Here is a 115,343-nt window from a genome sequence, read left to right on the forward strand (position 1 = left end):
ACAGTGATGTTACCAATGGAACCTTATCCCTCAACACCGATGGTACTTTTAGCTACACAGCTGATACCAATTTCACTGGGAGTGATAGTTTCACCTATACCGTCACCGATAGTGCTAGCGGTGAGTCGGATATTCGGACCGTTGATTTAACCATTAACACCATCACAGATCTTAGTGCCCAGGATGACAGCTTTACCACTGACGAAGATGTCACCCTGAATGCCGATGTCTCTATTAACGATAGCACGACTTCCGGTGGCAACCTGAGTTATGCTCTGGACAGTGATGTTACCAATGGAACCTTATCCCTCAACACCGATGGTACTTTTAGCTACACAGCTGATACCAATTTCACTGGGAGTGATAGTTTCACCTATACCGTCACCGATAGTGCTAGCGGTGAGTCTGATATTCGGACCGTTGATTTAACCATTACTGCAGTCACTGATCTTTCTGCTGCAGATGACAGCTTTACCACTGACGAAGAGGTCACCCTGAATGCCGATGTCTCTATCAACGATAGCACGACTTCCGGTGGCAGCCTGAGTTATGCTCTGGACAGTGATGTTGCTAATGGAACCTTATCCCTCAACACTGATGGTACTTTTAGCTACACCGCTGATGCCAATTTCAATGGATCTGATAGTTTCACCTATACCGTCACCGATAGTGCTAGCGGTGAGTCCGCAATTCGAACCGTTGATTTAACCATTACTGCAGTCACTGATCTTTCTGCTGCAGATGACAGCTTTACCACCGACGAAGATGTCACCCTAAATGCCGATGTCTCTATCAACGATAGCACGACTTCCGGTGGCAGCCTGAGTTATGCTCTGGACAGTGATGTAGCCAATGGAACCTTATCCCTCAACACCGATGGTACTTTTACCTACACAGCTGATGCCAATTTCAATGGATCTGACAGTTTCACCTACACCGTTACCGATAGTGCTAGCGGTGAGTCGGATATTCGGACCGTCACCTTAAATGTCTCAGCAATTAACGATGCAGCAATAGTCAGCGGTGATGACACAGCCAACGTCACCGAAGATGTTGATCCAAATGGTGACAATTGGTTGGAGCGTTCCGGTATTCTGACTATTAGTGATGTTGATGTAGGCCAATCGAACTTTGTTGCTGGTACAATTTCAGGAACCTATGGTACACTTACTATAGATACGGTCGGAAATTGGAAATATGTAGCTGATAATAGTCAGGTGGTAATTCAACAACTCGATCAATCAGAAAGTGTAACCGACATATTCACAGTTACCACCGCTGACGGTACAACCCATAACGTTTACATCACTATAGACGGAGTGAATGAAGTTACAGTTATCGACAACACAACTACAGACAACACCACCACAGACAATGGTACCGGCGATCTCGGGGGGCCTGTAGATCTATCAGATACTGGCGAAATCACCGATTCCGAGCAGATAACTCCTGATTTTCCTTCGGATGAAGATGTGCTTCTCGACCAGGGAATTGATGATGAAAAGGACGACAGTAAAGATCTGCCTGTTGTCGATTTTGAAAGTATTCCACCCGAGGACAATGTACCTTCAGAAGATGAAACCGTAATCAGCCTGATTCCGTTAGAAACCGAGATGGCTGGGGACAGTTTAGATGAAGATGATCTGACGACAAATCCAGGGGAACAATCCGTTGACTATCTTGTAAGTTCGGATCAATTGTCAGCTCACTCAAAACCATCAGAAAGCAATGATACACAGAGATCCAAGGAGAGCCTTGCGGATACATTGCTTGAAGGAATCAAACGGGTTGAAAAAGAAGCTCTGGAATTCCTGTCTGTTCCACTCTCAGTCGATGCCCTCTACCTGGAGCCAACGGATTCAGTGGGGGCTGTAACAGAAAACAAGGCATTGCGGGCTGGGCTTGATGCTATGCATGAGGAAATGGAGGAGGCTTTTAGAGAGGCGGAAGAAGAACAGAAAATTTCAGTATACATGACCAGCGGTGTCTCAGTAACCATAGCTGCAGGAGCGCTCAGTTATCTGCTGAGAGCGGGTTCTCTGATGTCGAGTTTTTTGGCAACTGTTCCATTGTGGAAGGGTTTTGATCCGGTGGCGATCCTCCTCACTCCGAAGAAGAAAAAGAAAAAAGATCAAGATACATTTGCAGACAGCGTCGACCAGCTGGAATCAGCAGTTGAGCAGAAGGCAGAGAAGATGTTTTCTGAAAAAGAGAATAAATAATGCACTTTACCCCAGCAATACGGATCAGCCTTGGACTGGTTTCATTGACCATCAGCCTGCTGCTTCTTGGCAAGGTCATAGGTTTTGCCCCTGACCGAACCGCGGCGGTGCTGGAATCAAGAAAAAATCTTTCCGAAGCGCTAGCCATTCAGTTTTCAGCCGCAGCACAGAGAGGTGATGTGCTCTTGATCAAAGAGACCCTAGAGTCCATGGTTGAAAGAGATAACGATATCAGGTCAGCGGCCATGCGTAACAGCCAGGGTGGGTTGCTTGCCGAAGCCGGCAACCATCTGGCCAACTGGGAGCCGCCAGCCAATGGGCGTTCGACCCCATCCCATGTTCAGATCCCCATCTTCCGCGGACAGGAACCCTGGGCAACGGTTGAGGTTAGTTTTGCCCCTCTTTGGATTAACAGTATTACTTCAGGTTTTAAAAACTCGTATTTTAGTCTGATACTTTTTGTCTCCTTTACAGGTTTTGCCGGCTATTTTCTGCTGATAAAAAGGACTCTGCGCGAACTTGACCCCTCGGCTGTTATTCCGGCCAGAGTTCGTGCTGCATTTGATGTACTGAAAGAAGGTGTCCTGATCCTTGATGAAAATGAGCTGGTGGTCCTTGGTAATACAGCATTTGCTGAAATAATAGGTAAATCAACCTCGGACCTTATTGGTTTTAAGGGTTCGGAACTTGGCTGGAAGGGTTGCAAGTCTCCAGAGCACAGGGAACATCTTCCCTGGATGCAGGTATTGAATGGTAAAAAAAGTGTTACCGGGGGCCGTTTGGTCATGGAGAGGGGGAACAGGGATCTGGTCACCTTTATCGTCAATGCCGCCCCTGTTCTAGACGATAAGGGGAAAAGCCGTGGAGTTCTGGTAACTTTCGACAACGTAACCGAACTGGAAGAAAAAAACGACGAGCTCAACCTGACGGTCAATAAACTGCAGTTGACCACCGAAGAAGTACAAACCAAGAACCGGGAACTGGAATTTCTTGCAAGCCATGATCCATTGACGCTCCTGATGAACAGGAGGGCGCTCAACCAGTCATTCAACCTGGCTTTCAGTCAAGCGCAAAAGAACGGTACCGAATTGTCCTGCGTGATGTGTGATATTGATCATTTCAAAGCGGTCAATGACAGATACGGCCATGCAACCGGCGATAAAGTGATCAAGATGGTTGCTCTTCTCCTGCAGAAACATTTCAGGGAAGATGACCTTGTTGGTCGCTATGGTGGTGAAGAATTTTGTATCGTACTGCCCGATATTGACATCAGATTAGCAGCAAAAATATCCAACAGGGTTCGCCAGGCCATAAAGGAAGATTCCACTGCAGGCGTTCAGGTAACCATGAGCTTTGGGGTTTCCTCCATTAAATTAAATGCCCATGAACCAAGTGAGCTGACCAATCAGGCCGATAAAGCACTCTATATCGCCAAGGAAAGTGGCAGAAATCGCGTGGTCTGCTGGGGTGATGATGAGCTGGCTGATTTTGTTTCCAAGGATAATAAGAGCAGTACTGAAATAAGTACAGCGACCAGTACGAGTGAACCCAGAGAGCAGGAAGCAACCTTTCTTCAGACAGTTCCGGGGCAGAAGAATATTGCCTGCGAGGATGAACTTCAGCGGCTGACCATACGCTTGCAGGAGTTTGAAAAGCTGGCGGAAAAGCGTGCTCAGGAACTAAAGTACTACACCGCCTATGACATGCTCACTGGACTGCCGACGAGGACCCTCTTTTATGACCGTGTTTCCCAGGCCCTGGTAAGGGGACGACGGTATGACAGTATTGTCGCCGTACTGTCACTGTCTATAGATGCCATGAAGCGCGTCAACGAAACTCTGGGCCATACTACGGGTGATCGGCTCTTTAAAGAGATTGGCAAGCGACTGACAAATATACTGCGGGGTATGGATACCGTGGCAAAGCTTCCGGTTGCCTCCCTGATGCCAACAGTTTCACGTCTTAGTCAGGAGGAGTTTGGTATTCTTCTGACCGACCTGGAAGAGGTAAATGCCATCACCTGGATTGTAAAACGGATTCTTAATTCCTTTGAAGACCCCTTCCTCATTGATGACAATGAAATCTATGCCTCAACCTACATCGGTATCTCTGTTTATCCTTATGATGGACAAACACCTGATGAATTGCAAACACACGCAGCAGCAGCCAAAAGACATGCTCGAAAGCAACTGGGAGTAAATCAATATTATTATTATTCCGACAGCATTAATGCAATGTCAGTTAACCATCTGCAGATTGAAAGTCAGCTGCATAAGGCCGTCAGAAATGATGAGTTTATCTTGCATTATCAACCCAAAATCGATACAAAAACAGGATCCATAAGTGGTGTTGAGGCCCTTATTCGTTGGGATAATCCAGCCTCAGGTCTGGTTCCACCCTTTGAGTTTATCCCGATTGCCGAGTATTCAGGACTCATTGGTGCAATCGGGGAATGGGTGCTTGTGGAAGCCTGTAGACAGGTCCGCACATGGCTCGATATGGGGATTAACAACTGCAGCGTAGCAGTCAATTTTTCAAGTAAGCAGTTCCGTCAGGAAAACTTGTCCGCTAGAATTATGGAAATATTAGAGGAGAGCAGGGTCGATCCAAAATATCTCGTAGTAGAGGTCACAGAGAGTGCCATGATGGAAAATTTTAAAAACTCAATCAGGATACTCAAGGAGATTCGTGATGTGGGTGCAAGTATTGCTCTGGACGACTTCGGCACTGGCTATTCGTCGCTTGGCTATCTGAAAAATTTTCCTGTGACCCATGTAAAAATAGACCGTTCCTTTGTTGCAGACATCGACAGCAATGAAAGAGATGCGACCCTGGTGAAATCCATAATCAGCATGGCTCATGGGATGGGGCTGAAGGTCACCGCTGAGGGTGTTGAAAATGAGGCTCAGGTTGACCAGCTCGTCCATTTCGAATGTGATGAGATGCAGGGATACCTGTTCAGCAAGCCGGTTTCAGCGGGCGAGGTCACCAAACTGCTCCAGACTGGGCTTAAACAACGAATTGCTACATTGTCGAAATTTGAAACTGTATAATACGGGCAATTTTCTGAGCTCTTCCAGCTTCTTGAAATGCAAAAGTGAACGTAATGAATACCACACTAAAAGAAGTAACAAAGGCTGCAAAACTTATTTCTTTGCCTGAAGTATATTTCCGTTTGAAGAGCATCCTTGAAGAGCCGGATTTTTCCATGGCGGAGGTGGCGGTGATTATAAGTCATGACCCGGCTATAACTGTTCGCTTGTTGCGCATGGTTAACAGCTCTCTCTATGGATTTAGAAAAAAGATTGAAACTGTAAGCCACGCAGTATCCTTGCTGGGTACAGTGCAGGTGCACGATATCGTCTTGGCCTCCTCTGTTGTGCAGGCTTTTAAAGGGATGTCCTCCGATGTCATGGATATGCAGAAATTCTGGCAACGTAGTGTTTACTGTGCAGTAGCTGCTCGTCAACTTGCAGCTTTGTGCAGGGGCTGTGATAAAGAACGCCTTTTTGTTGCTGGCCTTCTCCATGATATAGGTCATCTTGTCATGTATCAGGAAGTCCCAGACCAATCGCGACAGGCCATGCGTGGGGCAGCGGAGAGAAATGAACCGATATACAAGATCGAACGCGAACTGCTTGGTTTCGATTATGCCGAAATAGGTGGAGAACTTATGCTGCAATGGTCTTTGTCAGAAAGTTTGTGGGAGACGACCAAGTTCCATATAGAACCGGAAAAAGCGGTTAAGTATCCAATCGAAGTGGCTCTGGTCCATCTTGGGGTGCTACTGGCAAAGGTGGGTGTGGGAGAAGGAAATGTTGATGAAAGTCTGCAGGCCGCATCCCCTATAGCCTTGAAAGTTACCGGATTGACTCCTGAGGATTGTAACTCTCTTCGTGAACAGGTTGAAACAGATATGCAAGAGGTCATGATGCTTATTGTTCCACCGAAACTGTAATGTGATTGAAATTGAAAATCGGTAAAAACCCCATTGGTATCTCACAGTAGGCTTGTTTTAAAGAAGATGCCACTTTCGCCGCCACAAATGGTGATGTAATGTTAGCATGATAGTGTATGAAGGAGCTGGCTTTTCACCGGTGATATAAATTATCCGGCCTTCTACAGTCGAAAAACTCAAGGGTTCTTGATGGAAAACATTCAATGTTTTTCAAAAACCAAAGTGCCTTGGGGATAAAGTATTGGTGTAGCGTTAACGGAAGCGTGTAGAATTGTTTGAAATGTGATAAGCTTAATTCGATAATGAATAGTCGTAGTTTTTCCATTCTGTGATTAAGCGAATTACCGATATGCTAAACCATATTTTTCACTTTACGATAATTGTTTGTTGCAGCATGTTTTTGGGCTGCGGTCCTGCTGTATCTGCAGAACAAAATAATTCTATTCATCTCAATCAGCTTACGGTTTCTGACAAAGATTTTCATCAGGAAGAGATTGAAATTCTTCTCGATGATGTGGTCCTTTCCAGTTTTACTCTGTTTTATTTAGAAGATTCTTATAAAAAACAAATAATTGAAAGAAGGGTTGAAGTTGCAGCTCCAGCTCATGTTGATAACGTTGCTGGTGTCGATGAGAGGGGAATGCTCGGTCTCAACGAGCTCATTGAAATAGCTCTTGCAAAAAATAGATTGCTCGAAGTTGTGAAGCAACAACAGGCCCAAAGTCGAGGGCAGCTTACCCAGGCTCGTTCTGGTTATCTCCCGCAGCTTTCTATGGAAGGAAGGTATAGTTATGTTGAAAGGGAAGAATCTGCTGGTACAGGAAATGATATTTCAGAGTCGGAGTTGTCTGCTAATTTAGAGCAAATGGAAAAAGATGATGTGGTGCACGGTGCTGTCAACTTTTCCCAACTCATTTATGACTTTGGGAAAACAACAGGAGCAATTGAAGCTGGAAAAACAAATTTACTGGCCGCCAACGCCAAGCTGCACCGGCAGATTCAGGATGTAATTTATCAAGTTAAATCAGCTTACTATAATATTCTTGAAAAAAGACGATTAATAGATGTTGCTAAAGAATCTGTAAATAGTTTCCAGGAACATCTGGCACGCGCCGATTTATATCGCAGGGCGGGAGTGCGGACTAAGATAGATGTTATCAATGCAGAGGTTGAATTATCCAACGCCAAAATGCTTCTTGTGGGTGCCGAATATGGTCTAAAGACTGCAAAAGTAGCTCTTGAGCAGATTTTAGGAGTACAACCCCATGGTGGAGAATATGTGATTTATCAGGATGAAATAGGCCTGGATAACATTCTTGAGACTATGCCGCCGATTCCAGAAAATCTCGAATCTTTGATCGATAATGCAATGTCGTCCCGACCTGATATTATCCAACTCACCTTGTTGACGAGATCGGCTGAAGCGAATTTAAAAGCAAGTAAGGGAGACTATTGGCCCTCCATTGGAGCCCAGGCTAATTATAACAACTATGATACTGAGCTTTCCCTCTACAAAGACAGTTGGGAGGTTGGGATGGTAGCCTCATGGGATCTTTTTTCAGGCTTGCAGACGAAAGGAGCCGTAGCAGAAGCTCTGGGCCGGGTACTGGAAAACAAGGCACAGTTACAGAATTTACAACTGGCGGTGGTGCGAGAAGTAACTGAAAGTTATCTGCAAGCTTCTGAAAACAAAGAAAGAGTGAAGATAGCTCTCAAAACATTGGAGCTTGCCAGGGAAAACCTTGCTCTGGCCGAAAAAAGATACGAGTCCGGAGCAAACGATGTTATTGAATACAACGATGCTCAACTGAGCCTCACCAGAACGAGAAACGATCTTGTGGTCACCTATTACGGATACCTCACCGCACTTGCGGGCATCGAATATGCCAGCGGCAGACTTTTGCATTAAATCTTTTTGATCATTTTAGTTTCTCTTTTTCTAATTTATTGGTGGGGCGGTAGGTGAAGGTTTTTGCCTGGGCCCTGGCTAGCTTCATGCGGGCGTTCAAGCCCCATCTACAGCGCTTTTAAATGGAGCTTAAGTCTTTTCCGGAGAGTTTCTAACAGGTTGAAATAGCAGCTGGTGTGGCAATAAGTCCTGTTACAACGAGTAACGTCAGTACGACTGTCTTGGGTGTGATGCCTGACAAGGTCTTGGTGATAAACGCAAAAAAATGATCCGAGAGCAGCTGTTGCAACACTGCTGACGGCAAGAAAAGTTTCTGAAGGGCCGACCTTCCCTTTAGCATGATTAAAAAGTCGTTCTCCTCTTTTGTTGCACGTGTTCCCATTGCGGCACTCACTGGAATCATGTTTATAGTGGTTGCCGGAAACTTTGCCTGGTCGAACCTTTGCATCATGCATAAGATACTTAAATCCGATGCCCTGGTGCTCGTCCTGGTGCTCGTCCTAGTCTCTGCCTTACGATGACTTTTGATCTGGCATTGGCCGTATTTGTGGGAATTATAGTTTCAGCCCTTGTTTTCTCCTGGGAAAATGCCATTCGTATTCGTGTTCGAAAGCGGATTAACGTTGATGGCACCTAGGTGTATGAAATCTGGGGGCCATTATTTTTTGGTTCCACCCAGATGTTTATGTCAAAGTTTGATGTCAAAGGCGATTCTGAAAAATCAAACCCAAAGCATAGTACAATTATGGCGGAAGAAGCCGATGATTCTCGGTATCACGTTGTCGCTGATCCCGCTAATTTTGACTGATTATAGCAAAGAACTGGATAGTTACTGAACTCTCCGCTCATCCAGTCTGTTTTTTATTTCTCAATACAAGTGTAAAAATTTTATGTCCATGTCCACTTCCGGTTTTGCCTCATTGTCACTGTCCCAGCCGATGCTTGAAAATCTGCAGGAACTTGGTTTTCTACAAATGACCCCTGTTCAGGCAGAGAGTCTTCCACATATTCTCAAAGGCAAAGATGTACTTGCCCAGGCAAAAACGGGTAGTGGTAAGACCGCAGCCTTTGGCCTGGGACTTTTGAGCAAACTTGATGTGAACAAGTTTAGAGTGCAGTCTCTTGTTCTTTGTCCGACCCGTGAACTGGCCGACCAGGTTGCAAAGGAGCTGCGGAGACTGGCGCGCAAAACTCATAATATAAAAATACTTACCCTTTGCGGTGGTATGGCCTTTGGGCCGCAGTACGGTTCTCTTGTTCATGGCGCTCACATAATAGTGGGTACGCCTGGAAGGGTACTTAAACACTTAGATAAGGGAAATCTTTCCCTCAAACATCTTGATATGCTGGTGCTTGATGAAGCCGACAGAATGCTTGATATGGGCTTTATTGATGAGATAGACCGTGTTATTGACCACGGGCCGGCCAAGAGACAGACACTTTTGTTTTCTGCGACCTTCCCGAATGAAATTGTGGAGTTAAGTTCGTCGGTTCAAACCGATGCGATAAGGGTTACCACGATTGCTGAAGAACCTGAGAATAAAATTGTTGAGTACTTCTATGAGGTTGCGGGAGAAAAAGTCGACGCTTTAATTGCCGCCATGGCCCACCATTCCCCGGCGAGTGTGTTGATTTTTTGTGCAACAAAAATAGAGACGAGAAACGTAGCAGAGGATCTTGTTGCCGCGGGCATTGACGCCCTGGCCATTCACGGCGATCTTGAACAGTACCAACGAACAGATGTACTCGTTCGTTTTATGAACAGAAGTTGCTCCGTTCTTGTGGCAACGGATGTTGCTGCCCGGGGTATTGATGTCAAAGAACTGGAGCTGGTAATGAATTATGATCTGCCTCTGACAGCTGAAATATATACCCACAGAATTGGCCGTACCGGACGTGCGGGAGGCGAAGGAATTGCTGTTACTCTCTTTACAAATGACGAACTCCACAAGGTTGAGTCCTATCGTACTGGTACGAGAATCTTTGAAGATATAGCCAGTTTTGAGGGAGAGGGTGGTTTTACCATGGAATCTCCGAACAGTACTCTTGTGGTGGAGGGTGGCAAAAAGAATAAAATACGCCCCGGCGATCTTCTTGGCGCCTTAACCGGTGATGCCGGAATTAATGGTAAGGATATCGGTAAAATTGATATCTACGACCGACAGAGTTACGTTGCCATCAGGCGAAATGTGATAGATAAGGCTTTGACCAGGCTGAAAAAGGGCAAGATAAAAGGTCGAACCTTCCCGGTCTGGATTCTTGGACAGAAAAAAACAATTGATTACAGCAATGTCTGGGGTAAGGGCGGTGGGGATTGAGAGGATCGCTCGTGCGACACCTTTTAAAAAAAATCTGTTTATTTAAAGGTGTCGCACGTTGTTATCTTATGCTGCAATCAGAAATTAAGTTCCACCCGTCGATTCTTCTGACGTCCTTCACGGGTGTCATTTGAGGCTGCTGGTTGTGTTTCTCCAAAACCTTTTGTGGTAAGCCTTTCCCGCTGAATGCCACGATCCACCATGTAGTTGACCACAGCTTCTGCCCGCCTTTCAGAGAGCTTCTGGTTGTAGGTTTCAGGACCGGTGCTGTCGGCATGGCCATAAATATCTGCTGTAACGAATGGGTTATTTTTAAAATATTCCACCCAGCGATCAATTTCCGGTACGAATTCAGCTTTGATGACCCATTTGTCAAACTCAAACAAAACGTCTGATACTTCTATAACCAGAGGCAAGCTGGCGCGTTGTTCTTCCGGGGTCATGTCCGCTGGAAAATTCTGCACCTGATTATTTGCCGGCCTGAGTCTTGGGCTTATGTCGCTGTTTTTCTGGCGATTTACATAGTAATCCGTTGCTTCATCATACTTGCCGATAGTGTATTTTTTGGTGCGGGGACCTGATGCAGTATTGTAGCGCGCAGTGGTATCGTCATACCTGCCGACGGTGTAGCTTGATGTCCCCGGGTTGTCATCTGCCTGTTCATTGTATATTCTTGTGTTTTCATCATAGCGTATCTCTGGATAGAGCAGAGAGCAGCCTCCCAGGAAAAAAGGGAACAGCAGTAGAATTGCCCCAAACCATCGAGAGGTGGGAGAAAGGAGAATATTGCTCATGGCGATCCTCATTTAAATTGCTTCGTTTATGGTTGTAATGAAATGATTATTCAGTCCTTTTTATCTACCCTATCGTTATTTTGCAGTTTTTTCCAGATTTTTTCCGACTGACCTGTTTGTTGTTTTATATTAAGTAATAATGGTGTGGAGATTATGACTGCAATGATCTTCTGCATCAAACCGGAAATCAAGGTACAATTGTTCCTTATCTTGCTGCAATTGTTGGTAACCTGTCTTTGCTGGAGCTATCGGCAGTTTGATCGGGAATACATGCTTGCCTGTTTCGGTGCACACTGCTGCTCACTGAAAAAATAATTTTTCCGTGTGTTTCAATTATCACAATACTGGCCTTTAGGGTTTCAGCACTGAAAGTGAAATCATCGTCCAGTCACCGGCACAGCAGTCTAAGGTCAAGGAGTGTGTTGTGTTAATCCATGGGATGGGGCGAAACGCCAGGTCTATGTCGCAGATGCAGGCAGCATTGGTGCAGGAAGGATATTTTACCGTTAATCTTGGTTCCCCCTTAACTTTAAAAAATATAGAATCCATAGCTGCAGACGATTATTTGCTTGCATTTGCAGCCTGTATTGAACTTCAATCGGCAAGAGTGCATTTTGTAACACATTCACTTGGAGGCAATATTCTACGAAAGGCGCTGAGTGAGGAAAAACCTGATAGGCTCAGGCGAGTTGTGATGCGGAACCCTCCCGACAATGGCAGTGATCTTGTGGATACAATAAAAGACCGGGCCTTGTTTAAGTGGTTGATGGGCCCTGCTGAACAACAATTGACCACCGGGCAAGATTCGCTCCGTGTGCAACTCGGAGGGGCGGACTTTCCCCTTGGAGTTATCTGGCACGAGCGTGAACAACAAGTAAGAATCTATAATTGAAGATCTTTGAAAAAATGGTTAGAAAGAAACAACCAGAGTTGATATATCTTCACAACCTCATAAAACAGCTAAGTCCATTCTCATGACACAAATCACTGACAACTATTACCTTAAAGCGCTCATTGACGCTTTGCCATCAGCACTATTCATAGTGGATAAAGATTTCAAAATATGTGATGTAAATCCTGAAGCAAAAAAGATGTTCAAAATTGATGCTGAAGAAATTGTACATAGACTGTGTGGTGAAATTCTTAACTGCCAACATGCTATTGAAGAAGAAGTAGGATGTGGCAATACACAGTATTGTGAAGATTGTGTGATTCGAAGATCAGTGGAAAATGCTGGAAAAGGAGTGTCAGTATACAAGAAAAAATATGAACTCAAAGTTATAAAAGATGGGAAGAAATCAAGTCGATATACTCAGGTAACAAGCTCTCCTTTTGAGTACATGGGGAATGACTTAATATTACTGGTCATAGAAGATATAACTGAGATGTATCATCTGAAACGTTTGCTTCCTATCTGTGCAAATTGTAAGAAAATAAGAAACGATGATGACTATTGGGAGAATGTTGCTGATTACCTTAAAGACAATACAGATATTGAATTTACCCATAGTATATGTCCTGATTGTGCAAAAAAGTTGTACCCGGAGCTGTCTATTGGTGATGTAAAATCAGAACCTTAATGTTAAAGATGTCAGCTTAGATTTCGGTTTTAGCAGATGAAAAAAAGCCAGGAGATGTGGCTCTACAGTCTCCTGGCTTGTCGTTTTAATTCTATTCTGTCACACTGCCTTTTAAGTGAATTTCCTCTGCAACTTCGCGCATTCCCATTATGGTATCAGTGATCAGATCTGAGAGTTCCATGCCAAGCATTGCAGCACCTTTTTCTATGATGGAACGATCGACACCTGCGGCAAATCGTTTGTCCTTCCATTTTTTCTTTACTGATTTCGCGTTCATATCAAGAATGCTTTTAGACGGTCTCACAAGTGCCGAGGTGGTGACCAGCCCCGTGAGTTCGTCGATGGCATAGAGTACTTTTTCCATCTCACTCCTGGGTTCAACATCGCTGCATATGCCCCAGCCATGGCTGACGATGGCCCTGATATACTCTTCTGGCCAATCGTTCTCTTTTAAGATTTCTTCAGTTTTGGTGCAGTGTTGTTCAGGGAATTGTTCGTAATCAAGGTCATGGATAAGACCTACGATCCCCCATTTTTCGACATCCGCCTCTCTTTTCCGGGCAAAATAGCGCATCACTGCTTCAACCGCCAGGCCGTGGCGGATGAGACTGTCACTCTGGTTATATGTTTTCAGGAGGGCAAGTGCTTCCTCTCTATTGGGTGTCTGTGGCATTGGTAAGGTCCTTTCTCCGCTGAGTTGCATTTCCTGTTGTGGTTATTCGTCCCAGAGGCTGGCCATGGAATAAGGGCTGCCTTCCATGGTCCAGAAATTCCCACTGACGTACCTGTTGTTCCGCTCTAGTTTTTCGATCTCGGTCATATTTGCAGCAGAAAGGACAATCTTGGTTGCCTCAAGGTTTTGTTTGATTCGCTCAGGCGTTATGGATTTTGGAATAACAACGGTTTCACGGTGAATCGCCCAGCTGATCAGGATCTGGGCAGGAGTTGCGTTATGTTCTTTTGCAATTTTTATGATAACCGGGTCTTCAAGAAGGATAGGCTCATTTTTAGTCTTCAGGCGAGCCGGTCTGTCCGCTGAGCCGAGTGGTGCATAGGCTGTAAGATGTATGTTGTTTGCTGCGCAGTATTTAAGCATGGCAGCTTGTTGTAGATAAGGGTGGAGTTCAATCTGGTTCATCTCCGGGGGTTGTTTTGCTGTCTCAATGAGGGTTTTCAGTTTTGCGATACTGAAATTTGAAACGCCGATATGCTTGCAGAGACCCTTCTCTACAAGTTGTTCCATGGCGGGCCAGGTCTTTGCAATGGGCCGTTCCGTAAGGGATAAAAGATCACTGGAGGAAGAGGGGAAGACGACCTCTTTTTTCAGTGCTACAGGCCAGTGGATGAGAAAGAGGTTAAGATAGTCGATCTGTAAATCAGCAAGGGTCTTTTCCAGTGCTGGTTGTACATCTTCGGGCGCATGGGCGTTGTTCCAGAGTTTGGAGGTGATCCATACCTGCTCGCGGCTTACGATACCTTCTTTAAAAGAATCGGCCAGGGCTTGCCCGACCTCAACCTCGTTGCCGTAAATGGGAGCGCAGTCAATATGTCGATACCCTGCACGCAGGGCTTCTTTTACTGCGCTGTACACTTTTCCTGTCTCTGATTTCCAGGTGCCAAGGCCAAAGATGGGCATCTGGTCGCCGTTTTTGAACTGTATGTTTTTCATGTCTGTTTTCCTCATGGTTGAATGGGTTCTGTCAGCATGTCTGTAAATACTGAAAATGTTGGCAATTCATTTTAAAATAAGTGAATTGTGCGATTTGTCCAACCGTAAAGTTGTTCTTGATGTTACCTTGAATAACACATTGCCAGATTTCAATACAATTCAGGCCGCCTGTCTGCAAAGAGTGGAATCTCCCGACGCGTTTTTTCTACCAGTTGAGGGTCAATGCTTACCTGACGCACCTCCTGCTGGAAATCACACTGACAGAGTACACTGCCATCTGGTCCGTGGGCGACGGAATGCCCGGCAAAGGGAGGGGTATCTGCTGCGACGTTATTGCAGGCCAGAACATAACATTGATTTTCAATGGCGCGGGCCTGGAGCAGGGTTTGCCAGTGGTTGAGGCGTACCAGAGGCCACTGGGCGGAAACTATCAGGGCCTGGGCTCCAAGAAGGGCGAGTTTGTGGATAAACTGACAGAAGCGAATATCGTAACAGATGGCAAAGCCGAAGATGATCTTTTCAATTTCATAAACGCAGATCGAATCTCCTGCAATCAGGTATTTATCTTCATGTAGCATTGGCACCAGATGAATCTTGTCGTAGGTTTTCTGCAGGTTACCACTGCGGTCGATAATCTGCGCCCGGTTGCTGATACCGCTTTTTGTTTTTGCCGCGACGGAGCCTCCGGCAAACCAGATCTGGTGCTTTCGGGCAAGTTTGCCGAGAAATTCAGCTTCTTCATTTCCTTCTTTACTGGCAAGCTTGTCGAGACTTTCAAGGGCATAGCCGGTGGACCAAAGCTCTGGTAGAACGATAAGATCAGGTGCGAGAGAGGAGGCCATAGCCTTGTCTACCAGCCGTTTTACATTGGCAAAATTTGCTTTCTTGTCGGCCAGGACAACGTCCAGTTGAATGAGTGCGATCTGCATGGCGTGCCTCTTATTTATAAAAACTTCTTTGCTTGAAGTAATCAGCTTGATCGTGATTACAGGTCATTTTTCTGCCGCAGTCCCAGGCGCGTTGCAAGGTTGTGCAGATTGCTTCTGTTCATGTCAAGATCGCGGGCGGCAGCAGCCCAGTTCCCTGCATTGTTATCCAAAGCTTCTTTAATTAATTGAATCTGATAAGATTTCACCTCTTCTCTTAGCGAAATCTTTTGGCCCGGAGGGGAGGGAAAGCTGCTGACCGCCGTGGGTGTCGCGTAGATAGTGGCAATGAGATCCCCGGCCAGGTGGTTTTGCTGGATCGTTATAAAATCAGATCCTTCTGCGTTTGCTGAGGCTTTCAGTACAGATCGGGAGATAATATTTTCCAGTTCCCTGACATTGCCGGGCCAGCTGTAACGGCCAAGAAGCTTCAGGGCACTGTCACTGATCCGGACGGCGCCAAGCCCCAGCTTGGTCATGGATCGCTCCGCAAAATAGCCCGCCAGGATTGCAATATCTTCCTTTCTTTCCCGGAGGGGTGGGACCTTGATTGGGTATACGTTGAGCCGGTGATACAAATCGGCCCTGAACCTTCCCAGGCCCACTTCCTGCTCCAGATCTCTGTTGGTGGCAGCGATGAGGCGTACATCGACAAAAGTCATCTTTTCAGAGCCAAGGCGCTGTACCTCACCTTCCTGGATTACCCTTAAAATCTTTGCCTGAATTTCAAGTGAGAGCTCGCCAATTTCGTCAAGAAAAAGAGTACCTTCGTCCGCCAGTTCAAACTTTCCTGTTCTATCCGTTATTGCCCCGGTAAAAGCACCCTTGGTGTGGCCAAAGAGTTCACTCTCGGCAAGAGTTCCGGGCAGAGCCGCACAGTTGAGATACAGTAACGGTTTGTCTCTGCGGTGCGAGTGATTGTGAATTGCCCGGGCGACAAGCTCTTTTCCCACCCCTGTTTCGCCAAGAACGAGGCCTGTGTAATCGGATTTTGCCAGGAGTTCAATCTCCTGACGAAGCTGCTGGATTATTGCACTTTGGCCGAGAATCTTCTGTCCCCGTTGAAAGTGAATATCTGCCATGAGGTCGCTTGCAAGTTGCCCCTGCCGTTCTGCCTTTATCTCAAGAGCGGTGAGGAGATCAACTGTCTGCATCTGCGCCCCTGTCATCAGTCCGATAACATTGATATATTCGAGAGGAAGATGATCAAAGGCATTTGCAGCAAGAGCGTCTGCGGTGAGTACCCCGACGAGTCGATTGTTTACATACAGCGGGCAGCCCAGGCAGGCATGGATGTGGTGGGTTTTTCGTGGATCTGCTGACAGCAGGCCGTCAAACGGATCGGGCAGTGGGCTATCTTTTGAAAAAAGTACCGGCTCTTGGGAATTACAGATTGTCTGCAGGCGGGGATGGTTGCTCAGAGAATATTGCCGACCCATGGCATCGGGGGTAAGTCCCCGGGCAGCAAGGGGGATAAGCGCATTGCCCTCCACCCTGAACAGAGCTGCAGCGTCATAGGGAATGGCAATATGCAGTGCCTCGAGAAGACGCTGATAGCGGTCTGTGGCACTTAAGGTGGCAGTGAGATTGGTCGCTATAGCAGCAAGGGTTTCAAGTTTATCCATAGTTGTAAATTATACAACGTTGTTGTTGGAATGGCAACCTGAGTATGTTGTTAAAAGCACAACGTCTGTGAAAAATTCCAGCAAAATAGGGATGGGAATAATGGCACAGCTATTGCTTTAATTCCATCAAAGAGCATTGTGGCAGGTAGAGTTGCCATTCTTTGAACCTTAACATCTCATAAAGGAATACGATATGAAAGTACTACAGCTTGCAGATACAAATGAATATACTCCAAAGGCAATGAAACGATTTTTTCTGGTGGAAGATTCAGAGAATTTCAAAATAATAAACTTCAACCTCGACGAGGGGGTTACTTTTCCAGTTCATTCCCATGACTTGGACGGAGAGCTTTCAATCCAGGTCCTGGAAGGAGAAGGTTTTTTTCTTGGTGAGGGTGATGCAGCGATCCCTGCGCGCCAGGGTGATATCCTTATCTCCGAGATTCGCGAGCCTCACGGCGTGCGGGCAACATCGAAGATGAGAATTTTAGTAACTATTGCCCCACCAATTTGACCTGCCTGTTTAATGAGGCAATAGGCTACTGTTCTGCAGGGTGTATCTCTAAGGAATAGTCATGAGTCTTTTCACCCCCCTGTGAAAGTTCTTTGCCGGGGGATGAAAAGAAGACCTGAGTAAGGCGATGCCGTTTGTAATAGCCCGCATAGGACTTGACCCGTATTACATCCTTACGTTAAAAGTCAGGGCGGTAAAAAGAGCTGGATCAACGGAATCCTCGCTTATTGTATGGCCCTTACTATCTTCAACCTTTACTTCACCCGCCAGTTCTACACCAGCAACGATACTTACTGTGGCCTTCCGGCTCATATTATAGGTAGCGCTGGCAAAAAGAGGAACGGCCGAATCTTCCCCTACGCCACCTGGGGTGCTTCCATTTTTATCCAGACGAAAACGGAGTTTTTCATACCGTCCACCCAGCCCAAGCCGCCATTTCGAATTTGCCTGGTAATTGAGGGTCAAGCCGGGTCCAAGCGTTGCGGCAAGGCCTCGACCGGTTTCAAGGCTGATTTTGTCCGTAATTTTCCAATCGATAATGAGGATAGGAAAAATGGACGGAGATTCCTCAAGCTGAGTCATGACACCAAGACCGGGGCCTATGGTGAGTGTCGGCCCAAATTTATAGGCGGCCCCAGCAAACATTCCTCCGGTTATTGTATCACTGAAACGTGCACCGGATTCTCCGGAAGTTCGCAGAGAGGGAAAGAGAAATGCGGACCAGTTATCGTCTAAGCCTAGACGTACAGGCGCACTCAGTGAGACAGAGTGGATGTCTTCCCAGTAGGAGTTATTGTTTCCACCTGTGTTTGTGATATCCGAAAATGAGTAATCGTCATAGCTGTAGCTGAGGGACAGCGAGACGCCGGTCTGTCTATCCCAGCTGTAACCTTGTCCCGCCTGAATATTGAATCTGCTGCTGGAATAACTTCCTCCCTCGTCGAGATCCGAATCAAACTGGTGGAGAGCGCCACCACGGCTAAAGGTCGACCAGGGTGAGCGTGTTTCTGGAGGCTGTGAAGGGGGATCGCTAGCCTCTGCTAAAAGAAGCGCTGGGAAAAGCAGGACGCTGGAAAAAAGTACAGTCGTAAAGGAGGTCTGGTAGCGCATATTACGGATATGTCCCAAGGTTATTTCTCCCAAAGTTTGGCGAGTGGAGAAGGATTGGCAGGGCTTACATATGCTAATAAAAAACACCCTCTCATACTATAATATGTAACAGAGGGCGTGGGGCTTGTATAGGAAATATTTTTATCTACCAGCTGTCACCGAGAACAGAACTTAAATTCACACAGCTCTTTTGTTCAGCTGGGCTCAGTTCTTCTTTATTTTTAACGTTTTTTGATTGATCGATAGAACAGGCGTACTCAGCTCCGTTATTATCCTGTACCCATACCATTTTACTGAATTCTTGAGCAATTACTTTTCCTTTCATGGTGTTCTCCTATTATATTTTCAGCGTATTCTTTTCAAAAAGTTATTTGGTTTCAGTCAAGCATCCTAAAAGAGATTCCTACTGTATTTCAACCAGTAGTCTTTTAGGTTGTTATGCTTTTGTGCTTAATACATTAACTCTTCTCTGGTGCTGCGCAATGAGAGTAAAACAGGCATTAATAGTAGTGAAAAGTACTATTACGGTCTGGCTCCCTTGCTGTCAGAGAGAAACAGCCTTGTTGAAAGGCTTATTAAAAAAAGACGGAGGAGATATCGGTGGATAATATGATTTGAGGAGTTACGTCTGACCACTTTTAATGGATCATCTCTACTGATATGAAAGTGTCAACGCCGATGATGGACAGAAATGGAGCAAGTGTCTCGGTTGATGGTCTGGAAACATCTCTTTCGAATCGCATAGTGAATTTTAATAGGTTTTAGTCCTGAAAAGACCGAGGAGAAACAGGAATGGCCTCTAGTGTTCAATTTTACGCCTGAGTATAAGACGTATAGTGGAAAGATCTCTTTTTCGCCATTGTTCCACGGATTCAGTCAGCTCGATGTTACATTGCTGATTTCAGTTTCGGAAATGGGGCGTCCTATAGTCTGTTCATCTTCAAGCGCGCGGACGATAACGATAGGTATATGCTTTCCACCCGGTAAACGACGGATTTGTCGATACGTCTCAACCCCATCAATCCCCTCCATGATGACATCGAGAAGAATAAGGCTCAGGGATTCGGATATAAAACTCTCCAACGCCTCTTCACCACTCTCTGCTTCAAGAGTTTTGAATCCGGAATTCTCGAGAGTAAATTTTATCTGCAACCTGCCCGCTAACTCATCATCCACAATAAGAATAGCGGGATTTACTTGAGATTTATCCCGGTCGGAGGGTTTATCAACTGTTTTCGTAACCTAACCTGTGGATGGCTGAGCCCCAGCACTTTGAACATGAGGGCTATATGGATAAAATGCACACAAATTGCTTGTGATGACCAATTAAAGTATGGCCTTCTGATCATGGAGGAGAGAACCAAAACCCTCTAACTCCTTTTTAAGATCATTTAAGATCGTAGTGTAATCCTGATCAGGTGTATTTTTAAGCCCCTGATGCATTTCTTCCGCTCTTCCCGCCAAATCGTTCAGTCCTAACTGCAGGAGTGTTCCCTTCAATGTATGGGCAGTTTTTGATGCAGAGAGAAAATCCTTCTGTTCCAATGTAACGGTAGCCTCTTTTAAATTTTTTTGAATACCGGCTGAGGCTGCAGTGATTATTCGCTGAATTTGAGCGCCGGTCAACCCTGTTCCATTCTCCAGATAACGAAGAGCCTGGAAGGTTAAATCATACTCTTCTTTGATGGGCGCTCCAAATACCTGCTCTTGATTATCAGATTCCTGCTTTACCTGCAGGAGAGAGATATTTTTATCAGCTACAACTTCATTTACAATGGCAACCAGATCCTCTCTCTTGAACGGTTTGATTACGTTCTTTAATATTGGCTCAAGTCCATTACGCAATGTATCAAGGTCTTTTGCTAAATAAGGATAATCTGCTTGGAATCTGGCATTATCGCATAGAGATTGAGCCTTTTGAGCCCAATGAAAAAGACCGCACTGGCACAGACTACTCTTGATTGTATGAGCAGACGTCGAAAATGGCTCTAATTCATTTTGATCGAGAGCGTTTTTCATCTTATCAAGGTTATCTGCTATATTTTTATGGGAAGCATCCAAAAAACTTCTTATTTGTTCGCTGCTTCTCTTCATGTTGGAGTGTAAAAAAGATACGATTTGCTTAATGGAAGCCTGTTCAGCATATTGAGTACCGGGGGCGGGATCCTCAACGAGAACCTTTTGATCCTCGTGCTTGCCACTGATCTTCCACAGGGATGTATATAACTGCTCAGGTTTAAAAGGTTTGGTTACATAATCGTCCATTCCTGCCTTCAAGCAAAGTTCATGATCACTTTCCATGGCATGGGCCGTCATGGCAACGATAGGAAGGTGTTTGCCTAAAAGTTTCGTCTGAAGACTTTTGAATATATTTGTAGATATATTGGGGTGCCTCTCTTGGCCTTCCTCAACGGCACGAATAATCATGGTAGCCATCAACCCGTCCATCACCGGCATCTGGACATCCATGAGTACGACATCAAAAGGTTTGGCAATCAGAGTATGAAGCGCATCCAGACCATTAACCGCTGTGGAAACATGGTGATTTTTTTCCAGAACCATTCGAGCGATATCGCGATTCACCTCATTGTCGTCGACAACCAATACATTTAAATCTATAACTGGCTCAATCGCCGCATCCCTGGAGGCCTGACCCTGAAGCAACGCCTTTTCGCAAGATTGCATACTGACCGTGAAATGAAAAGTGCTACCCACACCAACCTCACTTTCCACCCACATTTTTCCGCCCATTAGCCTGGAAAGTTGCCTGCTGATGGCAAGGCCCAAACCTGTACCACCATAGCTTCTGACATAGGAACTGTCTGCTTGCTCAAAACTGTTAAAAATAGTATCAAGTTTATCTGCCTCTATCCCGATTCCGTTATCGGATACGGAAAAAAGTAGTGTTATATTATTATCATCTTCAGGATCTTGCCTCGACGCTACCATGATCGAAACAGTACCACCATTGGTGAATTTTATGGCGTTGCCAACCAGGTTAAAGAGTATTTGCCGGAGCCTTAAGTCATCTCCTATAATAGCAGGTGGCAGTGTTTCTTGTTCTGTAACTTGCAGTTTAATCCCTTTTTCCACCGCAGACATGTTCATTGTGGAGATGACTGATTCCAGTACTGCTTTAAGGAGAAAAGGCTGCTTACTCAATAACAGTTGGCCAGCCTCAATTTTTGAAAAATCAAGAATGTCGTTGAGAAGACCAAGCAGACTCTCGGCAGAATTCTTTACTGTTTGCAAGAAACGATGAGTTTGTTTCTCATCACGTGATTCCATGGCCAGATGCGTCATCCCCATAATCCCGTTCATGGGAGTTCGGATTTCGTGACTCATGTTGGCAAGGAATTGCGATTTGGCCCGGTTTGCGGCTTCAGCCTGTTCGGCTAATGAAATGGCTTTATTTGTGGATTCCTGAAGCTCCTTTGTACGTTTTTCTACTTTCTCCTCAAGAGTTTGCTGATAATCTAAAAGCTTCATCTCCACCTTGTGGCGTTTTTCGATTTCCTCTGAAAGTTGCTGATGTTTTACTTTTAAAAGTTCCTGCTGCTGTTCTACTTTATGGCGTTTTTCTGTTTCAGCTAAAAGCTGCTGGTGTTTTACTTTGAGGAGTTTCTGCTGCCGCCTGGACTCATTAAACTGTTTCTGCAGGCTGATTTTTTGTGTGTTAAACCGCATCAATACCCCAATGCCAAACAGTATAACAATGGCTAAAGAACAGGTACCGAATATAAGATACCATGATGCCTGAGAGTTTAGGTATCCCTCATCTTTCATCCAGGCCAAAAGAGACAAAGGCATATTGTCAATGGCAAGGCGGGTCATCATCACTTTTCCGGCGCTTTTACCTTTTGTCGGCAAAGTGAGAGGTAAAAAATTCTCTGTGGGAACGGTGGCAAGGAATCCAGGTGGCAATTTGATTTTGGGACAAGGCTGCCCCAAATGGGGGGGACAGATATTCTGCCCATCGTTGGTTACCAGATTAAGCCCGTCGTAGCCAAATTCCGTTGAATTATCAAGGAAATGAGAAATCAGAGTTTCGGGGGCCAACCAGGCTATCACCTTACCCATGAAATGATTTTTGTGAATGTAGGGAATCTCGGCTACGATTTGTGCCTCCCCATTCACCACTTCAATGAATATGTCAGGTTCTCCTTTTTCAAGTGCCGGAGAATTTCGCGGAAGAACAGGAGAATTACTTTGCGCTGAAGGCATAGTATCGACCAGAATCTTCCCTGTCTCATCTGTCAGCATGAATCGCCTGTATATCGTATCTCCTCGGATGACTTTTTCTGTAATCGTTGTATTAAAAAGTTGGTTAATGATATACAGGTTGACCTTGAGTCCATATTGTTCGGACATACCCATGGCCTTATTGCTGCAATATCCTTTTACAGCGGCTGATACAGCAATTGAACGTAGATCAAATTTCCGTTCTGAAAAAAAGTAACCCAGGGATGCCGCTCGTTTTTCCAGATTCAGGGCAAACTGTTTGATGGCGGAATCGTGCAACGCGACCTGGCTTCTGTAGTTCGCGACGATCAACAGACTTATGAATAATGCCAACAGCACACCCGAGGCCAGCACTGTCAAGGTTTGTTTGCGCTCTACTATAACAAATGGCATTTTAAACATTTGAATTCATATAGAAAAATAACCAGCCAAATCTTTAAAACGAATCAGGATAATACACAAACAAAGATGAATAGTATTTTTCTACAAGACGCTTGTAGGTGCCATCCGCCTTACATTGATTGAAAAAATTATTGAATTCCTGTCGGAGTTTTGGAGATGTTTTGGGAAAAGCACAAGCCATTATCTGAGGATCAGAGATCGGGCCGATTACTTTTATCTGGCCCGGCCAATCTTCCAGGGCAATCAATGCCACCGGCAAGTCCATGAGGGTGGTGTTGGCCTGTTTTGCCATCATCGATGGGATCATTTCACTCAGATCGCGGTCAATGGGAAAAAGCTGGATAGAGGCGCCAGTCGTATCCAGATTGTAAAGACTCGGGTCAAGACAACTGCCTTGCAAACCCAAAATTGAGACATCTTTCAAGTTTTTTCTGACGGCCTCAATATCTTTTGTGATTGTATTTGTGGGAACAATGGGCTGCAATTTCGAGTCAGCGCGTGCTAGAAGCCAAACACCGGTTGGAAAAGTCATCTCCGAGAAGTCGACGACTTTTTTTCGCCATTCCAGCATTGTAAAGCCCGTGGCGATAATATCACCCCGTATTGGCCCTGTTCCCATGATCTCGACATCATCGCCCTTGGGTTTGATAACTTTTCCAGTGAGATCAGTCAGGATGTTTGTCCAGTTTGTCTCGACAAACTCATACTTCACTCCCAGGTGCGCGGCAAAGAGTTGCATTAATTCAACATCAAGCCCAGTCTTGTCCTCGGTAACAAAGTTTGCATAAACAATTCCTAAGTGCCTCAATTTTCCTGCTTTCAATACCTCATCTAGATCACCACACCGCCCTGTATTGCTCACCACGCATATCAGCAACACAAGTAGGGTGGCACAAAGTTGTTTTATCCTGAGATCGCCAAGTCCCCGACCTGCTTTGTTCGCAATGGTGTCAGTATTTGCCACTCTTGTCTTTGTATTTTTTTCAAAATTCATCTTTTACTCTCCCAGACTATTCTTAAAAAAATCTCCAAAGTATAAAAATACAGCTGGATAGTATTTTTCAACCAGTCGTTTATACGTTCCATCTTCCCAGCAGGTCCGAAAGAAGCGATTATACTCATTAAGGAGTTCCGGAGAGTCTTTCGCGACAGCAATCCCCATGACCTGCCGAGCAGAAATCGGACCGATAATTTTGACTTCTTCGGGCCATTTTTGCAATGCGATCAGTGCATCCGGGATATCCAAGAGGGTTATTTCAGCTTCTCCATTGACTACTTTCTGGGCAATATCACCCAGGAACTGACTGGAAGTATGATAATGGATATCGGCTCCGGTCGAGTTGAGATCATACAGGTCCGGGTCCAGACAGGTTCCTTTCATGCTCAGCACAGAATGCCCCTTGAGTAATTCCTTTACTTGCTCAATGTCTTTGCCGATATCTCCGGTTGGTGCAATGGGTTTAATGGGAGAATCAGCCCTGGCCATAACCCACACCCCGGTTGGGAAAACGGGGATCGAATAATCCACTCTTTTTTGCCTGTCAGGCAATACAGTCAGGCCATTGGCCACAATATCGCCTTTCACCCTGGTCGTGCCGATTGTCATTACGTCATCACCGCTGACTTGGGTCAAATTGCCGGTCACGTCACCAAAAACATCTTTCCAGGAAGTTTCTACATATTCGTACCGCACTCCAAGATGTTTTGCAAAAAGCTGCATCATCTCAACATCCAACCCATCGACACCAGTGTTGGTATGTCTGACGAAATGAGCATAGGGAACACCAAGATGCCGCAGTACACCATTTTGACGAATATCTTGAAGACTGGTTGCGTAAATTGTTGCCGGAATGAGAAAGCAAAACATTGCAACCTCTACTAACAGGTGTATTTTTAGCCTATGTAACCTTCGATTCACTGAGTTCTCCTTCTTTGAACAATAATTGCAGGGTGTCCACAAAAGAGCGGATCAACCGCCAGTACCTACCAGTGTGAAACAATCATTAAATGAAAAACAACGAAGAGTTGATTGTGAAGCTGTGTTACAACTCGTTTTCAGACTTTATGAAATCGATTTTCACTCTTTTTCTTTGTCATGCAAAAACATCGTTCCTGCTTTTTCTCGTTGGCCTCAACTGATTATCCAATACCTTAAAGGATCGTTCCTTTGATGCTTTTTTTGAGGAGTCATAAGGAACTCGGCTCTATTTTAAGCAACAAAAGGACCAGCATAAACACATTGTAAAAAACGTTTGATAAATCATTACGTTACACAACATATTTGTGAGGCGGAGAATATGGAGGACTATTTTTGTTGTCCGGGTTTCTATTCGGGTTACATTTTTGCAATACGAGGTGCGGATTTGAGGTTCTCGGAAATGATGAGGTCGTAGCACCATATATAGCGCGAATACCAAAGGGGGCTGACCCCATTATTGGAATGACAATTTCTACACACTGACATGAAACGGATTCTTTTTGCGATTTGTTGATGGAGCTATAGTTAAATTTGAAATGCCAAAATCTATATCGGTACAAGTGACAATGCTCTACGCATACAGATTTTGACAGCCCTCACTAACGTACCAAAGAGTACCTAAACCTCGACCTCTGCAGGGGGCGGTTAACATGCTTCCTGTATCTCTGATACTTGGGCTGCGTTAAATAAGGGCCTCAGTTTTATCTTCTCGTATGTGAAAAATGTTGTCAGGGTTGGCTGTTGATACCACAACACTGACAACACGAATGAGGTTAAAATTAATTGTGAAATTCTCAGAAATTAATTCCATAGGAAAACATAAAAGCACCTAAGATTAAATGATAATTTTTGTCGAAAAGTATGATTCTCTCTTCCAGCACAAACTCAACTGCCTGCCGACAATAAGGAGGGAATAATTATTTCTTTATCTTTACTGTCCAGAGCATGATCGCTGGAAAAAGCAGGGCCCAGATGAGGGCCAGAACCAGTAGAGAGGTGGGGAGGGGCCAGTTGAATGTCGAGGCCCCAAGCCGGGCTCCTGCCCAGTAGGCTGCCGGACCTCCGAGGGCGCCAAAGAGCATTGACAGAAGCGGTTGTGTCTTGAGCCAGGAGAGGCTATGGTGAAGTGTGATCCCAAGTCCCAGCCAGATAACCATCAGCCAGAAAGGTATGGGAAACCCTGGCACCCTGAAGCTGAAAAAGCCGATCTGCTGCAGTATCCCGTCAACCAGGAGGCCGATAAAAAGCACCAGTGTCATGGTCTTGATGTCTACAACCCTGCACCGTGATTGTGCAAGGTGTATAACAAGAAGAAGCAGACCGGCCCAGGCTCCCTTGTTGCCACCCAGCACAGATAAAAACCAGATCGACTGGTACAGGGCTATATTGAGGACAATTCGTATCATGTTATAGTTCTCTGTTGCCTGGACGAGTGGCAACAACATGGACGACACTGATGGATCGTTCGAGAAATCCTCCTTCGCAGTAACATAGATAAAATTCCCACAATCTCTTGAAGGTTTCATCGTAGCCGTTCTGGCGTAGATGTTCATAGGCATGGGCAAAGCGGGTTCGCCAGTCTTTCAGAGTTTTAGCGTAATCAAAGCCAAAATCCTCAATATGGCGTATTACCATGTCGGTTTTCTCTGAGATTAGCTCCGCCATTCTGGCATTGGAGGGTACGCAGCCTCCGGGAAAAATATATCGCTGGATGAAATCGACCCCACCCACATATTGCTTATACTTCTGGTCGCAGATTGTTATGGCCTGGATCAGCATTTTTCCCTCTGGTTTGAGGAGCTCTCCGCATTTTTTAAAAAATCCAGGCAGGAATTTATCGCCGACCGCTTCGATCATTTCGATACTGACGAGTTTGTCGTATTGTCCCGAGAGATCCCGGTAGTCCTTTTGCAGCAGGGTTATTTTGTCACTGAGTCCTTCCTTTGCAATTCTTTCACTTGCTTCTGCAAACTGAGCGTCTGAAATGGTTGTGGTGGTGACATGACAGCCATAGTTGCGTGCGGCGTGAATTGCAAAACCTCCCCAGCCAGAACCGATTTCAATGATCCGGTCCGTGGGTTGCAGGTTCAGTTTCTTGCAGATGGTCTCAAGTTTATGCACTTGAGCATCTTCCAGGCTACTTGATTTTTCAGGATAGATTGCCGAGGAATACATCATGGTCGGGTCGAGAAAAGCCCCATACATTTCATTACCAAGGTCGTAATGGGCGAGAATATTCTGTTTTGCCTTTCTCTTGTTGTTGCTGTTGAGGATATGTTTGAAGAGATCGATGGGCCGGGTAAACCAGGCAAGTCCTCGTTCCATCCTGTCCAGCAGGGACATATTGAGTACCATGATGCGCACAAGCGCAGTAAGGTCATCCACATCCCAGAGTTTGTTGAAGTAGGCCTCTCCGGCACCAATGGAACCGCCAAAGAGTACTTTTTTATAGGTACGGGGATCCAGGATGGTAATATTTGCCTGGAGTGGGCCTTCGTGACCAAAACTCCATTTTCTGCCAGCCTCCTGCAAGGTTACCCTGCCATGTTGCAGATTTTTCAGCATCTCTAAGAAAAGCGATCGATACCAGTTACGTGGCAAAGCCTTTTGGGCTGTGGATGTTTTGTACGTGGAGGACGTTGTGGTTATTCCATTCATATCATCTCCTTCTTGTAGGCAACGTAAGGAACACCTTTTCTGTATAATTTAAAGGCTTGCCAGTATATTCCTGCAATGATGGACAGCGTCATTGCAGGTTTTTCCATTAGTTTTTTTCTCACAGATCCGAGGGTCAGGGGGTGGCGTTCAAGCTGGAGCCGTGCCGTGAAAATGTGGCCCCGTTCATCGCTCACCCCAAGCTGGACTGAAACAGTCCTGTCCGGTGCCTCGAGCTGCCAGTTATAGTGCTGGTTGACAGAATTAAAGGGCGATACGTGAAACTGTTTCGGGTGATCGGGATTAAGGTTTCCCTTGCCCACATAGTGAGCGTACTGGTGTCGCTCATTCCAGGGGATATTCGAGACTTCCGCTAGAAAATGGGTAAAATTCCCTTCATGGTCGTAGCCGTAATAAAAGTTAACTGGACTGAAATACACACCAAGGGTTCTCGCGTTCAACAAACCGCAAACCTGACCGGTTACGGGGCGGCCTGTGAGCTCTTTCATCCTCGTTTTAATCGATTCGCTCAATGGGCGGTCCGGATCACCAAAATAGTCTGGCCGGTGAAATCTGCTGAGCGCCCAGTGTTTTGCCGAGAACCATCTACCAAGGTCAGGCAGCTGGTCCAGTTCATCCAGATTCAGAAACCACATAAAAAAAGGATACTGAAACCGATGTTCAACGGGAAGCTGACGACGGTGGGCAATGGTGCCAATATACAGTGATGATTTCATACTGCACCCTCCAGGCTGTTGCTGACTCGAAGCCCACTTTTTACCCCGTCTTCGTGAAAGCCATTGAACCAGTAGGCACCGCAGAAATGACTTCTGTTTTTCCCTGAAATTTGTTGCCACTTTTGTTGGGCACGGATGGCATCCAAGGAAAAAACCGGGTGGTGATAGGTAAATTCCCGGAGGACATGCTGACGGGATATTTCCTGGTTGAGGCTGACCAGGTAGGTGTGTTTCTTTTGTAAGCGCTGGAGAATGTTCATGTTATAAGTAAGAGTTGTCTGCTCAGTTGCGGCATCGATCATGTTGTAGTTCCAGCTGGCCCAGGAAAGTTTACGTTTGGGCAACAGGGAGGTGTCGGTATGCAGCACGACCTTGTTGCTTGAGGTTGTGAAGGCGCCTAAAACTGCTTCTTCATCAGAAGAAGGTTGGGCGAGAAGCGACAGAGCCTGGTTGCCGTGACATGCAAAAATAACCGTATCAAAGGGGGTTGATTCGGTTGGGGTTATAATGTTGACTCTGTCTGCTTCCCGCTCAACTCGGATAACCGGGGTGCCAAGTCTGATACGATCTTTAAAAGGTGCTGTCAGAGGCGATATATAACTGCTGGACCCACCATTAATTGTATACCATTGAGGCCTGTTTACGATGCTGAGCAGGCCGTGATTATCAAAAAAACGCACAAAAAACTGCAGGGGGAAATCCTGGCAGCTTTCAAGTCCCATCGACCAGATCGCGGAAATCATGGGTAACAGGTAGTTTTCCTTAAAAAGAGGCGAATAATGTGTTGAGGCGAGAAAATCACCTATGGTGAGGCTTTCGTCTTCTGCGGCCTGCCGGACCTGTCGGTTGAACCGAACGATATCGGAGACCATCTGCAGAAAACGCGGACGAATAATGTTTCTTCGCTGGGCAAAGAGGCTGTTTATGGTGTTGCCATTGTATTCGAGGTCTATTGCGTCGTTTCTCACCGAAAAGCTCATTTCCGTCGGTTGATAGGTAACCCCGAGGCTATCCATTATTTTGATAAATTCCGGGTAGGTTCGGTCGTTGAAAACGATAAAGCCGGTGTCGATGTCTGAGATTTCGCCATCTTTCTCAACCTGTACGGTGTGGGTATGGCCGCCGATGTAGTCATCGGCTTCAAGAACGGTTATGTCGTGCATATTGCTGAGGCGGTGGGCACATGTGAGCCCTGAGATTCCCGAGCCTATTATGGCAATTTTCTGACGTGTCATTGTTTCACCATCCTTTTGGCAAGTATGGTCCAGAGTGGTCCTGGCAGAAAGGACAAGATTTTAAGAAGGATGGTGAATTTCTTGGGAAAGTGGATTTGAGCCTTCTTCTTTTTCAAACCTTTTCGTATGGCCATGCTTGCCTCATCTGTTGTAATGCGAAAGGGCATAGGGAAATCGTTGAGGTCCGTGAGTGGTGTTTTGACAAAACCCGGGCAGATCAGGCTGACGACAATATCTTCATTTTTCAGATCTATACGCAAAGTATCAACCATGTAAGCAATGGCGGCTTTGGAGGCTCCGTAGGCCTCAGCCCGGGGGAGAGGAACAAAGGCTGCAGAACTGCCGACTACCGCCAGATGAGCATTGCTACTTTTACGAAGAAGTGGCAGCACCGCCTCAATTGAGATGGCAACGGTTTCCACGTTGGCTCGCATTACCCGTTGTATCAGGCTGCTGTCAAAGACGGGGAGGTCGACATATTCGCAGGTACCTGCATTTAAAATAGCCAGATCAATCGATTCAAGAGTGGAGAACCAGTCCAGACATGCAGCGCGGTCGGTGAGATCAACCTGCCCGGTGCGCAGGCCTTTTGCACTCAGTTCCTCCAAGGCCTCCGCATTTCTTCCAAGAGCCCATACTTCATGACCTTCGGTGTGATAGTCGAGGGCCAGCTGTCGTCCTATTCCAGATGTTGCACCGGTTATGAGAATTTTCATTTTCCTAAGCCCTGTTTAATTGACTTGACCAGTCGGCCAAGAAGGGGAAGCTGTTCGTACAGCATGGCGCCCAGATCAAAGTAGTCTCGGTGGTAATAGACTTTCCCCTCGTTGTCGAACTGGAGAAAGGTCGTACCGTTTACGCTCACGGGCCTGCCACCAGAGAGTTTTTTGTGGGAAAAGGTCATGATCCACTGGACGTACCCTTCGCTGTCATTTTCAAGCAAGTGATCAAAAGAGAACTCTATGGATTCAACATTTTTATAGAGTGCTGCAAAATAACGGGTGAGATCAGTGAGCCCTGTAATCTCATGGGCGGGATCTATAAACTGCACATCCTCCCTGTATACCTCCGCGAGCAGATGCAGATTGTCGATACTGAGTCTTTGGTACATGGCGAGGAAATTTTTCATACTCACTGTACTCCCTTGGATGCGTTAGAACTTTTCACAGCATTTTCCAGCAGCTTGTTTCGCAGCTTTTCATCAAGAGGATTGGTGCTGCCAAGCCAGATGCTGAAATACACTTCGGCAAAGGCAGGTGAATTCACCGAAACAAGTTCAATGGCGTTATGGGCAAGGGTCGTCTGATATTCACTGTTGTTGTAGCACAGAGTGTATTTATCACCTTTTTTGACATCGATATAACTGTCATGAAGAGCTTCAAGTTCAGTTTCGACAGCACTCAGCTGATTTTTACTGAACTGACGGTGTAAAACAGTATTGGCGACTGTTATAAAATCTTCTTTGCCAACGGCCACGTCATATTCTAGATTGAGGCATTTGGAGATGTCCGGGTTGAGTATGTCCTCTGCTGCAACAGGTTGATTGGCATAGAGAGAGGCATCGTACACCTTGATAAAGCGGAGGTAGCGGGCTTCACCAGAACCAAGAAGCTGCATGGATTCCATGGGCGTTGCATGAGCCCCTGGCAGTATGAGAAATAAACCTGCTATTGTCAGCATCATTACTTTGTGTAGCATGACCTTCACCTCTCTTATGGCTGGACTTTTTGAAATACAATTGTGACTTCTCCAACCTTGAAGCCGAACTTTGTCATCGTGGCTTTATTGAGTAGCAACTCGTCGCTGACAAGAAACATCCAGTCGTCAAATCGTATTTTCCAGGTCGTGTCATCGACTTTCAGGTTGAGTAGATACTTCCAGTTGAGTACGTTTCCGTAAAGTTTGCCGTCGGCGCTTTCAATCACATCCGCTGCAGTTCCTGAATAATCATGCTCGCTTTGCTTGCTGAGTTCCCATATTCTTTGGCTTTTCTCTCCGTCACTCCAGTCAAAATGTTCATCCAGTACAAGGTTACCCTTACTATTGACCTGGCCAACGATGTCGACCACGAATTGCCTGGTGAGGGTACCTTTTCTATCCTGAACTATCCCCCAGCCTCTGGTGTTGCCATTAAAGTAGTCGAAGAGATCCAGTTTTGGGGTGTTGTGGCTGTAGCGGCTCATGTCAATTGCTGAGCAGCCGCTGAGTAGCAGAAGTAAAATTGAAATAATGATTGATTTCATGTGAGGATTCTCCCTGGGCACCTATTTTAAAAGTCTTAGCGTCGTAAGAGAAACAATAAGCAAGGACTCCTTCAGATCAATAAGTATAAAACCATACTGTATTGATAGTTAATACTACTGAAAATGAGGCTGTTTGCTCAGAATGAGAAGAAGAATTCGATATGAAGATACGGCGTGCCACGCGTTAGGAAAAGAACAATTATATATTTTCTACAGCTCTATGCATTGGAAAGGATAACAAGCGGTGGATGGCAAAATCCGCCCTGATAAAATATTCATTTCCTTAACCCAAGCCCCCATGACTCTGTGTGAAAATATCAGACAGTAAAGTTTATATGTCTTACTTTGAGGTGTTTTCTTTCACTGACGTAATATATGCCTCAACATCAAACTTACGGCGACATCCAGCCTGGTTCATGTAGCGTATTTTGCCAAAAACAGGACGCTCTTTCCAGGCCCTGTCGTGGACGCCACCTATTGACCAGGCTATCCCTGTATACCCGTTTGGATCGCGGCCATCGAGGGAGTAGCGATCGTTGAGCGTGATGGCGAAGGCGAGTGCGGTTTCAGGATCTGGCGTCCATTCAAGTATTTTCTTTGACCAGTACATGCGCAAGAAACCGTGCAGTTTGCCGTTTTGGACAAGGTCAAGCTGGCAGGCGTTCCACAGGGCTTCGTGGGTATTGCCCGCCTCAAAATCGCTCAGGGTATAGAGGTATTCCCTGGTATCACCCCGGTGCTCGTCCAGAGTCTTTTGGGCCCACTGGGGAAAGCCTTCAACGCTGTCATAAGCGGGCTCGTAGAGACAGAAATTGTCTGAAAGCTCTCGACGAACAATGAGTTCCTCAAGAAAATGTTCTTTTTCCTCGGAACCGAGCGGAGCCTGAGAAACCATTATTGCCAGACGCTGGGCGGATAATTGTCCGAAATGCAGGTAGGGTGACAGACCGGACTGTCCCTGCCTGCATGGGTTGTTGCTGTATTCCCCGTAGTGGACAAGCCTCTGATCGATAAACTGTTTCGCTGCACGTGTAGCTTCTCTTTCGCCAGGTTCCATGATCATTTTTTGACTGGCCTGTAGCTTGGCTGGAGTGGCAAGGTCTTGGGCTGTTATCTCAGCCAGCGTGGTCGTTAGATTGATGGGATGACGCACAAGAGGGGGAAAGTCAGTTAAGAAATCAGCCAGTAGCCTTTTTATCTTGGGTCGGATGGTATATGCGGCATATTCCTTTTTCTCAGAAATCGTCCATGCCGGAATGATGTTGTGGGCGTCCACCTCATAAAAAGGGAGGTTCAGGTTAGAAATGAGTTTTTGTTTCCATTGTTGTTTAATGCGCAGTGGATCAAAGTCACAGACAAATGCATGGGCATCGATCTGATGAAGAAAGGCAGGAAGACTCTTCTCTGGCGGCCCTTGCAACATGGTCCAGCCGATGTTGAGAGGGGCCAGTCTTTTGGGCAGGTCATTGATCCCTGTCAGCATGAACTGGAAGTGAGCAGGGGTGGCCCCGGGGTAATCGGTGACGAGGCAGAAGACGATAAGCAGACTTTTCTGGCGGGTTATGGCTTCCTGCTGGGCCCAGAGCAGGGCCCAGTTGTCGTCTATCCTCTGATCACGGGACATCCAGTAGACAACCGGCCCCGATCCCCGGTGGCCCTGTCTCAGGCGTCTGCTTCTTCGGCTGATGTTTGTATTATGTCGTTCCATTCTCGCGTTATGATATTCGTTTTGTCAGGAAAAAAGCAACATGAAGCTCAATGGCGTCTTGTACCATGCTACAGCAGTGCTATAGTAATTACTATTCCTGTTTTGTTGAATGGTTGCCGTTCCAAAATTGTTTTTGGACTTAATCTCAGGATCTCGTAACATATTTTCTGCAGGAAGGTGCAGGCCTACACCCATATCTACTGTATGGCCGGTGAGAGGATGTAAGATGCACGAAGATCTTGGCTTCAAGCAATAGTTTTTAGACGGAAATGAAAAGCTAAACTTTAAATGGAGCATGGTTGCATGGAAACAGCTGAAAGTCAGAAGATAAGAATAGGTGTCAGTTCCTGTTTGCTGGGTAATGAGGTCCGTTTTGACGGAGGGCACAAACATGATCGCTATATCACAGGTACCTTGGGAACTTTTTTTGAGTTTGTACCGGTCTGCCCAGAAGTTGAGTGTGGCTTACCTGTTCCCCGCGAATCCATGCGTCTGGTTGGTAACCCTGATGCTCCTCGACTGTTAACCAGCAGAACCGGAGTGGACCATACCGAGAGGATGAATAACTGGTCGAAGGAAAGAGTCTCTCAGTTGGCCGGAGAAAATCTTTGCGGTTATATTTTCAAAAGTAAATCCCCCTCTTCAGGGATGGAACGGGTAAAAGTCTACGATAAAAACAACGTGCCTAAACCGGTTGGCGTCGGGCTTTTTGCCAGGATTTTCAAGGATGCCTTTCCCCTCTTACCGGTAGAAGAAGAAGGGCGGTTGCACGATATGGTTCTTCGGGAAAATTTTATCGAGTCTGTTTTTGTTTACAGACGCTGGCGGGATATCATTAAAGATTTTACTCCTAAAAAGCTGGTCAACTTTCACACGGAGCATAAATTACTCCTGCGGGCGCACAGTGAAAAGCACTACAGGGAGCTTGGACGGATTGTCGCACAGGCCGGGGTGCTTGAGCCTGATGAACTGCTGCGGGTCTATCAGGAAAATCTGATGGCGGCGATGAAGTTGAAAACCACGGTGAAAAAACATGTGAATGTTCTGACGCACATCATGGGCTATTTTAAAAAATTTCTTTCCAGTGATGAGAAGCAGGAACTGCTTGAGGTGATTGAGCGTTTCAGAAATAACTACGTCCCCCTCATTGTCCCCATTACCCTTATTAATCATTACGTGCGTAAATACGAGGAACCGTATCTGTTAAAACAGTACTACCTTAAACCGCATCCAACTGAGTTAAAACTGAGAAACCATGCCTGATATATCTACAAAAAAGACGGTGCTGGTAACCGGTGCCACCGGTTATATCGGCAGGAGACTAACCCAGCGGTTGCTGGAAAAATCTGCGGTGAACGTACGTTTACTGGTACGCAACAGGAATAAGGTTCAGCTCTCTATTGTTGATCAGGTGGAAATTTGCGAAGGTTCAACCTTTGATCCTCAATCCCTTGATAACGCCCTGGCGGGGGTTGATACTGCCTTTTACCTCATACATTCCATGGGTACGGAGGATGATTACCGCAATCTCGATCGTCTCAGCGCAGATAATTTTCGTGAATCCTGTATCAAGGCGGGTGTGAAAAAGATTATTTACCTTGGTGGCTTAGGGGTTAAAGAGAGTGCCAGCGAACATCTCCTCAGCCGGATCGAGACTGGAGAGGTTCTCTCCTCAAAACCGGACCAGATCGAGACGGTATGGTTGCGGGCGGGTGTTATTATAGGCTCAGGAAGTGCAAGCTTTGAGATAATCCGTAACCTCTGCCAAAAGTTACCGATCATGATCACCCCCCGTTGGGTGAGAAGCCGTACCCAGCCCATTGGTATAAACGATGTGCTCTCGTATCTGGAGTTGTCCATTGATCTTACCTGTAAGGGAAATCTGGTTGTGGATATCGGTTGCGAAGAGCTGAGTTTTCAGCAGATGATGCAGCAGGCCGCAGAAGTAATGGGTTTAAAACGATATCTTTTTCCTGTTCCGGTGCTTTCTCCGCGTCTCTCCTCTTACTGGCTGATTCTGTTTACCCCCATCCCCTTTAAACTCGCCTCTGCCCTTGTGGAGGGTCTGAAAAGTGAGACCCTGTTGCAAAATGACAATGCCGCCAGGTTCTACCCCGAAGTTGTGCCGGCATTGTTTAAAAAGACTGTGGCGGATGCCATCCATGAACTGGAAGAGAATCAGGTTCTCAGCAGATGGTGCGACAGTACAGGTCATCAGGCCTGTGATATAAAGGATTTTGATAATCCGGAAGGGGCAATTCTGCGGGACACCAGAGAAGTTCTCTTTGAAAAGGGTGAGTCCCAGGCAGAGGTCTTTCAATCGGTGTGCAGGGTTGGCGGGCCAAACGGCTGGTTCAAATACAATTTTCTCTGGCGATTACGAGGGGCCATGGATAAGGCAGTCGGGGGCTATGGTCTGAATCGCGGCAGGCGGCTCAATCAGGAACTTCGACTCGGAGACGCCCTGGATTTTTGGAAGGTGGTCGATATCAAGCCAGGGAAAAGATTACTCCTCTATGCCCAGATGAAAGTTCCAGGACAGGCCTGGCTTGAATTTGATGTACAACCCGACAGGCTTGTACAAACCGCGCATTTTCTCCCCCGTGGCCTTTGGGGGCGCTTGTACTGGTATTCTGTTCTGCCGATTCATAATTTTGTCTTTAATGACCTGGCAAAAACCATCGTTCGCTCGGGAGGGAGCAGGTAGCGTTCTTCTTTGGTGTGGCAGGCATGGTTCCATATTCTCTGCCACCTTCCAGGCTGGGTAACTTCACCATTTCACAATTATTTTACTTTCCACTATCAGTTAGGAATCATCTTGACAGGGCAGGTTACAGTTAGTACGAAAATGATAGCTCTCTCTACTAAAAATTGAAAAAGGAAAGGTTATGTTGGATCCTCGTTTATATCAGGTGATTGTAGATTCCATGTCCGCCCACGTTGCAATCCTGGACGAGCAGGGCGTTATCATAGAGACCAATCGGGCATGGCAGGCTTTTGCCCTGGAAAATGGTATGAAGGATGCCAGTGATAGTGTCGGAGTGAATTATCTGAAAATATGTGATGGAGCAGGCAGAAAAAAAGAAAATGATGCTATCAGAGTCGCTGATGGTATTCGAAAGGTCCTTGCCGGTGAATTACCTGAATTTCTCACCCACTATCCCTGCCATTCCCCCGAGGTGCGAAGATGGTTTGCAGTTCGTGTTGTTCCCTTTCGTGATGATACAGAGCATAAGGTGATCGTCACTCATGAGAATATTACCCCTATCATAGAGGTTCAGGAGGCACTTGAGAAAAAAGAGGTCGAGCTGCGAAGGGAGCGGGAGCGGCTGGAGGAGACGAATATCGCTCTGCGGGTATTGTTGCGGCAGCGTGATGAGGACAAGACAAGGATAGAAGAAACAATTTATATCAACGTTGACCGTCTGGTCCTCCCCTATGTCGAAAAGCTGCTGCAGGGGCGCCTCACAGAAAAACAGCGGACCTTGACGGAGGTTATAGACACGAACCTTCGCGATATTGTCTCCCCTTTTCTCCGCAGTCTAACCGCTGTGAATGTGCTGCTTACGCCTCAAGAGATAGAGGTAGCGAACATGGTGCGCAGTGGCAGAACGAGCAAGGATATAGCCGATGTCCTCGGCATTTCGGCCAGTGGAGTCGATTTTCACAGGAAACGGCTTCGACAGAAACTGGGGCTGACCAATACCGCCAAAAACCTCAGGTCCTTTCTGCTCTCACTGGAAAGTGATGGGTGATTGTATGTTGTTTGCTGACCAGTAAGCCTGACCGTTGATGAGGAGAATCTCGCAGTGGGCTACATCATTTGATATCAACCAATAGAAAAGGAGAATTAAATGAAATTAATTTCGTATCTGCTGCTTGCAATGGCTGTGTGCATGGGGGCTATCGCAACTCCTTCATTTTCAGGGGATACCGATCCATTGTTTATCAATTTAACAAGTGATGATTCCCATCGTGCCAACATGGCAATTACTTTTGGTGGCAAGCAAAACGAACTTGGACATCCATTGACTATTTTTTTGAATGATAAAGGCGTGTTTATTGGCTCAAAGCTAAATTCTGAGAAGTTCGCCGAACATCAAAAAGCATTGACTGAACTCATGGGTAAGGGTGTAACCGTGATTATCTGTCCAATGTGCATCAAACACTATGGTATCAAAGAATCTGATTTGTTACCAAGCTTGAAAGTAGGTAAACCCGAGCTTACTGGTGGCGCTCTTTTCACCGATAACACCAAGACATTGACCTGGTAGTGGTGGTTTTCTCGTTTGTACCTGGGGATGCGTCACTTGCGGCGTATCCCTGAATTTCTACACAAGTTTTGCCCACAGAAATCGTTTAGATCCGGCATAGGGTATCTTATTTATGCAAAGCGCGCATCGCTGAGATGATGGGTTGCATTTTGTGATTTTCCTTCAAACCAGCCGAAGCGGTCGGCGTTGCATTGGTCAAAGTCGCTAACGTAGGGCTTGATATCAAGTACAGGTGTACCGTCCAGGACATCGACGCCTTCAACAGCAATGTAGGTCGGAGTTACGTACTTCAGTCGCATGACTGAAAATCCGATGGGGTTTGGTCTTTTGGGGGATCTGGTGGCAAAGATTCCGTGTCGTTTGGTGTCCAGGAAGGGTTTGACGACAAGATCGTACCCGTTAATTTTATGGAGGTGGGAGAGTATTATCACATGGGAAAAACCTTCAAGATCCATCAAGCCCTGCTGATATTCTGGCAAAAGTTCAATTCGTCCTTCTACATCTGTACCTCCGACTGGTTGGATGGGCATTCCTTTGACATCTGAATACGGGCTGCGAAAATAACCTATTTCTTCATATTGTACTGACATCTAATTCTCCTTTGCATTTTTCATTAATAGAGTCGCTGAAAAGCCGAGGCCTTCATAACGGCAACAACCTCAGCCCCCGGCCTGATATTCATCTCTTCTACGGATTGGGGAACTATTTCCGCAATCAGGATCTTATCTTCACATTGAAGTTCTACCCCCACCAGCCAGTCCGTCTGATAGGTACTGCGAACTGTGCAGGACAGCATATTTCTAGCACTGGTCGCCTCAGGATGTTTTTTGAAGAGCAGTATGTCCCGGCCGCCAAGGCTGAATTGCCCTGCTGTAGCATTTTCCGTTTTTACCAGCATAAGTTTGACCTTTCCCCAGCTATAAGAGAGAAGGTCACCGAGGTCCTCGGGGGAGTCGAGATCAAGGAGGTTGGTATAGCCTCTGCCGCCGTTTCCAAGGGTTGTGCGGGCCAGTTCTTCCGTTGATTTCTGGCAGTCAATGGTTCCTTTTCCCATGACGAGTACTTTTTCAGTCATCATCCGCATCTCCTGGAGGCTGTGGCTGATAAAGAGCATGGGAATCGCAAATTCTGCAAAGACCCGGCGTAGATGGGGGATGATCTGAAACTTCAGTTGTCCGTCAAGACCTGTTAGTGGTTCATCCAGGAGGATAAGATCCGGGCAGGCAAGGATTGTCCTGCCAAGCGCTACTCTCTGTTTTTCTCCACCTGAAAGCTGGGTAACACTCCTGTCAAGAAGGCTCTCAAGGCCGAGGACGGAGATCAGCTGATCCGGATCGATATTTCTTTCTTCGGGCCGGGTTCTGTTTCTTCCGTAAAACAAATTCTTTTTCACACTCATGTGAGGGAAAAGATGGGCATGTTGAAAAACGACCCCGATACGCCGTTTGTCAGGTGTGATGTTTATCGCTTTTGTACTGTCAAAAAGGGTTTGACCGTTGAGTTTGATGGTACCTTTATCTGGGGTAATCAGGCCAGACAGCATATTCATAAGCGTAGATTTACCACTGCCGGAAGGGCCGAAGACCCCGCAACTGCCATTGTCGAGGACAAAATCAAAGACGCATCGAAAGACGGGGAAGTGTTTTTCTATATTTACTTCAAGTTTCATGGGCTCAGTTCCTTGCCATTTTCCGGTTGGCAGCTTCGCTCAGTAGCAGCACTATAAAGGACAAACCAATCGAAACGATGCAGAGAGACAGAGCCATCTGATCTCCTCCCGGGGTACTGGTGTACTGATAGATCGCAAGGGGAATTGTTTGAGTAACACCCGGAATGTTTCCAGCGAGAATGATGGTGGCACCAAATTCACCGAGGCTACGGGCAAACATCAAAGTCATGCCGGCAAGGGTGGCCCTGTAACAGAGGGGAATCGTAATGCTGAAGAGGGTATCCCACCAGCTTGCACCAAGGGTTCTGGATGCATGTATATATTGTTTATCGATGCTTTCCATACCGATTCTGATGGATCGGACGAGCAGAGGAAAGCCCACAATGGCAGAAGCAATCACAGCTCCTTTCAGACTGAAAATCACACTGATGCCGAAATGATTGAGCAGTTTTCCGATCCAGCCGTTTCGGCCAAAGAGAAGCAGAAGAAGGTAACCAACGACCACAGGTGGCAGTACAAGGGGCAGGTTGATGATGCCTTCAATAATAGCCTTACCGCGTATTTCTGAAAATGCCAGCAGATATGCTGCGGCAAAGCCCAGGGGTAGAGCAATGATGGTGGCACTGGTCGCAACCTGCAGAGAAAGTCGAATCGCGGTGTAGTCATCTGGGCTAAGGGGTGTCATCTATTCTGCCTGTCTGTTATCTGTTACTGGTAATGAGTTTTGGTTCAGCCCCAATTTCTCATGAGCATTTTGATTACAAACTCAACGACATGATTTCATTTTTTAAAATTGACTATCGCAGAAAACAGTGTGTTTTTCGTTTCAAATCAAAAGCTCACCCTTCGGGTCAATAGATTTTTCCGCAGGTGCCGCGTTACAAGCCACTTGCGGTAATTTACTACCGGAGTCTACGCTTACCTGCTTCATGGCTTGTGTCTCGACCTGCGAAAAACTTTACTGATGAGAAAACCAGGTTAGTGGGCCGGTTCAAAACCATATTTTTCAAGAATGGCAGTTGCCTTTTCACCTACGAGAAAATCATAGAATTCTTTTGCCGTTGTTTTTTCAGCCCCTGCTGTTGTGAGCGCAAGAGGATAGGCGACCCTGTTGTAGAGATCGTCTGGTACGGTGAAAAGGATTTTCGCATTTTGGGCAAGCATCGCGTCGGTTCGATAGACAAAAGAGCCATCCACCTCGCCCCTGTCTGCATAGAGCAAGGCCTGGCGAACATCTTTTGCCATGACGAGTTTTTTGGTATTTTCAAGCTCGCTGTAGATTCCAACGGCCTCCATTGCCTGTTTTGCATATTGTCCTGCCGGAACGCTCTGGGGACTGCCGATGGCGATACGTTTGAGTTCTGTAATCTGGGCCATTTCTTTTGCCTTGGTCTGTTCAGAGCCTACAAAAACCAGTTGGTTGTAGGCAAAGACATGATCGGTGCCAGTACTGATCATTTGTTTTTCGACGAGAAATTTCATCCACTTGGGATTGGCCGAGACATAGAGATCGGCAGGTGCTCCCTGGTCGATCTGTTTAGCAAGAGAGCCTGAGGAGGCGAAGTTGGGTAGAATCTTGGCATCAGGATGGTTTGCGGCAAAGTCGCTGATAATTTCATTCAATGCATCTGTCATGCTGGCGGCCACAGAGATGTAGATAGTTTCGGCCTGAACGGAAATGGCACCGAACAGCAAGAACAGCAGGGTGTGAGTGAACATGAGTTTTTTCACTTTTGGTTCCTCGTAGATAAAGATTATTGATTAAAGGGTATCGCGTTGTTCTTTTTTACCATAGCGAAAAAACAAATCAACAATCTTTACTAACCAAAAGTCGTGCCAACCGCAAAAATACGCAGAGGATGAAAAGGGCAAAAGTTAAAAGTGTTGTGTTTACAAGGTGGTGAAGTCCCGGCTACCACTGGAGAGTTTTTTATTGTAACCGAAGATTCGTACAAAACGACCAGAGACTGAAGTGCTCTGACCCGACATTTACAGCAATTTGGTAGGAATCCTACTCTCTGCCAAAGAAAGTGTAGTAACAGGTGTCACCTGATTTATCAGGAAAAGAGCGATGGACCAAAAGGCAAGCGGGGGCAAGCGGGGGCTGGCGGGGAAGAGACGGGAAAAGGAGTGGGAAGGACAGTCCTGCGGTGGAACCTCGCCATTGAAGACTGTCCTTGTAGATCCCAGAAAAAAGTCTAATTCATTTTATGATCCTTCATGTCATGGTCCTTGTGCATTTTCATTCCTTTCATCTTCATGCCGGAACGCATGGTGGTGACCAGGTCCAGGGTGATTTCGTCAAATTGGAGCAATGCTTTTCCCTGATGATCCTTGAAAAAATTCTCAGCAGCCGCTGTTGAGTCAAAGGGGATGAATTCATGGCCCATGGGCCCCATAATGTCACTTCCGGTCACATAGTAGGCCTTTCTTCCATCGAGCCATTTCTGGGTGTAGTAGTCCTTGACATAGATAGGACTGTTTTTGGTCTGCTGCGTGCCACCAAATTTTTCCGGTTCAAAATAATAGGCCATCATATCTTTAACGCCGTCAAACATGGCAACATCATGATCTGAAATGTGAATCTGGGCAATCCAGGGCTGATACTTGGCAACAAACATCCCACAGACCCTGCATTTTTCCTTGGGACTGATATTGTTCACAGGTTCAGCCTGAACGTTGAATACCATGATGAGAGTCGTCAGGATTGAAGCGATACAGAGTTTTCCAAAGTTTTGCATATGTCCCCTCTATGTTGTTCCTATGGGCACCTCAAGCAGGTTGAAGTGCCATCATTTTTGCCTGCTCAGACGGTTAAGGACGTTGAGCGTTTGGGTTTTTATGAAAATACTTATCTGTTCTGAATACAGAGATTTATTATAGCTAACATCATTGACAAAACGCTTTAGTACAACATACCCATATGGATAAAAACATCAACCAGCATGTTTCGATTTGCCTATAGTTTTTGGGCTTAAGCAGGTAAAGGTCGTTATTCACTGTAGTCCTTTGATGGGCTGTGATGGCTGAAGGATGGTCAAGAGACGACAAGAAAATATGAAAACATCCTTTGGTTGAAATATCTGAGAGCTTTTCAATGGCAATGTTCACGCTTTTTCTAAGAAAATCTGAGAATCAGGGGGAATAAAAAGGTTGGATTAAAAAGAAAAAGATGATTAGTTATTTTATTCAAGTCCCTACAATGTATCCCTCCTCTTACATTCAATACAATAATTTTGAAAAGGTTCGCGGATATGATGAAAAGAAAATTACCTTCAATTATTGGAGTATGGACTCTTGCTTTCCTTTTTACCTTCTCAAGCCTTTCAGGTGTTGCTCTGGCTGAGGGTAAAAGTATGTATAAAAAGACCCTCGAAGACTATCAGGTTCCAGATGTGAAGCTCATCAGTCAGGAGGGAAAAGAGATAGAACTGAAATCTTACCTCAACTCAGATAAGCCCATAATACTTGATTTTATCTATGGGACCTGCTCGACGATCTGTCCTGTTCTCTCTGTCAGTTTTGCTCATTTTCAACGAAAGCTCGGAAAGGATAAAGACGAGGTGCGTCTTGTCTCCATCTCAATCGATCCTGATAATGACACCCCAGAGCTTATGAAGGAACATCTGCAAAAATATGGTGCAGCAGAGGGGTGGGACGCATTCACCGGTAAACGGGAGAATATTATTGAGGTCTTGAAAGAATTTGATTCTTACGTGTCCAATAAAATGGATCATTTTCCTCTGACGATTATGCGTGGGGCAGGTGAGGAGAAATGGGTTCGCCTTTATGGCTTGCTGAGTGCTTCGGACCTGCTGAAGGAATACGAAATGTTAAAAAAATAACTCCAACCGATCTCATTAAAGGACTCTTTTATGAATGTAAGGTATTTCCTGGTTTTGTTTTTTCTCTTTCCATTTCTTTTACAGCCGGCGCAGGCAGATGAGTTGATTGAGGGATATACCCATGAAGAGGTGCTTCGACTTGGGGAGCAGATGTATCGTGAGGGAATTCTACCCTCGGGTGAACCCATGGAGGCCCTTGTCATGGGTGATATTCCCTTTGATGGGCGCATGTTTACCTGCGACGACTGTCACCAGAGAAGCGGGCTGGGCTCGGAGGAGGGAACTGTCATAACCTGGCCAACGAACGGTAAGGAGCTTTTCGCTCCCCGGCGCAGGACAGGTGCGTACAGGCCACCTGCTGCAGAAGAGGGAGAGCAGGGCGGGCGGAGAGAGTTGCCGGAGTATTATCAGGTTGCAGATGTGCGCCCCGCCTATACCGACAAGTCTCTGGCGCGTCTGCTTCGGGTGGGTATTGATCCAACCGGGCGGAGACTCGATCCCATTATGCCAAAATACAGGTTAAGCAGTAAGAATCTGGCCATATTAACCTATTACCTCAAACATCTTTCCTCAGAGATGTCTCCTGGTGTCGATGACACAACCATACACTTTGCAACCGTTATTGATACAAGTGTTTCGGATGTCCGGCGATCTGCTATGCTTTCGGTGCTGCAGGCCCATATTGACGCCCATAATTCTCTGAGTCGCCATGAGGACAAAAGGGCTGCATCGGGTCCATTTTATAAAAGCGAAAAACATAAGGCCTATCGTAAACTTAATCTACATATCTGGGAGTTGACGGGGCCTAGTGAAACCTGGCGTGAACAGCTGGAACATTACTATGACGAGCAACCCGTCTTTGCACTTTTAGGTGGAATTGCTGAGGGGAGCTGGAAAACAATCCACTCGTTTAGTGAAGATCTCAAAATTCCGACAATATTTCCAATCACTGACCGGCCTGAAATTTCAAACTCCGACTGGTACACTCTTTATTTTTCCAAGGGCTATTACCAGGAAGGTGAAAGTGTTGCTAAATATGTTCGATCCCAGCTTGGGGTGAGTGGCGATTTCAGGGTAGTCCAGCTGTATAGCAAAAACAATCCCAAGGCGGTTGAAATGTCGGCGGGGTTTGACAGTACCTGGCAGCAGATGGGAGGCCTTACGGGACAAAAGTTGTTGTTTATGCAGGGAGATGTAGTCCGAGAGAATGTCTGGAAAGAAGTTTTTAAAGACGATACTCCGGTGGTGCTTCTTTTCTGGGTGGATGACTCGGATAAAGATTTATATCTGAGGCTCGAGGAGTATCGAAATAAAGTGGCAATGGTGTTTACTTCCGCATCTATCTTAAACAATGACTTTTCGAGTATCTCAGATACGTTACGAACGAAAATACTGGTGACCTATCCCTATAGCATGCCGGAGTCTGAGACAAGAAGTCGTTTCTCTGTTGAACGATGGCTGAAGGCCCGAAAAATCCCTCTTACGGACTTTGATATCCAGGCAAAGATGTATTTTCTTGGCTGGATGCTGCCAGGAGCTATAAAGAATATGCGAAGTGAGTTTTTCAGGGACTATTTTCTCGAGGGTTTTGATATGATGATCGACCAGGATTATTCCATAGCAGTCTATCCTCGACTTACCTTCGGTCCAGGACAACGGTATGCCTCAAAGGGCTGCTATATCGTAAAATTATCTTCAGGTACGTCACCTGAAATGACGCCAGTAAACGATTGGGTGACCTATTAACTGTTGGATGTTTGGCGTGTAAGTGGCTTGAGCTATATTAAATAAATATTCTGTCAGGTGTATGCAGAGATAAAATAATGGTAACCTGCTGAGCAATTTATGATGAAAGGAAAAATATTTTTTGGTGTCATCATTGTTGAGTGTGTACTCCTTGCTGTCTTGCTGATTCACGGACGAATTCGATACCATTCCCAGGACTTCCATCATTTAGAAGCCAAAAGAACATTGGTATCTCAACTCGGTCTGACAGATTATGCGATATGGACAGAGGCGAGATACACCAGACACCCTTCACAGGCCGACTTTTTTTCTGCCTTTCAGGACTTTCCCGCAGCCTTTGAACATTTCCCGGCAGGGGGCATTATTGCTCCCCCTCAATTTTTGCAGGGAGAAGTCGAGTGATAAAACATCTAAAGATTATCGAGTACGCCCTTTCTTCACTCCTGCGGCGGAAAACCAAAATTATTGCCATCTTTATAGCCTACACCCTCACCGTTGCAACGCTTGCCTCCGTACTCTTTCTCACCCACGCCCTGAAAACAGAGGCAACTCATATACTCCAGGGAGTCCCCGATCTTATCGTTCAGAGGATACTTGGAGGAAGGCACGATCTTATTCCAGTCGATTATGCTGAAAAAATAAAAGATATTTTTGGTGTTAGTGAGGTTAAACCCCGTTACTGGGGCTATTATTATGATGCGCTGACCGAAGCTAACTATACCGTGATGGGCGCAGGTGATGCGGCTTTGGAGCTAAAGCTTCTGGACGGGAAACTGCCGGCAACGGAGTTTGAGTGTGCGGTGGGAAAGGGTGTGGCTGCTCTCAGAGGGGCCGACTATTCCAATGAACTTATCCTGGTGAACAGCCGGAATATCGGTGTCCTCTTTGACGTGAGCGGGATTTTTCAGAGTGATTCTTCGCTTCTAACAAATGATCTGGTCTTACTCACGAATGAAGCCGTGATCGATTTCTTTGGTTTTGAGCCGGGACGGGCCACCGATCTTGCGGTTACCGTTCAAAACAGTAATGAGCTGCAGACGGTTGCGGTAAAGATCAAAAAACTCTTTCCCGATGCACGACCGATTACCAAAAGAGAGCTGACACGTACCTATGATATGGTGTTTAACTGGCGCAGCGGGATGATGCTGACCGTATTTTGTGCGGCGATCATGGCTTTGTGTATAATGGCCTGGGATAAGGCGACCGGTATCAGTGCAGAAGAAAAACTGGAAATTGGTATCCTGAAGGCAATCGGCTGGGACACGGATGATGTGCTGATCCTGAAATTCTGGGAAGGTGTCATCGTCTCCATGACATCCTTTCTAACTGGCTTACTTCTTTCTTATGTCCATGTCTTTTATTTTGATGCATTTGTTCTCTCGACAATTCTAAAAGGCTGGTCCGTGCTCTTTCCGGCGTTTCAACTCACGCCCAGTGTCAATGTATTACATATCTTTACCATGTTTTTCCTCACCGTCGTCCCATATATTGCAAGCACGGTAATACCGACCTGGAAAACAGCGGTGACTGATCCGGAATCTGTGATGAGAGGATAGGCAATGGCGTATATCGAGATAGAGGGGCTTTCAAAGGTTTATAATGTCGGCAGGGCGGATGAGCTGACAGCGCTGGCAGATGTTTCACTCTCCATTGATAGTGGTGAAGTTGCTGTACTTACAGGGTCCAGTGGTTCGGGGAAGACCTCACTGCTTAGTCTTATAGGCTGCATGGCCAGACCCACCCAGGGAAAGGTTATTATTGCTGGCAAAGATGTTGCAAAATTGCCTGAAAGGTTTCTTACCGCTGTGAGGAGAAAGCGATTTGGTTTTATTTTCCAGCAGTTCAATCTGATACGCGATGTATCCGTTCTCGAAAACGTTCTACTGCCGCTCTATCCCCTTGATCTTGGAATGTCGGCCATGAAGGATAAGGCAATGCCGATCCTGGAAAAGCTTAAAATTTCTCACAAAAAAAACCTGAAGGTAAAAAACCTTTCAGGTGGAGAGCAGCAGAGAGTTGCTATTGCAAGGGCGCTTATCAATGAGCCAGAGGTGATTATAGCAGACGAGCCAACCGCCCACCTTGACAGGCGGCTGGCCCAGGAGTTTCTCGATATTCTGGAGGTACTCAATCACGAAGGGAAAACAATTGTCATTGCAACCCATGACCCCTTTGTCTATGACAACCGTCTCGTTGGAAAAACTGTATCCATGCGGGATGGCAGGATTGAAGGAGTAACAATACATTGATTTTGCATCCCGGTATAATTGGCCTGCTTGTCGGGTCGGTCATAACCCTGCTGATGGTTTTCCATGCAGCGGTTACAGGGGCCATTGTGCTATACAGATGGGATTTTTCAAGCAGCTCTCAGTATCAGCTGTCTCTTGAGAGAAAAACCTACCTTGTCTCCACCCTTGTTAATTATGGCCTGGCATTTCAAGTGGCCTCGGCTGTTCTATTTGTTTATACGGTGGATGACATTCACCAGCTGTTTGTGGGAGCGATGTGTGCGACAGGTTCCCTCAACGCAAATCCCATAGGCTGGTACGCTTTGTTGTCAAAAATTGCAGTACTGTTTCTTTCGGGGTTCTGGCTGGCTCTCAATTACGTTGATTCAAGGCTGGAAGAGTCTCCTTATGTTAAGTTAAAGTATGGACTTCTCATTGGTTTGTTTCCATTTCTCGTTTTGGATCTGATCCTACAGTTCTTCTATTTTTTGGGTCTTGATCCAGCAATCATCACCTCCTGCTGTGGCTCACTGTTTGGTGGTGACAGTAACTCTGTCGCGAGCAGTGTTGCTTCCGTTCCAGTTGTTCCTGCAATGATTGTCTTTTATCTACTGGGAGCTGGCTTGATTTTCCTGTCTGTTGCTGTTCTTTATTTCGTCTCAGATCTGTTGCGTTATCTTTATGCAGTTTTGTCAGCATCATTTTTTGTTGTTTCAATTGTTGCGATTATCTCATTTGTTTCAATTTACATATACGAGCTTCCCACCCATCATTGCCCCTTCGATATGTTGCAGAGAGGATATCACTTTGTAGGTTATCCTCTTTATTTCACACTATTTCTTGCCGTTTATTTTGGCATGTTGCCTGGCCTGTTTTGTCCCCTGAAGAGAAATGTGGGAATGAATACTATTCTTTCTAAGATAGAGAGGCCCTGGATCTACTGGTGCCTCGGTAATACTGTACTCTGTATGTCCTTGGTGACATACACCATCTGTTTCAGCAACCTTACACTTTTTTCCGATTAATAGTTTGAGCTAAAGAATAACGTAAACTGATATGTCAAATGCAAAAGACACGTTCATAACTGATAATCGAATCACAGTCGATGATGATTCTAGTAGTGGGGTCTGTCAGCACTCCATGGGGAGTATTAAAAGAATTTTCAGGGCACTACCGGACGCGATTCTATGTGTGGATTATAGCCAGCGGATTATAATGCTTAATCCTGCGATGGAGGATATTCTCGGATACCGTGAGGATGAGCTGCTTGGACAACAACATTTTTATTTATATGGTAGTAAAGAAGAATATGAAGCAACGTTTAACGAGAGATTACGGCTTCCTGAAGAGGAGGCAAAAAAACCATATGTCGTAAAATTAAAAAAAAAGGATGGTACTTTTTTTTCCGCAGAAGTTACCAGCTCCGTTGTGAAGGGAAGAGATGGAGATACAATTTTTTTTCTCCATCTGATGCGTGATATTACGGAACGTAAAAGATTAGAAGATCAGTTACGCGAGTTGGAACAAAAATATAGGACGGTGGCTGATTTTGCCTACGACTGGGAATGCTGGAGGCTTCCGGATGGAGGGTTCAAATTTGTTTCCCCATCGTGCGAGAGGATAACTGGATATACAGCATCCCAGTTCATGAGTTATCCCGGGTTGCTTCGGGATATAATTGTACCGGAAGATCGTGACCTCTGGGATCGATATCAGGAAAACCTAGCCGTTAATATGAAACAGGAGGCGTTGCAGTTTCGTATTTTGAGAAGGGATGGGGATATTCGCTGGGTTGAACATGTCTGTCAACCCGTCATTGGGAAAAACCATGAATTGCTTGGTTACCGCACAAGTAACAGAGATATTACCAAACGAAAGCTCAACGAAAATGAGTTGCGCCAGGCACTTTTTAAGATAAAGGAATATCAGGAACAGCTTGAAGCCGAGAGTGTCTACCTCAGGGAAGAGATGAAGCGTGCCAACAGGCATGCTGATATCATCGGTGGCAGTAATGCCATACAGTACGTTTTTTTCAAGATAGAGCAGATTGCAGCAAATGATACCTCTGTGCTTCTGCTCGGCGAGACAGGAACAGGAAAAGAACTCATTGCCAGAGCCATACATACTACAGGTACGCGCAGCGATCGACCTCTAATTATCATTAACTGTGCAACTCTTCCCGCCAATCTCATAGAAAGTGAACTTTTTGGTCATGAAAAAGGATCTTTTACAAGCGCCCACAGTAAACAGATTGGACGATTTGAACTTGCTGATAAGGGAACTATTTTTCTTGATGAAATAGGCGAACTGCCCCTTGCACTTCAATCAAAATTACTTCGGGTTCTGCAGGAAGGAGAATTTGAAAGACTTGGTGGCACGAAGACCATTAAAGTGGATGTTCGTGTTATTGCAGCAACTAATCGGGACCTTGAGGAAGAAGTTAAAAAAGGGACGTTCCGAAAAGATCTATGGTACAGGCTCAATGTTTTTCCTATTACAGCACCACCCTTAAGAGATAGAGCTGAAGATATCGCCCTGCTGGCACGATATTTCACTGATCGTTTTGCCAAAAAACAGCGTAAAACCATCAACTACATACCTTCCCATATAATTGAACAACTTGAGGGCTATAGCTGGCCTGGAAATGTTCGAGAGCTTGAAAATGTTATTGAAAGGGCTGTTATCAACACGACTGGTGACAAGCTTAACATGGTGGATGACCTTTGTAAAAGCACCAAGCAGGTTGAAAAAAAATTTCAGAGCATGGAAGCAATGGAGCGTGATTACATATTTCAGGTACTTGAAGCAACCAACTGGAAGGTGAGTGGTAAGAACAGTGCTTCTGAAATTTTAGGACTTAAAAGAAGCACACTCAGAGCCAAAATCGACAAGCTTAATATCACCAAACTGTAATTCTTGGTTATTTAGAGTAATATTTCCTCCCATATACCGTCTAAAATGGCGGCCATATTTAGCCACATGGCCATATGTGGCCGCCATTCTATTTTTAGTTTCCTCCTTATTTTCTCTATCTTTCACCCTTTGTCTATCATAACAACGAGTTATTTTTAGTACCACAGAGTGGTATAGTTGGCACGATAATTGATAACAATTCTTATTATAGGTCTGGATTGGTAAGACCTTTTTAGTGGGGGAGGGGTGATGATTCTTAGTGTTATCAAAATGCATGGACTTGCAGGAAAAAGAAGGGAAATCCTGCAGACAATCAAGGAATTGGTCTCTAGGGCGACGCAGGAAAAAGGATGTATGGCTACAGCTTATTATGAAGTTATCGATAATAAAGATATCCATTACATCCTGGAAAACTGGAAAACGGAGGAAGATCTTGAAAGATATAAACGTTCAAAAGCATACAAAGTCTTGCTTGGGCTTGAAGCCCTACTCGCAGGACCGCTTGAAATTCAACACACTATTCAGTGTGAATCAGAGGTCAAACTCTGATAGGGATGAGGATACCTGGCAGTTCTTCGGCCTTACAAATCAAGGTAATGTTGAGCGCAGGTCTCATTCTCAATCGTTAATAATCGAAAGAGGGGGGAGGACGTGAAAATACGAAATCAGCGGTATCAACCCATCTATTGGAATGTAATGGTGGCAGTAGTAGCCATTGGTCTTTTGGCGCTTGGTGCAAACGATGCACAGGCGCTGAGAGGAATAAATTTATTTAACTCTGATGGAACGCCATTGCCTGCGGGCACGTCGTTTCGTTGGTTGGTGGAGGAAGATAAAACCTATCATGTGCCGTTAAATCCTAATGGCACGGTTGAAATGCTGGGGAACGCGCCGGCATTAGACCCCAACTGGATGGTAGAACAACCCTTGTCAGATAGACGAACTTTGTCAGTCAGCTTTCACCGCAGTTATATGCCTGTGGTGGATAGTGGTAACCAGGATGATCTCAGGAGCAAACTGAGGAGTCTTGATCTGGGACCGGTAACAAGTGCAAGAAATTATTATATCTCTGTCCTGCCAGATTCCGGTTATGCCATCAGTGGTGCATCCTTTAAAGGGAGTGACAGGCGTGTTGATGTATATGTTACTCCTGCACCTACTCCGACAGCTCAAATCACCATTTTTGCCCATGAAGACATTGCTCCTATAAATAATGTTTGGGATCAGGGTGAAGAGGGGATCGGCGGCTTCTCAATCATTTTAGAGGATGCCGGTGGGAAATATGGTGCCTCAGCAGGAATTCAAAGCGCTGACGCATTTGGAAATCCACTTTGTACAACCTATAATGCTGATGGCTCTGTGAATGTGATGGGAAGTGGTTGTACCACCGGCCCTGATGGCAGGGTAGTTATCAAAAATCTGGCGCCAGGAAAATATGGAATCATCGTTGTTCCAAACGACGATAGTAAATGGGTTCAGACGTCTACTATCGAAGGTACCAAGCTAATCGACGCCTGGGTTAAAGCCAATGAACCAGAATTTTTTGGTGAGTTTGGTCCTCCAGGCCCCCACGTTTCTGTGGGCTTTGTACCTCTTGATCCTGTAACAGGAACACATAAATCTCCAAAACTTTCGGGCGGTTCTGCGGTCTCCGGTAATGTCGTTAATCTGCATCTGTCCCGGCCACCTGACGCTCAATTTTATGCGGGTGGTGCATTTCCTCACACGACCCCTTGGGTAGGTCTCAATGAAATGGCCGGTGGTGTGCTTGGTGACGGCCTGTATGCGGCACGGACCAATGAAGGTGCATTTACAATCCCAGATGTTCCGCCAGGTGATTACCAGTTGGTTGTTTGGGATGACAATCTTGACATCGTTTTTGCAAAAAACACTGTCACTGTGGCTGCTGATGGCTCGTGTAACGGACTGAGTGGCTGTAACCTTGGTGATGTTCCTGTTTTCCAGTGGTTCACACGGCTTGAAAATCACGTATTCTATGATGCTAATGGGAATGGTAAAAGAGAAGATAGTGAAGTTGAAACTGGAATCGGGGAGCAGAATGTAAATTTACGTTTCCGTGACGGTACTATCTACCAGGCCTTTCCAACTGATGGTGATGGTTTTGTTCCTTTTGATCAGGTGTTTCCATTTTTCTCATGGCTGGTTGCTGAAGTGGATTTTGCACGATTTAAGGCAACTGGTTCGACGGTAACTGTTGATGATGGTGGCCCTGTACCTTTTGGGGATGCACTTTCCTTTGGAGGTCAACTTAATCCTCAAAAACAAAATGTTCCATTTGACCCTGATGCAAACGTTTATGGTGACACATGGACAAGGACTGAAGTAGGTCCTGTCTTAACCCATGCTTTCCAGGGTTTTCTTGGTCAGACCAGTGTTATTGAATGGGGAAAAACCCTTTATGGTTTTGGGGAGAACGGGGGTATCTCCGGTATGGTAATGTACGCGGTTACCCGTGCTGAAGATGATCCCGAGTATGCTGCTGCTGAACCATGGGAACCAGGTATCCCGGGAGTAACCGTTAATCTGTATGATGCCAACGGAAATTACCTCATGTCAACAGAAACTGACAGTTGGGATGGAAGCCTGCCTGAGAATTGTCAACATGGTGTAAACGATAGCGATGGTTTTCCAGGCAACGAAACCGACGATCCTTATAAGTTTCGTGGTCAGCCTACAGACTGTTACGATGGTCTGCGCAACTGGAATCAGGTTCGTCCAGGCGTCTTTGATGGTGGTTATGCCTTTGGCCCTGAATTCAGTATCAGTCAGGACTTTTTTGGGGTGAAGCCAGATTGGATTAATGTTCCAGATTCGAGTACTCCAGAAAGTGCGGATATCGGTTATTTGGCTCCCGGCAAATATCTTGTGGAAGTCGAAGTTCCGGCTGGGTATGAAGTAATCCGTTCCCAGGATAAGAATGTGGACTTTGGTGCTGAGTTTGTACCCGTTCCACAATTGTTACCCCCAGTATGTGTTGGTGAAGACTATATTGTGCCAGACGAATTGGCCCTGTTTCCTGGGGTAGCAGCTCCAAAAGCAGGCCAGACCCTGCAGACATGTGATGTAAAAGAGATATTCTTGAGTGGTAATCAAAATGCTGCTGTTGATTTCTCACTCTTTACCGAGGTTCCTATTTCTGGCCATATCATCGGGTTTATATTGGATGATACAGCCAATGAGTATGACCCCGCTTCACCGCAGTTTGGTGAAAAATACGCTCCACCATTTCTACCCGTTTCAATCCGAGATTGGACAGGCCAGGAAATCAGCCGCACAGTATCCGATGAATATGGAGTGTACAACGCTCTTGTACCCTCTACTTTTACAGAAAATCTCCCACAACCAAGTGGGATTTCTCCAAACATGCTGACCACCTGTATGAATGCCAAAACCATGGTGGACGGCAGTCCAGACCCGTTGCATAATCCGCAGTACAGTCAATTCTGTTACACCTTCCAGTATATGCCTGGTTCAACCACATATCTGGATACTCCTGTTGTTCCTGTAGCAGCTTTTGCCGGGCCTGACCAGTTTCCACTTGACTGTGAACTTGAAGCAGGAACACCTCGGATTGAGAGTGTCACTGTTCCCAATAACTCAGTTGGTGGTGGACCATATGTTCCTGCAAATAATAGTGGTCTCACTAACTCTGGTCAGACTATGACGATTAGATCGATGGGCAGAGTTCTTGTACCGAATCCCGCCTATGATGGAGTTGGTGGTTTAGAGCCCAAAAATATCAGACGGGATTACCGCTTTGGTGGACCTAATAATCAAGGCACTGTAACTCTTGGCGGCATACCACTTCCTGTTATTAGTTGGACCCAGCGGGAAATAACTGTCGACGTTTCTAATATTAACTTTGGTTCCGTTGGTGGCAAGCAGTTAACTGTTACCCGTGCAAACGGTAATGCAACGGTAACCGGGCTGACCGTGCAGGTTGGACTGAGAAATGGTTCAAATGTTGTCGTCGTCAGTGATGGCGGCTCTATTCAGGATGCTATCAACGCTGCAGGTCGTAATGATCTGATTCTGGTTGGACCAGGATCTTACAATGAAATGATCATTATGTGGAAGCCTGTCCAATTGCAAGGCTGGGGTGAGGGTTCTACCTTTATTAATGCAATCAAAACCCCATTTGAAAAACTTGCAGCATGGCGTACCTTGGCAGAAAGCCTGCTTGGAGACGGAACTAACGGTGATATCGATCTTATTCCCGGACAGGGATTGGGCTTTGGTGGAATTGAGCCTACAACATTCTTTGGTGAAGAAGGAGCAGGTGTCTTTGTTGCCGCAAAATCTAGTGGGCCAAACAGGTTCAGACTTAATCGGAACCGTGGCGCACGTATAGACGGGTTTAACATCTCCGGTGCTGATACAGGCGGTGGTGTGGTGGTCAATGGCTATGCAGACTATCTTGAGATCTCAAACCTGAAAATCCAAAATAACAGTGCCTTCTATGCAGCAGGTATTCGAGTGGGTCACCCATTTGTAAGCATTGACGGCCAACCTACTGATGCAGAAAATAATTACGTAAATATTCATCATAATACCGTAAATCAGAACGGTGGCCTTGACGGTGCTGGTGGAGGTATCGGTATTTATAGCGGATCAGACTCCTATAAGGTGAGCAATAACTACGTTTGCGGAAACTTTACCACTGCAGATGGTGCAGGTATTGCCCATTATGGTCTCAGTGACAGAAACAACAATAATAGCACGTATCCCGAGATATCTCAGAATACGGTTATTTTTAACGAAAACTTCAACCAGGGAGCCCCTACCAACGGTGGTGGTATTCTTGTTGCGGGTAAACCTCCGCTGGCAGTTGGTCAATTGTCTCAAGGTGCTGGTAATGTAAAAATTGAAGGCAACTTGATTCAGGGTAATTCAGCTGGCGCCGGTGACGGTGGTGGTATCCAGCTTAGTCGCGTTAACGGAGAGGATGTTAGAATCGTTGGTGGTGGCAATAATCGTCGAGTTGCAGTCGACTATATTGTTGATATCGTTAACAATATTATTGTAAACAATGTTGCGGCACAGGCCGGTGGTGGTATTTCTATCCAGGATGCATTGGATGTAAATATTTTATACAACACCATCGCCCACAATGACAACACCTCAACCAGTGGTAACGCATTTTCACCTGGTATTCCTTCGCAGTCTAATCCACAACCGGGAGCGGGAGTTGCATCCCACGCTCATTTGGACCTTAGTCTGCCTGCAGCACTAGATCCCGGGTTTTCTGACCCTGCTCTCAGCAATAATATCGTTTGGCAGAATAGGATGTTCTACTGGCTGCTCGAGGAGGCCGCAGATCAAACATCGGTTCTTACAGGGCTCTGTCCGGATATAGGCGGCGCAGTGGGCTTATCTTGTGGCTCTACCGTAGTCTATGATGATCTGGCTGTGATAGGCACTGGAAATGCGGCTGACGATCTGACCTGCACCAGCTGTCTTGAGACAAACCTCACCGATGATCCAGCTTTTGTCGCAGGAACCTTCAATGGCAACCGTGAAACAACAACCTTCCTGCCAGAGGTAAATACAGCAATAGCGGCTCCACCTGCTCTTGATGAAGGTGGTAACTTTATCCGACTGCGCTACGGGCCTCTTACGCAGACCGCGGATTTTCATATCCAGGCGGGATCTGATGCTGTTGATGCAGGTACTCTTAGTTTCATAACTCGTGATTTTGATCTTGAGCCTCGACCTTCAGGCCTTGCGTCTGATATCGGTGCTGACGAGTTATAACAACAGCAACCAGGTATCATAAAACTTCCGGGCGGGAATCCCGCCCGGAAGATCGATATAGGTGGTGAAATTATGAAAGCAACAAAACGATACAGTTCAACGATTCTTGCAGGTCTGCTGTGGTTTACCGGAGTAACGATGGCTCATGGCGCGGTAAACGTCCAGTGTGATCCTGACGGTAATATGAATGATAATCCCAATATAAAATGTATGCACCTCGTGGCCGGGGATGGCTTTGCCACCATGGCCGATGGTGAAATAAAATACATCTTCGGCTTTGCTGATGTAACAGAGATGGCAACCAGCACTCAGGAAGAAAAAAACAGGGTTATTGCAACCGGAATACTAGCTAATCAATGGCCAGCACCGAGCATTGTTCTGGAAGAGGGGCAGGAATTTTATCTTAGCCTGACCAACGTCGGCATGTTGATCCGTCCTGATCTTTTTGATCCGCATACCGTGCATTTTCACGGTTATCCTCAGTCCTCCACCGTTTTTGATGGCCTGCCAGAGAGTGGTATCGCTATCAACATGGGATCAACCCTGACCTACTACTACAAGCTTCACGACCCCGGCACGTATATGTACCATTGCCATGTGGAAGCAACGGAACATATGCAAATGGGTATGCTGGGAAGCCTCTACGTAAAACCTGCTCAAAACAACGGTCCTCCCATAACCCATAATGGAAGGGCTTATTCGCAGTTTGCCTATAATGATGGAGACGGTTCCACCGGTTACGACGTGGACTATCCAATACAGCTTGGGTCTTTTGACGGTGCATTTCATGACGCCAGTGAGTCTGTACAGCCGTTGCCGTTCGCTCTTATGGTAGATAACTATCCCATGATAAATGGTCGTGGGTACCCTGATACTGCGGATCCAAGAACCTATGACTTCCCGCCAACTGAAGGCAGTTCCGCGAATCCTGTCAATAATCCCGACCTTGAGAAACTGCAGACCTCGCAGCCAGTGAGTACCAGAATTGTTGCCAACCGGGGAGAGAGGATATTACTTCGTATCTCCAATCTGGCGATTACCCGTTACTACACCCTGCAAAGTTCTGGCATTAAAATGAAGGTGGTTGGGAGAGATGCCAAACTCCTTCGAGCCCCAAATGGCAACGATCTCTACTATGATGCCAATTCCATTACTTTGGGCGGTGGCGAGTCCGCAGATGTGATTCTTGACACTGCAGACATTAATCCCGGGACCTATGTCCTCTATACCAGCAACTTGAACTATCTCAGTAATAATGATGATCAGTTTGGTGGGATGATGACAGAAATTATAATCAACTAAGGGGGATGCCATGAAAAATATTGAATACAGATCGACAGCGATAGCTGCTGTCTTCACGGCTGCACTCCTGTTGTTATCTGTAGCTGGAGCGCAGGCAGCAATACAGGGCCTCACAGGACCTGACTTTGATTTTCGAGTAAAAGCGGACTATGTGAGCACCGCAGATGGTGGTTCCATGCTGCTTTGGGGATACGCAAACGGTAGCAACCGTGCACAATACCCCGGTCCAACCCTGATAGTTACCAAGGGGCAGACCGTCACTATCACTCTTAGAAATGAGTTGTATGTGGCCGGTTCAGGAGAAACACCGAATGTCTCTATCGTTTTTCCAGGGCATGATGTCACAGCATCATGTGAGGCCGCAGGAACTGAAGATCCATGTTCCCAAGGAGATCTGACCCTGGAGGCAGGGCGAGATGGTGATGTCGTCAAGTACAGTTTTGTAGCGGGAGAGCCTGGAACATATACCTATTACAGTGGAACAAACCCTGGATTGCAGGTGGAAATGGGCTTGACCGGGGCTATTATTGTACGGCCTGCGGGTTTTAACCCAAATGTACCCACTGCTTACGGGCATCCTGATACGGCTTATACCTATGAAGAACTGTTCTTTTTGACTGAGATGGATCCCAATATTCATCAGGCAGTTGAATTCTATGGTCCAGACGACCCTTCCATACAGCCACTCGTTGACGATTATTTTTCCAACTACTGGTTCATCAATGGTCGGACCGCACCAGATGATCTGGCTGCTCCAAATGTTTTCTGGCTACCAACACAACCGTACAACTCCGTACCTCGGATGCATCCCGGTGACACTTTGCTCATGCGAGTTGTCGGTGGAGGGCGCCAAATGCACCCCTTTCATCACCATGGGAACCACGCAAAAGTTATCGCGAGAGACGGCCGAATGCTGGAGAGCAGTCCTGGTGCAGGACCGGATCTAGGGACAGAAGGGTTCACTATTACCGCTACTCCAGGGAAAACGGTTGATGCTCTTTTTACCTGGACCGGTGAAGGGCTGAACTGGGATATCTACGGCGGAACCGATGTGGTCACAGCCAACAACCAGTCGATGCAGCACACCTGTAACGGTAAGTTTGTTGGGGAAGACCAGAGTCCAAACGCACCAAAGTATGACCCCATTACCCACGAATTCTGCGAGGATCACGGCAAGCCGCTTCCTGTGAACCTTCCTGGTAATCTGGAACTGGCCTTTGGTGGCTGGTGGGGTGGAAGTCCTTATCTTGGCGCTCTTGGCGCTCTCCCTCCCGGAGAAGGTGGTCTTAATCCTAACGGAGGTTACACCTTTATGTGGCACTCCCATACGGAAAAAGAGCTCACGAATTGGGATATTTTTCCCGGCGGTATGCTGACCATGATGATCATTGAAGCATACAATGTGCCGATTGAATAACGAAGGGGGACAATATGAATTTAACTAATGTGATAAAGAAGTCGAAGGCTTCACTGGTGATGGCGGCAGCGTTCACCTTTATATCCACCCCCTTATTCGCTCGAGTCGATCTTGTAGCCATTGAGGGACAGTGGGCACCTGTTGGGGGCACTCCGATAACGATGTGGGGCTTTGCCAGAGATGTTGGGCAGGCATGCAACAGTTCCCCAGATTGGACAGTGGGCCCTGAATTGACAGCCACTGATCTGCAGACAAATGGCAACCTGCGTATTCGGTTGCGTAACTGTCTCAGTGAGGATGTGTCAGTTATAATCCCTGGTCAGAAGGCGATTGTAGTCGGAAATGCAGGTCAGCATCCTGAACCGGTGCGAAGCGGGGTGAGGATTACCTCATTTACCACCCCAACCCCTGCAGGTGAGACGGTGGATTACCTTTGGCATAATGTTGATCAGAATGAAGGTAGTTATCTCTATATGAGTGGCAGTCATCCTGCAAAACAGGTGCATATGGGGCTCTACGGGGCTCTAAAAGTGGGTGTTTACGCAAACACGAGCGGTGATGTGACCCTCCTTTATAGCGAGATTGATCCAGCGTTGCATAATCCTCCCGCCCCAGCAACACCTCTAACGTATAAGCCAAGGTATTTTCTTGTAAATGGCGTTGAGGAGGCAAACATAACTGCAGGTGACACAACAGAACCCGTTGTCCTCAGTTTCCTAAACGCCGGACTCGATTTTCATGTTCCAGCACTAAATAAAGGATACATGACCCTCATTGCGGAAGATGGAAATTCATACCCCTATGCCAAGAAGCAATATTCTGCAAATCTGGCTGCCGGGAAAACTATTGATGCCTTCTGGCAGCCTGCCACGGCAGGGGACCATGTGATTTATGACAGGCAGGGAAATAATATGCTTGCCCGAATCACTGTAGGCGCCGGATCCGGTGCTCCACTTGCTGCAGCTGATTCGTATTCAGCTACAGAGGATACAGAGCTTAATGTCCCGGTTGCGGCGGGTCTTATGTTGAATGATACATCTCTGCCTGCCAGTGCTGAGGTTGAGCTTGTTTCCGGAGTTTCCGCAGGCGTACTGAGTTTGAATGCTGATGGTTCTTTTACCTATCAGCCGAGTGCTAATTTCTCAGGAACAGATAGTTTTACCTATAGAGTCATAGCAACTGCGAGCAGTCCTGCCAGTAATATAGCTACTGTAAGTATAACCGTTACTGGCTCCAATGATGCCCCAACGGCAACAAATGATAGTTATGAAGCAGTTGCCGGTGTTCAGCTTGTTGTGGCAGCACCAGGTGTGCTTGCAAATGATCAGGATCCCGACGGTGACAGCCTGACCGTATCAGCAGGGCCGGTAAATTCGGATGGTTCATTCACATATAATCCTGGCGCGCCTGGAACCGAATCATTTACCTACACGGTAAATGATGGCAATGGCGGTACAGCTACAGCTACAGTGACCATCAATATTACCAATGATGTACCTGTTGCCGTCGATGATACTGCAACTGTGAGGCGAAACAGCGTTGCCGGTGATGTGCGCAATACCTTCAGCCTGATTGAAAACGATAGCGATGCAAACGGTATTGACGGGACAACTGTTGTCGTGAGCGGCACGAGCCAGGGCGGTATCCTGACAAATAATGGGGATGGTACCGTGACCTACGTTCCTGTCAGAAGATGGCGTGGAACTGATACCTTTACCTACACGGTTATGGATATGACGGGAGCAATCTCCAATACCGCAACAGTAAGAGTAAATGTGGTCCGAAACAGGGATTTACCTCCTTTGTAAATCCTGCTCCAAGTTGCACGGCAGAGATTGGGGGGATTATTTTCTCTCTCTCTGCTGTGTGAGATCTCAGAAGTTGCATGTATTGGTTCAATATAAAAGGAGACCTGGTTATGAGCCTCTTCACAATTTCAAATCATTTCAGATTGTTGTGGCGTATTATGCTGGTATCTTTGGTGTTGTGCTGTTTCACCATTTTAAATCCTTCAGCAAACCTGAATGCCAGCCCCGCTGCAGCAGTGGGGCCTGATCTGCTGCACAACTCTAAGACCTTTGAGAAAAAACTGGAAGATCAGTGGGGTATTGAGTTGACCGCCTTACGCATGACCGCAGCGGACCGGATGATCGATTTTCGCTATCGGGTGCTCGACGCGGATAAAGCAGCACCCCTTTTTAAACGTCAGACCAAACCGTATCTCATTCACCAGGCCAGCGGCAAGGTGCTGGCTGTTCCCAATACCGCAAAGGTAGGTTCTTTGCGAAATAGCAATATGCCCAAAGAAGGTCGAATTTACTGGATGTTTTTTGGGAATCAGGGCGTCGTGAAGGCGGGTGATAAGGTGAGCGTTGTGATCGGTGATTTTCGTGCTGAAAACCTGGTTATCGATTGATTAGAGAGCTACATATGTGGCAGCACATTTATTATGTGTCTGAATAAAGCGCATCAACACAGCAATTATTGATGCCCTAAGAGTAAAGAGAGGATTGATATGCAAAAAATTAGACAAGGATCGATTTTCCTGACGGCATTACTCCTTTTCCTCTCGTTTTCAGTGGTTCAAGCCGGAACTATATCGCCAGAATTACAAAGCGTTCTAGACACCGCCAAATCGAGAGAAAAAATCGCAGTTATCATACAGTTTAGAGATTCGCTTGACCGTAAGCAGTTCAAAAAAATGAAGAAAAAGCTTCGGCGATTAAAAGTCCTGAAAGAACTCAAGCGAATTGCTGCAGAGAACCAGACATCGTTACGGTCATATCTAACCACCAATGGTGGCGAAAAAATGCAGAGCCTCTGGATTATCAATGGTTTTGCAGTTGAGGCCAAGCCATCTGTTATCAAGAAGCTGGCTAACCGTCCTGAAGTATTGGAAGTTCGCCTCGATAAAGCCGTCCCCCTGGCTAACGATCCGGTCCCAGCCGCTTCCAATACCGAATGGAATATCTCTATGCTGGGGACAGAGGCTCTTTGGGACCAAGGGTACATGGGGCAGGGAGTAACTATTGCGTCCATGGATAGCGGGGTGGATTTTAATCATCTCGAGTTAGGGGGTAATTGGCGTGGTGGTAGTAACAGCTGGTTTGATCCCCATGGAGAACATACGCTCCCGTATGATGCGAATGGACACGGAACTCAGACCATGGGAATCATGGCCGGTCAGAACTTAGGTGCTACTGCCATTGGTATGGCTCCGCTGGCCAAGTGGATTGCAGTGAAAATATTTGCCGATAACGGAGACGCCTTTGTAAGTGATATTCATTCTGGTTTTCAGTGGTTGCTCGACCCGGATGGTGACCCAAATACAGATGATGCTCCGGATATCGTCAACAATTCATGGGGTTTTCCCGACACCGTGAATAGCTGCAATAGTGAGTTTGATACTGATATTCAACTCTTTAATGATCTTGATATTGCACTTGTATTTTCTGCAGGAAATCTGGGTGCAGGACAGACAAGTATAAGCCCTGCGAATAACGCCGGGGTTTTTGCTGTTGGTTCGGTGGATCAGAACATGCTGATTTCATCTTTTAGCAGTCAGGGGCCTTCTGCCTGTGGGCAAGGAGATATATATCCTGCTGCGGTGGCTCCAGGTTATCTCGTAAATACAACGGATCGCACTTTTGGCGGAATTTTTCCAACAGCGACCACACTTGTCGTAGGAACATCTTTTGCTGCACCTCATGTGACCGGGGCAATGGCCTTGCTGTTGAGCAGCAATCCAGACTTGACTCCTGTAGACCTGGAAGATGCACTGAAGTTCTCCTCTGAAGATCTCGGTGATGCCGGTGCCGACAATGTGTATGGATACGGTTTGGTTAATGCAGCCTGGGCGTACGACTATTTGAACCAGTCCGGTGAATGTAGCGATGTGGATGGAGATAATTTTTATCTTCAGTCTCAGTGCGGTACTCCGGTTGACTGCAATGATGCAAATAGCTCAATTTATCCTGGGGCACCTGAGATCGCAGGCGATGGCATAGATCAGAACTGTGATGGCTCCGATTTGATGGTGTGTACTGACGCGGATGGAGATGGTTTTTTTACAGAAGCCACGTGTGGTACTCCTGTCGATTGTGATGACAGTAACGCAAATATCTATCCAGGTGCCGGAGAAATAGTGGGTGATGGAATAGATCAGAGTTGTAATGGTTATGATCTGTCGATTGATATAACCAAAGCACTCTACAGGGCCAATACAGATAAACTCATCATCAATGCAACCTCAAATTATGGCAGTGATGCAGCCCTTGTCGCCGAGGTACCTGGTATTGGGGATGTAACTCTGAACTGGAATAACAGTAAGCAGAGATGGCAGAAGACCGTCAGTAAGGCCTCGAAAAAAGGGTTTGACTCCAATGGAAGCACTGTCGTCTCCGTCTCAGGTCCTGAAGGAAATATGAGTGAAGTCTTGACAATTAAGTGATTGATGAAAAGCTTGCACTTACAGGATGTAATACATTGTAGCACTTCCTGTAAGCGCAAGGAGAGAAACGTGACTTCTAAATAGAAATCGCATATGCGGGGAGCAAGAGAACTATGAAAAAGATCAATATAATAAGAACATGTGTATTATCTATATTAAGTATATTTCTGGTAAGCAGTGCCAGCGCCACCCTGATTACCAACGGTGATTTTAGTAGCGGCTTGAGTGGGTGGCAAACAAGCGGAGATGTAACTGTGGGCACCGCTGGACCAGGTATGGACGGTGATTTTGCGCTGATTAGCTTTAGTAATGACATATCTCCAGTCAGTAGACTCTGGCAAAATTTTGACGTTTCTGGTTTGAACCAAATTCAGATTACCTTTGATTGGTTTTTTGAGTATACAGACAACTCACGTAACTCTAATGACGTGTTCGTTTCTATACTTAAAGATCTTGATAGTAGCCCTGTGCAGAATATAACTCTCGACAGACTGAGAACAAACGCGACACCTCGCAGTGATAAAACGAATCTTTTCTCTGGCACCTTCAATGGGCTGATAGATGTCTCTGAATTTGATAGCGATGCCCGTCTACAGTTTCGAGTGACTGACAATAATGGTTTTCTTGGTTCATGGGCAGGAATTGACAATGTGAGCGTTAGTCCCGTTCCAGAGCCTACAACAATCCTTCTCTTTGGTGCTGGCCTAGCTGGATTAATTGCTGTTCAGCGGAGAAAGCAAAAATAGCTGCAAATTATATTGAATCCCTTTGGGATACGAACCCCAGCCACTCTTGAAGTGGCTGGGGTTTTTTTGTTATGTTTTAATATACTGATATCTTTAAGAAAAATAAAAATTCTATTTATCTTACCATCCATCCGAGTAAATATTGGGCCTCGCAATAGCTTGTGCGCAAATAGTTGTACATCGAGATATAAACTGTGCGACTGGCGTAATTACTGTAAGAATAATTTTCTGAATTTATTGCAAGAAGATTGATTTACGGTGATATTCCGTTAGATGTATGTTGGTGTATATCACGTATCGTTTTGATAAATATGGAGAAAAACAATATGTAGTTTTTGGTCAAAACATGAACCATGTGACTGAGTTTATTTGAGAGGTATTCTCAAACTCTTTCTGCTAAGCCATGGTTGACTACATTGTGGTATCTATATTGCAGATAGTCCTCGGAGCGTGGAGTACGTCCAAGGGGGGCCATGTTGTTGAACGACAACGGGCTTCACTAACAAGATCCGCTGGGAGGATGTTATGAAAACAGTTGTAATTGCAGTAAGTTTTGGTGTGTTGCTGAGCGGCAATGGTTTTGCTGCCGATAAATACATCGAGATGTCGACAAATCCACAGATTGTGGTATCAGGAGAGTCTGTTCAATTCCAATGTACAGCGAAAGGAGAGGTGCAAGGCGGCTTAAAGTCTGCAAAAATTGTTATAAGCAATCTTGAGCGACCACGAGGTGATCGTGTCGTTTCTACTAATTCTATGGAGATTGATGGAACAACAGCGAGTTACGATTTTGCCGTGCCGGCTGACGAGAAAATTGGTAACTGGAAATACAAATGTGTTATTGTCGATCGGTCGGATCGATTTAATGATACCGCAAACTTTACAGTGGTCCAGGCGGGGACAGTAGAACCACCAGTAGAGCCGCCGCCAGTAGTCGAGCCCCCCCCCGTTGAACCTCCTCCGGTTGTAGAACCTCCACCGGTGGAGCCCCCGGATGTCGTTCTGGTCGATAGTCCTATTGCAGCCCACAATAGCATAACTGCATATGATGGTCCGGCTACCTGTATTGGCTGCCACCAGCAGGAGGCGACCGAGATGATGGACAGTCTGCATATGAAATGGTCAGGACCCACACCTGATCTTACCAATACCGATGGTGAAGAGCTTGGTAAGGGGGTCAATGGCATCAATACCTTTTGTACCTATGCAATGTCTTCAAAAGCAGCGTGTTTTTCCTGCCACGTAAGGGCAGATGGTAATGCGCCAGACCCGGTGCAAGCGACAGACGTGGACTGTCTGATGTGCCATAGTGATACGTATCAGAGGAAATTTGTTACTGACCCTGAAAATACGGAAACAGTATTGAATGTTTTGGGTCAAATAAAGACATATGTGTTCGGTAAGGTAGATTCAGCTGGGAATTACACCACAGTACCTGATTATGAAAAAATGCCTGAAGGTACAAATATGGTGAACGTCGCGAGGGCTGCTCACATGCCGACAAATGATTCGTGTCTGAGGTGTCATGCTAAAGCCGGTGGTGGTGATTGGACCAAGCGTGGAGATCTTGGGCTCAGTTCTGCCCACGCTACAGTTGATCTTGATGTACATTTGTCACCGGACGGTGCAAATCTGTCCTGTGTAGATTGCCACTCTGCTCTCAATCATAAAATCGCTGGACGCGGTATAGATCTTCGTCAGACAGAAGCCGCAGCCCCTACTTGTCAATCATGTCATGACGATTCACCTCACTCAGATGCAACCTTGAACCGACATGCTCAGGGACAGCTCAGTTGCCAGGTCTGCCATATTCGTGAATATGCGAAAGGCGGTGCAACCGAGATGTCAAGAGACTGGAGCAATCCTGTCTGGAGTGCAGGTGCATTTTCTGGCCAGGGTGGATTTATTGGTGAAGAAGTCAAAGAAGCCAATGTAAAGCCTGAATACGTCTGGTTTGACGGAACATCGTATGTGTATAACGTTGGTGAAACCATAGCAGCCAATCCAGAGACGGGGGTTTTCAATATGGCCAAAGCAAATGGAACACCTTTTGACGGGAGTTCTCAAATTGTACCAATTAAAAGACATACCACTTTTATGCCATGGCATGAAAGCGGCAAAATGGTTCCTCCGGTGATTATGTGGATGTTCATGACCGGCGATTTCGACCTTGCTGTTGAGAAAGGAATGGAAGAGCAGGGAATGAATGGAACTTATTCAATCGTAAAAGCTGATGCAGAAATGTTGATAACCCACGGTGTTGATCCAAAAGAAAAAGCTCCTTCATGTACTGAATGTCATAGCAGTTCCGGATCAACAGCGGATGGTGCCGGGATGATTCCATTTGAGGCTCTTGGTTACCATGAAGTACCTGCAGAAGTGAAATCATGTAATCTTTGTCACGAGCAGAAAAGCATGGACTGGCAGAGTATGCATACAAAACATGAATCCAAAGGTTTGTCCTGTGTAAGTTGCCATACCTCTGAACCTACCGGTTTGGTCAAAGCTCAGAATACGCTATGCAGCAGCTGTCATGAACGTAAGTCATGGAAGAGTGAAGGACATAAAAAGCACATCGAAAAACGAGTACAATGTGCTACCTGTCACACCTTTTCTTAATAGTTTGCCCTTCCCCGTCTGGTGTAATAGCCGGTCTCTGGGCCTTTGAAAAGGACAGTTATGTACAAGGCACCTCCAGACGGAGGTGCCTTGTGTCGTTTTTGGGCTCAGCCCTGGTCCTTGATGGGAGAATTTTGTGAATGGACAGAATTACGATTGTTGCGACACCCGGTACACTTCTTCAATTGTAGTGATACCCTGGAGAACTTTCTGCGCTCCATCTTGCTGCAGAGTGATCATACCGTTTTCGATGGCTTTTCTCCTGATTTCATTGGCATCGGAGGTCTTCAGTACCAGTGATTTCATGTCTTGAGTCATATGCAGAAGCTCAAAAATCCCCTGTCTTCCCTTGAACCCTGTGCTATGGCATTTTGCGCAGCCTCTTCCCCGAAATACCTTCTTATCTCTATACTCTTCGCCTCCAAGGCCAATTTTGGCGAGCATTTCAGGGGGGGGAATATATTCTTCCTTGCAGTGTTCGCAGATAATTCTGACCAGCCGCTGGGCAAGTATGGCGTTGACGGATGAGGCAATGAGAAAAGGCTCTATCCCCATATCTCTGAGCCGGGTAATGGCACCTGCCGAGTCGTTGGTATGCAGGGTGGAGAAGACAAGATGGCCTGTGAGAGCAGATTGTATGGCAATTTCAGCCGTCTCTGTATCACGGATTTCACCCACAAGAATAACATCTGGATCCTGCCGGACAATTGAGCGCAGACCAGAGGCAAAGGTCAGATTGATTTTTGGGTTGATCTGTACCTGGCCAATACCGCTGATCCTGTACTCAATGGGATCCTCGACTGTGATGATGTTAATATCAGTATTGTTGATGGCAGATAAGGCGGCATAAAGGGTGGTCGTCTTTCCTGAGCCGGTGGGTCCGGTAACAAGGACGATACCATTTGGAGAGCGTATCTCCTGATCAAAGGTCGAAAACCGGTCTTCTGGCATGCCAAGGTCGGCAAGTGAAATCATAACCGATGATTTGTGGAGCAGGCGCAGAACCACACGTTCGCCGAAAGCCGTTGGCAGAGTGGAGACACGCACATCAATTTCCTTGTTGGCAACTTTGAGCTCGATTCGACCATCCTGGGGCAATCTTTTTTCTGCAATATTGAGTTTGGCCATGATCTTAACTCTTGAGATCAGGGCAGATTGGACGTGTTTGGGAGGGCGCAGCATGTCATAGAGAATTCCATCCAGTCTTTGCCTGATCTTTACACTGTTCTGGTATGGTTCAATATGTATATCCGAGGCGTTGTCACGCACTGCCTGAGAGAACATAAGGTTTACCAGACGAATGACAGGGGAGTCGCTGGTGTCATCTAACAGATCACCAATTTCTTCAATTTCAGAGAAAAGTCTTTCAGGATCTTCATCATCAATGTCCTGCATAACCTCGTCGGCCGAGGTCGGGGTCATATCATAGACAAAATTTATGGCATTGATGATCTGCTGAGATGGGGCGAGGACAATTTTGGAGGTTTTTTGAGAAAGGATTGAACGTAAATCGTCTAAAGCCTGAAAGGAAAGCGGATCATTGATGGCAAAATACTTTTCATGTTTGGTGATGATCGGGACAATCAAGTTCTGTTTCAGAAAACTGATGGGAATATGTTCGGCAAAGTCCATCTGGATCTCAGAGGGCAGGGTTTTTACGACCTCTATACCAAATTGCAGGCCTAAGGCCCGCAAAAGACCAAGTTCGTCGACCTCCCCACCCTTAAGCAGAACTTCTCCAAGGGGAGCTTTACTATCCTCCTGGATTTTTAGAGCGTTCTCTATAGCTTGGTGAGATACTCCGCTTTCATCTATCAATAACTCGCCAATTTTTTTCATGCAATTTTGCCTGGTCCTCTTCTCTAGGTGCTTATCAGTTGCTTCCCGGGGAATTGCCGTCTTTTTCTATGCGCTCAATGTGTTCTCTTGCGAGTTCCAAGATTGGTCGTCCAGTGGCAGCGGGATCACTCGTTTTTTCAGCAATGATGTCAGAGCCAGTGGCAAGGACAGCGCGATACATGTCAAGGGCCTGTTGGGGCAGGTTCTCTTGTTCATAGATTACTCCAAGATTCATGAGGGCATATGGATTGTCTGGAGAAATCTGGAGTGCCTGTTCAAAATACTGTTTTGCCTCCGCAAGGTCACCTTCCATGAGTCTTTCAAATCCCTTAATTGTAAGTTGTTCCGCATGGGCTGGATTTCCATCCCTCTGAAGTTCTTCTTTTACTGAGGGATGTACTGCATCGAGTTGGTCTTTCTTCTCCAGGGAAATCGAGGCAATTTCTGCTGGATTTCGAATGATCCGGGGCGTTATGAAAATAAACATATTTGTCTTTGTATCGTTGGTCGAATGGGTTTTAAAAAGCCAGCCTAAATAGGGAATATCACCTAACAGTGGAATCTTCCATTCACTTTCTGTAACATCGTGGCCTATGATCCCGCCAATAACAATGGTTTGCTGATCTCGGACTATAACAGTGGTTGTGGCCCTCCGTTCAAAGGTGGTCGGAGTTGCACTGTTGTCTTTTAAGCGGACGACTTCGGTTTCAATTTCCAGGCGCAGGGTTGAAGCCTGGTTAATGTGAGGGGTGATGGATAGCTTTGTGGCAACATCCTTATACTCGTACTGGGTATAATCCTGCTCAGAGGCCGTGGTGTTCTGACTGGTGATATATGGGACGGTATCACCAACTGAAATCTCAGCTTTTTTATTATCCATCGTCAGAATCTGGGGGGTGGAGATAACATTGACATTGGAATCAGTTCTTACTGCTGTTATCATTGCACCAATATTAGGAAACGTTACTCCGCCAAGTTCAATGCCTTGTTTGAGTACACCAAAGGAAAAACCCGACGGCAGAGAAGGATCTTGGCTACTGATTCCCTCAATAAAACTAAAACCGTTTTCACTACTGAAACCTGTGGCAAGAGTCCCCGTACTGTCCGAGAATTCTCCCCCGGCAGCCCATTCCACCCCAAAATCGAGGGTATGGTCAACATCTACTTCCATGATGAGAGCCTCGAGATAGACCATTCTTCTCGGGATATCTAGCTTTTTGATCACATCTTCAAGGACGGCATATTCGTCTTTAGTCGCGGTAATAATCAGGGCGTTTGTCTCATCGTCCGCCATAACGGTAACATCTTTGGAAATGGCAGCCTGTTTTCCTGTTGGCTGTTCCCCCTGTTGCAGATTTGTTGGAAGGACATTGAGTACTTTGACCATCTCGGCCGCAGTCGCATTCTGGAGGTAATAAACGTGGATATTGCCATCAGCCCGCTGTACCTTGGTGTCCAGCATATTGATGAGGCTTTTCACCCGGCCCATTTCTCCGCTGTTTGCTACAATGATCAGTGCGTTTACCCTTTCATAGGGAACGACCTTAATTTGACCACTGCTCACTCCTTCCCCCGCTTTTGCCTGGACCTGTGTCTTCTGGTAAATAGTGGTTAAGATTTTTCCAAGGGCTTCGGCTGAAGCATTATTGAGTGAAATTACAGCAACCTCATCTTCTCTTGACTGGACATCAAGGACTTTAATAATACCAAGAAGTTTCTGAATGTTAGACATTGTTTCGGTAATGATCAGCATTCCAGAAGGTGTATGGGCGATGAGTACGGAAGTTTGTGAAACAAGAGGTGCGAGAACCTTTTTCAGATCGTCTGGTGAACTGTATTTGAGAGGTATAAGCTGGGTAACGACTTTATCTTCAGGTCTATCGGATAAACCGCTACTGAGCATCTCAATGTTTTGCGAACGTGCCCTGGCTGAGGGAAGAATCTTGGTAACAGCACCGGATTCGACGGTGGTAAAACCATGCACTTCCAGCACAGATTCAAAAACACGGTATGCTTCATCTACAGAAATACGGGTGGGAGAGATGATTGTCACATTACCCTGTACCGTTTTATCGACAACGAAGTTTTTCCCGGTCAATTCACTGATAAATTTAATAAAGAGATGGATATCAACACTATCAAAATCGATGATAATATGTTGCTCGTTATTCTGATTTTCATCTAAAGTCCCGGGGAGAGGTTTTGGCAGATCTTCGGCAAAGAGGCAGCTCTCATAAAGACCAAGACATAAACTGATCAGGACGATACTGAGAAAGAATTGTTTCCACCTGTTCATGTATATTCCACCTTTGTTATTATATCCATTTATTTCAAGTCGTTATTGTTGTGTTTCACTTGGAGCAGTGTTTAGTCCTGAAGCAGTCCTCGGGGTATTTTGTGTTGCACGAGGTCTGCGGATGACCCGTCTTCGGGGGGTTGGTCTTGGGGTTGTAATGGATTCCGGTAATGCGCTAATATTCGATTCTCCACCTGGATTTTCCGGGCTTGAAGGTGGAGGCGTTTTGTAAACCGGTCTCATTTGTGCGGCTTCACTCATGTCCAGTGTTTCATCTTTACCTTGTATAGTGAGAACAAGTTGCCCACGGTTGATCTCTTTTATGAGGGCACCTTCTATAACTTCACCGATGCTGAATATATTTTGATCACGACTTTGTTTATTAAGGATTATTGCCCGTCTGTTGTTTTCGCTCCCACTGACAGTTCCCATGAGCACAATTCCGAGCTCACTGATATTTTCTACCTCAGATTCAGGCGCGACAGGAGCCTCTACCACTTCACTGTTATTGAGCGAGGTTCCGAAGAGATTTCTCGTTAAGATCACCCGGTAATCAGGCCTTTTTTCATTTGGGTTTATAATCAAAGCTTTTTTTTCCTGGTCCTGGTCGAGAGATTTTTTGGAAGTGGCAGGAACATCGAGCACAAATGTTTCCAGCGCCTGGTAGAGTCCTTCCACGAATATCGCTGAAAGAATAGTGATAAAGAGAAGAGGTGCTATAAATGATAACCGACCTGTCATAGAATCACCTGCTGAATCTGAATGTCGGATTTGACACAGTGCCGCCCAGTTTAAATGGAAGGGCGCTTCTCTTATAACGCGCAGCGTACTGTTTCACCATTTTTGCCTCCAACGGGTGGGTCTGCAAAAACTCTCTTCTTGGTTCAAGGAGGCCAGACATATTAACTCTACTGGTGAGAAGAGAGGTCATAATGTTAACATTACCTTCAAATTCGGCGTTGATATCTGCTCCTTTCAACTTTCCAGTCCCAATATCAAGTTGTTCCGTATACGACATGTCAAAAGAGATCTGGTCATATCGAAGAGCTGTAAGCGATAAAACAGGTTGTAAGAATTCTAGGCTGCCGGAGGAAATTTTTATCTGTGCTTTGCCCTGCCCCTTTATTGGCGTGGCCCACTGAGCCTGAAAATTCCCCGAACCTCCTAGGTTTCCGGTTACCTTCCTATTGAGTATACCTTGATCTTTTACAATTTCATCCAGATTTAGGTTATTAAAGACTATATCTACCAGCCTGTAATTTTTTTCAGCCCTGTCAACTATGAGAGATGCCTTGAGTGTTCCGGAATACAATTTTCCTCCTATTTTAAATGTACTCCAAAATTTTATACCTGGATGTATCTTAATCTGATCAACAGCAACTATTGATTGTTGCTCACCTTCTGTTTTACCAATTTTCACCTTCTCAAAGACGATTGCCGCAGGAAAACTATAGCCAATATCGGTTATGCTACATGAGGAGTCTGTAAATAACTGTTCTACCTGGTTTTCACAGAATATTTTGAATTTTTCTTTAGGAAACCGAAGGTAGAGCAGAATAAGTGTCAGTACAATTGCATATAAAACATATAACAACGGACGGGAAGAAGGAGTCACAGATTTCATTGTTTCTCCTCAAAGGTGACGATTTGTAAAATTACATCGAGGAAACCCTGCTGAGTACCATTCTCCTGAATGGAGATACGTTTGATGAAAACGACATTTTTCTGAGACTCGATCAGGCGCAGAAAGCCAACCAGGGCCTCTAAGGAGATGAGTTGAAATTTCATCTCAACCATGGTCTCATTGAGTGTGTCTTCTCCTTCGGTTGTCGATGGTTTCATATATTGTATTTGTTTTTTTACCTGTATTTTTTCAGCCTGCTGATCGAGGAAGGTGAAAAGAGAGAAATTATCGCCTCTCTCTTTAATCATTGCCTCAATGGTTCCCTGTTCATTTTTGAGGGTCAGGTGTTCCTGTTGCAGTTCCTTTATTCTGACCAGTTCTTCTTTTTTTCTTTCTGTGGAATTTTCAAGGCTGCTTTTGGCACTTATTAAAGGAATAATTGCAAATCTTAAAAATATAAAGCAGATAAGAAATGCCACTCCTCCTCCGAGAACAAGCTTCTCCCGTTTCTCGAGATTTTGAATTCCAGATTTCTCCCAGAGACTTCGCAGAGTTTTATTTTTCAAAAGACCGGCCATAGATATCTACAGGGTACGTTGTATTTTAAGTTCAAAGCTCACCTCATCACCCTTGGGCGACTGATTCGCTGAACTGATGGATACTTCTTTAAAATAAGGTGATTTTTCGAGCTCTTTCTGGACGTTGTCTACCGTATTAAAATCCCCGGTTACCGCTTTGAGACGTATGACATCCATGTCTGCCACCAGCCGGACAACTTTGACTGTGTAATTCGGCGGAATGCGTGTCGAGACTTCTGCGAGCAGTTCAACAACTGTCAATTCTGCTCCGCTTAAACCTCCAGGTTTATAGGTGTTTAAAATTTCTTTATTCTTAACGGCAAGCTGCTGGACAGGATTGACAATTCGTGTCACTTCAGGGAGGGTTTCTTTAAACACCTGAGTGATCTGTGCATTGAGATCGTCTTGGAGGCTGCGCAGCTTGGAATATGAGTATCCCCAATAGGTAAAGGCAACGAGGAGTAAAACGGCTGAAGGTACCGCAAATTTGAGGGCCCAGGTACGATATTCAGCAACTGTCTTCCGTTTTTTGAAGGCCCCTTTTCTAAAATTAAAACCGTTATATTTGCCGCTGCCTCGAAGGGCAACGGACAGGGCTCGATCCATTTGCTCGGGAAGATAGGGAAAAGCAGTTTCGGAATCTATTTTAAGAAGAGGTTGGCTGCTTTGCTGGAATACCTTTACCGGGGTTCCCTCAAGGGTTGTTGAAAGTATTTTTGCCAGGCCTTCGTAAGGGGCTACTGCTCCTGAGATATAGACCTTGTGGTGTTTCAAGTTAATGTCAAAATCCCCTGAAACCAAAAGAGTCTGGCGTATGCTGACTGCAAAATCTCTGCTTCGTATTTCTGCATCTTCAGCGTAAATTTCTGGAGGGGTAGATATTGAGCGGATGAGGGTAATTTTTCCGCCGATAACAATGATCACAGTTGCCCAGTTAACATCAATATCGATCAGGGCAAAGTCAACATTTTCTTCCCCTGTCACTATCAAGGCCTGATCAACTCCACTGATACCAATGGTTTCAGGGTCTATTCCTGATTGATGAAGTGATGAGAGGCAGTCCGACAAAACAGCTTTGTCGATCATTGCTGCAAGGATATCAACCCCATCCGGATTAATTTTGCTGATGAGAAAATCAATGGCAAGGGAGTCTATCTTGATGGGGGATAAATCTTCGAGCTCAAGCGGCAGGATTTGCCCTATTTTGTTCTTATCAGTGAAGGGGAGTGACAGGTTTCTGTAAGAAAAAAGCTCTGCTCCAAGGGTTATTCTGCACTGGCCCTCGGCAAATCCGCACTGCTTTTTTATCTGCTCAAGGGTCTCGGGAAAAGGAGTCTCGCCGAGGTTTAGAGTTCCGTATCCTTTGACAATAGACACACCGGAACTGTTATCAACCGAAACGGCTGTAATTTTATCTTCGTGGATGTCCAGACAAAAAATATTTTCAGCCATTAACTACTCCACTTTTTTCCTGAGCAGGTTTATTGTGCCATCTTCGGCACGTCCAGCGTCCGCCACCATTGTCCATGAAAGGGTATCAAATTTTCCTGTAGCGCTGATTTGAAAATATTGACTAGTGGTTGTTATAATTTTGTCATTGAGTTCGATGTCGCCGGGCCAGCCTATTGCTGTATACCAGCTGGGATCGTTAAAAGAATCTTTGTTATCCTCATCTTTTCTAAACTCATCAAACTGTTCAGCAAGTTCATCGGTGATAAGAGGATTCATACTTTTTATAAGTTCTGTTTCAGCGGTGTTGATATTGATTTTTCCATCTTCACCGTACACGGTGAGGAAATCTTTCAATCCTTTATTCTCATCACTACCGAAAAAAATTTCAGGTGTTATTCCCCGTATCAGAAGAAGTTCCTCAATACTTGTCAAAGGGCCATTTCTCGCAGAATATGGTTGATCCAGGGACTGATAATAGCTGTTTTCTGCACCGTGATCGGACTCTAGGTCGTCTTCGTCAATCCAGTCAACGATCGCGTCAACAATCTCCAGTGCTTCTGTTTCATCTTCTATGGGAAATATTCCAGAAACGAGCAGGTTTTGGAGTATATCCCGTAATTCAGCAGAGGTCTCAGCATTTTTCTCCTCAACCAGCATGTTAGTCTGGAGCCTGCCTGATAGATCGTTGATCTTGAGGAGTAATTCGCCACTTGGGAACAGCAGATCAAAATTTTCCTGTTCCAGTAGGGCCCAGCTGTCTGAGAAGGAATCCGCCTCATTTTCTGCGAGGTCGTCAATCAGCGCTGCAAGGGCAATATTTACCCCAGATTCAGAAATTGATTTGAGCTGTACTCCTCTTTTATAATTATCAGAGACGACAAAATTATGCCACGAAACTTTATGATACTGGATTGTTATGGCTGTAAGCAGACTTAAGGTCATTATAGTGACCAGAAGTGCCATCCCACGCTGATCGTGTCCTGTTGAACTGCTTCTACAGGTAACGGAGCTTTTTTGCAGAGTTTTTTCTGTTAGCCGCATGTGTTATTCCTTGTCCGGTTCTGACAGGGCTACAGCTGTTTTAAACACGCTTCCGTTGCCATCCTTTAGCTCATTTGCAAAGACCAGTTCAATTGTTATGAGTTTTGGCAGCTCAGGTGCAAGGAGTTTGCCGTCTTCACCTTCAACGCTCTCGCCTTCCCATTCTGTCGTTGTTTCCCCATCTGGACCGGTATACGAAAAACGGACTTCTTTCAAGCCTTCGCAAAGAAGAAATTTTGCATCATTGTCCCCTTCTACCCCAGGCAGAATGACCGTATCGGAGCGCATCAGGGTGAGTGTGTTCTCTGTTTCGTCGGCCACTACACTGTAACTGATCCTTGCATCCCCCGCTATAATCTCCTGTTTGTTGAGAGGGATGTGGCTTGAAGAAATAAAGGTCATAGTGTCAGCACGCCCCCCTGAGATATCCTGCTCGTTACCTAAAAGGTTTCCTCCAGGCCCGGTTACAATGGTGGTAAGGTCCTCTGTTATCCTCTCGAGAGCCGCCCGGGCTGTGTTTGACTCGCGCATGTGCTGCTCCGAACTCAGAGTAACTTGAAAGGTCGCTCTGTAGGCGCCATAGACCGCAGAGATGACAATAGCAAAGATAAAAATAGCAAACAGCAGCTCTATGAGGGTGAAACCAGTTTCTTTGCTAGAATTCCAGCGCATAATGGGTCAATGAATATGTATACTTTGTTTCACTCCACGAGATGGTGAGTGTGACCTGTTGCAGAGGGACTTCCAGGTCCGATAAATTGTCAAAACTCTCCAGTGGGGCAGGGGAAATTTCTATTTTCCAGGTGTATTCGGAAAAATCATCATCAAAACTTCCCTCGTCATTGTCCAGAGAAATTATGCCGCTTTTAAGTTCGGCAAGCTTTAGAGAGGCAAGCATCGGTGCAATATTATTAAAGTGAGCTTCCGTTGCCTGGGAAAGGCTTCTGGACTGGGAACCAAAAAGAGCGACCAGGGCGATTGCAATAATAGAAACGGCAATCATCACCTCCAGCAGGGTGAACGCCCTGTTGTTTTTGAAAACAGTGGTGAATTGAGATGCATATTGCCCTTTCATAAACCGTTTTATCGTCCTTAATTCGGAGGAAATTCCTCGGTGATGATTATTGGTTCTGTAAAAGGATTAAGCTTTATCGTCAAAGAATCGCCTCCACTATCGGTCAGTTGAATGGCCGCCTGGTCCATATAACCTTTCTTGCTTATCCAGATGGAGGTTTGTTCCTCTGAGGTAACACCACTGCTGTGCAACCAGACATTGGCGATAGAGACACTTTCAGGGAATTGAATCTCTTGCTTTTGCATGACGCTTTCTTCGTCGATGCTCAGGGTATCTTCCTCCAAAGCGTCTTTTTCATACCAGACACGGTTTTCCAGTTGGCTGAAACGAAGCTGGTAGGCCTGCTGATTTCTTACCGCTGTCTGTCTTACCTCATTGATCAGTCCCACAACCTGCCGTGCCGTTGATTTAAGTGGATTGGTAAAAAAAGTACTTCGCATAGACGGGACACTAATGGTAAGCATAATGCCAATCAATACGCAGACCACAATCAGTTCGAGCAGTGTAAAACCGTTGGCCTTATTCAGGTAATATCTCCGGCAGGTGCCAGGGGCGCCACTGTTCCGGGGTAAAAGCGTCAAAATTATTCGATTTCCCAGTTGTTTATATCTTTTGCATCATCTTCACCGCCCGATTCTCCGTCATTGCCGTAGGAGCTCAGGTCGAAATCGGAGTTCAATCCAGGGCTGAGATAAACAAATTCATTCCCCCATGGATCAAGGGGCATTTTTCCTTTCTCCATATATCCGCCATCGCGCCATTTAGGGGGAAGTTTCCCGGTTGTCGGTGGCTCGACGAGGGCCTGGAGTCCCTGCTCGGTGGAGGGGTACATCCCGTTGTCTAATTTGTACATCTTAAGCGCTGTCTCTATGCCGCGAATCTGTAATGCGGCTTTGGTCCTCTTGGCCTCTTCAGGGCGGCCCATGATTTTAGGCCCAATGTAGCCGGCTAAGACTCCAATAATTACCAGAACAACGAGAAGCTCAATGAGGGTGAAGCCCGATTCTTGGTGTCGTGATTTCATGTAGTTTTTACCTTCATAAATGTAAAATATCTTATCCCTGTAAGCAGGCTGAATGACAAAGCTGCTCCAAGGCATAGCAGTTTTGTAATGAGCGACGTCTTTACCATAAATGACGCCAGGAGAAGAGCAGGAAGGAGACCAATTTTAACCAGAGACTTGAGCATATTGTTGTCTCGGATGATATCGGCGATGGGAGGAGAAAAATGATAATACATAGCCACAAACCGCTCGCCGATACTGTTGGTGAGCAGATAGCTGTCGCGAAACTGGCGCAGCAAGACAACGTGTTTTTCAAAAACAGAACCGAAAGCGGCCGTTGCAATAAAGCATGCATCATCGGTTGTGAATCTGTATTCGTTGCCGTAAATAATGGTGCCGTCTGATAGTACTGCATAGGCTCTCAGATAGTAGGTGGTGCCGGGGGTAATGTCCTCTACATTACTTGTATATGAATCAGTTCCATCGCCATCATTGGTGCTGCCGTAGCGTACGATATAATAGTCGTTACTGTCGGAAAATATCGATCCGCCTGAATCGGTAGTATCAGTAGTATCGGTGTTATCTGTGGTATCCGAGGAGTCATCTGTAGTGTCCGAGTCATCATCTGTTGAGTACTCAGGATGAGGAGTGGTTCCGTATACAACACCTTTCTGGCTGATTGTTAATTCACTTGTGCTGTCCAACGATTCACTGCTTTCACTGCTGCTGTCCAATGAATCACTGCTTTCACTGCTGTTGTCCAATGAATCACTGGTCTCACTTGTGCTGTCCAACTGTTGGATTGTACCACCAGAGAGTGCACTGACCCGTGTGATAGAGCTGACTGGTTGTGTGGTAATTCGAAAGCCAGATGTGGTGATACCGTCCGTGGAACCGATTGCACCGCTTGAGGACAGGGACTCATCTGAGGTGAAACGTAACAGGGCCACATCAAAATCATCTCCATTCGATGACGAGCCAGCGGTCAGAAGCGTGTCGCTGTCAACGGCTACTGCTGCGTAGGCGACATCATCATTTTTGTCAATATCGGTGACTATTAATGTCACGGCTGTGGTCAGGGTGTCTGTATCTTCTTCGAGTGTCAGCACAAATACATCTTTGCCAGTATCAGAAGTTATGAACCCCACTGCAGAAATTGAATTGTCATCGTTGAGCGAGACATCGTAAATAACGTTCTCAATGGAGTAGGTCGTGGTGTAAGTACCTGAAGTTCCAAAGTCTGTGAGAATAGAACCATAGTTGTCAATTTTACCAATAAAGGCCTCGTCATACTCGCCGTCATTTAAGGCTCCGGCAATAATAACGTCGTCATCAGAGCCTGCTGCAATGCTGTTGATAATAGACGACACATCGCCCAGATCAAGGGTTAGCGCGCCCTCAGAGCCATAGCTTGTATCAACCACGCCAGCTGCCGTAAGTTTTAACAACCCGGCCTGAGTGGTCCCCTCATTGCTGAAAGAACCTCCGGCCAGAATAGTCCCATCGCTTTGTACGAGAATACTGTTTACCTGGAATTCATTTGTGTCGTCTGTAAAAGTAGTTTCGCCTTTACTGCCAAAAGAGGCGTCAAGCTTTCCGCTGGTATCAAGTTTGGCAAAATATGCATAGCTCTCAGGTTCGGCAGAAGCAGGTTCATCAGGAGAGATTGTGGCTGCCACAATGATCTTTTCATCGTCCGTGAGTTGGAGTTCTGTACTGTCAATATCACCTTCAACTTTAGCGAGTTCGGCATGTCCATTGGAGGAAAAAGTGATATCAAGATAGCCGTCGGAAGTCAGCTTCAGGACTGCGATGCTTTGATGAGAGGAGCCATCATCGGAGATTCCTCCGACAATAATACTGCCATCTGCCAGGATAACCAGACTTCTGCCGAGTGTGTCTCCGCTGTCCAGACTGGTGGAGAAGACACCCGCAGCGTTAAAATCTGTATCCAAGGTACCATCTTCTGAAAACCTTGAAACGATGAGGTCTTTGACAGCCCCGTTGCTGCGGTATCCGGCTACCAGAATTTTACCATCATCCTGAACTGCGATGGCGTAGGCTTCATCATCGCCAAACTCAAAATCCTGCAGGGTATACCCATCTACTCCAAAGGATGTGTCTATTTCTGTTGCCGCTGTGGCAAAGCTTGAGAGCAGCGAGTAAATAAGGACTGTTAATATGCCGGTGGCCAGGTGTATTTTCCTCATTTGTCTTCTCTTTTCTTAGTGTTTAACTGCTGTTGTCACGTGGATTGTGTGGGATATTGCTCTATTTTACCAAGCTCTACAAAAATAAGATAGACAGACTATAAACATTTGTCCGGAAAAACGAAGCCGGGAAAGTAAAAACAGATGTGAATATGGTTGTTTGCTTTGGCGTTTCGGCTAACCTATCATCTGATTCATCTCGAAAATAGGAAGCAGGATTGAAAGTACAACAAAACCCACTGCAAGACCCATCGCCACGATCATAAGCGGTTCAAGGAGGGACGTCATCGCCATTATTGCGGTTTCCACATCTCTTTCGTAGGCTTTGGCCACTTTTTTCAGCATGTTTTCCAAATGGCCACTCTGTTCTCCGACTGCGACCATCTGTACAAACATAGGTGGAAACCACGGAGAATCGCCGAGTGCAACCGTCATGCTCTGACCTTTTTCAATCTGTACCATCGCGTCATCTATAACCTTGGCCACGTGGACATTACTGACAAGGGTCCGGATAATCTGCATGGAGGCCATCAGACCAACCCCGTTATCGAGTAGGCTGCCGAGGGTCGATGCAATGCGGGCAAGAATAATTTTCTGGGTCACCGTGCCTGTAATAGGAAATTTTAGTTTGAGAAGATCCCATACCCTTCTGCCAAATTCCTGGTGAATAAAAAAACGTATCGACACATACAGGATGGTAAAAATTATGGGGAGCATCCACCAATATAACTTTAAAAAATCACTGAGACCGATGAGGAAAAGGGTCGGGAGGGGAAGAACCCTGTCCATTTCATCAAAGACTTGGGTTATATTGGGCACGATATAGGTGATGAGGATAAAAAGGATTGCCGTTCCGATAACGGCCATAAATACCGGATAAACAAGGGCTGCCTGAAATCGGGCCTTCAGGTTTTCTTGTTTCTCGCTGAATTCGGCAAGACGTTCTAAGACAATATCAAGTGACCCCGATGCCTCTCCGGCTCGCACCATATTTATAAAAATATCTGAAAAAAGACCAGGATGTTCTCCCAAGGCTGATGTCAGTGTGTTTCCTTCATTGACCGCATTTTTTATCTGGGCAATAACTTTTTTAAGTGAGGCGTTCCGCGTTTGTTCAATTAAGGAATCCAGGGCCTGGATCAATGGAATGCCTGCTCCCATGAGTGTTGCCAGTTGTCTGGTGATATTGCTGATCTCTGCCGGTGTGATATGTCTGAACAGGCGCAATCTAACGCCTTTTGAGGCCTTGCCCGCCTTCTTGTCGTCGCTGATGGTTATGGATACGGGATATTTCCCCTGTGAGCGCAGCTTTGTCCTTGCATGGGACTCACTGTTTGCATCCATTATACCTTTAATTTTTTTGCCCTTTGCATCAAGGGCACTGTATTCAAAAACAGACATAGGCCAAGGTTGTATGAGTTGGTTAACGAGTCGCAGGACTATTCTGCCCATCTTTTCTACTGGAGAAGGTATACTTTTATGCTAAAAGTATTTTGTTGTAAAGACAACCAGAAACAAAGAGAAATTGTAAATATAATGAATGTGTCGTATAAATAAGTTACTCACTTTACGCGAAAAAATCTATAGTTTGTGCCCTGCTGCAGCTGGCTGTTTTTAAATTCGACTACTATGTATACACGCTACTTTGGCCTCACCGAAAAGCCCTTTGCCATAGCACCAAACCCGCGGTTCCTCTACATGAGCGAACTGCATAGGGAGGCTCTTGCTCATCTCCTGTACGGCATAAACGGAGAGGGGTGTATTGTTCTGTTTACAGGCGGCGTAGGGACAGGAAAGACAACCGTCTGTCGGCGACTCGTAGAACAGTTACCCGAGGGAACTGACGTTGCGGTCATATTAAATCCTAAATTGAATATTGACGATCTTCTCAAGACCATCTGCGAAGAACTCAAGATTACTATCGTCTCCAGTACCCCCACAAGTAAAAACTATATTGATGCCTTAAATGTTTATCTTCTGGCTGCACACGCAAAAGGCAGAAATACCGCTCTGATTATCGATGAAGCGCAAAATCTTGAACCTGAAGTTCTTGAACAGTTGCGTCTGCTCACCAACCTTGAAACGGATACTCATAAACTGTTACAGATAGTTCTCATAGGACAACCCGAATTACGTGATATGCTCGCCATACCTGCTCTTTCACAGGTAAACCAGCGCATTACGACAAGATATCACCTTGAACCATTGAGCGGAAAAGATGTGGCGGCCTATATCCGTCACAGGATTTCAGTTGCCGGAGGAGACCCCAGGTCACTTGCTATACCGGAAAAAGTTATTCGAATAATTCACAAACACTCCCACGGTATTCCGCGGCTTATCAATATTATCTGTGACCGCGCGCTTCTTGGTGCCTATGCCGAAAATAAAGTATCGATTGATGTTAAGACCGCTAAAAAAGCGGTGCAGGAGGTAGTGACAGTTCAACAAACCGGACGGTTTGACGGTTTAAAGATGGTTGTGCCTGCAACTCTGATTCTTTTGCTGCTTTTTATTTCGTTATATGTAGTTTTCTATGATGAAGGGAGAAGTCTGGAGAAACAGTTGAAACGACTGCTTCCTGCACAAATAAGTACAGAACAACAGGTGCCTGCACCTTCTGCCACTGATTGAAAAGTTGATGTAAGTTTCAGTGATAGCTTTTATTCAACAAACTGCCGTGAAAAGGCCCTATGTCCTACATATTAGAAGCTTTGAAAAAATCCAAAAAAGAACGAAATGATGGGGAATCGGAGGATCTCTATATCATCCACGGTGGTGCGCCTGTATTTTTAAAATCCAAATCACTTCACGGTCAAACTAAAGCTTGGATATTACTCGGGGTATTTTTTCTCATTATAATCTGCAGTGCAGGCTCTATTTACTGGTATAAGAAGGCGACCTTATCACAAAAGTCACCCGGAAGAATTGTGATGACCAAGGAAATTGAAATACGTTCACAGGTAGACCTTTTCACTCAGCCTCACCTATCTGATCCTGACGCAGGTGACGCTGACCGGCCAGCCGTTGTGGTTGAAAATAATCCATATACCCCCCAGGTGATACGAAGAAGTGCTAAAAAAGTAGTACTGATACCAGCAGTACCCGAAGATGAAATAATCGCAGAGCGAAAAATACCGCGGTCATCAGGAGTCGTTGAGAGAAAGGATCTTCCTCCCGAGCTACAGTCGCAGATTCCTCCCATGAAGTTTGCCGGACACACCTATGCGGATGAGCCAAAACAGCGGATGATAATCGTAAATAATAAAATACTACGGGAAGGTGATAGTATTGATGGAGAAACTAAGCTCGTCGAAATAATCTGGGAAGGGGTAATCCTGGAGTATAAGGGGGTTACCTTTAAACAACAGCTGAACTGAATTGTTAATGCAGCACAGTGTTACGGTATGTAATGGCCTGCAGAATCTCAAAAAACGCCCGAAACTGGACAATTAAAACCTCCTTTTCACCCGCCTGTTTGGTAAACCACTGATGAAATAGTCTGGATTCTTGTAGAGCAACAGGATAGTGAAGTTTTATCTGCTTTTGTATATGGTGGGTTTTGGGCAAGGTTCCAGGTGTAGGTATTGAAGGGCGATTGGTAGTAGCGTATGTATCATCGAGTCGTCACCTGAAACACTCTACCTCGTATATCGAATGTTGTTGGAGTGTATCTGTAGAGGCTGGATGATTTTATGTGAGTTTGCAGTATATAAGAAGTTGGATAAAGGACTGCGGCAGGAAAATGTCTTCTGATAAAAAACAAGATATCACAATGGGAAGGATTGGCGCGCGGCCATTTTGGGTGTTGAATTTCTCTATTGTGGTCAGAGCATTCCATCAAATTGGTGCAGCCGTTTTCTTAACCTCATTTCTATTGCAGGATAATATCCTCGTCCCAAAGCTCTATCTTTACCTTGTCTTTCTCAGCGGCTTTATTCTGGTTTTTACCGAATGGTTGCGGCATCGCCAGCTCTTGAGAGAAGTGTCAGGCCTTGCCACAGCATTCAAGCTTCTGCTCCTGGGTGCGGCTTATCACCATTTTTTGCCTATGACAGCAACTGTGGTTCTAACCTTTTTTCTCGCTTCCCTCTGCTCCCATGCACCGAAAAGTATTCGTCACAGGATGATTTTGTAATACAGATACAGTTTCCATTCTAAAAGCTGACCACATAATTATTGAAATTCTGGCCGTTTTTAAATGCTGAGTCTGATTTACAGATGTCTGAGAGAACCTTTCTTGATGTGCCTGAGTGGTGAGGAGCAATGGATAGTCTAACCGGTCAGCTTTTAGGAATTGGCACAGTTTTGTGCTGGACCCTTCACTATTTGTCAGCCGGAGTGGCGGCAAGGTTTTTTTCTCTCGTGCCGATCTGTATTATCCCTTTTGCCATTTTTTATCAAAAAGAGCCGGTTTCGATCCGAGCTATTGCAGGAGCTGATGGTTGCGGTGGTTGGGGTGTATCTGTTGATCCAGTAACAGTAACGGGGAGTTTTATTGTGTGCTGATTTCAACTAAAGTGACCGAGACGTTGTCGATGCCGCCGGCATCAAGTGCCATGTTCACCAGTATGTCCGCTTTTAGACTGAGGGGTCCGTCAAAGACGAGTACAGCCTCTATCTCTTCGTCTGATACCATATTATAAAGCCCATCGGAACAAAGGAGGAAGATATCGCCTGCATGTATCTGGCCGCTGATAATATCAACCTCCAGGTGAGGGGCAACTCCTACGGCCCTGGTGAGGACATTTTTCAGCGGCCTGTTTTTGAATTGTTTCTGCGAATTGACAGCGCTGTCCATCTGTGCCTGAAGGAGACTGTGGTCCCTGGTCAGTTGTCTCAGAGGTTTCTTCGGGGTGAGTACATAGCTGCGACTGTCCCCCACATGGCCAATAACGAAATATTGCCGGGTAAGAGTGAGAAGCTCGGCTGTACATCCCATGCCCCTGTGGCTTGGGATTTTTTTGATGTGTTTCTGGATGGAACTGTTTGCCTCTTCAAAACAGTTGTAAACTCTGTCTTTGACAGGATTTAGGTATTTCTCCAGCTCTTCCTCTTTGATTTGACCTTCTTTTTTATCAAAGCAGGCGTAAAACCTTTCTTCCAGGTTGGGTTGGAGTGTTTCAGGCTTTGCTGAAAAAACATTTTCTGTTGCACTCAGGAAGTACCTGCTGGCGAGATCACCTTTGGCAGCGCCTCCCATACCGTCGGCGATCAGGAAAAAATTATCCTCTATATTTGCTGCACAGACATCTTCATTCCTGGATCTTTTGAGGCCGATATCTGTTTTGCTACAAGCGTCAAGGAAGGGATTTGGTGTCATCTTTTCGCCTTTGTTACTGAATTTTCGGAAAAATGGAGAGAGCTCAGCTCGACAGGTTCCACGAATTACGCCCTGAGCAGTCAAGATTTAATAAGTTAATCGTCGAAAATCAAAGGGATTATGCTATCATGGTAGAGAAAACTAAATTTAAGGTTAACTCTGCAGTTTAGTCATCGCGGTCTTTTACCATTGAAAGAATTGAATACAACAAACGAAATAGGCAGTAAATATACACTTCTGGATCTCATCGGTACAGGCGGAATGGCTGAGGTGTATCGGGCCAAACTGGTTGGACAGCGAGGGTTTGAAAAACCACTTGTCATAAAACAGCTTCTGACCGAGGTCGCAGGGGATACGGAAATCGTAGCCAATTTTATCGATGAAGCACGTCTGGCAGCCCTTCTGCAGCATGAAAATATAGCCTGTGTTTACGATTTTGGTGAACTTGACGGTCATTATTTCATTGCCATGGAATATCTTTTTGGCAAAAACCTGCACACTGTTATGGCCAAGGCCAAAAGTACCAGCGGTTCACTTGAAGTGAGTCTGGCCTTATACGTTGCATCAAAGATCTGTGCGGGTATGGATTATGCACATAACCTGACAGACATGCAGCAGAAACCGCTGAATATCATCCATAGAGACCTGACCCCCCATAATGTGTTTTTCACCTATGAGGGGAAGGTGAAAATCATCGATTTTGGTGTTGCAAAAGCTGAGCTCTTTGACAATCGTACCAGAGCGGGTGTTGTTAAGGGAAAGGTGACATACATGTCACCGGAACAGTTGGTGGAGGGAGGCGTTGACCGGCGTTCCGATATTTTCTCCATCGGTATTCTGCTCTATGAGATGCTGAGTGGAACACGCATGTATCAGGGTGACACGGCAGCCTTGATCAGGAAATGTATTAATGTGGAATATCTTCCCCTGGAAGATATTGTGCCGGGGCTTGATCCTACAGTATATGCAATTCTCCATAGAGCCTTAGCAAAGGATAAAGCAAAGAGATATCAGAGCTGTGGAGAGATGCAGGACGATATCAGTGAATATTTTATCCGACAGGGCCTGAGGCCGGATGATAAAATTGTAAAAAATCTCCTGCAGGAACTCTTCAACGCCGATTATGAGGCTGAAATACAGCGTTTTTCATCTGGTGGTATTACGCTGGAACAGGCGATAGACAACTCTCTGCCAGGCGATGATGACAAGACGGTTTTAGTCAGCAATCCCTCTACAAATGTAAACTCCATTTTGAGAAAATCGGGCGTGTTCATGAACACTGTGTTTGTTGGAGCAGCCCTGACAGCCAGTGTTATTCTGGTGGCCTATCTGAATATGGCGTTAGATAATACAGGGAACAAAGAGGTCGTCTCCCCCAAACAACCAGGGAGCGCTCCTCTGTCTCTTTTGAGTCCTGGTCCTGAAAAAACATCGCTCGTTCAGGTTCCGCCCCCTCAGTTTCCGGTTCAGGTGGTGGAGGTGCAAAAAGAAATAAAGGATGAAGATATTCTGTCAAGAGCCGTTGAAATCCTTCTGGCTAAAGCGACAGAGGCCCTCGGTGAAAATCGGTTGACTTTACCCGTCGACGAGTCGGCATATACCTATTACAAGAAGGTTCAGGAACTTGATCCCGGCAACAGGGAGGCCAGCAACGGTTTGCATTCTATTGCTCTGAGATATAAGGCTATTGCAGAAAAAAAACTGACCGAAGGAAATGTTGATGCGGCCAAGGAAATAATTGTAAAAGGATTGGGGGTGCTGCCAACAAGTGCGGGCCTGCTTGATTTAAAACGTTCGATCGACGAAAAAGAGCAAAAGGCAATTGATGTGCTGCTGAAAAAAGCAGGAATCGCTTTTGCCGAACAGAGGTTTACATCGCCAGAAAATGACTGTGCATATCGATACTATAAAGAAATAGAAAGAATACGGCCGGAAAGCCCCATTGCCAGTGAGGGCTATATGAAAATTGCAGACAACTACGCACGTCTTGGTGATGAGGCCCTGCAGAATATGAACCTGAAAAAAGCAGAGATGTATGTTGTCTCCGGACTGGCTGTTGCCCCACAGCACCAGGGGCTTTTAGAATTACAGGCAGATCTCAAAAAAAGTGGGCCAGCTATCTTTATAAAAGGCTTGGAAAGAAGTTTTCGTCCTCTGTTTGAATAGACCATTGTCCTTTGTAAAGCTGCTGCAGAAAATCTGAAGAGTTAGCCAAACAACCATTTGGAGAACCTTTTCAGAAAAGAGGGTGTGGACGTCTTTTTTTCTTCATTTAGAGCTGCTTTGTTTCCTTCTCCGTGCATCAAGGTTCGATACTCTGTTGTGTCAAGAATTCTTGTTTTGTCGTCGTCCAGCTGATCGCTTCCTCCCCGCTTGTCCATGAGATCTGAGCGATCGAAGATCAGTTCATGTTTGCCGATAAGCAGGACATCACCGTGGCGAAGATTGTACAGCGATACCTTTTTTTTGTTTACGAAGGTTCCGTTTGTGGAATCAAGATCCCGAATGACAAAGGTTGTAGAGACAGATTCAATTCTGGCGTGATTGCCCGATACGGCCAGATTGTCGATGACAATGTCGTTGGAACTTTTACGGCCAATGGTGCAGGTTTGTCCAACTGCAAGGGGGTAATCCCGGATTTTTTTATCTTTGAAGCGTATAGTAATAATTGGCATAGATGTCTCAAATTGTAGTGGATTACATCGAAGCCTGACGGCTGGCTAGCTGTTGTAACGGACTGTATGTTACCGTCCGATGAACTTAATTGTCAACACATATGCCATAAAATAGTTGAGCTTTGAGGCAACCCCGGCAGAACGGCAAGAGGAGTATCAGAGGTTGGTTGGTTTCTTGCCTTTGAGGTGTTTTATGTTGTCAAAGAGATCTTTTTGTGTGGTGGTGTAACAGATGCCGAGCATGAAGGTAAGTTGATCTAAATATTCGCGGCTATCCATCCAGACTGACCGTGCTGAAATAAGAAATTTGTTGAGCTGTTTACCTGATTCTTGAGGCTGGAGGAGCAGGCTGTGGCTGCCGTTAAGTGTAGTGAAAAAGAGATGCTCACCTGCGATGAACATGTTGGGGACAATGAGACAAGCGCCACTTTTTGAAATATTGATCATGGTAGCCGCTACTCTTCCGGGGAGCAGCTGTTGGCTACTCTTTTCCTGTATGCTGAGCCAGACGGGAAGCGAGCACTGAATACGTTTGTCTCTTGGGAGAAAGGGCATCATGGTGTAAGTATTTGCTCTCCTCTGATTTCCAGTTTGTAGGGCATTCCATGTCAGCGTCACTGTGCCTTTTTAAGGTGAAATCTTACCGTAGCCTCGTATATTGTAGAGGTTTACCTCGGGTTTGTCAAAATCCATAACCCCCTGAGAAGTATGTGATGCGTCTGGCATAAACAATGTTTTTAAAACTGTTGCGGGGTTTTCTCATTTTTTTTGGTAAAAAAGAGCCTTAATGTCTGAAAATGAACTTATTCCTGATCAATGTTAAGAAGGAAGTATGAAGATGAAGAAAGAAGTTGTTGAACGACTCATAGAGATTGTCGGTTCTGATAACGTATCGACTGCCACCGCAGATAAAATTACCCACTCCTACGATGCCACCCAGGAGCAGCACCTGCCCGATGCTGTTGTTTATGTCAGCACGACAGAACAGGTCAGCCGGATCGTAAAGCTTGCCAATGAGGTAAAAATCCCAGTACTTCCAAGAGGTGCAGGGAGTGGTTTTACCGGGGGTACTCTGCCGACCCGGGGCGGAATTGTCATGGTTTTAACCCGTATGGACAAAATCCTGGATATAGATAGCGAAAATCTTACAGCAGAGGTGGAACCGGGAGTGGTTACCGCTGAGCTGCAGAGGCGGGCCGAGAAACTGGGTTTATTTTATCCGCCTGATCCTGCATCCAAGGAATTCAGCACCCTCGGGGGAAATGTTGCGGAATGTGCAGGTGGCCCGCGCTGCGTGAAATATGGGGTGACCAAAGATTATATTCTTGGTCTTGAGGTTGTGACCCCCACAGGCGACATTATCCGTACTGGTGGTAAAACTCTAAAAAACGTGGTCGGTTATGATCTGACCAAACTCTTTGTGGGCTCTGAGGGGACGCTTGGAATTATCACAAAAATCACCTTGAAGCTTATACCAAAGCCTGCGGCAAAGAAGACAATGCTGGTTCAGTTTGAAAGTATTGATGGTGCTGCGCAGTCGGTGTCGGCAATTATTGGCGCGAAAATCATACCCACCACTCTGGAGTTTTTAGATGCTGCAACCATAGGCTGTATCCGGGGGAAAAGTGATATCCCTCTGCCTGAAAACTGTCAGGCGGTTCTTATCATCGAAGTGGACGGAGACCCGGAACTCCTTGACGCCCAGGCTGAACGGATTCTCACCATTATTGAACCCTTTCAAGTGCTTGATACCAGGATTGCCACAACAGATGAAGAGTCTGAGAAAATCTGGAAGGTCAGACGCATTGTCTCTCCAAGCCTGCGTCAGGTCAACCCTGATAAGTTCAATGAGGATATTGTCGTTCCACGGTCAAAGGTGCCGGATATGATCCGCGCCCTCGAGGCCATTTCCAAGAAATATAATGTTCCCATTGTTAATTTTGGCCATGCAGGTGATGGAAATATCCATGTGAATGTGATGGTGGACCTGAGAGAAGAGGGAATGAGAGAGAAGGTTGAAATTGTTATGGACGAGATCTTCAGGGCCGCAGTCGAGTTAAAGGGCTCTATCTCAGGGGAACATGGGATCGGGACCTCCAAAGCCAAATACATGAGCATGGAACTCAACAGGGAGACTATTGACTATATGCAGCGTATCAAAGCCGCCCTTGATCCACAAAACATTCTCAACCCAGGTAAAATCTTTATTGAGGACGCATTACAGCCTGCCCAGAGCTGAGTTACCCGCCATGAATATGAATAAAAGTTTACAGGATTTTGAAAAAGTTATTCGGGAGTGCGTCAAGTGTGGCGTATGTCAGGCCCATTGTCCCGCCTATCTGGTTGGCAGAAAAGAGGGCGCAGTGGCCCGGGGGAAAATCAGCCTTGCAGCGGCACTGCTCGATGGTGAGATACAGCTTGATGAGCAGTTACAAAAAGATATCAGTATGTGCCTTATGTGTGGATCCTGTATGAACAAATGCCCGAATAAGGTGCCGACCCATGAAATTGTCGGAGCGATTCGCCGTGAGATTACCCAGAAGCAGGGACTGTCTCTGATAGGCAAAGGGGTTTCCACCCTTCTTGGTTCTCAGCCTCTGATGAAAACCCTTTCAAAGGGTGGGGCGCTGCTGTCGCCACTGGTGTTGAAAAAAGTTCCTGAATCCAGCGGATTGCGGCTGCGTTTTCCGACACCGCTTATGAAAGACAGAACTCTGCCTCAAATCGCCCTTAAAAACCTTTTTGACAGGGTACCCGAATATATTGAAGGGCGGCCTTCAAAGCCCGTTGTCGGGTTCTTTGCCGGTTGCTCCATCAGCTACGCCTATCCGGAAATTGGTGAGCAGATGGTCCGCATTCTCAAATCCATGGGTTTTTCTATTTATCTGCCAAGAAAACAGAACTGTTGTGGTATTCCTGCCCTCTCCTCGGGTGATGGGGCCCTGGTGGAACAGCTGGCGGAAAATAACGTCAAAATATTTAGCGAAAGGGAGGTCGATTTTATTATCACGGCCTGTGCCTCCTGTAATGGGGGGATTGGTGAGTATTATCAGACCATGCAAAAAGATTATTCCGAGTTTACAGGAAAAGTCGTTGATTTCAGTGTTTTTCTTGAAAAACAGGGCCTGTTTGAGCAGCTTGCAGAGATGGAGAGATGGAAGCAACCAACAAGAGTTACCTACCACGACCCGTGTCACCTGAAAACCCAAGGGATTACTGCGGCCCCGAGAGCGTTTCTCAAAGCCCTTCCCAATGTGGATTTTGTTGAAATGGACGCCGCGGACAGCTGTTGTGGGCTAGGCGGGACCTTCTCTGTGTACCACTACGATGAGAGTAAGGCCATCGGAGCTCGAAAAGTTGCAGGTCTTATTGAAAGTGGGGCCACTCAGATCGCGACTGCCTGCCCAGGCTGCATCATGCAGCTACAGGATATAATCAATCATGCAGGCCTCAAAATAAAAGCGGTACACATCCTCGAACTGCTCACAGAAGCACTGGAGCAGTAAATTTTTCTTTTCAAGTCCTTGCCTCTTTATTGCCCCCAAAAGAGAGAGGTTCTTGTGCAGTTTTTGTGATTACAGGTGGTGGGGAATTTTCTTCACTATAATGGCCTCTTACAGTATTTTTCGATTAAAACAACAGTGTGAGCCTTTTTCAAAAACCTACGCATTGCTGTAAAAACCGATAGTAAAAAGAGAACTTGCCCATATTTTAAGAGAAGGTCTGGATGGCAAAGTGTAACCAGACCTTCTCATCTTTATGTTGCCAGGTTTTTCTGGAATACCCCAGGCAAAGGGGGCTTACCTGTTCTGTCTTGCCTTGAGAGCGGCAAGGGTGGTGAGGTTGAAGATATTTTCTGAATTTGCTCCCCGTTCAAGGATATGGGCTGATTTGTCCAGACCAACCAGGATAGGGCCAATGGTGTCCACTTCGGTCAGGCGCATGAAGAGCTTATACGCGGTGTTTGCCGCATTGAGATCAGGAAAAATGAGTACGTTCGGTTCTCCTTTCAGGCTGGAAAAGGGGAAAATACTTTCCCGCAATTGGGTGTTGAAGGCAAGATTTGCCTGTATCTCTCCGTCGACGACAAGCTCAGGGTCCATCTCTTTTACCAGCGCGGTTGCCCTGGCTATGCGCGCTGCCCCTTCTGTTTTTGAAGAACCAAAGTTTGAGTAAGAAAGCATCGCAACCTTTGGGGTTATATCAAACTCTTTGACAAACTCCGCAACACTGATGGCGATCTCGGCCAGTTCCTGGTCTGTGGGATTTATATTTATTGTTGTGTCGGCGAAAAAGAGGGTACGGTTTTTAAAGACCAGCATGTAAACGCCTGCAATTGTCTTTCTGGTTTGATCGCTGCCGATACAGGACAGTACTGGAGTGATAGCTTTGGAGTAGGGGAGCGAATGGCCGTGAATCATGCAGTCCGCATCACCATTTTGCAGCATCATTGCGGCAAAATAACCCAAGTCCTGTCTCAAAATATCTTTTGCGTAAGCCAGGGTCATGCCTTTTCGCTGTTTTTTGGTAAAGTACTCCTCTGCATAACGTGTGACGGCCGCCCCTTCTCTGGCTGGGTCAATGATCTGCATAGAGTGCGAGGTGAGTCCGTGTTCGCGTAGATGGGTGATAATGGTTTTCTCATCGCCCAGTAGGATGGGGCTTGCAATCTTCTCATCCATTACCCGTATTGCTGCGCGGATTACATCCTCATTGGTCCCTTCTGGATAGACCACTCGTACGGGGTGTTTTTTGATACGGTTTGTGACGTAACGAAGGATGGCTTTGGAGATACCCAGGGTTGACTCAAGTTGTTCAGTGTATTTTTCCAGATCAGGTATGTTTTTTCTGGCAACACCACTTTCCATGGCGGCCCTGGCAACGGCAGGGGCAATGCGCAGGAGTGCTCTTGGATCAAACGGAGTTGGGATAATATACTTTGGGCCAAACTCGAATTTTTCAACACCATAGGCACGGAGAACCGAGTCCGGGACTTCTTCTTTTGCAAGGGCGGCAATTGCCTGAACAGCTGCAATCTTCATTTCTTTGTTGATCTCCGTTGCCCTGGTATCGAGTGCTCCTCTGAAAAGATACGGGAAGCAGAGAACGTTATTGACCTGATTGTCATAATCACTGCGACCTGTTGCCATGATACAGTCCGGCCGTGCTGCAACTGCCTCGGGGTAGGAAATCTCGGGTTCAGGGTTGGCCAGAGCAAATATGATTGGATTTGCAGCCATGGATTTTACCATTTCAACAGTCAGGGCCCCTGCGACACTGACCCCGCAAAAGACATCTGCTCCTGCAATGGCATCTGCAAGAGTTCTGTGGCTGGTATCATTTGCCATGCGTTCCTTGTACGGGTTCATCGAGGCTTCACGGCCTGCATATATAACGCCCTTGGAGTCGCACATGATCAGATTCTCTTTTGCCAGACCAAGCTCCAGGAACATTTGAGCACAGGCAATGCCCGCCGCACCAGCCCCGTTAAAGACAGCACGGACGTCCTCGATTTTCTTGTCGCTGATTGTCAGAGCATTGATAAAAGCGGCCCCTGTGATGATTGCGGTGCCATGCTGGTCATCATGGAAGACAGGAATATCAATTTTTCTTTTGAGATTTTCCTCTATGTAAAAACATTGGGGAGCCTTGATATCCTCGAGATTTATCCCACCAAAGGTGGGAGAGATTAATTCACATGTTCGAATAAATTCATCCGGGTCTTCTGTGGATAACTCAATATCAAAGACGTCGATATCTGCAAATTTTTTAAAAAGGGCCGCTTTTCCTTCCATAACCGGTTTACCTGCAAGGGCTCCGATATTACCAAGACCAAGTACCGCCGTGCCATTTGAGATGACAGCGACAAGGTTACCCTTGGCTGTATATTCGTAAGCGTTTTCTGGGTTTGCAGCAATCTCTTCGCATGGACGGGCGACCCCTGGACTGTAGGCAAGAGAGAGGTCTTTCTGGGTTGAAAAAGGTTTGGTTACCACAACCTCAATTTTGCCTTTACGACCTTTTTGGTGGTAATCGAGAGATTCTGAGTAAATATCTGATTTCATTTTATTTCTTCCTGTTAGTTGAAGAGTAAATATGTCTGCACGTTCCTCGGTAAGAGCGGAGAACAGGGTAGAGCACGTTATGTATGCGTGTCTTTACATATTCTGAGGATGGAATTTGAGGCGGATGATATATCGTGTACTGTCGTAGGCGAAAATAGTGAATTGTAAGCAACCGCAAAAGCGACCATCATAAATCTAATGAGTATTTTTTCAATATCATTTACGCTTTTAGCTGTAATAGCCCTGTTCCTCTGGCTTTCTCTTTTGCCAATCCGTCTTATGGTGCTTTAAAGAGTATCCATACAAGACGTTGATACAATAACGGTTACTCCGCATGGAATAATTGAAAACACTAGAATTAAGGAACGCCTATGAAAGACACCTATATTTCAACTGTTGTGGGACCGTCAAATCCGGGGATCATAAAAGCATTGGCCCAGACCACCAGAGATCATGGTGGTGAATGGCTTGCGAGCAGGGTTGTGAAACTTGACGGTCAGTTATCCGCCCTCATGAAAGTCTCTATTGAGCAGGAGAATGTTGCCCCTCTGAGGACTGCACTGGCTCAGCAGTTTACCGAGTATCACTTTTTTTATTCGCCTGCGGTAAATCCGACCCATGAACGGACCCATTCTGTCGATCTTGAGGTAGATTGCAAAGACAGGGAAGGGCTGACGAGAGATATCAGCAATATACTTTATAATCTTGATCTCACTGTTGAAAATCTTGAGTTTAATCGTTTTCCCGTTTCCTCCTTTGGGGAAGCGGTATTTTCGGCAAAGCTTACTGTGGGGGTTCCAGAAGGAATGTCCGCTAAGGCCGTTGCGGATGAAATTGAAGCAATTGTCGATGATATGAGAGTTAATGTTGTGTAATGACAGGAGAAAACAATCAACAGACAAAGGCCTGTTTAAACAGAAAAAGCCACGCCCAGGATGTCTTGTCAGGTGGCTGTTTTTGAAAATATTGCCCGGCAACTGTACCGTTTATTACAGGGATTAGTCTGGAAAGAGAATGATTTTGTTGCGTGTCCCTGCTTTTTCATTATACTAGGCGACGAATCAATCAAACGTCCATGTGGCTTCTATTCATTGGCAAAACACCTCAATGTACCTATTATTATGAATAAAAAATTAGTGTTCAATTGTTGTAGCGTTCTCAATTATAGACTTTTCATTTTTACCTTCCTGTTCCTGTTTGCATGTGTTGCCCTGCCATTGGCTGAAGCCTCTGCAAAGGATCTGTATGTCAAACCGAGTGCTGAGGTTGCTCTGCGCAGGGGTCAGGGAACCGAGTATAAAATTGTTTCCATGGTCAGGGATGGGACGAAGGTCGAGCTTGTTGAAGAAAATGAGAGTTATACCAGGGTTCGGCTGGATTCAGGTCTGGAAGGCTGGATGCTTACTCGTTTTTTAACTCCTGAACCACCGTTAAGTCTTGTGGTCGTTAATCTTCGGTCTGACAAAGAAAAGCTTGAAGAAAATTCGGCCGAGGCTGCGGAGAGGATCAAAGAGTTGACTCTGGCACTCGCCAGTGCCCGAGAAGAGTTGGAAACCCTGCGCAATGAGAGGGCTCATCTGAGCGAAGAGTATAGTAATCTTCAGAAAGATACAGCCAATGTCGTGCAGATTAAAAATGATCTGGAGAGAACAATGGCTGAAAAAGAAGCTCTTCAGGATAAGCTTACTGTGGTTGAGGAACAGTATAATACCATTAAAAAAGATAGTACCATGTACTGGTTTCTTGCCGGTGCTGGTGTTCTTATTCTCGGTATTCTCTTTGGTAAGATGCCAGGGCCTTCACGAAAAAGAAAGTCATCTCTTCTTTAACATTGATTCTGATATCGTTGTCTTATGAGCTTGTGCATTGTAAAGGATTGAGGAACATTGTGAACGAAGAGCAGAACAAAGACCCAATGCACGGCGTTACTCTGGAACAGATTCTCAATTATCTGGTTCTTGACTACGGCTGGGAAAAGTTGGGCACTTATATTAAAATTAAGTGTTTTCAAAGTAACCCCACCATCAAGTCAAGTTTGAAATTTCTGCGTAAGACCCCCTGGGCGAGAGAGAAAGTCGAACAGCTCTATGTTACGACCATAAAAAAAGGATCCAAGAGGAAGAAAGCTGCTACTAAGACGAAGTGAGTCTTAGTCATTCTTTTTTTATCGCATACGGTAATGTTATCGGTACCTGAACTTTCATCCCTTGAGCCAGCTGTTACTGCGGCTGCCTTACTCTACATTGGGATTATCTGCCTCTTTTTGTAGCAGCTGTGCGAGCTCTTTACCGGCATCAAATGCTTCTGTCAGGTAATCCACTTTTTTGTCGATTTCACCCCTGCGATCGACCCCCCGGCAAAGGATAGTCTTCCATAGACCAGCATTGAGAACGTCAAAGAAATATTTGACGGTAAGTATTGCTCCATCAAAGAGTTTTTTGCCACTTGTCGCTCCCACCGAAATAAATAATCCCTTGCGTGTTTCCGGTGCCTCTCCAAAGACCTGCTTTTCAATCCAGTATTTCCGAACCCAGAGAGACTGACAGCGGTCCATAAATATTTTTGTATGGGCGCTCACCGAATAAAAAAAGATGGGTGATGCAAGCATAATCCCGTCACTGGCTTCAACTTTGGCCAGAATTTCGGGGAAATCGTCTCGAATGGCACACTCTCCTGTTTTTATACAGTTATATATTTCAAGACATGGAGAAATTTTATAGTCCCTGAGAAATATTTCTTCCACATGGGCTCCTTCCTGCCTTGCCCCGGTCACAGCCTGCTGTAAAAGAGCAGCACTATTTCCATTTCGCCGGGGACTGCCGTAAATTGCAATAATGTTGACCATGAAGCCTCCTTATAAATTCTGACCTGTTTACTTATATATACCCGTATTTTCTTCCATCTGCACTGAGATATCTCAAGCTGTCCCCGACTGGCGGTACTATGGTTGTTCCCAATGAAGGGTACTTTTCAGCAGAGCTCCATTCTAAAGGCCGGAGGATGAGACCTGAACAGGTCTTTGTAAATAAGGGCTCTTCTGTATCTGTATTGGTTCTTCTGCAAAGGGTAAATCTTACCTGTCACTGTTACCTGTTGTAACAATTTCAGGTGTTGAAGAAGGGTGGTGTGATTACTTTTCTCATTTGTAAAAAGAACGCCTCCAGAGTGTTACTTCCCCACAATTCTGTAGTTAGTTGCTCTTGTCCCATGACCGGGATGTATGCTCTCTGGTAAAGCTAATTGACCAATAATATAGAGTTATCGGTAGAAAGATACGATGCGGCACAGCTCTTGCTCTTGTGAAGATAAGAAGCGATCTTTCAATGAGTTGAAAATGCGGTATATTTTTAGCTGAATTAATGAGAAGGATTGTCCGTTGTTACAGACTATTGCCACACTCTGCTTTGGTGCATTTATTGACGGCCCTGGCGCTGCGCATGGAATTGGGTTTCTGCTTCTCGGTACACATCAGGCCTGAGCTTTCTGGGGTAAGTAGCTAATGATACAGGTATCATACATCACATGGTAATGACGGCGGTGGTACCTGAGGAGAGACCCCTTAATGATATGTCTGGCTCAATCGTGCCTTTTGTCATTATAATGTGTATCGGTCTTGGTGTGGTGATGGCCTTCCCGGATATCGCCTTGTGGTTATCGCAGACTTATTATGCAAAGCAATGAATCTTCCATCTTCTCTAAAAAACAGTATGATGCTGGAGACACATGTAGGCATCATACTGAGAGGTTTAACTATTTAAAATCAGGTTTATTATGTCTGTGATCGGAGCGTATGCGACAATGGGTTTAAGGGAACTGCTGGCCAAGGCAAGTCCGCCACGTTCCGGGGATACACTGGCAGGCCTTGCAGCTGCAAGTGAAGAGGAGCGGGTTCGGGCGCAGATGGCGCTGGCTGATGTACCACTGAGCCGTTTTTTAAATGAATGCGTTGTACCCTATGAACAAGATGAGATCACCCGGCTGATTATCGATGGACATGACAAAAAAGCCTTTGCTGCCATTGCAGGTTTTTCAGTCGGTGAATTCAGAGACTGGCTCCTGACAGACGAGGTAACGACTGCAACACTTACAGAGCTTGCTTGTGGCATAACTCCTGAGATGGCTGCCGCGGTTTCAAAACTCATGGGTATACAGGATCTTATTCTGGTCGCGTCCAAATGTTCTGTGACAACCAGCTTTCGTAACACTATCGGGCTGCCGGGAACGCTGTCTGTAAGATTGCAGCCCAATCACCCCACCGATGACTTGAGGGGGATCGCCGCCTCGACCCTTGACGGTCTTTGCTATGGCTGCGGAGATGCTGTAATCGGTATTAATCCTGCAACAGATAATGTGGAAAACATTAGTCGCCTGCTGCAAATGCTTGATGATTTAATTGAACGTTACCGGATACCAACCCAAAGCTGTGTCCTTACCCATGTGACAACGACCATGGAGGCAATGAAAAAAGGTGCTCCGGTGGACCTCTGTTTCCAATCCATTGCAGGCACGGAAAAGGCCAATGCCAGTTTTGGGGTGAATCTTGGACTCTTGCAGGAAGCCCATGAGGCGACCTTGGCTCTTGGTCGTGGAACACTTGGAAATAACGTGATGTATTTTGAAACGGGGCAGGGAAGTGCACTCTCGGCCAATGGACACTCTGGAGTAGACCAGCAAACCCTCGAGGCACGGGCCTATGCTGTTGCCAGGAAATTCAAGCCGTTACTCGTCAACACTGTGGTTGGCTTCATCGGGCCGGAATACCTTTATAACGGCAAACAGATTATACGTGCAGGGCTCGAAGATCACTTTTGCGGTAAACTCCTTGGTGTGCCCATGGGTGTTGATGTGTGCTATACCAACCATGCCGAGGCGGATCAGGACGATATGGATGTTTTGCTGACGCTGCTTGGCAATGCAGGGTGCAATTTTATTATGGGAGTGCCTGGAGCAGACGATATTATGCTCAACTATCAGTCCACCTCTTTTCATGATGCTGCATATATCAGAAAGTTACTTGGGCTGACACCTGCACCGGAATTTCAGACGTGGCTCGAATCTATGTCTATCCATGACAACCAGGGTCGGCTGCTTCCCGTTAGCAGCAAAAACAGGCTGCTGGATATAAAAGGTGAGGTGAGCCGGTGACAGAGAATAATCGATTCGTGTATACCCCTGATCCCTGGTCTGGTCTGCAGAAATTTACAGATGCCCGGATAGGTCTTGGCCGGTGCGGCTCGAGTCTGCCTCTAAAGCAGAGACTAGAATTTAAACTGGCTCAGGCCAGAGCCAGGGATGCGGTACATCAGCCCGCTAATCTGGAAGAGATCGCAGTACAGTTGAATAAAAGGGCTTACTCCTCCCTGCAGCTTGGGAGCAGCGTACGTGACAGGGAAGAGTATCTGAGGCGCCCGGATAAAGGCAGATGCCTCTCAGGAGAATCTCAAAAGATCCTTGAAGTACAAAAAAAGGGTTACGATCTGAGCATCGTCATCTGTGATGGTCTTTCAGCCCCAGCAATTCATCAGAGTGCGTCAGGTGTTGCTGGCGGGTTGCTGGATCTTTTCAGAAAAACGCCTCTTACCGTGGCGCCAACTTCCCTTGTAAAAAACGGCAGAGTCGCCATCGGAGACGAAATAGGCAGTGCACTTGGTGCACAAATGACGGTGGTTCTCATCGGTGAACGGCCGGGGCTCAGTTCGCCCAATTCACTTGGGGCCTACCTTACCTATGGGCCAAAGCCAGGGACGACTGACGAGGCTCGTAATTGTGTCTCCAATATTCGGCCGGGAGGCATGGCCGTTGAGGAAGCTGTCAGAAAAATCTCCTATCTTATTGAAAAGGCTTTGCAGCAAAGGCAAACAGGTATTGAACTCAAAGATACCATGGCTGAAGATTATCTGCCGATGGCAGGCTTACTGGACTCATGACTTTACTGGCTGTGCTGAGAGCGTCTTATCGTCTTTTTCTGTAACGCATCCCCCAAGGCCCTTGTAACAGGAGTAAAATATTACTCGGGCCTTGGGGCACTTCTTCATGTTGAAAGAAAAAATAAGTGGCGTTATGCGAAAGGACAGGGCACATTCGTCATTAATTTACACGCCTTCTTCCTTCCCATTCTTTTTCCCGCAGTTTGAATTTCTGAATCTTACCTGTAGCGGTTTTAGGTAGATCGCTAAATTCGATATACTTGGGGGCCTTAAAGCGGGCGAGATGCTCTTTGGTGAAGGTAATGATGTCTTCTGCAGTGGCGGAGGCGTTGGGTTTTAATATAATAAATGCCTTGGGTACTTCGCCCCATTTATCGTCTGGAACGGGGATGACAGCCACCTCCTGGACGGCGGGATGACGGTATATAACATTTTCGACTTCAACGGTTGAGATATTTTCTCCACCACTGATGATGATATCTTTTTTTCTGTCCATAATCTGGACATAGCCGTCCTCGTGCATGACTGCCAGATCCCCGCTGTGGAACCAGCCCCCGGCAAATGCCGCTTCCGTTGCTTTGGGATCTTTGTAATACCCAGTCATTACGTTGTTACCACGCATGACAATTTCACCGATAGTTAGACCGTCCCGTGGTACGGGTTCCATGGTGATTGGATCGACAACATCCATATAATGGGTGACAATATAAGGTACCCCCTGGCGTGATTTTACGTCTGCCAGTTCAGCGGCGGAAAGATCCTTCCAGGTTGGTTGCCAGGCACAGACACTATGGGGGCCATACACCTCCGTTAGGCCATACGTATGGGTTATCTCAGCACCAATTTTTTCCATATTGCTGATGATGGTAGGTGCAGGTGGCGCTCCAGCAGTCATTATTTTAAGGGGCTGTTTTATTTTCATATCGGCAGCACCCGGCCAACTGCTCATGATGATGAGAATTGTTGGCGCGGCACAGAGATGTGTGACATTCTCCTCTTGGATCAACCTGTAAATATCTTCTGCAATTACGGCTCGTAAGCAGACATGCGTCGCTCCTGCTGCAGTAATACCCCAGGTAAAACACCAGCCGTTGCAATGGAACATGGGAAGTGTCCATAAATAGACAGATGCGGGTGTAACGCCGGATTCAAGAATTTCCCCAATTGCGTTGAGGTATGCTCCCCGGTGATGGTACATGACTCCCTTTGGTCGTCCGGTTGTGCCACTGGTATAGTTAATGGCAATGAGCTGGTCTTCTGAATCTATATCTGTTGGCGGTGCCACGGGTGAGGCTTCAGCGAGAAAGGCTTCATACTCGAGGCTTCCATGAATAGTGATGTTTTTATCAATATCACAAATAGTTACATAGGTTTTTACCTTTGATAATTCGCGTGGGTCAACGGTTGCGGCCAGTTCACTGTCAACAACGAGCAGTTTGGCATCTGAGTGGTCGACGATATAGGAAACTTCTCCTTTGGAAAGGCGAATATTGACACTCACGAGTGCGGCGCCGATCATTGGTACAGCATAATGTGCCTCAAGCATTGGTGGAATGTTGGGGCAGATAAAAGCTACCTTGTCGCCTTTACCGACACCTTTGGCCTTCAGTGCATTGGCAAGACGATATACGCGTTCGGAAAACTGTTTGTAGGTATAGCGCTGATCTTTGTAGACAACAGCGAGCTTATTGGGATAAACGAAAGCACTTCGGGTAAGAAATTCTACAGGTGTCAGAATACTCTTGTTCACATTTGCAATTGCCATAAGACCACTCCTTGTTGAAGATGTTGATGAGAAAGTATTCCATCCAATCAAATGCCATATTGGTTCCTGTGAGAAAGGTAATTGCCTCTCCGCAGGTTTATTGCCTATTGTGTTTCAATGTTGCCACGCATGATCGTTGAGATTTACCCGAGAGCAGATGGCTGACTGTATCCTGATTCTTCAAGGGAGCTCTCTTCTGCCGATGTGCTGTCTATTATAATTTGGTTTCAGAGCTTAAAGCTACATCTTTTCGGCAGCTTACGCAAATGGTATTACGGATGGTTCGACAATTGGCGTTACACTTTGGCAAAGGAACTCCATGTCTTTCCGGGGGTGTGATTGACATTTGGAAACGATAAAAATTGCTCAGTATAAATCAGACTCAGGGAGCGAATACTTACAATGGAAGTATTGCAAGAGACATAGGGCAATTGTAACAAAAATCTACGAGAGAAAAGAAATGCAAAAAACAATAGAATTTCAAAACAATGCTTTTACGTTATTGGGTGGTATCGAGGGTATTCGCAGCCTGGCCGACTGTTTCTATGACATAATGGATAGTCAGCCCGAGGCAGGTAGAATTAGAGCAATGCATCCGGCAGATTTGGGGCCGACCAAGGAGAGGTTTGCATTTTTTGTCTGCGGCTGGTTAGGAGGCCCGCAACTCTACAAAGAAAAGTACGGCTCCATTGATCTCACCGGTCTACACTCTTTTTTGCAGATAAATGGGGCTGACAGGGATGTATGGCTCTTGTGCATGGAAAAGGCTCTTTCCAGGCAGCCGATAGAGGATGATTTTAAGAACTATCTGGTGCAGCGTTTTCGACGTCCCGCCGAGAAAATCTGCAACTGGTGTCAACAGCAATTTATGCAGACACCAGTCACAATAAAACCTGATAATGGCTAAAGGTATGCCGGGTTTTGTGGTGCTTTTACACCATCAAGCGGTCTCGCCCCATGGGAAATGATACTGACTTGTGAAGTGACTTAGAAAGAAAATGTAATTCCAGCCCGAACAGCGACATTGTCTAAAGGAAAACTCCCGTCCTGCTCAGTATAAAGAACCCCATACTGGTAGCCATAAAATGTTGCCTCGGCCGTGACATTTGTATAGGAAAGCGACAGATCAAGGGAAAGGCTGTCGGTCAGACGATAGGCACAGCCCGCAGCTATAACGAAACCTAAAGGGTCATCAACATCCATAACTCTGGTTTTGTCGTAGTAATGGGTTGATGGGCTTCCAGCAGCTTCATATACCGAAGGATCAGGGTATCCGAGAGCCCAATGAGCTTCTTCATCAAAATCCCCGAAGTAGTAACCGAGACCGATACTAGCATAAGGAGTGAACCGGGTCTGGTTTGGATAGCGACCAACAATACTGAGAGTGGGGCCGGCAAGGCTGACATCACCATCGCTTTTGATGGTGCTGTAACCCGTGGAAGTTGCCAGTGTTTCTCCCTCTATACTGTCATAGGCGAGTTCTACCCCCCAATATTTTGTGAAAAAATAGTTAACATAAAAGTTAGGAACGTAACTCTGTATTTCGTCAAGAGCATATATTGTGCCCAGAAATGTTCCGTCTCCCTGCCCTCCCCCCTTTGCGCCAGAGTCGGAGTCTGTCAGAGTCTGGTAGGATTCTCGCAGGCCGATTTGTAATTTATCTTTGAGGTATTTGTCGTAAAAACTGTTTGTCTGTTTCTGGGTGTGAAGGTTTTGGTCTTCCAGCTGAACATTGAGTTCTTCTTCGGCTTGAACATCAAAAGCAAGTAAGGCAAAGGCCACAATCAGGCACAGGACTATAAATGTTTTTTTCATTACTGTATCGTTAACTATATATATTTTCAGAAGGACAAGCTGAGGGGAGTTCAGGCAGGTCAGTATTTAAAAATTTACTTTTGGGTATGATCTTCCGGTTTCTAACCTTGTAAATATTGAGCCAGCAGTTCGGGTGGCATGGTCCGGGGAGGGATAATCGGCCAGTAGAAGATGTAACTGTTGTCTTCTTGCTTCTTAGAAATTTTCAGCGTTATCTCAAAATTTCCAGACAGATATTAATGTTGTGGACGTGCTAACTGACCATTTCTTAAATCCATATGGTGCAATATCTGTTCGAAGAGTATTTCGAGCTCAATAGGCTTTTCCAGGATGGCATCAAAGGACTCTTCCACCTGCCAGATAGAGCTCGTATGAGCTATAACCGGTATTGTTTTAGTTTGACTTTTGACATAGCGGGCAAGGGTGTTCCCATTGAGACCGCGGAGGTTGATTGCCGAGAGAACCAGATCGAACTGTTTATTATGGAAATGGTGTAGAGCCTCAAGGCCATTGATTGTTGAAACAGTCAGGATTCCCCGTTTGGAAAGAAAGTGTGTAATAGTGTCCAGTAACTGCTCGTTGCCGTCGACTACAAGTACTTTTGGCTTTGTGTTCCTTGGCCTCAAGTTGATCTGTTGCTGAACGTGCTGATGAATGGTCAAAATATTTTTCTGTAATTCATCGAGCCGGCGATTCTGGTCTTGCGTGGGGCGTTTTGCTGCTATCTCATCGTTCATTTGTGCTGACTCCAGTTGCTGTCGATTTATACTTCAGACCTTTTGCCTGAAATAATTCCGCTGGTCTTAGAGCATTTTGTAAAACGCAATCATGAAAGGGCAGGAAACTATGTTTTTCGAGCCCTTATTCAAACTTGCCGTTTATTGCTGTGGTGGTGGGCCATCAGCTGGCATATTGTCCGGGAATGCGACAATTTGGCCTTCAATTTTCTTGCAGGTCGCCTTAACGGTGTCGTTGTTGCGGTTGGTAAAGGTTACAGCATCGCCTACTTCCTTGCCTTGACATGCCTGAATTGCCTCTGGGGGTGGTCCGGGACGTTTCTGGTTGCTTGCCGCCGTTGCATTTATGCTGACGAGAGCCATGACAGCGAATGCGGTCACAAAGGCTGAAAATTTGAATACATGGTTCTTTTTCATTGTTTTCTCCTGGTTTTTATTGGTTGCTTTCGTTGCTATCTATACCAGTTTCCCCGGCACCAAGGGGGGGGGAGGAGAGGGGGGCGGTGCCGGGAAACCTGACATTTTTTGGTTACCTGGTTGCAATGTATCTGCTAATTGAGGAGCAATTATGGAAGAATTGTGGATTTTCTGAGGGTATCACATTTTTAGCGATGCACCGGTGAGATTCCAGAAAAGACTTCCTGTTATACCTGTGTTCTCTTTTTTTCAAATCGTTATGGGTGTGTTCGTCTGTATGGCGGAATAAGCTGTCCTTCTTCGTTCCAGGCTGGTGCTGCAACGAGTTTGATGCGTTGTAGGACGGGAAGGACCGAAGAAAATAGTTTGATGCCCAAAGCGGTAATGATCATTAACGAGAGTAGAAATTTTATCCCGAGATTTTCTTGGAGGTTTTCTTTTTCCATTGTCTTATCCTTTTATTACAATAGAGATTGCATGCTCGACCAAAAGAGTTGCATGCATGATATAGACGTAACAATAGCAGGCTATTGTGGAGTAAATAGGGAGCAAATAAGGAAAGAGAAAAGAGGGAAGGAAATTGTCAGAGAATGCTCTGGGGCTGTTCTGACCTTGTGTTGGAAGGTGCCTACGTTGTCAAGGTAATGACCTCTTTTGTTGTGGGCGGATTACGGCAATTCGCCTGGGGGTAAGTCGGCTTAGATATTTTGGAGAAGAGATAAGGTACACACTTATCTTGAAGTTGCCCACTCGCAGGACATTGAAAATGAGTGAATGGTGAGTAAGCGAGAAAAGGGAAAAACTGTCACTTGCTCACCATCTGCAGGTTGCACAGCTGGGTTGTCCTGCAGCTGTAACTTTTTGTATTTACGATGTCGTGCTAAATAATGAGTTAGACGTGGATGCGTCTTCATCACTTCCCAGTGCATCGAGCAACTGGGACATTAAGTCATCACTGCCACTGTTCTGGGAATATGCAGAAATGGCCTCTTCAGAAGAAGGTGGTGGCGGAGGCGGAGGCCCTTGTGCCATTCCCTCTTCTCCACCTGCCATTTGTGGTACTGAAAAACCGTTGCTGGACAACATATCCAGTAATTCTTCGCCACTGAGACCACCGTCACCGTCAGCATCATAGCTGAGGGCATCATCTACATCAATACCGGTAGATTCAGAAATTGTATCGGTGAGCGCTGTTAGCTCGGAATCGGCAACCACACCGTTGCCGTCACTGTCGGAAATCTGAAAGACATCCTTTCCTTGTGACGGTTTTTGCATGGAGCTTCTCATCATTGTCATGGCATCACTGCCACTACTTATACTGCTGATCATATTGTGTCTCCTTAATAAATGTACAACCTTGGTAAAAGACAGTTCTCCCACTGTGATTATCGTCGATTTGCAGGAATTGTTGTATAGCGCGAGTGTAAAAAAATGTAACAGTATGTATCGTTCCGGCTCAGGGGCCGGAAACGGTGGTTTTATTGGGAATAAATTGATATCCCAGGCCACGAACTGTTTTCACATAGCGGGAAGAATTTGGGTCATCACCGATCTTCTGCCGAATTCTTGAAATATAAAGATCGATACTTCTATCGTAACCGTTATAGCCTGTTTTATACAGTTCACGGTGGATATCCTCTCTTGAAACAACGGAGCCTTGACGTCTGGCAAGTAACCAGATGAGCTGGAATTCTATGGTAGACAAAGATGCTGCCTCATCACCTACGTAAGCATCTCGCTTACTTGAGTCTATTGTCAAATGACCGAAGGTGAGTTTTTTTGTTGGGTTCAGAGCCTCGCACCGTCGCAGCATTGCATGTATATTTGCTGCAATAAACGAGGTGCCCTGCTCCGCGGAGAGCGATGCATCAGCGCCGAGTCCGAGGGCCAGGGTATGAAATTCTGTATCTTTTTGACAGGAAACCAGAACCATGAGACCGGAGTAAAAAGAACGTAATTCCTGGCAGAAAGCAAGGCCGCCCACCCCTTCCTGCGGGCTGTAGACAATAACAAGGTGCGGCGATACACTCGTCAGTATTTCATCTTCTTTTGTAATACTGTCTACCCTGGTGACTTCCATACCGTTGGCAGTGAGGACCTGTCTTAGATCCTGATAGTATTTTGATTCATCACCAAGAAAGAGAATATTTACCTTATTCATAAGCTTTGTACATATGTTAAAAAAATACCTTTGTGTCTGTTGGAGCAGGCCCCGATGCATTGTATGGAAAATTACCCACATTTTCAAACTAGTGTCCAAATGTGGAGGAAATATGGACGGTAGGAAAAATTTCTTATCTTTCATATTTCTTGCTCATTTAAGGACTATTTTCTGTTAGATGCAGTACCGTAGAACCTTTTTATTTTTTTACTTCCAAAAGGTGCACAGCAGCACAGAACACCTTATTTAAACCCAGGATCTCGATGTGAAATTGAAAATCAAGCACAAACTTTTTTTTACCCTCTTGCTCTCAAGTGCAATTGTATCACTGGCTTTACATCTTTTTGTTAAATCGAGCTTTGAGCGGGGCTTTAAAGAATATGTCAAAATTCAGGAACTCGAGCAGCTCGATCTGTTAACCAGTCAACTGCAAGAGTATTATCAGCAGACAGGGGGATGGGACTTTATTGTCGGTAATCATAGACTGTGGCGGCAGTTGCATCGGGAAACTTCACTGCCCATACCTCCGGGGGAAGAAGGTGTTGCACCAATGGCAGTGCGGCCTCCTGGGTCGCCTTTGTCTCCGGCTTCTGGTAAAGAACCGGATGTTGGTCCAGGTCGGCCGGGAATAGTCGGGCAGAGGCTTATATTGTTTAACAGCGATAAGAGCTGGATAATTGGCGGGGCGGGTGAGTCGCAGAATGAGTTGAAAATGATCCCGATCAAGCAGCAGGATGCCATCATTGGTTACATAGGTCTAGTCCCAGCTGAAAAACTGGCATTTGACAGGGACAGACATTTCCTGAAGCAACAGGTGGAAACATTTGCATTTATACCGGTTATCATTGTTGTTTTGTCTCTTCTTCTCTCGTTTCCTGTGACTATACATCTTCTGCGCCCCATTAATGCCCTGACCAAGGGAACAAGGAAATTGATTGCAGGCAAGTTTATGACACGAATTCCTGTTACCACGGGCGATGAGTTGGGCCGGCTTTCAAAAGATTTTAACACCCTGGCAATGACTCTCGAAAATAATGAAAAAAATAGAAAACAGTGGGCTGCAGATATTTCCCATGAGCTGCGAACACCGCTGTCGGTCCTTCGTGGTGAGGTAGAGGCACTTCAGGACGGAATCCGTCAGCCGGACCCGCAGACTCTTGGTATCCTGCATGGGGAGGTCATGCAGCTTGAGCGAATGGTCAGCGATCTTTATGAATTGTCCATGTCCGATGTTGGAGCTTTGAACTATAAGCGGGTTGAGGTGAACCCTATCGGAATTTTAGAAGGGACCATTGAATCATTTGAACATCGTATGTCAGAAAAAGAACTCAAGCTTACCTTACACCATGGTGGGGTGCATTCCTGTACTCTTCTTGGCGATCCAGAGCGGCTTCAACAGCTTTTTACCAACCTTTTAGAAAACAGTTTACGTTATACCGATGGGCCGGGGATGATTCATGTGAATCTTATGCTTGGCAAAGAATATCTCACTGTTACAATAGAGGACTCGACTCCTACGGTCCCCAAAGAACACTTGGGCCAGCTCTTTGAACGTTTTTACCGGGTGGAGGGATCACGAAACCGTAAAACTGGAGGGGCCGGACTGGGACTTGCCATCTGTAAAAATATAGTTGAGGCCCATGAAGGTAAGATTACAGCCGAATCGTCTCTTTTGGGTGGGATTATGATTAAACTCGAACTTCCTCTTGCTTTAGGATAGTGAAAACAGATTATGGAAAAACAGAAAATATTGATCGTCGAAGATGAGAAAAGACTTGCTGACCTGCACCGCGACTATCTGCAGCAGGCAGGATTTGAGACAACCTGGCTTGAAGACGGAAACCGCGTTGTGCCTTTTGTTCGAGATGCAGCTCCAGATCTGATCCTGTTAGACCTGATGCTGCCAGGAAAAGATGGCCTGGATATTTGTAAGGAGATCCGAGGCTTTTCAGGGGTTCCCATCATTATGGTAACCGCTCGGGTCGAGGAAATTGACAGATTACTTGGTCTGGAATTTGGTGCGGACGATTATATCTGTAAGCCGTTCAGCCCACGTGAAGTTGTGGCTCGGGTGAAGGCGGTACTCAGACGTGGCAGCCAGACGGACTTGGCAGAAGAGCTGCTGGTTCTCGATGAAGATCGGTATCTTGCAACGATTCAGGGCAAAAAACTTGATCTGACGGCAGTGGAGTTTCAACTCCTTGCCATCCTGGCCGCGCGGCCGGGGCAGATTTTCAGCCGTGACCAGTTGATGGAACGGATTTACAGTGATCAGCGTATCGTCTGCGATCGCACTATTGACAGTCATATCAAGAAACTCAGGAAAAAAATCGCTGTGGTTGCACCGGACCTTGAGCTGATACGCTCCGTCTACAGTGTTGGATATAAGTATGAAGTATAGCCGTGAGATTGATATTCTGAGGATAAATTTTGAGAACACCGATGAAGTTGGACAAATTGGTAATTTTTCCCGGTGACGTATAGATTTAAGAAGGTCCTCAAACGGTATCATGTCAGAATGCATCCTCGCAGAGTTGTTCTGATGGAATCAAAGGAATACAGCCTGCGAAAAGGATAGTTCTTATGTTCAACTGGTGGCGCAAACGATCAAGAAAAAAACTTCTCCAAACCCCTTTTCCAAAAAAATGGCGGCAGATACTACAGGAGAGGGTGGCCCATTACCCCTTCCTGACAGCAGCGGAACAGTCCCACCTGGAAGAGTTGATCCAGATTTTTATTGCCGAAAAGAATTTTGAGGGTTGTGGCGGCCTTGAGATCACCGATGAGATCAGGGTTGTCATTGCAGCCGAGGCCAGTTTGCTGGTTCTTTGTCTTCCTCCCTTTCAGTACACGGGGCTTACTTCAGTTCTTGTCTACCCGACAACGGTGGCCCTGCCTCAGAAAAGAACGGGAGTATTTAGCCAGGGGCTGTCCATTGTGCCTGATCGTCAGGCTATTTTGGGCCAGGCAATGCTCCGTGGGCCTGTCATTCTCGTCTGGGATGCTGTTGTGCGGGACGCTCGCCATCCGGAACGCGGACATAATGTGGTCTATCACGAGTTTGCCCATATTCTTGATATGCGCGATGGCTCAGCCGATGGAACCCCGGAGCTTCGTTCCACAAGGCTTTTTAAAGAGTGGGTTGAGATCTGTTCAAAAGAATATTTTCGTCTGCAGAAAAGTGTTGCCGAGGGGCAGAAAACCCTGCTTGATGCCTATGGTGCTGTGCATGAAGCCGAGTTTTTTGCCGTTGCAACGGAACTATTTTTTGATCGCCCACGGCAGATGCGCAGCCAGCTGCCAAAACTTTATGAAGTCCTTTCTGCCTATTACCTGCAGGACACGGCAGCCAGAAAAGATCTTGCCACTGGGGCGTGAGTCTCGTTTTACATCTTTATTTCCTGTGATTTTACACTTTCTGTTCTTTAGCCTGGTAGGTGTCAGCGGCTTGGTGCCACGTCGTGGCAATTGACTTTAGTGGGTAGTATTGTAAATATTATTACAGTGTATGTATCTGCTTTTCAGCGAGCCGACCAATTGTATTTATGGGACATGAGATCGATATAAGATAGCTATTGTGGAGGGAACCGATGAAACCTCTTGTGCTTGTCTTTATTCTGTTCTGTTTTGTAAATGTATCCGCTGCAGCCTCTCTGTGACCAAACGAAAAGGCCTTTCGGGATAAGGGCTGGATTGTCCATGATAGTCAGAGTTTTATGACCATCCTGCAGGAAATACTCCCTGCTTGTATCGCGGAGTTCGGGGGCGACCTTGTCCTCGATAATGAAGAAAGCTATATCTCGGATTTTTGTCACGATGAGCAGATGATCCTTTGGGTTTTCATTTTAGACCGGCTCTCAACAGATCGAGATGAAATGTGGGGAGATATCTCTTTTTCCAGAACCGGGCCGGACACAATGGAGTATACCGAAGTTCGCTGGTATGATCCTCATACGCAGACCAAGCACATCGTCTGCAATGCGAAGCATGTTTTCTGCCTTACCACCAACGTTCCACTTGCCTACAATACAATTTTTTAATGCCTTGTTTCCTGTCCTTCTGTGATAAAAAAGAAGGCTGGAGTTTTTACTGCCATAAGGTATTGAAAATACAACCATGGCACTTCTCTCACCTATGCCCTCCCTCTGCGACGCTCAGTTTGTGGATGTCGTCTGGGTGCTGCAAAGACACTCATGATAGAGACTTTTGGACAAAAGTATCTGAGGCTCTGAGTTTTTGTGCGCAGCCGGCCCTGTTTTGTTGGAAAATGATTATTGTTGACAGTCTTAATCCTAATGGATAATTATTTTCCATAAGGAATTATTCCCAATTTGTGAGATATATGGATCAAAAAGAGATGATGGTAGAGGAAAGAGTAGCGCAGATGGTTGCTCGTCTCAAAGATGGTGAGCACCGGATTACTCCGCAACGGCTGGCGATATTCAAAATTCTTGCAAGTAGTGCAGGACATCCATCTGCCGAGACAATTTATGGAGCCTTGCTCAAGGAATACCCGACAATGAGTCTTGCAACCGTATATAAAACCCTGGCGTTTTTAAAGCAGGAGGGAGAGGTTCTCGAGTTACAGTTTAGTGACCTCGGCAATCGCTATGATGGGAATAAACCCTATCCTCATCCCCATATAATCTGCACCGGGTGTGGGGAGATCGTTGATCCTTGCCTTTTTGATCTCAACGATATCACCCAAAAAATGATGGCAGAAACTGGTTTCACCATTGTTGCCCATCGACTGGATTTTTATGGTCTCTGTCCTGAGTGTCAGCAGAAAAACCTCAATGATCTTGCAGGATAATATGGATTTTGTTGAGGTCTCAAGATCAATAGTGTACTGAGCGTCCTGTTCAGGACCTTTTTTTTGAACTCTCTAAAGACATCGTTTTTGTTTGCCTGGGAGCAGTCTTTACATCAAAAGATACGTTGACAAATTTCGTCCAAGCGTATCTTTTTAAGTATCCGCTCTAACCTCTTAAGGAAAAATCGATGCAGAAAAATGCCGTTCTCACCGCAAGTCAGGAAGATTATCTTGAGGCAATTTATCAGATATCGGCTGACAAAATGGCCGCCCGGGCTAAGGATATTGCAAATTTCCTTGATGTAAAGGCCTCCTCCGTCACCGGGGCTCTTCGTACTTTAAGCTCCTTTGGGCTTGTGAATTATGCCCCCTATGACCTGATCACCCTCACAAAAGAAGGCAAAGCGGTGGCGGAAGAAATTGTTCGGCGCCATCTTGCCCTGCAGGAATTCCTGGTAAGCGTTCTTGGTGTGGACGCAAAAGAAGCCGATGAAGCCGCCTGTAAAATGGAACACTCCGTGCCCAAAAATATTGTCGACCGTTTTATTCAATATGCCGATTATGTGAAGCGGTGCCCCAAGGGTGGGATCACCTGGGACTCCGGTTTTGGCTACTATTGCAAGCATGGCTGTACCCAGGAAGAGGGGTGCAGTCATTGCAAGGATGGCTGCACGAATAAAGATTGATGAGGTCATAAATTCAGATCTCTTTTATAGTAGGTTTTTCGCTGCCCTTATCGTCGGTCAATCCTCCCCTCCCAGTAGTATAGCATTATTCTGTTCTCTCCGTGTTGCAGTCCTTGTTGTTGCCATTTTTGAACTGAGACACCAGCTTCAGTTATGTCAGTTTTGCTCTTACGATGCTGGACAGTAACCCGTATCATGATAATTATGTGCATTAGCTCATTACGAGTGTGGTGATTTATGGAATTGTTAGAAAAAATAGGAAAATATGTCGGGTTACGGTTACTCTTATTTTGTTTTCTGTAATTGAAATAATCAGGGATATTTTTCTTGAAGTCTAACTGGCTGGTCGAATTGTTAACTATTTATGGAGGTTATTATGAAATGGATGCAGTTTTTAACACCTGTATCATCAATTAACTGGGAGCAGGCAAATAAACTTGCTGAGGATAATCCAAAAGGAGACGTTGTCTTTCTTGATGTCCGCCAGCCAAGTGAGTATAAGGCCGGGCACCAGCCTGGGGCTAAACTCATTCCTGTGGGAGATCTGGGAGACAGGCTGGAAGAACTCGACCGGACTAAACACCTTGTGATTTACTGAGCGACTGGTGGGCGCAGCCGGGTTGCTGCGCAGTTACTTTCTGGAAAAGGCTTTGAGAAAGTCTATAATCTGTCCGGTGGGATTAAGGCATGGGATAAAGAGGTTGCGGTGGGCCTGGAGGATTCGGGTATGCATCTCTTCTCCGCAAGTGCAAGCCCTGAAGAGGCCATTATAACCGGTTTTGGACTGGAAATGGGCTTGAGGGATTTTTATCTTACCATGGAGAAAAAGGTCAAAAAAGAAGGCGCAAAGAAGCTCTTTTCTCAACTGGCTGAAATCGAACTTCTCCACGAGCAAAGACTGGTGGAACTCTACACGGCTATGACAAAGAAACCGGCAAGCCTTGAAGACTTTAAAAATAAGGTCGTGCAGCCGGCAATGGAAGGCGGGCTTACAACAACGGAATATCTGAACCGCTATAATATAGAAACGGAAAACGAGCTGGATATTCTCTCCATGGCTATGGCAATTGAAGTTCAGGCACTCGATCTGTATCTGCGTGCGGCTGACAGCAGTAAGACAGCAGAAACAAAGGAAGTTCTGTCTACAATTGCGGGTGAAGAGCGTCAACATATTCAAAAGCTCGGACAATATATAGATCAACAAATGGAAGCGGCATGAAACCACATCTTCTTTTGATTGGTGGTGGTCATGCCCACATGATCACCCTCAAAAAACTCGATACTTTTATCGCAAAGGGGTTCCAGGTGACGGTCATTCAACCGTCGCAATATCACTATTACAGCGGCATGGGGCCTGGAATGCTTGGTGGTACCTACCAACCCGATGATATCCGTTTTGCAACGAAAAAACTGGTTGAAAGTAAAGGAGGGGTATTTGTTCAGGCAGAGGCGTACCGTATAGATCCCAAGCAGCAGTTTGTCTATCTAAAAGACGTGGAAGAACCATTACACTACGATGTGCTTTCCTGTAATGCCGGGTCTTATGTGCCTAAAAATATTGTAAAAGATAGTGGTGGTTGTATCTTTACCTCTAAGCCTATAGAAGAACTGGAAAAAGCAAAAGAGCAAATCCTGGAAAAAGGTAAGAAAGGCGGGGTGACAATAGCTGTTCTTGGAAGCGGTCCTGCCGCCATAGAAATTGCTGGTAACATTCATCAACTGTGTAAAGAACACGGGTTGTCCCAGCCCCGGATTCAATTGTTTGGTGGCCGAAGCTTCATGTCTGGCAGGCCGGAGAAAGTTCAAAAACTGGCTCGAAGGATACTGGAGAAGAAAGGCATCGAAATAATTGAAGACGGTTATGTTACATCTGTTGCTGATCAGGAAATAACTCTGGAAAATGAAGCACACTACAAGGCCGATATAATCTTCCCTGCTTTAGGGGTGAGGCCGTCAAAAATCTTTTCAAGATCGGGGCTAGATGTCGGGCCTGATGGTGGATTGAAGGTAAACGAGTATTTACAGTCAACAAGCCATGCCAATATTTTTGGTGGTGGTGACTGCATCTATTATGCGAAACAACCGTTGGACAAGGTGGGGGTGTACGCCGTCCGTCAAAATGAGACCCTGTATAATAATCTCATGGCCTCACTTGAAAAAAAGCCCCTGGAAAAGTTCAGCCCCGGTGGTGATTATCTCCTGATTTATAATCTTGGTGATAAACAGGGAGTGCTCTCGAAATGGTCTTTCACCTTTTCCGGAAAGCTCGCCTTTGTCATTAAAGATTATATCGATCGAAAATTTATTCAAACGTTTAAGGAGTTCTGAGCGTTAAAAGAGCTTTGCTGGCAGGACTCTTTTACAAAGGTGGAAGAGTCCTGAAGATAAAGGGCATTGGAGGAGTGTCAGGATGGTTTGAAATTCCTGCTATCAGATGATAAACGACTACATTATTTACCTTATTCTGGCGCTTACTGTAACCGCATTGCCTGGTCCGGCTGTAGTTCTGACGATAAAGAACAGCCTGAGATACGGCCATAAAATAGCTATTGCAAATATACTGGGTAATTTTATTGCCATGGTCATTTTGGCGTCCCTTTCGGCTGCAGGTCTGGGGGCTATTATCGTGACCTCTTCGGCCCTGTTTTTCACCCTGAAAGTATTGGGGTGCTTTTATCTTGTGTATGTTGGGATAAAAGTCTGGAAAATGCCTTATGGAGAAGGGCAAATACACTTCCAGGGTGAAACCAGAAAGAACGTCAGGGGTTGGGCTGTCTTTAAAGAGGGCTTTGGCGTCGGGATTTCCAACCCTAAGGCCATAGCGTTTTTCACCGCACTCTTCCCCCAGTTCATAGACCCAGCAAGGGCCTATATCCCACAGTTTCTCACCCTTATTTTAACCATCGAAGGGATATCATTCTTCGTGCTGTCAAGCTATGCTCTCCTGTCTTCCGTCGCCTCTCCGTATTTATCCCGGAAAAAGCCAATGATTTTTTTCAATAAATTAACGGGAGCCGCTTTTGTCGGTTTTGGTC

The 115,343-nt window shown here is 45.9% G+C and carries 102 protein-coding genes (1 of these 102 running past the window's edge); 51 read left to right on the top strand and 51 right to left on the bottom strand.

Annotated features, from left to right (window positions below):
* From FCL48_RS17365 to FCL48_RS17380, 4 genes are all read left to right on the top strand, one after another.
* On the top strand, positions 1–2,222 hold a 2,222-nt coding region (locus tag FCL48_RS17365), incomplete at its 5' end, for a tandem-95 repeat protein (RefSeq protein WP_136873953.1).
* Positions 2,222–5,275, top strand: a complete 3,054-nt coding sequence (locus tag FCL48_RS17370) for a diguanylate cyclase domain-containing protein (RefSeq protein ID WP_136873955.1) — start codon at positions 2,222–2,224, stop codon at positions 5,273–5,275. The genes FCL48_RS17365 and FCL48_RS17370, both read left to right, overlap by 1 nt.
* A 53-nt stretch (positions 5,276–5,328) precedes the next feature.
* The gene (locus FCL48_RS17375) at positions 5,329–6,180 is read left to right on the top strand and encodes an HDOD domain-containing protein (protein ID WP_136873957.1); all 852 of its coding nucleotides are present in this window, start codon (positions 5,329–5,331) and stop codon (positions 6,178–6,180) included.
* Positions 6,181–6,529: 349 nt separating this feature from the next.
* Positions 6,530–8,089: a TolC family protein gene (locus FCL48_RS17380; protein ID WP_136873959.1), complete on the top strand. Its 1,560-nt coding sequence runs from the start codon at positions 6,530–6,532 to the stop codon at positions 8,087–8,089.
* 151 nt (positions 8,090–8,240) lie between these two features.
* Here FCL48_RS17380 and FCL48_RS17385 read toward each other — a convergent pair whose 3' ends face one another.
* A complete protein-coding gene (locus FCL48_RS17385; protein ID WP_136873961.1) occupies positions 8,241–8,540 on the bottom strand; it encodes a hypothetical protein in 300 nt (99 codons plus the stop codon).
* 234 nt (positions 8,541–8,774) lie between these two features.
* On the opposite strand from FCL48_RS17385, the gene FCL48_RS25695 reads away from it, so the two are divergent.
* On the top strand, positions 8,775–8,897 hold the full coding sequence (locus FCL48_RS25695) for a hypothetical protein (RefSeq protein ID WP_256374298.1): 123 nt from the start codon (positions 8,775–8,777) through the stop codon (positions 8,895–8,897).
* A gap of 88 nt (positions 8,898–8,985) precedes the next feature.
* Positions 8,986–10,407: an ATP-dependent RNA helicase DbpA gene (dbpA, locus tag FCL48_RS17390; protein ID WP_136874146.1), complete on the top strand. Its 1,422-nt coding sequence runs from the start codon at positions 8,986–8,988 to the stop codon at positions 10,405–10,407.
* Positions 10,408–10,484: 77 nt separating this feature from the next.
* On the opposite strand, the gene FCL48_RS17395 is transcribed toward dbpA, so the two are convergent.
* Positions 10,485–11,201 (bottom strand): OmpA family protein, encoded by a 717-nt coding sequence (locus FCL48_RS17395; protein ID WP_205747746.1) that lies wholly within the window; start codon positions 11,199–11,201, stop codon positions 10,485–10,487.
* A gap of 424 nt (positions 11,202–11,625) precedes the next feature.
* On the opposite strand from FCL48_RS17395, the gene FCL48_RS17400 reads away from it, so the two are divergent.
* Both FCL48_RS17400 and FCL48_RS17405 read left to right on the top strand, forming a co-directional pair.
* The gene (locus FCL48_RS17400) at positions 11,626–12,093 is read left to right on the top strand and encodes a triacylglycerol lipase (protein WP_136873965.1); all 468 of its coding nucleotides are present in this window, start codon (positions 11,626–11,628) and stop codon (positions 12,091–12,093) included.
* Between the two features lie 82 nt (positions 12,094–12,175).
* Positions 12,176–12,781: a PAS domain-containing protein gene (locus FCL48_RS17405; protein ID WP_136873967.1), complete on the top strand. Its 606-nt coding sequence runs from the start codon at positions 12,176–12,178 to the stop codon at positions 12,779–12,781.
* Between the two features lie 91 nt (positions 12,782–12,872).
* Here FCL48_RS17405 and FCL48_RS17410 read toward each other — a convergent pair whose 3' ends face one another.
* From FCL48_RS17410 to norR, 4 genes are all read right to left on the bottom strand, one after another.
* Complete coding sequence (locus FCL48_RS17410; RefSeq protein ID WP_136873968.1) at positions 12,873–13,454, bottom strand: HD domain-containing protein; 582 nt, start codon at positions 13,452–13,454, stop codon at positions 12,873–12,875.
* Positions 13,455–13,496: 42 nt separating this feature from the next.
* Entirely contained in the window at positions 13,497–14,450 is a 954-nt protein-coding gene (locus tag FCL48_RS17415) for an aldo/keto reductase (RefSeq protein ID WP_136873970.1), read from the bottom strand.
* A gap of 149 nt (positions 14,451–14,599) precedes the next feature.
* Complete coding sequence (locus tag FCL48_RS17420) at positions 14,600–15,379, bottom strand: carbon-nitrogen family hydrolase (protein WP_136873972.1); 780 nt, start codon at positions 15,377–15,379, stop codon at positions 14,600–14,602.
* Between the two features lie 56 nt (positions 15,380–15,435).
* Positions 15,436–17,001 (bottom strand): nitric oxide reductase transcriptional regulator NorR, encoded by a 1,566-nt coding sequence (norR, locus tag FCL48_RS17425; protein WP_136873974.1) that lies wholly within the window; start codon positions 16,999–17,001, stop codon positions 15,436–15,438.
* A 193-nt stretch (positions 17,002–17,194) separates the two neighbouring features.
* Here norR and FCL48_RS17430 point away from each other — a divergent pair, with 193 nt between their 5' ends.
* The gene (locus FCL48_RS17430) at positions 17,195–17,515 is read left to right on the top strand and encodes a cupin domain-containing protein (RefSeq protein WP_205747747.1); all 321 of its coding nucleotides are present in this window, start codon (positions 17,195–17,197) and stop codon (positions 17,513–17,515) included.
* 165 nt (positions 17,516–17,680) lie between these two features.
* On the opposite strand, the gene FCL48_RS17435 is transcribed toward FCL48_RS17430, so the two are convergent.
* The 15 genes from FCL48_RS17435 to phrB all read right to left on the bottom strand — a co-directional run bounded on the left by FCL48_RS17435 (position 17,681) and on the right by phrB (position 33,825).
* Positions 17,681–18,643: a DUF6268 family outer membrane beta-barrel protein gene (locus FCL48_RS17435; protein ID WP_136873976.1), complete on the bottom strand. Its 963-nt coding sequence runs from the start codon at positions 18,641–18,643 to the stop codon at positions 17,681–17,683.
* Between the two features lie 127 nt (positions 18,644–18,770).
* A complete protein-coding gene (locus FCL48_RS17440; protein WP_136873978.1) occupies positions 18,771–18,950 on the bottom strand; it encodes a hypothetical protein in 180 nt (59 codons plus the stop codon).
* Between the two features lie 551 nt (positions 18,951–19,501).
* The gene (locus tag FCL48_RS17445) at positions 19,502–19,801 is read right to left on the bottom strand and encodes a PleD family two-component system response regulator (protein WP_169309265.1); all 300 of its coding nucleotides are present in this window, start codon (positions 19,799–19,801) and stop codon (positions 19,502–19,504) included.
* 150 nt (positions 19,802–19,951) lie between these two features.
* The gene (locus FCL48_RS17450; protein WP_169309266.1) at positions 19,952–23,269 is read right to left on the bottom strand and encodes an ATP-binding protein; all 3,318 of its coding nucleotides are present in this window, start codon (positions 23,267–23,269) and stop codon (positions 19,952–19,954) included.
* 34 nt (positions 23,270–23,303) lie between these two features.
* Positions 23,304–24,263 carry a transporter substrate-binding domain-containing protein gene (locus tag FCL48_RS17455; protein WP_136873984.1) on the bottom strand — a complete coding sequence of 320 codons (960 nt, stop codon included), beginning with the start codon at positions 24,261–24,263 and terminating at the stop codon, positions 23,304–23,306.
* Between the two features lie 3 nt (positions 24,264–24,266).
* The gene (locus tag FCL48_RS17460) at positions 24,267–25,187 is read right to left on the bottom strand and encodes a transporter substrate-binding domain-containing protein (RefSeq protein WP_136873986.1); all 921 of its coding nucleotides are present in this window, start codon (positions 25,185–25,187) and stop codon (positions 24,267–24,269) included.
* 977 nt (positions 25,188–26,164) lie between these two features.
* Positions 26,165–26,653: a DUF2878 domain-containing protein gene (locus FCL48_RS17465; protein ID WP_240744874.1), complete on the bottom strand. Its 489-nt coding sequence runs from the start codon at positions 26,651–26,653 to the stop codon at positions 26,165–26,167.
* A gap of 1 nt (position 26,654) precedes the next feature.
* Positions 26,655–27,905: a cyclopropane-fatty-acyl-phospholipid synthase family protein gene (locus FCL48_RS17470; protein WP_136873990.1), complete on the bottom strand. Its 1,251-nt coding sequence runs from the start codon at positions 27,903–27,905 to the stop codon at positions 26,655–26,657.
* A complete protein-coding gene (locus tag FCL48_RS17475) occupies positions 27,902–28,639 on the bottom strand; it encodes a DUF1365 domain-containing protein (protein WP_136873992.1) in 738 nt (245 codons plus the stop codon). Before FCL48_RS17475 ends, FCL48_RS17470 begins: the two co-directional genes overlap by 4 nt.
* Positions 28,636–29,874 (bottom strand): NAD(P)/FAD-dependent oxidoreductase, encoded by a 1,239-nt coding sequence (locus FCL48_RS17480; protein WP_136873994.1) that lies wholly within the window; start codon positions 29,872–29,874, stop codon positions 28,636–28,638. The genes FCL48_RS17475 and FCL48_RS17480 overlap by 4 nt, the downstream gene beginning before the upstream one ends.
* Positions 29,871–30,590, bottom strand: coding sequence for an SDR family NAD(P)-dependent oxidoreductase (locus FCL48_RS17485; protein ID WP_136873996.1), 720 nt, complete (start codon positions 30,588–30,590; stop codon positions 29,871–29,873). Before FCL48_RS17485 ends, FCL48_RS17480 begins: the two co-directional genes overlap by 4 nt.
* Positions 30,587–31,003, bottom strand: coding sequence for a nuclear transport factor 2 family protein (locus tag FCL48_RS17490; RefSeq protein WP_136873998.1), 417 nt, complete (start codon positions 31,001–31,003; stop codon positions 30,587–30,589). Before FCL48_RS17490 ends, FCL48_RS17485 begins: the two co-directional genes overlap by 4 nt.
* A 2-nt stretch (positions 31,004–31,005) precedes the next feature.
* Positions 31,006–31,572: a chalcone isomerase family protein gene (locus tag FCL48_RS17495; RefSeq protein WP_136874000.1), complete on the bottom strand. Its 567-nt coding sequence runs from the start codon at positions 31,570–31,572 to the stop codon at positions 31,006–31,008.
* Positions 31,573–31,586: 14 nt separating this feature from the next.
* Positions 31,587–32,117: a DUF3833 domain-containing protein gene (locus tag FCL48_RS17500; RefSeq protein ID WP_136874002.1), complete on the bottom strand. Its 531-nt coding sequence runs from the start codon at positions 32,115–32,117 to the stop codon at positions 31,587–31,589.
* A gap of 340 nt (positions 32,118–32,457) precedes the next feature.
* Entirely contained in the window at positions 32,458–33,825 is a 1,368-nt protein-coding gene (phrB, locus tag FCL48_RS17505) for a deoxyribodipyrimidine photo-lyase (RefSeq protein ID WP_136874004.1), read from the bottom strand.
* A gap of 303 nt (positions 33,826–34,128) precedes the next feature.
* On the opposite strand from phrB, the gene FCL48_RS17510 reads away from it, so the two are divergent.
* The 4 genes from FCL48_RS17510 to FCL48_RS17525 all read left to right on the top strand — a co-directional run bounded on the left by FCL48_RS17510 (position 34,129) and on the right by FCL48_RS17525 (position 38,099).
* The gene (locus FCL48_RS17510) at positions 34,129–35,088 is read left to right on the top strand and encodes a DUF523 and DUF1722 domain-containing protein (protein ID WP_136874006.1); all 960 of its coding nucleotides are present in this window, start codon (positions 34,129–34,131) and stop codon (positions 35,086–35,088) included.
* A complete protein-coding gene (locus FCL48_RS17515) occupies positions 35,081–36,532 on the top strand; it encodes an SDR family oxidoreductase (protein ID WP_136874008.1) in 1,452 nt (483 codons plus the stop codon). Before FCL48_RS17510 ends, FCL48_RS17515 begins: the two co-directional genes overlap by 8 nt.
* Positions 36,533–36,713: 181 nt before the next feature.
* Positions 36,714–37,580 carry a PAS and helix-turn-helix domain-containing protein gene (locus FCL48_RS17520; RefSeq protein WP_136874010.1) on the top strand — a complete coding sequence of 289 codons (867 nt, stop codon included), beginning with the start codon at positions 36,714–36,716 and terminating at the stop codon, positions 37,578–37,580.
* Positions 37,581–37,679: 99 nt separating this feature from the next.
* Complete coding sequence (locus FCL48_RS17525) at positions 37,680–38,099, top strand: DsrE family protein (protein WP_136874012.1); 420 nt, start codon at positions 37,680–37,682, stop codon at positions 38,097–38,099.
* Between the two features lie 110 nt (positions 38,100–38,209).
* Here the strand turns inward: FCL48_RS17525 and tsaA are convergent, their stop codons facing one another.
* From tsaA to FCL48_RS17550, 5 genes are all read right to left on the bottom strand, one after another.
* Complete coding sequence (tsaA, locus tag FCL48_RS17530) at positions 38,210–38,689, bottom strand: tRNA (N6-threonylcarbamoyladenosine(37)-N6)-methyltransferase TrmO (protein ID WP_136874014.1); 480 nt, start codon at positions 38,687–38,689, stop codon at positions 38,210–38,212.
* A 23-nt stretch (positions 38,690–38,712) separates the two neighbouring features.
* Positions 38,713–39,768: a molybdenum ABC transporter ATP-binding protein gene (modC, locus tag FCL48_RS17535; RefSeq protein ID WP_136874016.1), complete on the bottom strand. Its 1,056-nt coding sequence runs from the start codon at positions 39,766–39,768 to the stop codon at positions 38,713–38,715.
* Between the two features lie 4 nt (positions 39,769–39,772).
* Positions 39,773–40,453: a molybdate ABC transporter permease subunit gene (modB, locus tag FCL48_RS17540; RefSeq protein ID WP_136874018.1), complete on the bottom strand. Its 681-nt coding sequence runs from the start codon at positions 40,451–40,453 to the stop codon at positions 39,773–39,775.
* Between the two features lie 293 nt (positions 40,454–40,746).
* Positions 40,747–41,499 (bottom strand): molybdate ABC transporter substrate-binding protein, encoded by a 753-nt coding sequence (modA, locus tag FCL48_RS17545; protein ID WP_240744875.1) that lies wholly within the window; start codon positions 41,497–41,499, stop codon positions 40,747–40,749.
* A 467-nt stretch (positions 41,500–41,966) separates the two neighbouring features.
* Positions 41,967–42,509, bottom strand: coding sequence for a nitrous oxide reductase accessory protein NosL (locus tag FCL48_RS17550; protein WP_136874020.1), 543 nt, complete (start codon positions 42,507–42,509; stop codon positions 41,967–41,969).
* 513 nt (positions 42,510–43,022) lie between these two features.
* On the opposite strand from FCL48_RS17550, the gene FCL48_RS17555 reads away from it, so the two are divergent.
* The 16 genes from FCL48_RS17555 to FCL48_RS17635 all read left to right on the top strand — a co-directional run bounded on the left by FCL48_RS17555 (position 43,023) and on the right by FCL48_RS17635 (position 66,809).
* Entirely contained in the window at positions 43,023–43,613 is a 591-nt protein-coding gene (locus FCL48_RS17555; protein ID WP_136874022.1) for an SCO family protein, read from the top strand.
* Between the two features lie 30 nt (positions 43,614–43,643).
* Positions 43,644–45,359 (top strand): amino acid ABC transporter substrate-binding protein, encoded by a 1,716-nt coding sequence (locus FCL48_RS17560; protein WP_136874024.1) that lies wholly within the window; start codon positions 43,644–43,646, stop codon positions 45,357–45,359.
* Positions 45,360–45,458: 99 nt separating this feature from the next.
* Complete coding sequence (locus tag FCL48_RS17565) at positions 45,459–45,761, top strand: hypothetical protein (RefSeq protein ID WP_205747748.1); 303 nt, start codon at positions 45,459–45,461, stop codon at positions 45,759–45,761.
* Positions 45,758–46,915 (top strand): ABC transporter permease, encoded by a 1,158-nt coding sequence (locus tag FCL48_RS17570; RefSeq protein WP_205747749.1) that lies wholly within the window; start codon positions 45,758–45,760, stop codon positions 46,913–46,915. Before FCL48_RS17565 ends, FCL48_RS17570 begins: the two co-directional genes overlap by 4 nt.
* A 3-nt stretch (positions 46,916–46,918) precedes the next feature.
* The gene (locus FCL48_RS17575; protein ID WP_136874026.1) at positions 46,919–47,608 is read left to right on the top strand and encodes an ABC transporter ATP-binding protein; all 690 of its coding nucleotides are present in this window, start codon (positions 46,919–46,921) and stop codon (positions 47,606–47,608) included.
* Positions 47,605–48,612: a hypothetical protein gene (locus FCL48_RS17580; protein WP_136874028.1), complete on the top strand. Its 1,008-nt coding sequence runs from the start codon at positions 47,605–47,607 to the stop codon at positions 48,610–48,612. Before FCL48_RS17575 ends, FCL48_RS17580 begins: the two co-directional genes overlap by 4 nt.
* Before the next feature lie 31 nt (positions 48,613–48,643).
* Positions 48,644–50,500: a sigma 54-interacting transcriptional regulator gene (locus FCL48_RS17585; protein WP_136874030.1), complete on the top strand. Its 1,857-nt coding sequence runs from the start codon at positions 48,644–48,646 to the stop codon at positions 50,498–50,500.
* Positions 50,501–50,749: 249 nt separating this feature from the next.
* A complete protein-coding gene (locus FCL48_RS17590) occupies positions 50,750–51,049 on the top strand; it encodes a putative quinol monooxygenase (RefSeq protein WP_136874032.1) in 300 nt (99 codons plus the stop codon).
* Positions 51,050–51,151: 102 nt separating this feature from the next.
* Positions 51,152–56,275: a hypothetical protein gene (locus FCL48_RS17595; protein ID WP_136874034.1), complete on the top strand. Its 5,124-nt coding sequence runs from the start codon at positions 51,152–51,154 to the stop codon at positions 56,273–56,275.
* 72 nt (positions 56,276–56,347) lie between these two features.
* A complete protein-coding gene (locus tag FCL48_RS17600; RefSeq protein WP_136874036.1) occupies positions 56,348–57,577 on the top strand; it encodes a multicopper oxidase domain-containing protein in 1,230 nt (409 codons plus the stop codon).
* Positions 57,578–57,587: 10 nt separating this feature from the next.
* A complete protein-coding gene (locus FCL48_RS17605) occupies positions 57,588–58,994 on the top strand; it encodes a multicopper oxidase domain-containing protein (protein WP_136874038.1) in 1,407 nt (468 codons plus the stop codon).
* Positions 58,995–59,008: 14 nt separating this feature from the next.
* Positions 59,009–60,802 carry an Ig-like domain-containing protein gene (locus FCL48_RS17610; RefSeq protein WP_136874040.1) on the top strand — a complete coding sequence of 598 codons (1,794 nt, stop codon included), beginning with the start codon at positions 59,009–59,011 and terminating at the stop codon, positions 60,800–60,802.
* 110 nt (positions 60,803–60,912) lie between these two features.
* The gene (locus FCL48_RS17615) at positions 60,913–61,410 is read left to right on the top strand and encodes a hypothetical protein (protein WP_136874042.1); all 498 of its coding nucleotides are present in this window, start codon (positions 60,913–60,915) and stop codon (positions 61,408–61,410) included.
* A 99-nt stretch (positions 61,411–61,509) separates the two neighbouring features.
* Positions 61,510–63,444, top strand: coding sequence for a S8 family serine peptidase (locus FCL48_RS17620; RefSeq protein ID WP_136874044.1), 1,935 nt, complete (start codon positions 61,510–61,512; stop codon positions 63,442–63,444).
* A gap of 113 nt (positions 63,445–63,557) precedes the next feature.
* Positions 63,558–64,190 (top strand): PEP-CTERM sorting domain-containing protein, encoded by a 633-nt coding sequence (locus tag FCL48_RS17625; RefSeq protein ID WP_136874046.1) that lies wholly within the window; start codon positions 63,558–63,560, stop codon positions 64,188–64,190.
* A 525-nt stretch (positions 64,191–64,715) separates the two neighbouring features.
* Positions 64,716–66,809 (top strand): hypothetical protein, encoded by a 2,094-nt coding sequence (locus tag FCL48_RS17635; protein ID WP_169309267.1) that lies wholly within the window; start codon positions 64,716–64,718, stop codon positions 66,807–66,809.
* Positions 66,810–66,959: 150 nt separating this feature from the next.
* Here the strand turns inward: FCL48_RS17635 and gspE are convergent, their stop codons facing one another.
* The 13 genes from gspE to gspF all read right to left on the bottom strand — a co-directional run bounded on the left by gspE (position 66,960) and on the right by gspF (position 81,379).
* Entirely contained in the window at positions 66,960–68,648 is a 1,689-nt protein-coding gene (gene gspE, locus FCL48_RS17640) for a type II secretion system ATPase GspE (protein WP_136874052.1), read from the bottom strand.
* 34 nt (positions 68,649–68,682) lie between these two features.
* Positions 68,683–70,944, bottom strand: coding sequence for a type II secretion system secretin GspD (gene gspD / locus FCL48_RS17645; protein ID WP_136874054.1), 2,262 nt, complete (start codon positions 70,942–70,944; stop codon positions 68,683–68,685).
* A gap of 42 nt (positions 70,945–70,986) precedes the next feature.
* Positions 70,987–71,685 carry a type II secretion system protein N gene (locus FCL48_RS17650; protein ID WP_136874056.1) on the bottom strand — a complete coding sequence of 233 codons (699 nt, stop codon included), beginning with the start codon at positions 71,683–71,685 and terminating at the stop codon, positions 70,987–70,989.
* Between the two features lie 4 nt (positions 71,686–71,689).
* Complete coding sequence (gene gspN / locus FCL48_RS17655) at positions 71,690–72,568, bottom strand: type II secretion system protein GspN (protein WP_136874058.1); 879 nt, start codon at positions 72,566–72,568, stop codon at positions 71,690–71,692.
* The gene (locus FCL48_RS17660) at positions 72,565–73,146 is read right to left on the bottom strand and encodes a type II secretion system protein M (protein ID WP_136874060.1); all 582 of its coding nucleotides are present in this window, start codon (positions 73,144–73,146) and stop codon (positions 72,565–72,567) included. The genes gspN and FCL48_RS17660 overlap by 4 nt, the downstream gene beginning before the upstream one ends.
* Before the next feature lie 6 nt (positions 73,147–73,152).
* Positions 73,153–74,598 carry a PilN domain-containing protein gene (locus FCL48_RS17665; protein ID WP_136874062.1) on the bottom strand — a complete coding sequence of 482 codons (1,446 nt, stop codon included), beginning with the start codon at positions 74,596–74,598 and terminating at the stop codon, positions 73,153–73,155.
* Between the two features lie 3 nt (positions 74,599–74,601).
* Positions 74,602–75,639: a type II secretion system minor pseudopilin GspK gene (gspK, locus tag FCL48_RS17670; protein WP_136874064.1), complete on the bottom strand. Its 1,038-nt coding sequence runs from the start codon at positions 75,637–75,639 to the stop codon at positions 74,602–74,604.
* A gap of 3 nt (positions 75,640–75,642) precedes the next feature.
* Positions 75,643–76,311: a type II secretion system protein J gene (locus FCL48_RS17675; RefSeq protein ID WP_136874066.1), complete on the bottom strand. Its 669-nt coding sequence runs from the start codon at positions 76,309–76,311 to the stop codon at positions 75,643–75,645.
* A complete protein-coding gene (locus FCL48_RS17680) occupies positions 76,295–76,714 on the bottom strand; it encodes a prepilin-type N-terminal cleavage/methylation domain-containing protein (protein WP_136874068.1) in 420 nt (139 codons plus the stop codon). Before FCL48_RS17680 ends, FCL48_RS17675 begins: the two co-directional genes overlap by 17 nt.
* Before the next feature lie 17 nt (positions 76,715–76,731).
* Positions 76,732–77,295 (bottom strand): Tfp pilus assembly protein FimT/FimU, encoded by a 564-nt coding sequence (locus tag FCL48_RS17685; protein WP_169309268.1) that lies wholly within the window; start codon positions 77,293–77,295, stop codon positions 76,732–76,734.
* A 2-nt stretch (positions 77,296–77,297) separates the two neighbouring features.
* On the bottom strand, positions 77,298–77,738 hold the full coding sequence (gene gspG / locus FCL48_RS17690; RefSeq protein WP_136874072.1) for a type II secretion system major pseudopilin GspG: 441 nt from the start codon (positions 77,736–77,738) through the stop codon (positions 77,298–77,300).
* On the bottom strand, positions 77,735–79,927 hold the full coding sequence (locus tag FCL48_RS17695; protein ID WP_136874074.1) for a CFI-box-CTERM domain-containing protein: 2,193 nt from the start codon (positions 79,925–79,927) through the stop codon (positions 77,735–77,737). The genes gspG and FCL48_RS17695 overlap by 4 nt, the downstream gene beginning before the upstream one ends.
* A gap of 177 nt (positions 79,928–80,104) precedes the next feature.
* Positions 80,105–81,379, bottom strand: coding sequence for a type II secretion system inner membrane protein GspF (gspF, locus tag FCL48_RS17700; RefSeq protein WP_240744876.1), 1,275 nt, complete (start codon positions 81,377–81,379; stop codon positions 80,105–80,107).
* A 177-nt stretch (positions 81,380–81,556) separates the two neighbouring features.
* Between gspF and FCL48_RS17705 the strand changes: the two genes are divergently transcribed.
* The 4 genes from FCL48_RS17705 (at position 81,557) to FCL48_RS17720 (ending at position 84,433) form a co-directional block, all read left to right on the top strand.
* On the top strand, positions 81,557–82,558 hold the full coding sequence (locus tag FCL48_RS17705) for an ExeA family protein (RefSeq protein WP_136874076.1): 1,002 nt from the start codon (positions 81,557–81,559) through the stop codon (positions 82,556–82,558).
* Between the two features lie 59 nt (positions 82,559–82,617).
* On the top strand, positions 82,618–83,304 hold the full coding sequence (locus FCL48_RS17710; protein ID WP_136874078.1) for a general secretion pathway protein GspB: 687 nt from the start codon (positions 82,618–82,620) through the stop codon (positions 83,302–83,304).
* Positions 83,305–83,669: 365 nt separating this feature from the next.
* Positions 83,670–84,062 carry a hypothetical protein gene (locus tag FCL48_RS17715; RefSeq protein WP_136874080.1) on the top strand — a complete coding sequence of 131 codons (393 nt, stop codon included), beginning with the start codon at positions 83,670–83,672 and terminating at the stop codon, positions 84,060–84,062.
* A gap of 128 nt (positions 84,063–84,190) precedes the next feature.
* Positions 84,191–84,433, top strand: coding sequence for a hypothetical protein (locus FCL48_RS17720; RefSeq protein WP_136874082.1), 243 nt, complete (start codon positions 84,191–84,193; stop codon positions 84,431–84,433).
* Here the strand turns inward: FCL48_RS17720 and FCL48_RS17725 are convergent.
* A complete protein-coding gene (locus FCL48_RS17725; protein ID WP_136874084.1) occupies positions 84,420–85,247 on the bottom strand; it encodes a PP2C family serine/threonine-protein phosphatase in 828 nt (275 codons plus the stop codon). The genes FCL48_RS17720 and FCL48_RS17725 overlap by 14 nt on opposite strands.
* A 198-nt stretch (positions 85,248–85,445) precedes the next feature.
* Between FCL48_RS17725 and FCL48_RS17730 the strand changes: the two genes are divergently transcribed.
* Positions 85,446–87,413, top strand: a complete 1,968-nt coding sequence (locus FCL48_RS17730; RefSeq protein WP_136874086.1) for a serine/threonine-protein kinase — start codon at positions 85,446–85,448, stop codon at positions 87,411–87,413.
* Between the two features lie 41 nt (positions 87,414–87,454).
* Here the strand turns inward: FCL48_RS17730 and FCL48_RS17735 are convergent, their stop codons facing one another.
* Together FCL48_RS17735 and FCL48_RS17740 are read right to left on the bottom strand one after the other, a co-directional pair.
* Positions 87,455–87,922 carry an FHA domain-containing protein gene (locus FCL48_RS17735; protein WP_136874088.1) on the bottom strand — a complete coding sequence of 156 codons (468 nt, stop codon included), beginning with the start codon at positions 87,920–87,922 and terminating at the stop codon, positions 87,455–87,457.
* Positions 87,923–88,078: 156 nt separating this feature from the next.
* The gene (locus FCL48_RS17740; protein ID WP_136874090.1) at positions 88,079–88,480 is read right to left on the bottom strand and encodes a hypothetical protein; all 402 of its coding nucleotides are present in this window, start codon (positions 88,478–88,480) and stop codon (positions 88,079–88,081) included.
* Between the two features lie 280 nt (positions 88,481–88,760).
* On the opposite strand from FCL48_RS17740, the gene FCL48_RS17745 reads away from it, so the two are divergent.
* The gene (locus tag FCL48_RS17745) at positions 88,761–90,161 is read left to right on the top strand and encodes an FAD-binding oxidoreductase (RefSeq protein ID WP_136874092.1); all 1,401 of its coding nucleotides are present in this window, start codon (positions 88,761–88,763) and stop codon (positions 90,159–90,161) included.
* 10 nt (positions 90,162–90,171) lie between these two features.
* The gene (locus FCL48_RS17750) at positions 90,172–91,428 is read left to right on the top strand and encodes a (Fe-S)-binding protein (RefSeq protein WP_136874094.1); all 1,257 of its coding nucleotides are present in this window, start codon (positions 90,172–90,174) and stop codon (positions 91,426–91,428) included.
* A gap of 294 nt (positions 91,429–91,722) precedes the next feature.
* Here FCL48_RS17750 and FCL48_RS25780 read toward each other — a convergent pair whose 3' ends face one another.
* Positions 91,723–93,987, bottom strand: coding sequence for an NADP-dependent malic enzyme (locus FCL48_RS25780; protein ID WP_136874096.1), 2,265 nt, complete (start codon positions 93,985–93,987; stop codon positions 91,723–91,725).
* A 371-nt stretch (positions 93,988–94,358) separates the two neighbouring features.
* On the opposite strand from FCL48_RS25780, the gene FCL48_RS17760 reads away from it, so the two are divergent.
* From FCL48_RS17760 to FCL48_RS17770, 3 genes are all read left to right on the top strand, one after another.
* The gene (locus FCL48_RS17760) at positions 94,359–94,862 is read left to right on the top strand and encodes a glycine cleavage system protein R (protein ID WP_136874098.1); all 504 of its coding nucleotides are present in this window, start codon (positions 94,359–94,361) and stop codon (positions 94,860–94,862) included.
* A 72-nt stretch (positions 94,863–94,934) separates the two neighbouring features.
* Complete coding sequence (locus FCL48_RS17765) at positions 94,935–95,816, top strand: TIGR04211 family SH3 domain-containing protein (protein ID WP_169309269.1); 882 nt, start codon at positions 94,935–94,937, stop codon at positions 95,814–95,816.
* A 59-nt stretch (positions 95,817–95,875) separates the two neighbouring features.
* Positions 95,876–96,133 carry a VF530 family DNA-binding protein gene (locus FCL48_RS17770; protein ID WP_136874102.1) on the top strand — a complete coding sequence of 86 codons (258 nt, stop codon included), beginning with the start codon at positions 95,876–95,878 and terminating at the stop codon, positions 96,131–96,133.
* An 87-nt stretch (positions 96,134–96,220) separates the two neighbouring features.
* On the opposite strand, the gene FCL48_RS17775 is transcribed toward FCL48_RS17770, so the two are convergent.
* The gene (locus FCL48_RS17775; protein ID WP_136874104.1) at positions 96,221–96,832 is read right to left on the bottom strand and encodes a flavodoxin family protein; all 612 of its coding nucleotides are present in this window, start codon (positions 96,830–96,832) and stop codon (positions 96,221–96,223) included.
* A 926-nt stretch (positions 96,833–97,758) separates the two neighbouring features.
* Here FCL48_RS17775 and FCL48_RS17780 point away from each other — a divergent pair.
* Both FCL48_RS17780 and eutC read left to right on the top strand, forming a co-directional pair.
* Positions 97,759–99,132, top strand: a complete 1,374-nt coding sequence (locus FCL48_RS17780; protein WP_136874106.1) for an ethanolamine ammonia-lyase subunit EutB — start codon at positions 97,759–97,761, stop codon at positions 99,130–99,132.
* Positions 99,129–99,914, top strand: a complete 786-nt coding sequence (gene eutC, locus FCL48_RS17785) for an ethanolamine ammonia-lyase subunit EutC (protein WP_136874108.1) — start codon at positions 99,129–99,131, stop codon at positions 99,912–99,914. Before FCL48_RS17780 ends, eutC begins: the two co-directional genes overlap by 4 nt.
* A 160-nt stretch (positions 99,915–100,074) precedes the next feature.
* Here eutC and FCL48_RS17790 read toward each other — a convergent pair whose 3' ends face one another.
* Entirely contained in the window at positions 100,075–101,679 is a 1,605-nt protein-coding gene (locus tag FCL48_RS17790; RefSeq protein WP_136874110.1) for a long-chain-fatty-acid--CoA ligase, read from the bottom strand.
* 460 nt (positions 101,680–102,139) lie between these two features.
* Between FCL48_RS17790 and FCL48_RS17795 the strand changes: the two genes are divergently transcribed.
* Positions 102,140–102,586 (top strand): group II truncated hemoglobin, encoded by a 447-nt coding sequence (locus FCL48_RS17795; RefSeq protein WP_136874112.1) that lies wholly within the window; start codon positions 102,140–102,142, stop codon positions 102,584–102,586.
* A gap of 80 nt (positions 102,587–102,666) precedes the next feature.
* Here FCL48_RS17795 and FCL48_RS17800 read toward each other — a convergent pair whose 3' ends face one another.
* The 6 genes from FCL48_RS17800 to FCL48_RS17825 all read right to left on the bottom strand — a co-directional run bounded on the left by FCL48_RS17800 (position 102,667) and on the right by FCL48_RS17825 (position 106,809).
* Positions 102,667–103,494: an outer membrane beta-barrel protein gene (locus FCL48_RS17800; RefSeq protein WP_136874114.1), complete on the bottom strand. Its 828-nt coding sequence runs from the start codon at positions 103,492–103,494 to the stop codon at positions 102,667–102,669.
* 236 nt (positions 103,495–103,730) lie between these two features.
* A complete protein-coding gene (locus tag FCL48_RS17805; RefSeq protein ID WP_136874116.1) occupies positions 103,731–104,231 on the bottom strand; it encodes a response regulator in 501 nt (166 codons plus the stop codon).
* A gap of 141 nt (positions 104,232–104,372) precedes the next feature.
* On the bottom strand, positions 104,373–104,648 hold the full coding sequence (locus FCL48_RS17810) for a hypothetical protein (RefSeq protein WP_205747750.1): 276 nt from the start codon (positions 104,646–104,648) through the stop codon (positions 104,373–104,375).
* A 257-nt stretch (positions 104,649–104,905) separates the two neighbouring features.
* The gene (locus tag FCL48_RS17815) at positions 104,906–105,094 is read right to left on the bottom strand and encodes a hypothetical protein (RefSeq protein WP_136874118.1); all 189 of its coding nucleotides are present in this window, start codon (positions 105,092–105,094) and stop codon (positions 104,906–104,908) included.
* Between the two features lie 421 nt (positions 105,095–105,515).
* A complete protein-coding gene (locus FCL48_RS17820) occupies positions 105,516–105,977 on the bottom strand; it encodes a hypothetical protein (protein ID WP_136874120.1) in 462 nt (153 codons plus the stop codon).
* A gap of 127 nt (positions 105,978–106,104) precedes the next feature.
* Positions 106,105–106,809 (bottom strand): response regulator transcription factor, encoded by a 705-nt coding sequence (locus FCL48_RS17825; protein WP_169309270.1) that lies wholly within the window; start codon positions 106,807–106,809, stop codon positions 106,105–106,107.
* 265 nt (positions 106,810–107,074) lie between these two features.
* Here FCL48_RS17825 and FCL48_RS17830 point away from each other — a divergent pair, with 265 nt between their 5' ends.
* From FCL48_RS17830 to FCL48_RS17875, 9 genes are all read left to right on the top strand, one after another.
* Entirely contained in the window at positions 107,075–108,529 is a 1,455-nt protein-coding gene (locus tag FCL48_RS17830) for an ATP-binding protein (RefSeq protein ID WP_136874124.1), read from the top strand.
* 12 nt (positions 108,530–108,541) lie between these two features.
* Entirely contained in the window at positions 108,542–109,210 is a 669-nt protein-coding gene (locus FCL48_RS17835) for a response regulator (RefSeq protein WP_136874126.1), read from the top strand.
* A gap of 182 nt (positions 109,211–109,392) precedes the next feature.
* Positions 109,393–110,187 (top strand): zinc-dependent peptidase, encoded by a 795-nt coding sequence (locus tag FCL48_RS17840; RefSeq protein ID WP_136874128.1) that lies wholly within the window; start codon positions 109,393–109,395, stop codon positions 110,185–110,187.
* Between the two features lie 338 nt (positions 110,188–110,525).
* On the top strand, positions 110,526–110,849 hold the full coding sequence (locus FCL48_RS17845; protein ID WP_136874130.1) for a hypothetical protein: 324 nt from the start codon (positions 110,526–110,528) through the stop codon (positions 110,847–110,849).
* A 302-nt stretch (positions 110,850–111,151) separates the two neighbouring features.
* The gene (locus tag FCL48_RS17850) at positions 111,152–111,622 is read left to right on the top strand and encodes a Fur family transcriptional regulator (protein ID WP_240744877.1); all 471 of its coding nucleotides are present in this window, start codon (positions 111,152–111,154) and stop codon (positions 111,620–111,622) included.
* A gap of 188 nt (positions 111,623–111,810) precedes the next feature.
* Complete coding sequence (locus FCL48_RS17855; protein WP_136874132.1) at positions 111,811–112,308, top strand: metal-dependent transcriptional regulator; 498 nt, start codon at positions 111,811–111,813, stop codon at positions 112,306–112,308.
* 376 nt (positions 112,309–112,684) lie between these two features.
* Positions 112,685–113,527 (top strand): rhodanese-like domain-containing protein, encoded by an 843-nt coding sequence (locus tag FCL48_RS25785; RefSeq protein WP_305791026.1) that lies wholly within the window; start codon positions 112,685–112,687, stop codon positions 113,525–113,527.
* Positions 113,524–114,636, top strand: coding sequence for an NAD(P)/FAD-dependent oxidoreductase (locus FCL48_RS17870; RefSeq protein WP_136874138.1), 1,113 nt, complete (start codon positions 113,524–113,526; stop codon positions 114,634–114,636). The genes FCL48_RS25785 and FCL48_RS17870 overlap by 4 nt, the downstream gene beginning before the upstream one ends.
* Positions 114,637–114,742: 106 nt before the next feature.
* A protein-coding gene (locus tag FCL48_RS17875; RefSeq protein ID WP_136874140.1) for a LysE family translocator crosses the window boundary here: on the top strand, positions 114,743–115,343 show its 5' portion. It continues 23 nt past the right edge of the window; 601 of the gene's 624 nt are visible here — the first part of the coding sequence; the start codon lies at positions 114,743–114,745; its stop codon lies beyond the right edge, outside the window.

The sequence above is a fragment of the Desulforhopalus sp. IMCC35007 genome (assembly GCF_005116575.1).
Lineage (GTDB): Bacteria > Desulfobacterota > Desulfobulbia > Desulfobulbales > Desulfocapsaceae > Desulforhopalus_A.

What these genes read in the sequence shown, in the direction of transcription:
- FCL48_RS17650 (WP_136874056.1), bottom strand. Translation starts at nt 71,685, where the DNA reads ATGACAGGTCGGTTATCATTTATAGCACCTCTTCTCTTTATCACTATT.
- gspN (WP_136874058.1), bottom strand. Translation starts at nt 72,568, where the DNA reads ATGAAATCTGTGACTCCTTCTTCCCGTCCGTTGTTATATGTTTTATAT.
- FCL48_RS25780 (WP_136874096.1), bottom strand. Translation starts at nt 93,987, where the DNA reads ATGAAATCAGATATTTACTCAGAATCTCTCGATTACCACCAAAAAGGT.
- FCL48_RS17520 (WP_136874010.1), top strand. Translation starts at nt 36,714, where the DNA reads ATGTTGGATCCTCGTTTATATCAGGTGATTGTAGATTCCATGTCCGCC.
- FCL48_RS17565 (WP_205747748.1), top strand. Translation starts at nt 45,459, where the DNA reads ATGATGAAAGGAAAAATATTTTTTGGTGTCATCATTGTTGAGTGTGTA.
- FCL48_RS17465 (WP_240744874.1), bottom strand. Translation starts at nt 26,653, where the DNA reads ATGATACGAATTGTCCTCAATATAGCCCTGTACCAGTCGATCTGGTTT.
- FCL48_RS17550 (WP_136874020.1), bottom strand. Translation starts at nt 42,509, where the DNA reads ATGCAAAACTTTGGAAAACTCTGTATCGCTTCAATCCTGACGACTCTC.
- FCL48_RS17745 (WP_136874092.1), top strand. Translation starts at nt 88,761, where the DNA reads ATGAAGAAAGAAGTTGTTGAACGACTCATAGAGATTGTCGGTTCTGAT.
- FCL48_RS17790 (WP_136874110.1), bottom strand. Translation starts at nt 101,679, where the DNA reads ATGGCAATTGCAAATGTGAACAAGAGTATTCTGACACCTGTAGAATTT.
- FCL48_RS17855 (WP_136874132.1), top strand. Translation starts at nt 111,811, where the DNA reads ATGCAGAAAAATGCCGTTCTCACCGCAAGTCAGGAAGATTATCTTGAG.
- gspE (WP_136874052.1), bottom strand. Translation starts at nt 68,648, where the DNA reads ATGAAAAAAATTGGCGAGTTATTGATAGATGAAAGCGGAGTATCTCAC.
- phrB (WP_136874004.1), bottom strand. Translation starts at nt 33,825, where the DNA reads ATGGAACGACATAATACAAACATCAGCCGAAGAAGCAGACGCCTGAGA.
- FCL48_RS17625 (WP_136874046.1), top strand. Translation starts at nt 63,558, where the DNA reads ATGAAAAAGATCAATATAATAAGAACATGTGTATTATCTATATTAAGT.
- FCL48_RS17480 (WP_136873994.1), bottom strand. Translation starts at nt 29,874, where the DNA reads ATGACACGTCAGAAAATTGCCATAATAGGCTCGGGAATCTCAGGGCTC.
- FCL48_RS17740 (WP_136874090.1), bottom strand. Translation starts at nt 88,480, where the DNA reads ATGATGCCCTTTCTCCCAAGAGACAAACGTATTCAGTGCTCGCTTCCC.
- FCL48_RS17420 (WP_136873972.1), bottom strand. Translation starts at nt 15,379, where the DNA reads ATGCAGATCGCACTCATTCAACTGGACGTTGTCCTGGCCGACAAGAAA.
- FCL48_RS17415 (WP_136873970.1), bottom strand. Translation starts at nt 14,450, where the DNA reads ATGAAAAACATACAGTTCAAAAACGGCGACCAGATGCCCATCTTTGGC.
- FCL48_RS17525 (WP_136874012.1), top strand. Translation starts at nt 37,680, where the DNA reads ATGAAATTAATTTCGTATCTGCTGCTTGCAATGGCTGTGTGCATGGGG.
- FCL48_RS17380 (WP_136873959.1), top strand. Translation starts at nt 6,530, where the DNA reads ATGCTAAACCATATTTTTCACTTTACGATAATTGTTTGTTGCAGCATG.
- FCL48_RS17620 (WP_136874044.1), top strand. Translation starts at nt 61,510, where the DNA reads ATGCAAAAAATTAGACAAGGATCGATTTTCCTGACGGCATTACTCCTT.
- FCL48_RS17475 (WP_136873992.1), bottom strand. Translation starts at nt 28,639, where the DNA reads ATGAAATCATCACTGTATATTGGCACCATTGCCCACCGTCGTCAGCTT.
- FCL48_RS17385 (WP_136873961.1), bottom strand. Translation starts at nt 8,540, where the DNA reads ATGATGCAAAGGTTCGACCAGGCAAAGTTTCCGGCAACCACTATAAAC.
- FCL48_RS17495 (WP_136874000.1), bottom strand. Translation starts at nt 31,572, where the DNA reads ATGCTACACAAAGTAATGATGCTGACAATAGCAGGTTTATTTCTCATA.
- gspK (WP_136874064.1), bottom strand. Translation starts at nt 75,639, where the DNA reads ATGCGGCTAACAGAAAAAACTCTGCAAAAAAGCTCCGTTACCTGTAGA.
- FCL48_RS17600 (WP_136874036.1), top strand. Translation starts at nt 56,348, where the DNA reads ATGAAAGCAACAAAACGATACAGTTCAACGATTCTTGCAGGTCTGCTG.
- FCL48_RS17850 (WP_240744877.1), top strand. Translation starts at nt 111,152, where the DNA reads ATGGATCAAAAAGAGATGATGGTAGAGGAAAGAGTAGCGCAGATGGTT.
- FCL48_RS17815 (WP_136874118.1), bottom strand. Translation starts at nt 105,094, where the DNA reads ATGGAAAAAGAAAACCTCCAAGAAAATCTCGGGATAAAATTTCTACTC.
- FCL48_RS17395 (WP_205747746.1), bottom strand. Translation starts at nt 11,201, where the DNA reads ATGAGCAATATTCTCCTTTCTCCCACCTCTCGATGGTTTGGGGCAATT.
- FCL48_RS17870 (WP_136874138.1), top strand. Translation starts at nt 113,524, where the DNA reads ATGAAACCACATCTTCTTTTGATTGGTGGTGGTCATGCCCACATGATC.
- FCL48_RS17680 (WP_136874068.1), bottom strand. Translation starts at nt 76,714, where the DNA reads ATGAAAGGGCAATATGCATCTCAATTCACCACTGTTTTCAAAAACAAC.
- FCL48_RS17410 (WP_136873968.1), bottom strand. Translation starts at nt 13,454, where the DNA reads ATGCCACAGACACCCAATAGAGAGGAAGCACTTGCCCTCCTGAAAACA.
- FCL48_RS17560 (WP_136874024.1), top strand. Translation starts at nt 43,644, where the DNA reads ATGAATGTAAGGTATTTCCTGGTTTTGTTTTTTCTCTTTCCATTTCTT.
- FCL48_RS17675 (WP_136874066.1), bottom strand. Translation starts at nt 76,311, where the DNA reads ATGCGCTGGAATTCTAGCAAAGAAACTGGTTTCACCCTCATAGAGCTG.
- FCL48_RS17485 (WP_136873996.1), bottom strand. Translation starts at nt 30,590, where the DNA reads ATGAAAATTCTCATAACCGGTGCAACATCTGGAATAGGACGACAGCTG.
- FCL48_RS17490 (WP_136873998.1), bottom strand. Translation starts at nt 31,003, where the DNA reads ATGAAAAATTTCCTCGCCATGTACCAAAGACTCAGTATCGACAATCTG.
- FCL48_RS17775 (WP_136874104.1), bottom strand. Translation starts at nt 96,832, where the DNA reads ATGGTCAACATTATTGCAATTTACGGCAGTCCCCGGCGAAATGGAAAT.
- dbpA (WP_136874146.1), top strand. Translation starts at nt 8,986, where the DNA reads ATGTCCACTTCCGGTTTTGCCTCATTGTCACTGTCCCAGCCGATGCTT.
- FCL48_RS17720 (WP_136874082.1), top strand. Translation starts at nt 84,191, where the DNA reads ATGGATAGTCTAACCGGTCAGCTTTTAGGAATTGGCACAGTTTTGTGC.
- FCL48_RS17590 (WP_136874032.1), top strand. Translation starts at nt 50,750, where the DNA reads ATGATTCTTAGTGTTATCAAAATGCATGGACTTGCAGGAAAAAGAAGG.
- FCL48_RS17760 (WP_136874098.1), top strand. Translation starts at nt 94,359, where the DNA reads ATGAAAGACACCTATATTTCAACTGTTGTGGGACCGTCAAATCCGGGG.
- FCL48_RS17635 (WP_169309267.1), top strand. Translation starts at nt 64,716, where the DNA reads ATGAAAACAGTTGTAATTGCAGTAAGTTTTGGTGTGTTGCTGAGCGGC.
- FCL48_RS17660 (WP_136874060.1), bottom strand. Translation starts at nt 73,146, where the DNA reads ATGGCCGGTCTTTTGAAAAATAAAACTCTGCGAAGTCTCTGGGAGAAA.
- gspG (WP_136874072.1), bottom strand. Translation starts at nt 77,738, where the DNA reads ATGAAATCACGACACCAAGAATCGGGCTTCACCCTCATTGAGCTTCTC.
- FCL48_RS17455 (WP_136873984.1), bottom strand. Translation starts at nt 24,263, where the DNA reads ATGAATTTTGAAAAAAATACAAAGACAAGAGTGGCAAATACTGACACC.
- FCL48_RS17780 (WP_136874106.1), top strand. Translation starts at nt 97,759, where the DNA reads ATGTCTGTGATCGGAGCGTATGCGACAATGGGTTTAAGGGAACTGCTG.
- norR (WP_136873974.1), bottom strand. Translation starts at nt 17,001, where the DNA reads ATGGATAAACTTGAAACCCTTGCTGCTATAGCGACCAATCTCACTGCC.
- FCL48_RS17735 (WP_136874088.1), bottom strand. Translation starts at nt 87,922, where the DNA reads ATGCCAATTATTACTATACGCTTCAAAGATAAAAAAATCCGGGATTAC.
- FCL48_RS17370 (WP_136873955.1), top strand. Translation starts at nt 2,222, where the DNA reads ATGCACTTTACCCCAGCAATACGGATCAGCCTTGGACTGGTTTCATTG.
- FCL48_RS17810 (WP_205747750.1), bottom strand. Translation starts at nt 104,648, where the DNA reads ATGAAAAAGAACCATGTATTCAAATTTTCAGCCTTTGTGACCGCATTC.
- FCL48_RS17515 (WP_136874008.1), top strand. Translation starts at nt 35,081, where the DNA reads ATGCCTGATATATCTACAAAAAAGACGGTGCTGGTAACCGGTGCCACC.
- FCL48_RS17695 (WP_136874074.1), bottom strand. Translation starts at nt 79,927, where the DNA reads ATGAGGAAAATACACCTGGCCACCGGCATATTAACAGTCCTTATTTAC.
- FCL48_RS17470 (WP_136873990.1), bottom strand. Translation starts at nt 27,905, where the DNA reads ATGAATGGAATAACCACAACGTCCTCCACGTACAAAACATCCACAGCC.
- modB (WP_136874018.1), bottom strand. Translation starts at nt 40,453, where the DNA reads ATGACACCCCTTAGCCCAGATGACTACACCGCGATTCGACTTTCTCTG.
- FCL48_RS17750 (WP_136874094.1), top strand. Translation starts at nt 90,172, where the DNA reads ATGAATATGAATAAAAGTTTACAGGATTTTGAAAAAGTTATTCGGGAG.
- FCL48_RS17555 (WP_136874022.1), top strand. Translation starts at nt 43,023, where the DNA reads ATGATGAAAAGAAAATTACCTTCAATTATTGGAGTATGGACTCTTGCT.
- FCL48_RS17805 (WP_136874116.1), bottom strand. Translation starts at nt 104,231, where the DNA reads ATGAACGATGAGATAGCAGCAAAACGCCCCACGCAAGACCAGAATCGC.
- tsaA (WP_136874014.1), bottom strand. Translation starts at nt 38,689, where the DNA reads ATGTCAGTACAATATGAAGAAATAGGTTATTTTCGCAGCCCGTATTCA.
- FCL48_RS25695 (WP_256374298.1), top strand. Translation starts at nt 8,775, where the DNA reads ATGTCAAAGTTTGATGTCAAAGGCGATTCTGAAAAATCAAACCCAAAG.
- FCL48_RS17705 (WP_136874076.1), top strand. Translation starts at nt 81,557, where the DNA reads ATGTATACACGCTACTTTGGCCTCACCGAAAAGCCCTTTGCCATAGCA.
- FCL48_RS17405 (WP_136873967.1), top strand. Translation starts at nt 12,176, where the DNA reads ATGACACAAATCACTGACAACTATTACCTTAAAGCGCTCATTGACGCT.
- FCL48_RS17715 (WP_136874080.1), top strand. Translation starts at nt 83,670, where the DNA reads ATGTCTTCTGATAAAAAACAAGATATCACAATGGGAAGGATTGGCGCG.
- FCL48_RS17500 (WP_136874002.1), bottom strand. Translation starts at nt 32,117, where the DNA reads ATGAAATCAATCATTATTTCAATTTTACTTCTGCTACTCAGCGGCTGC.
- FCL48_RS17610 (WP_136874040.1), top strand. Translation starts at nt 59,009, where the DNA reads ATGAATTTAACTAATGTGATAAAGAAGTCGAAGGCTTCACTGGTGATG.
- FCL48_RS17835 (WP_136874126.1), top strand. Translation starts at nt 108,542, where the DNA reads ATGGAAAAACAGAAAATATTGATCGTCGAAGATGAGAAAAGACTTGCT.
- FCL48_RS17430 (WP_205747747.1), top strand. Translation starts at nt 17,195, where the DNA reads ATGAAAGTACTACAGCTTGCAGATACAAATGAATATACTCCAAAGGCA.
- FCL48_RS17575 (WP_136874026.1), top strand. Translation starts at nt 46,919, where the DNA reads ATGGCGTATATCGAGATAGAGGGGCTTTCAAAGGTTTATAATGTCGGC.
- FCL48_RS17450 (WP_169309266.1), bottom strand. Translation starts at nt 23,269, where the DNA reads ATGTTTAAAATGCCATTTGTTATAGTAGAGCGCAAACAAACCTTGACA.
- FCL48_RS17605 (WP_136874038.1), top strand. Translation starts at nt 57,588, where the DNA reads ATGAAAAATATTGAATACAGATCGACAGCGATAGCTGCTGTCTTCACG.
- modC (WP_136874016.1), bottom strand. Translation starts at nt 39,768, where the DNA reads ATGAAACTTGAAGTAAATATAGAAAAACACTTCCCCGTCTTTCGATGC.
- FCL48_RS17795 (WP_136874112.1), top strand. Translation starts at nt 102,140, where the DNA reads ATGCAAAAAACAATAGAATTTCAAAACAATGCTTTTACGTTATTGGGT.
- FCL48_RS17375 (WP_136873957.1), top strand. Translation starts at nt 5,329, where the DNA reads ATGAATACCACACTAAAAGAAGTAACAAAGGCTGCAAAACTTATTTCT.
- FCL48_RS17585 (WP_136874030.1), top strand. Translation starts at nt 48,644, where the DNA reads ATGTCAAATGCAAAAGACACGTTCATAACTGATAATCGAATCACAGTC.
- gspD (WP_136874054.1), bottom strand. Translation starts at nt 70,944, where the DNA reads ATGAACAGGTGGAAACAATTCTTTCTCAGTATCGTCCTGATCAGTTTA.
- FCL48_RS17725 (WP_136874084.1), bottom strand. Translation starts at nt 85,247, where the DNA reads ATGACACCAAATCCCTTCCTTGACGCTTGTAGCAAAACAGATATCGGC.
- FCL48_RS17440 (WP_136873978.1), bottom strand. Translation starts at nt 18,950, where the DNA reads ATGAAAGGAAAAGTAATTGCTCAAGAATTCAGTAAAATGGTATGGGTA.
- FCL48_RS17845 (WP_136874130.1), top strand. Translation starts at nt 110,526, where the DNA reads ATGACCATCCTGCAGGAAATACTCCCTGCTTGTATCGCGGAGTTCGGG.
- FCL48_RS17510 (WP_136874006.1), top strand. Translation starts at nt 34,129, where the DNA reads ATGGAAACAGCTGAAAGTCAGAAGATAAGAATAGGTGTCAGTTCCTGT.
- FCL48_RS17800 (WP_136874114.1), bottom strand. Translation starts at nt 103,494, where the DNA reads ATGAAAAAAACATTTATAGTCCTGTGCCTGATTGTGGCCTTTGCCTTA.
- FCL48_RS17820 (WP_136874120.1), bottom strand. Translation starts at nt 105,977, where the DNA reads ATGATCAGCAGTATAAGTAGTGGCAGTGATGCCATGACAATGATGAGA.
- FCL48_RS17710 (WP_136874078.1), top strand. Translation starts at nt 82,618, where the DNA reads ATGTCCTACATATTAGAAGCTTTGAAAAAATCCAAAAAAGAACGAAAT.
- FCL48_RS17665 (WP_136874062.1), bottom strand. Translation starts at nt 74,598, where the DNA reads ATGGCTGAAAATATTTTTTGTCTGGACATCCACGAAGATAAAATTACA.
- FCL48_RS17825 (WP_169309270.1), bottom strand. Translation starts at nt 106,809, where the DNA reads ATGAATAAGGTAAATATTCTCTTTCTTGGTGATGAATCAAAATACTAT.
- gspF (WP_240744876.1), bottom strand. Translation starts at nt 81,379, where the DNA reads ATGGGCAGAATAGTCCTGCGACTCGTTAACCAACTCATACAACCTTGG.
- FCL48_RS17615 (WP_136874042.1), top strand. Translation starts at nt 60,913, where the DNA reads ATGAGCCTCTTCACAATTTCAAATCATTTCAGATTGTTGTGGCGTATT.
- FCL48_RS17840 (WP_136874128.1), top strand. Translation starts at nt 109,393, where the DNA reads ATGTTCAACTGGTGGCGCAAACGATCAAGAAAAAAACTTCTCCAAACC.